This window comes from Microlunatus phosphovorus NM-1 (assembly GCF_000270245.1).
Lineage (GTDB): Bacteria > Actinomycetota > Actinomycetes > Propionibacteriales > Propionibacteriaceae > Microlunatus > Microlunatus phosphovorus.
This window is the reverse complement of sequence record NC_015635.1, coordinates 1,900,158-2,015,500: the sequence shown is the minus strand read 5'-3', so window position 1 is coordinate 2,015,500 and position 115,343 is coordinate 1,900,158. Positions and strand designations below refer to the sequence as shown.

The following is a 115,343-nucleotide window of genomic DNA, read 5'->3' as shown; positions in this document are numbered from 1 at the left end:
GCCAGCCTGCGTGTTGATCTATCCACGTCTGGTGACACTCTCGCAGGAGACAGCTTTCGATGTCACGCGTATACCACGACTGCAGGATTCGCTGAATCAACTTGATACCTCCATACAAGCCAGCATACGACGGGAGGGTACACGATAGTCTGGGAGCGCGCGAGGCGCCGCGGGCCTGCAACGTCACCCGATTCTGCTGCACTCTAGTCGGGTCGTGTCACAATGTGTTGCCGCTCCAAGACTCACTCCGAACCTGGAGAGTAGATTCCAACGAATCAGTTGGGATCCGCAGCAAGCGCAGCTCGTCTGGTAGCTCACGGCTGGGGTGTCGACGAATCCGTTCGATGGTCGCGACGATGTCGTCGCCGATCTGGTCCGGATGAAGGGACCATCGCGACGATTTCAGCCGGTGGTGAACTCGCTGATCTGGAGCCATCAATCTCGATGATTCATCTTGATCTTGTGGTCGTTGATTCTAGCGGGCCCGTAGTTGAGGCGTGTTTACGTTTGCGTTCGATCTTGGCGAGGATCTCGTCGGGTGTCTTGGTCCAGATGAAGGGGTGCTTGCGGCGGTTCCAGCCGGTGATGAAGTCGCGGATCTTGGCCGTCAGGTCGCGCACGGAGGGAAAGGCTCCACGGTGGATGGTCTGGCGTTCGATGATGCCGAACCAGATCTCGACCATGTTCAGCCATGACCCGGAGGTTGGGGTGACGTGCACGCCGGCCGGCCCAGCCTCGACGCGATCGCCCGATGCCCCACCCCATCGACCACCTTGGCTGGACCGCAGCCGCAATCACCGTGGCACCCCAGCCCGCCGCGCAGCCAAAACCCGGCAGGAGAAGCACATGCGTGACCCGGCAGCCACCGCACCGGGCCCGACCTGAGTTGCACAAGCTGGGGCCGTTTTAGTGCCCCGCCGGTTTGCCGGTCTTGGCGCCTGCTAGATCGGCGAGGTCGTCGAGGAGGGCTGCTGTCTCTGACTCGAGTCGAGGTTGTGCTGTGATCTGGTGGCCGGCGATAGTGATGGTCACGCTCTGCAGAGGCCGCAGGGTCCGCACGAGACGTTTGATGGTCCAGCCGGTGCGGTCTTGGAGGTAGCGGGCAACAGCGAGCGCGGCGAACACCACGGTGAGGTGCGCTTCGATCGCCTCCTGCTTGCGGTGGAAGACCGGGCGGGCGGCCAGATCACTCTTGGTCATCCGGAAGGACTCCTCGATCCGCCACAGGTCGTGGTAGGCGGTGACGACCTGGCCGCCGTCCATGACCGTCGTGTCGATGTTGGTCACATAGCCTTTGAATCCAGCGCAGAACCGGGCTCGTTTGATGACCTCCCAGTTCACCTGGGCCTTCTTCCCCTCACTGTCAGCGGTCACGGTGACGAACCGGTCCCGGGCGATCGGCCGTTCACCAGCAGCAACCTTCTCCGCTTTGGTGACCTGGGCGTTGATGGCGCGTTCCTCTCGCCGGCGGCGTTTGAACGAGTACTGGTAGACCACCCGCCGGGACCGCTTGTCTTTCCCGGTTCCCATGTCCCGGCTGGTCTGGATCGTGGCGCCGTCGGGCACGTAGTTCCCGTGTTTCTCGAAATGGTCGCCGAGGTCGTAGGGCACCCGGGACTGCCTGGATCCGACGATGAAGCGGTAGCCGGCGTCTTCCAAGGCGTTCAGGTTCGCCGCCGACACCATGCCTGCGTCGGCGACCACGACCAGCTCGGTGACGCGATGGCGGGCTTTGAACTGCTCGATCACCGGGATGATCGTCTTGGTCTCTGCTTTGTTGCCTTCGAACATCGCGATCTCCAGCGGGAACCCGTTCGCGGTGACCAGCAGACCCACGGTGATCTGTGGGTCGATGCGGTGCTCCTTCGACCTGCCGACTTTACGCAGTTGGTCCTCGTCGGTGACCTCGAAATGCAGTGTGGTCAGATCCATGCATCACCAACGCTACCGAGCCTGCCGTGGTCGCGTGCTGCCAGCACGCCGTCGCGATCTGGGACCGGTAGTCACCCTCGATGCAGCGCCGCAGACAGTTGTAGAGGGTGTTGCGGTGTGGGGCCGGCAGTCCGAGCTCAGACAGCACCCGGATCGTGTCCACCTTCGAGGTCGGCTCGACCAACCGGGCCCCGACCAATAGGGCGAACACCTCCTCATCGACCCGGTCGAACCCGAGCCGGCGATACGCACCAGCCAGCACCGACCACAGCAGCTCCGCAGCTGATCGTTCCACCACCGGCCCCGGCGGCCGGCGTTCGGCCGGCTCCAGCGGCAGCATGTCGTCCTGGACGCCATGCAGGCGCTGGTTGGCCAGGTTGACCAGCACCGCCAGCTCGGCCTCGTCATGCGCTGAGCCGATGTGCTCCAAGATCTTGCGTTGACCGTTCCGCTTCTCCGCGATCTGCACCTGGATCGCCCCCGACGCCGTCTTCGATTTCCGCACGAACGGGCTCATCCAGCGACCCTAGCCACCCCTGCTTAGTGCCCCAAAACCAGCCACCAAAACGCTGTGACCAGGCACGTAACCAGAGTCAACCCAATAATTCGACCGCCGTTGTGCAACTCAGGCCCGACGAGGACCGCCACAGCCCGGACAGCCGATCCTGCCCTCAACCAGCTCGGCCTCGACAGCCGAGCAGTCCTCACCTACCGTCAACACCAGCGCGAGACCTATCGCGTCAGTCAGAACGGCCCGGCGTCATGTGCCAACATCCACGCCGGGCCGCTGGCCTACCCAGACATCCTCACCCTGACGCCGCCGACGGCAACCGATCAAAGCCCCAACCCCACGATGACCCCGTCGTCACCAACCACGACGGCCCCACCCTCAGATAACGAGACGCTCAACAGCAAGCCCTAACGAACAGCAAACGCCGCATGTGGCGGTACAGCATCGCGAACGTCTTGATCACCCATACGCAAATCAGCCACGGCCGACTCTCGAACGCTTGCGGCCGCGCCGACCGCAAACTCTCGTCCGCGCGCGGTCGCACACGGTGAGTCAGCACGCAGGGGTTAACCCGTCGACTGCGGAATGCTGGTGGGTGCAGTCGGCCAGGGCACCACTGGTCTTCGCCCGGATGCTGCTCTTGCTCCGGTTTGCGCTGAGGGCCTTGGTCGAGCCGGGGTCGTGAGCGCGCCAGCCACCGCCGTCGAGGATCCGGCCGGCCTTGTTCGATGCAGATGTGGACGGGATCACACCCTCTCACAGAAATCTACTCCCAAACTGCAGCATGCCGTAACAGAGGTGAGCAGATCTAAGATACAGTTGCCTTCACTATACGCTCGGATTGACGCGTCAGCGAGAAGGCAGGTAGGCGAGTTGCGTAATTACGTTACGGCCAACATGCCGAACTGGGATATAGAGGCCCATACGAAGACCGTCTTCGAACGCGTCTATGGTCTCACAAAAGTATCTAGAGGACGCCTTGTCTCCATTGTCGATTCGATCACATACGTGTGCAAAAGGCCGGTGGCCGGAGATATAGTGGAATGTGGCGTTTGGCGTGGAGGTTCTGTCATGGCCGCAGCAATGACACTAATCGAACAGCGTCAAACCGATCGGCTCGTCCACTTGTACGACACTTTCGCTGGAATGACAGCGTCAACTGATATTGACACTAGGTGCGAGGACGGCACTCCTGCCTCCTCCCTTCTAACCGGCTCAGAGGCTGAGGAATACTTGTCCGTGGCGGACCTCTCTACAGTGAAAGAGAATCTGCGAACCACTGGTTACCCGGAGTCGAGACTGACCTATCACGTCGGTCCTGTCGAATGCACAGCGAGCGTTAACCCACCGGCGACGATTTCCTATTTACGCCTTGATATGGACCTGTATGAACCTACACTCCACGCCCTGCAGACCTTCTACCCACTTTTGCAAACCGGCGGCATACTGATTGTTGACGACTACGGTTGGTGGGAGGGCGCCAGGGCTGCGACAAATGAGTATTTCACATCTATCGGCCAGCATCCGTTCATGGCTCGGCTGGCGGAAACTCGAGTCATCGTGAAGCCGGGGGCCGAGTGACACGCCTACCGCCTCTGATGTAAACAATCCACATCAGGGAAGAAAAACCTCAAGGATGTCATCCGGCGGGTCAAAAAGGACGGAAAAAGAATAGGTAACGTCCTATCAGGAACATTGCGCACGACTAGCAATAACCGGGGGGTATCCCGACTTGATCCGCACAGGGTGCATTTTTGCTTATATCACGCCGCCCAGTGGTGATGGTATCCCATTCTCCCTGATTCACTTCTGTGCGGTTGCCGCTGCTCTGCAGAATGGACGCACGGAGAGCGCGACCATTCATGTTACAGGCGACCCGAGTGGCATCTGGTGGGATCGAGCCACCAAAATAGCGAACATCCAGCGAGCGTATGTACGCACTTCCCTCGCAAGGTGGTCGAAGTCGAGATGAACTGTTAGAGAGTTGTACGTTGCACCTCTAGGAGACTGGACAGTGGAAGGCCAGGCTTGCGTCGACGACAGAGGCAGTTGTACAGGAAAACGACACCGTGCTGCACCAGATTCTCCGTGGACTGTTTTGACGCGTGTGTTCTCGAGTATTCTCCGGCCAAAAGCGACCAATAGTCGCCGTTACGAAATTGAGCCATCGCAATCTGTAATACTCCGGCTTTTGTGCTGCGCAGTCCGCTGGGCGTGAGCAGGCGCGGCTCGCTGGCTTAGTAACCGACCCTTACGCGACACGGTCTTGGTGACGCGGTCCAACCGTAGCAGCCTCGAAGTCCACGATGAAGCGGTCCAGAGTAGCGACAAAACGTCGTCGCTGGCTTCCGGGTCCCTTGCCAATGCATTGAGTCGCCGACTTGGGCGTTGTGGAGCGATTTCGCCAGACGTTGATTCGTTGCACCTCGACCCAGCCGCCACGCCGCGCCAAACCCACCAGATCATGCTCGCTCATCGGTGTCGCGCACGAAGGTCCGTTATAGGTGATATCTCGTCCCGGTAAGGGGGCACTAGGCAGGGATAGAGTTCCGTGTTGCCGACCGCGTCGATGCCCCGTACGGGAACAGCTCCCAAGCGGGCGTCGCATCCCTTGCGAACTCCTCGCGGAAGTGCTGGATCGGTGCGATAGCGCCGTCGGCCAAACTGCAGAAAGAGCGGCCGCCGACGTTCTCGCACAGGTCGAGCAGCTTCTCGATGTCATCCTCGCCCCGGACCGGCCTCAAGACGCTGTGTGATCTGCACGAGCCACTAGGTGCGCTCGCGGCACGGTATGCACTTGCCGCACGATTCGTGCTTGTAGGCGTGGAAGTCGCCGGGTTGATCCAGACCGAGCCAACGTTGGCCACGATACCTTGCCTGCGGCGACTGCTCGGCCATCCGGCGGAAGTGCTTGAGAACGCGCTCGGGCTGGCAATACTTCGCGTCGCCCGGCAGGTCCGCTCACTAGCGGTCGATCACTCGCGAAGCCGTAAGACGACATGATCGGCTGCGTGGTCCGCGACGGACCGGTACCTAGCACACGGGGCCCAGCCCGCCCCGCCTGGCGGTGGCAGAGCGCCGGTGACTGAGCCCAGATCCACCGAGCCTTATCTGATGGGGGATTCTGGTTGATTCCGGCTGGTTGATTGTCGGGTCGGTTGGGAATGGGCGTGACGGTATTGCCGGTGTGCCCGGCATTTCCACTGTCGGTTCCTCTGGTTGGGCCCTCGGCAATGTCGCTTCTTTTAGGGTTGGGGTGGTTTGAGGGGGTGGAGGACGATGGTGTGGGTGACGGTGCGGACTGGTGCGGCGTTGCTCTTGCGGCGTTCGTAGCGGTGGGAGCCGCCGCGTTTACGGGCGCGGGGTGCGGTGCGGCCGTCGCGGGTGGGGATCAGGTTGGCGGGTTTGGTCAGTTGCGTGGCGAGGTGGGCCAGGGCGCGGGTCAGGTCGGCTGGGGGGAGAGAGCCGCCCGGGTCGTGGAGTCCTGGGCGGCTTGGAAGGCGCGTTTGAAGCTGATCCGGCCGGGGTCGAGCCCGGCGGGTGTGGCGTAGCCGATCAGGTCGCGGATCGCCTGGTAGACGCACAGCATGGCCCAGAATTCTTGCTCGACCATGATGGGGGTCTTGGAGCGGAGCAGCACTTCGGGGCCGCCGCGGATGGTGGTCTTCAGGTCGGCGATACCGGTCTCGGCCTGCCAGCGGGCGTGGTAGAGCTGGGCCAGCTCGATCGCCGGGTACGCCTGCGCGTCGAGCAGGGTGGTGGCCAGCGCGAACAGTTCGGAGGTCTCGACCCCGTGGGTGTCGGTGGTGGTCACCGAGTACTCGACCACCCGGACCGGGATCGGGTCGCCGTCCTTCTTGGAGGGCGGGTTCAGCTGGGACAGGTAGGTGCCGTCGTCCAGCACCTGCCGCACTGGCAGAGTGAACGATGCCGACATCCGCCAGCACAGCTGCGCGCCGGTCCCGGCGGCCGCCTGCCACAGCTTCCAGGAGGCGAAGTTCCGGTCGGCCAGCACCAGCATCCCGCTGTCGAGCGCGGGCAGCAGATCGACGGCCAGGGTCTGCTCGCCGGTGCTGGACGGCCCATGGGCGGCGGCCAGCAGCACCCGGGTTCCGGACTCGGCCAGCACCAGCGCCCGCAGCTGCGGATACGGATTCTGCGACCTGCTGCCGTTGCCACCACGGCCGAAGAACCCCTCGTTCGCCGCCGTGTCCGGCACATCCAGGGTGAACCCGTCGACCGTCACCACCCGCAGCCCGGCATGAAAGACCCCGGGCGTCACAGGCGTCCCCGCCGGCACCGTCGTCCGCGCAAACAACAGCTTGAACGGCTCCGCGCCCAGCTTCGCCTTCGCCTTCGTGATCGATCCCGTTCCCGGAGCCTGCCAGTCTCCCCAGCCGCCACCCGTCAACGCCTGCGCATCGGCCAGCCTCGACAGCACCAACCCGTACCCCGACCGCATGAACAGCCAGCACGCCAGCGTGAATACCATCATCAACCGAGCCGGCAGCCGCCGATACCGGACCTCCCGCACCCCTGCCGCCTCGATCACCTCATCCAGCACCGCCGCCGGGAACGACCGTGCCAGCACCCCGATCGAGACCCGATCAGGCAACCGCTCCTCCGCCGACCTCACCTCACGCGTCACACCAGCCACAAACAGAGACTACACCCATGTAACTCTAAAGAAGCGACATTGGGGCCCTCGGGGTTGGGGCGGGTGGTCAGGCGGCGCGGATGCTGGGTGGTCCGGTGGCGCCGTCGAACACCGTCTGCCATGGCTCGGCCCAAGCCCAGTCTCGGGGCAGGTGCAGGGTGAGTCGTCGGCCGCTGACCGCGATCCGGCCGGGCAGGTTGATCAGCTGGGCGCGGAGGGTGGCCCAGCGTGCCCGGGCATGCTTCTTACCGGCGAGGACGCCGATGGCGCGGGCCAGGTTGAACGCGATCACCGCATGGGCAAGCCAGGCCGCGTTCGCCGCGTATCTCCCTAATGGCAGGTGGGCCAGTGGTCCGTCTTTGAGTTCGGCGATGACCTGCTCGATGATCGCGTGGCCACGATGATGTTGATCAGCAGCGACCATCGACAGGGTCGAGTTCGTGATGAACGCGTGGTGACGGTGCGCGGCGAACAGCTCACCCTGCACACTCCCGTCGGATGCTCTTGGCTGGAGCCGGCGGACGCGGCGCACGACCAGCCGGCACGGCACCTGTTGGGCCTTCTTCTTGCTGGAGAACGCGACGAAGCAGGTCTCGGCGACCTCGGCATCAGAGACCCAGTAACCGCCACCAGCAACGGTGTCGTCGGCCTCCCAGACCGCGTTCGGATACTTGATCGGCGTCCACGCGTCCTCGCCGATCCGAGCGATCGCGGACTTCACCGCAGTGTTCATCCGGGCGGTGACCGAGAACCACATCCGCGCCTTCATCATGGCCGTGACCAGATCGTGGCGGTAGAACGCGGAATCGGCCCGGCCCATCAGCCGGCCGGTCACCCCGGCCTGCCGGGCCGTCGCGACGGCGCGGGTCAGCATCCGCGCCGACCCTGAACCGGAGGCGGTGTTGCCCTTCCGCAGCGACGACGCGACGATCACCGGCGCCGCCAGCGGCGTCGAGGCCACCGCGACCATCGCGTTCAAACCGAACACCTTGCTGTAGCCGTAGGCGGCGGCCTGCTTGGCGTAACCGTGGACCTCACCGATCGTGTCGTCGAGATCCACGAACGCGATCCCACCCGGATCGGTAGCACCCTTGATCAGGCCGGGCACCCGGGCGGTCAGCCCGGCCAGCAACCGTGAGGAGACCGCGTCCAGCTGCTGGACATGGCCGTGGGTGAACGACCGCAGGAACGTGCCATAGGTCGACGGCGCCCGGACATCGCCGAACAGCCGCGGCATCCCGCCGTGCCGCAACACGCCCAGGTCGTCGATGCTGTCCGCACCAGTCAGCATCCCAGCGATCACCCCGGCCGACTTCACCGCCGCGTTCGCCGAGCCCACGCTCAGATGCCCGCCGAGCAGCTCATGCAAACCCGCCGACTCACCCAGCAGCAGCGCAGGCAGCAGACCCGCACAACCCACCAGATTCGGATCATCGAAAACCGGCCGGACCCTATGGCATGCTTTCACTTACGAGGTGTCCCCTCTGACTGGCTCGAATGATGACGTCGTAATCACCATTCTCCCTGGTCAGGGGGACATTCTCGGTTCCAGACACGCCCGCCAAACCGCCAGATTCCATGATCATCGGTGGATCAGGGCTCAGATATGAGGCCCGGCCCGAGTTGTCGAGTCCATCAGGAATCGCGCACCTGTCACTTCAGTTAGCCATGCAGGGTTGATGCAATCACTGAAATCTCTTGACGATGAGTTCCACCGTCTCATGTGCCGAGCTGGCGACCCCGATGATAGTCTCCGACAAGTTCGGAATTGTATCGCGTTGCCTGTACCAAGACCGCAGGTTTGCTGACGGAATAACATCGCGCAGACTTCGAGTTTCGTGCCGTAACAGCGTTTCCTGAAGAGGGATGTCAAAATAAAAGCAGTGCGTGGTATCACAATAGTCACGAAGGAGAGCTGAGAGTACCTCTGTGTAGTGACAAGAAGGCAGAATTCCTTCCAGAACCGTAAAGAATCCTTCCTCAAGTGCGTACCTGGCAACCGTGTCCACGAGATGGATAGTCGAAGTCGCGGGCTCATCGGGTTCCATCAGAACCGTTCTGCGAAGGTAGTCTTGCTCCACCCAGGCAACCGGTTGATGGAGTCGCTCTCTGAGTGCGCGTGCTACGGTAGTTTTTCCGGAGGCAGAGTTGCCGCGAAGGATGACGAGACTTGCTGGGCGTTCGGAGGTGCTCCTCTGCGACCTGGACAGTTGCAGGTCCCCTGGATTGTCGACAATCGGACGTGAGTCGCGCATAGCACTCATGGTTCAAACGGTACATCTTCAGACGACCACCGCCCAAGGTCCCCCAACAAGCAAATCTGGGAGCGTGAAGAACTCGCGAGTACGACTCGGACGTCTGCTCCGATTGCCACGCTGGAGCAGGATCATTTGGTCCCCGTGTTCGAGGTCGACCCACCGCGATCTAGACTCAGCAGTTCCTTGCAGGCTGAGCGGGTTGAGATCCGCCGTCCCCGTGGTCTGGCCATCGCACTTTTCGGTTCCCGCTCCGCCGTAATGTTCCAGTCAACCTGTGCTCTAGCAGACTCAACTTAGACTCCGAAGACTGCCCAGAAGTCAGAGGTCGTTGTTTGCGTTTTTAGTGAGTGCTCTATGTACCTAAGTTCGGGGATGGGCGCGATTAGGTGATGCCCAGAGAGAAGCATTTTGTTGCCAGACGCAGCCGAATAACGCACTGGCTTCGCTGGCGAAGCAACGGCAATTAAGCTGGCGCATGCACCTCAAGGCAGGCTGAGGGTTCGAAGAACGAACAACCACCGAGTTATCGTGATCATCGAGCCGACCCGTCAAAGACTGATGAGCCGACTCTTCGATTTCAGCCACGCGTGATGCCCCTGGCGGGCATACAGTTGTATATCTGGTGGCTGTATTAGAGGTGGATGATCGACATGGTGTCCGGTAGTGAGGCGGCTGCATACTGGCTGGGCTCGAGCATCTACGAGCGGAGCCGGTGGTTCGTCGACCAGATGCGAGAGCGGTTGCCCAATCTGACCCGTGTGGTGGAGCTGGGAGCCGGGGGGCTCGCGTCCCACCTCGGCGGCGTCTGTATCGAGGACGACCACGAGTTGGCGCGGACCGCTGCGTGCAGGACCGTGCTGGCCCGGGGGGAGAAGCTCCCGCTCGCCTCGCACGCGGTCCCGCTGCTTGTGACGAGCTCCACCCGGGTCCTGGGCCGTCCCGGGGCGATGGCAGAGGTTGCCCGAGTCCTCACAGACGATGGTGTTCTCCTCTGCTTCCTTCCCCAGCCCACGCCCGGAAGCACCGACACCATCCGGGCCATCCTCGGCCCGATGCGCCGGAACCTGCGCCGCTCGCCCCCGGGCGCGGTCCGCGAGGACCTCGTGGCTGAGGCATCCGCGGCCGGTCTCTTGTGCCGGGTGGAGGCCCTCGACCCCCACCCCTACCAGCAGACCCCGCGGCAGGAAGCGCAAGACCTGCGTCAGGCCGCATCCTCGGTGCTGTGGTCGGTGAGCGAGGAGTCGTGGCGTCGGCACGTCGCACCCGCCATTCGGGCGCTAGAGCGGCTGCCTGCCCCCGACATGCCGCGCACACGTTACGCCTACTGGGACCTGTTGACCTTCGCCCCCTCCCTGACGGAGCAGACATGACGCGGTAACGACGGAGACGGGAGGCTCCCTCCGGCACGGCGGTCGAGCGTGCCATAGTTGTGCCTTATGACAATCGATAGGCACGCGTCTCGGAAGCGCCCCGACGGCTTCGAGGTCTACCCTGACGGCTACGGTCCGCTGTTCGACCGGGCCGCGGAGGTCTTCGCGCGGGACGAGCGGGTCCGCGCCATGTGGTTGCACGGTGCGTTCGGCCGCGGGGCCGCCGACGCGGCGAGCGACCTGGACATCAGCCTCGCGGTGCGCGACGAAGACTTCGACGCCTTCGCGGCCGCGTGGACGAAGTGGCTGGCCGAGATCACCCCGACAGTCAGCGCCATACCGATCGCGCCCGGCTGCTTTTACGCCCTGACCCCCGGATGCGAGCGCTTCGACATCTTCAGCGAACGGGTCTCCGAGCTCCCTCGTACGAACCTGCGGCGACGGGTGAGCATCTTCGACCGGGACGACCTCACCGCGTCCATCCCGGCCCCAGACGACCCGCCACCGGACCCTGACACCATCTCTACGGCTGTCCGGGAGACGCTGCGGACGGCGGCGAACATCCAAACCGTGCTCGTCCGCGAGGACTGGCTCCTCGGCGTCGTCGCCGTCGGGACCATCCACTCCCTCCTTTACCAGCTGTTCGCCGAAGCCAACAAGCCCCAGCCGGTAACCGGCCCGAAGCAGTACAGCTTCAAGCTCTCCCCGCGGCACCGGACCCTGCTGGAGCAGTTGCCCGTGCCTCAGCCGGAACGGCAGTCGGTCCTCGACGCGCGAGAGGCGGCCCTGCGGCTCTTCCTCGCGGAGGCCCCAGCTGTCGCGGCGGCCGCCGACGTGCCCTGGCCCACGGATCTCGCCGACGCCGTCCTCGGATACCTGGACCGGATAGGCCTCGGCGTCCCTCGATAGGCCAGGACCGGACGATCACGGCGAAACCGGCGACACGCATACCCGGCACCCCTCGTTGTTGTGCGCGGCCAGCGGGACGACATGCTCGACCCGCTCCGGCCACGGGTTTCCCGCCACGACGACCTCGTGCGGGTGGCCGTCCACCCCGCAGTGCAAGGCTACGCAGGCTCCGCCCCCGAGGACACCAGCGCGGACCCACTCTAGGGGTCCGGTGCCGGGGATGCGGGCGAGCGCGTCCCCGACGAGCTCCCGGTTCCGTGGCACGGACAGCCACGGTCCGGCGTCGCCCCAGTCCGGCTCTCCGGGGAAGGCGCGCTTCAGTTCGGCCGTCCCCGCGCAGCAGGCGAGGCTGGCAAGGGTGAGCGTCCGCAGCGGTGCGTCGGACCCGGCGATGTCGGCAAACCGGCGCAGTGTCGCGATCCGACCCGGCTGCATGTCCTCCGAGTACGAAACGTTCGAGCCGTGGACGCGGTAGATGACGGTAGGCTCGTCGAGCCAACGGACTGATGCGCCGCGGTGGAGGACCCGCAGCCACAGGTCCCAGTCCTCCGCCGCTCGCTGGGACGCGTAGCCGCCCACGGCCTCGTACGCCGACCGGCGCAGCACGGCGCCTGCGAATATCTTGTTGTGCAGCACCATTTGCTCCAGGACGGACCGGCGGTCGGTTGCAGAGGGCCACGCGGGCGCGGGCCAAGTGCTGCGCGCGTCGCCTGGACGTAGCGCAGTGCGGCCCGGCGGCACGTCTTCGGTGCGGTACACCCGAGGGGACACGATGTCGTACCCGGCGTCGACTTCGCGCATCAACTGCTCGACGTGGGTGGGGAGCCACACGTCGTCGGAGTCGCAGAACACCAGATGGTCGCTCCCGGCGAGGGAAGCCCCGTACCGCTTCGCCACGCCGATACCTCCGTTCCGGGCTAGTCGCACGGACCGAATCGGCAACTCGTCCTCAAAGGCCTGCACGATTTCGTCGGAGCGATCGGTGGACCCGTCGTCGACGCAGATGATGTCCTCGACCGGCACCGTCTGCTGCGCGATGCCGCGCAGGGCGTCGGCCAGGAATTCGCGACGATTGAAATAGGGGACGATTACGGAGAGGCGCGGCAACCCTTCATCACCTCCGTCCTGTACGGCGTTGATGGTGGTCGAGCGTACCCCCGTTGCAGGATGCGAGCGGCGACGGTCGCCATCGACGCGAACGAGCCTACGAATCCCTCTAGGTAGAGGCTGCTGCCGTGGGCCCGGCGGGCGGTCGACCGGCGCTGGATCGCCGGGCTGCCGTTGGCCGGCCGCCTGGACGTCGTGGCCCGGGTCCGCGCAGCGCGCTTCCAGCCTTGGGTTCGGGAGGTTGAGAGCCGCCCTCGTCACCGACGGCTGGCGGAAGGCGTTGCCGTGGACACTCGGCGAGAATAGCCTTACGACGACATCGCCGGACCGATCGGGAGGGCTTCTGCCTGATGCCCGGTGGCGGACGTGAAAGGTGACAGACACTTCCTCCGGAACGAGGTGGGGCCGCTCTGGGCCGGCTGCGACAGCCGACGCCGCTCAGGCGCGGTCCCAGTCTGGGCCAGGCGCCGGGCGCGGTATCAGGCGCGGTATCTCGACCCCGTGAATCCAGTGCCGGTCAACCCGCCAGCCCTCCTGGACACACACCTCCGCGGCGAGCGCCTCCCGCAGGCTCTCCGCCCGCCCAGAGCGGAAGGCGAGATAAATCTTGTCGTCGGTGAGCCCGATAATCTCCAACTCGGGGGTCCCGGCAAGCAGTTCCCAGGTCGCCGCGCCCACCCCGGGGAGGTGCGGCTTGAGGTAGTCGTCCACAACGAGGACCCCACCCGCGACAAGAAGCCTGATGCACAGCCGCAGGTCCTCGGCGACGGTCGGGTAGTCGTGGGCGCCGTCGAGGTGCAAGAGCCGAACCGAGCCCGCGGGGACGAGCGCGCCCAGGTCGGAGGACGGGACGACGTGGAGCAGTGGTTCACTGCCGTGGACGCGGCGGAACCGTTCTAGGAACTCCTGCGCCCGGGGCCGGTCGTACCAGCGGGCGTTGTCCGCGGCGTTGTACGGGCCCACCGGGCCGTCGCTGTCGAACACGTCACACAGCACAAGCCGCTCGCCACCGGCAGGCAGAAAGCCAAGGAGGAGCGCGGTTCGGCCTCGATATACGCCGATCTCCAGGACGTCGCCCCGGACGCCCGCGCGCTCGAGTTCGCTCGCGGCCCGGATCAGCAGATGGGCATCGAGCGCGTGCAGCCAGCCGGGGACTTCGTCGATGCGCGCGATGTAGGCGTACGCTGCCGCGGCCCGGTCCGACGCCGGCCCACTCATTGTTGTCCGGCTGTAAACGGCGGGACGGGGTGCGAAGGCTCACGCCGGCCCGCCGCTGGCCGGTGGACCTTGACCGCGCACATGGCATCACCTTCGAGGTCGTCGTCTCCCGTCGACCGGGCTCACACCAGGGTAATGCGTTGGTCCGGAGCTCGTGACGACTGGCGCTCGGAGGCGGGCATGGGGCGGGTCGTTGTGCCATCATGAGTTGATGGTGGACGGCGGTTCGGAGACTGAGATCTTGCAGCGTGCGCCGCACGCGTCGGCGGGGGTACGGCCAGCGCTCGCCGATCTTAGTACTGCGCTGGAGCGGCTCGGCATAGACATCGTCGGCCCCCTGCCGCCAGGGCTCAGCCGAACCTTGCTCTATGAGACCATGGGCCCGGATGGCCGCGGCGTGGTCAAGGTTCTCGGCGCCGATCCGGCCGCCGTGGACGGTCACGACCTGCATTCTTTCCGGCTCAAGCCTCGCCAAGTGGCGTTCCTTCGGCGCATGCTCCCCGCGGTCGCAGAGTTGCACGTACCCGTACTGCACGAGCTTGACGGCGACGGTTGGAGCGCGCACATCATGCCCTGGGCCGAGGGCGAGCACCTGCTGCAGAACCCGTCGCGAAGCCGGCAGCGGCTACTCGAGGTGGTCGAGACCCTCTGCGTGCGAGGCTGGCAGGAACGCCGCCCTTCGGAGCCGGGTAACTTGGCCCGCACCCTGGTCGGACGGATCTGGCGCCGATGGTCTTTCTTGGAGGGTGTCGTCCCCGCAGCGGCGCTCGCCGGTAGGGGCATGCGTGTCAACAGCGTGGCGTGTCGTCCGCTCCGGGAGGTCCTCGCCGAGGCCGCCGCGCTGCTACCGCCACTCGAGCCAGCCCACCTGGCACCGCCCGTGCACGGCGACCTCAACACTCGCAACGTCGTCATGGGGGCGGCGGGAGTGCGCCTCATTGACCCCCGGGGCTCGCTAGAAGACCTGGACCCGTGCTATGACGTCGGTAAACTCCTGCTGTCGGTGTCGATGTGGGACGCCTTCGCCGACGGCAGCGGCTCCGGCCGAGTCGTCGTCGACGGCGAGGCCGCTGACGTTCAGGTTCCCACGCTTCCCGGCCGTGCCCGGCTGTTAGCCGATCTCCCCAGCCTACTGGCGGACAGCCACGGCCTACCGGAAGCGCTCGGCCCGCGGTGGCCCGCCCGCCTGGCCCTCGTGCACGCCTGCCACACTGTGGCCGAGGCCGCGTGCCGGGTATCGGACGCCCGCGCCAAGTGTCTTCCGCCTGCGACCATCGCGCACCACGCCTGCGCATTCCTGCTCGTCGGCCTCGTCCTGCTAGAGGACGCGGTTGCGCGGGTCCGCGGGCAGAATGATGTGGACCTCGCGGACCACCTGCAGTTGATGAGTATCTTCTACGGATCGGAGGTATGAGTGCCCTACACCTTCCCTGTCGCCGAGCCATGCCCGGCGTGTGAATGGCAGGCCGGACGCGAGCCCTGGGTTCCTGTATTCTCCACCAAGCTCGCGACTTCGTACGTCGCAAGCCGTCAGCGCACCCACGGCACCGTGTGCGTTATCCCAAAGCGGCACGTCCTGCGGCTGGCCGAGATCCGAACAGACGAACTCGCGGAAATGAGCAGCATTCTCCACCGGATACTCACCTGCATCGAGCGCGCGTATTCCCCCGACGGACTGCACACGTGGATCAGCACTGGCGACCTGGGCTCGCAACACCGACCCCACGCGCACATCAACGTCGTCCCGCGGCGGGTCGGCGAGGACTACACCTTCGAGGCCAGCTTCGGGCTTGCCTTCGTCCCAATCGACGACCGGCAGCGGATCGCCGATGAGATACGAGGCGCGGAGTGACCGCGACCGCTATGTACTCGCGGCTCATCCACCGGCACCTAGCTGCAAACCCCGTCCCGGTCAGCGCGGCCTTGGCCGAGGTCGAACGCAAGGTGCCCCATCGAGCGTGGGTTGTCGAGCTTGGCTGCGGTGCCGAGTCCGTGGTCGCGCGGGCGTTCGCGGGCCGGGCCGATGTGCTCGGCGTCGACCGCTCGGCAGACCGGGTCGCCCGGGCCCGCGCGGCTGCGCCGGCCGCATGGTTCACGGTCGCGGACCTGCGTCGCTTGCCGCTCGCCCCGGCGTCGGTCGACGCCGTCGTCTCCTTCTTCGCGATGATCCACGTCCCCCTCGCCGAGCTTCCGGCCACCCTCGTCGGCATCGTCAATCGGCTGCGGCCCGGCGGGTTTCTCTCCTTGGCGCTGGGGACCGCCTGCAGCGCTTTTGGCGCCGACCCGCCGCCCTCCGGCGTCACTTGTGCCCCGGCTGCCCAGGTAGTAGCCCTACTGGAGACGACCGGCCTTGGCGATGTCCGCGGCGCTACCGCATCCTGGTCCGACGCCGACGGCTGGCTCGAGGTGGTCTATGTCGACGCCATGCGGGTCCGCGAATGAAGGCGATCCCACTGGACCGACTCCGGGAGTGCCTGACCCGAGCGCCGCGGCTCGGGGTGCTGCTCGAGGACCTGCTGACGGTTCTCGCAACTCCCTCAACCACCATCGCGGTCAGCGGCAGCCTGGCGCGGGGAGAGCTAGACCGCTGGTCCGACCTGGACGTCGTCGTCCTCGCCGCAGACCCCGGCGTGCTCACCCTGCTGCGCACCGCCGTGCAGCGACGACTAGTGGAAGCCTACGACCTTCTGGCCCTTTTTGACGCAGCGCACCTCAGCCTGGACTGTCTCGACAGCGCATTCGTCGTGCTCGAGGGTGTCGTGGTCAAGGTCGACATAACTTACTGGGCCACCTCCGACGGTCCTGCGCCGGGTGATGGCGTGGTCGTCCACCGCGGGGCAGCCGGGGATCCGGTATGGGCCATTGGGCCAGACGAAGTGGCCCAGGCGCCGCACGAGATCACCGGCTGGACATGCCACACCCGCAAACTCCTCGCGCGCGGCGAGTTGCTTGAGGTCGGCCACTGCCTGGACGAGATGAGGCGACGCTTCCTCACCCCGGTTCTCCTGGAACTCGCTGGCGCACCCCAGGTGAACTACCGCCGGGTGGAGCAGCGGCTGCCGGTACCAGCACTGTGGGCCCTCACTGCGAGTGTCCCCGCCGGACCGACCGCCGCGGATCTTCAGACCGCTCTCGTCGCGCTCCTCGACGCATTCGCCGAGGCCTACAGCCGTCTGCCCGTAGACCGTCGCAGCGTTCCGGTGGAGGACGTTCTAGATCGACTCGCCCGCGCGCGCACCCTGTCGGTCGGCTAGGGCCCGCGCACCGTTCCGTCCGGCCGGAGCAATACGACCCCACAATTCGGGACCCTAGTCCGAAACCACTCCGCGGCGTCGAGCCCTGACGCCACCCGAGGCAGGGCAAGCCGCAGCAGCCCGCCGTGGCATACCGCGACCACCGGCTCCTCCAGCGGGTCGGCGGCGGCCGCCGGGTGCGACCCGCGCGGGGTCCGCGCGCACCGCGCCAGAAAATCTCGCACCCGCGCGACGACCTCGTCCGCAGACTCCCCGCCGAGATGGCGGACGGAGCCCTCGCCCGACAGGAGCCAACGCCGCTCCAAGTCGGCGTAGGCGGCCCAAGCATCAGGGTCCGCCCGACCCTCGAGCTCACCAACGTCGTACTCCGAATGCCTGGCCGCCGCGGTGGCCAGCGATGATCGAGCTGAGTGGCGCGGCGGGCTCAACCGTTCCGACCGGGAGCACTTGTGGGTCGGGCTGGAACGGGGCCTACCCCCGGTTCTTGGACACGGGGGTTGATTACGCAGCGGTTGGGAGCGTAGCGGCCCAGCGGGCCTCGTAGGTGGACGGGGACTGGTATCGGCACCAGGAGTGGCGCCGCTTGGTGTTGTAGCGGGTCAGCCACCTGAAGAGCTGCCGGCGGCAGATGAGCTCGTCGGGCCAGCAGGCGGCGTCTTGGAGGACCTCTCGTTTGAGGGTGGCGTTGAACGACTCCGCGAGCGCGTTGTCGGCCGACGTGCCCACGGCACCCATCGACTGGGTCACGCCGAGGCGCGCGCAGAGCTTGGCGTAGTCCTTCGAGGTGTAGACCGACCCGTGGTCGCTGTGGAAGATGGCCCCTGCCAGCCCACCTGAGCCGCCGCGGGTCGCAGCTGCTGCGGTGAGGGCGTCCTCGACGAGGCTGGTGCGCATGTGGTCCGCGACCGCCCAGCCGGCGAGCCGTCTGCTGTAGCAGTCGATGACGGTGGCCAGGTACAGGTTCGTCCCGTCGGCCAGCGGCAGGTAGGTGATGTCGCCGACATAGCGTCGCCCCGGCGCATCCGCGGTGAAGTCCCGCTTCAGCAGGTCGGGGATCAACTGATCCGACGGTTCGGGAATCGTGGTCCGCACACGGCGCTTCTTGACGTAGCCGGCTATCCCAGCCGCACGCATGACCCGCGCGACGCGTTTGTGGTTGACCCGCTCCCCGGCAGGGACACCGTCGTTGAGCTCCGCGGTCACCCGTGGCGCGCCGACGGTGTTGTCGGCCTCGTGGATCACCCGGATCCGTTCGGCCAACTCCGCATCCGCGGCAGCACGGTCGGTACGGGCTGGCGCTCCAGCCTTCCAGGCGTAGTAGGAGGAGCGCTCGATCTCGACGAGTGCACACAGTCGCTTCACCTCGAAGGTGGCGGAGTTGTCGGCGACGAACTGGAAGCGACTCACCAGCGCGTCTCCCCGGCGAAATACTTGGCCGCCCGCTGGAGGATCTCCCGCTCGGTGGTCAACTTCGTCGTCTCTGCCCGCAGGGCCGCGTTCTCTGTTTCGAGCCGCGCGATCCGCTGTTCCTGTGTCTCATCGACAGGCCCTGACGGAGGCGTCATCGGCGGCTTGGCGTGCAGTGGGCTGGAGGTCAGCGTCCCGTCGGCGGCGGTCTTCTTGCCGGTCCCGTACGCCTCGAGCCAGTGCCGCAGCGTGCCACGCACGATGCCCAGGTCCTCAGCAATGCCGCGGACCGTGGCCCCCGGTGTGGACTCATACAAGTCGACGGCCTGACGACGGAACTCCTCGGAGTAGTTCTTCCTGGCCATGATTCTCGGATCATCTCGCTCACTCCCTGCCCATCACGGGTGCGGGATTCGGCGTGTCCAAGAACTGGGGTCAGGCCCCAACGCACCTATCGCGAGGTCCGTGACCTCGAACTCATGCGACTCGACGTCAACCGGCTCGCCAACCGCACCGCCCAACCGCAGCTGCTCGACACGGCCCACGCGAACGGAGCACGAGCATGACCGCCCTCGACCAGGACCGCGATGGGCTCCAGCAGGAGGCGATCCGCGTCCTGACCCGAGCCGCGCACGAATCAACCAGTTCCGTCGACGGACTCGACTTCGCCGACTTCCTCGCCCACGCGCTCGCCTCAGCCGCTGCCAACGTCGGCGGAGCCGACCGTCTCCTAGCCCGCCGACCCGGGTCTTGGGAAGCTAGCCACCTCGACGCACTGCTGCGAGGAACCGTCGGCGACGAACCAGACAGCTGGTGGACCTATCGCACCGAACCGCTGATCGTTCCCCTCAATGTCGCCGAACTCATCGAGATCAGCGACCTCCACCCCGGACTACTTGGTCTCGACGATGCCATCGACGCAATCGGTCAGCACTACGAGTCAGCGACCTGCGACGACGCAGCCCTTGATGCCTGGGATGCCGAGATCGACACCCTGATCACCCGCTACAAGGCCGAGTACCAGGCCTACGCCGAACGCTTCACGCGTGTCGCCGCCGCGTCCGGGCAGGCAATGTGCCCGCCGATCGACGTCCGCGTGACCGCCGACGCGAGCCCGACCAGCCGGTGGTGGGATCCGACAACCATCACCAACCCCAACGAGTACGAGTCCGACGACCTCGCCGTCGCGATCTGGGACGAGGCCCATGACGCCATCGCGCTACCCAACGTCGAGATCGTACGGGCGCGAGTCGTCGATCGTCTGCCAGCACCGGAGACGAGGTGATCGCCATGGAAACCTCCGATCGCCTGATGACACTGGCCGAGTTGGCCGAGATGCTGGGCATTCCGGTCAACACGCTGTATGGGTGGCGCTGCCGCGGAGAAGGCCCACCCGGCTATCGCATCGGCCGGCACATCCGCTACCGCCGCGCCGCTGTCGAAACCTGGCTCGAAACCCAAACCGACCACCAGCACACCGTGAGGCGCTGATCATGGCAAACATCCAGCGCAGGAAAGTACAGGTAAAAGACTCGTCCGGCCGGATCCGGACCGTCACGCGGTATCGCGTCCGCTACCGCGACTGGGCCGGCGTAGAACACGGCGAGACCTTCAAGCGATCTGGGGAGGCAGAGCGTCGCAAGGCTCAGGTCGAGACCGAACTGGACGGCGGCACCTGGCGGGATCCAAAGCGGGGCGAGATCCGGCTCGATCAATGGGCGAAGGACTGGATCGAGACCCGCCACGACCTTCGCGCGACCACCCGAGCACGGCTCGACACCACGATGCGCATGCAGGTCCTGCCCAAGTTCGGCAAGCTCCCGCTCATCAAGATCAGCAATGCCGCGGTACGCGCCTGGGTTGCTGAGATGCTGGCTTCGGGCCTGTCGGCGGCCAGTGCCCGGAAGGCTGTCTTCGCCCTCCGGCACTGCCTCGAAGCGGCAGTGGCCGACGGGCGCCTCATGACCAACCCTGCAGCCAAGGTGCCGCTGCCATCCGAACGAGCCAAGGCACCCAGATACCTCTCGCAGACCGAGGTCGAGACGCTCGTCGATGCCATGCAAGCGCGATACCGCGCCCTCGTCCTCGTAGGGGCCTTTGGGGGCCTGCGCTGGGGTGAGGCCGCCGGCCTAACCAGAGCCGGCGTCGATGTGCGTCGCTCGCGCATCATCGTCACGAGCACTGCCGTCGAGATCGGCGGCAAGATCACGCTCGGCAACGAGCCCAAGACCCGACGGTCGAAGCGAAGTGTTCCTGTGGCCAGAGCTGTCATGGGAGAGATTGAGGAGCACTTGCGTCGGCACGTCGGGCCGGAAAGCGATGCCTTGGTCTTCACCGGTCCGAGGGGTGGGCCCATGTTCCGCGCCACGTTCTCTCAACAGGCCTGGAGGCCAGCAGCGAAGAAGGCTGGCCTGTCAGGCGTGACTTTCCACTCCCTGCGTCACAGCTTCGTCGCCATCCTGGTCGCCGCGGGCTGCAACGTGCGGGAAGTGTCGGAATGGGCCGGCCACAGCAGTGTGGCGTTCACCCTGACCCGCTACGGGGGACTGTTCGAAGACGGCAGCGACGCTGCGGTTGATCGTCTCGACAACCTACTTGGCGGCGGCGACGACATGGGACCCTGACGGAGTCCCTCGGAGAGTTGACCAAGGAAACCGAAAGCATTCAGCCACCGACTCGCCTCATCAGGCATTTCGAGGAGTGACACTCCACCAGAATTGGGCGTTTCAGCTGTCGAGTTGTGGCACCTACTAGGTTTCTGGTGTGTTTGAGGCTCTGATCGCGGTGATTGGTTCATTGCTGGGTGTCGTCTTGGGCGGGGTGCTGGCCCACCGCTCCGTCAGCCGGGCGCAGGTGTCGAAGGCCCTTCACGAGTCCCGGATCTCGGCGTTCGCGCAGTTCGCCGCAGCGGTGATGGAGTATCGACGCTCGTTGATGGAGCGGTGGTACGTCGAGAACGGTATTCAGGCCACGCCGACCGCCGCCGACGACGTATTCAAGACGCGGTCAGCCGCATGGGCAGCCCTGTTCAGAGTCCAACTGCTTTGCGGCAAGGCCGCGATCGGTCAGCAGGCCCGTACGGCCATCGACGCCACCTCAAAGATCAAGGATGCCGTTGACCGCTCCGAGGTCGGCGCACGGGCCAATGAATCCCGGAGGCTGGTCGAGGCATTCGTCGGGGCCGCTCGGGATGACATCGCTGCTGGCTCCGACGTGAAATGACCAACAGTTTCGCCGCGGCCGTCGAGCGCGTCGCAAGTGAGCTATCCGCCAACGACGTCCAGCTGCCAAGCCAGTGGCTGAACCAGATCCGGAGCGCCCTGAGACCCCATGATATGGATGGTCTCTCCACTGACGACCCCGACGAGCTGATCGCCGCACACTTCACGCTCATGAGCGCCCGCTTCGATGATGTGACCACCATCGTGTTCTCCCAGGCCATGGCCGACCTGTTCGCGGCCGACGCTCGCAGGATGAAACCGGCGTTCTTGCGAGCCCGGAAGAACCAGTTCATGACCCGGATCGTCCTCGGCCGCCGATTGGCCTCGCGGTACTTCCACGAGGGCCGCCGCCGCCTCGGTCAGGCAGCGACGGCCACCAGCGGGGCGTGGCTTCTTGATCGCAGCCTTCGGCTGAACGTTAGCCTTCTCGAACTCGACGACAGGGCAACTCCCAACGTCAAATCGATGACACAGTCCCAGATTGCCACCTCGTCGGCGCATATCTCGCGGGCAATGGCCCGAGACGACCCACGCCGTGTCCCCTTGCTCCGCAGCGGGCTGGTCCACTCCTCGGCCGCGGAACGGAACGGCGACCTTTCACCCGACCACGACGGCTACGCCATTGAGCTCGCCCTCCGGCTGCATGAGGTGACCGGTGAAGACACCTTCGCCCGGGTGGCCGGGCCGCTAACCAGAGCACGTGACGTCGATTCAGCGACACTGCAAGGACTGATTGGAGACGTCGAATTCGCGAAGGCGGCGGCAGTGCCCTCGCACGAGGCCGACCGAGCAATGTCACATCTGATTGAAGCGCTTGACCGCTACAACCGAGCGGTTGCATTGCCAAGGGATGACAAGGGCGCCGACATCGGCTATCTCCTGGCCAAGCGCGGACGGTGTTACGCCTTCCTATATGAGCGCGGCGGTGACGCGGTCGGTCGTCGGGACACGACACAACTCAACCGGGCCCTCGCAGACTGGCTCGATCCTCGAACGGCTCCACACCGGCACGACCACGAGGTCGCCAGGCTGCTCCTCGCCCGAGCGCGTCTGGCTACAGCACGCTCCGACACTGCTGCGGCTATCGCCGACGTGTCCGCCGCTGCTGAACTGATGAGCAGCCAGGACCGGCCCCTGGTGGCGTCGCAACTCGAGGGACAAACGCTCGGTACGGCTATCGAAGATGCACTTGACCACAACGACCTAGACGCAGTGATCAAAGCCGCAGCGTCCGCTGCATCATTGCCACCCAGCACGCCTGTCCCGGCCGGTTCGATGACCAAATCGGCCCTCTGGCTGCAAGGCCGTCTCACCCGGTCAGATTGGGAGCAGTTGGCCGAGCCAATGCTCGACCGCATCGAGATCGACGGCGCTCACCCCGCACTCCTGGCATCCGGCCGAGGCCATGTCGCTGGCCACGCCGCCCGTCTGGCCCGGGCTCTGTACCTCACCGACCCCCCGGAGCCGGCAGGAGTACTACGCGCAGTGGAGCTTTCCAGAGCCCACGTCAGTTCTGCACAGACTGTGTCGGCTGCCGCACTGGACGGCGCGTCCCGCGCCGCGTACGCGTACGCCCGACTTAGTCCCAGCGCCGACGATGTTGCGTCCGAAGACGACCTCGGTATCTGGATCGACGCACTGCTTTGGGGCCTGTCAGCGTTGCAGGCCGAGCAGACCATCCAGACAAGGGTTGAACCGGCCTTTGACACCACAGCCTGCGCCCTGCGCTTGGTTGATTGCGCCCTCCAGTTGTCCGCATTGACCGGTGAGCGCTCGTACCTCACGACCGCCGCGGACGGTTTGATGATCGCCGGTGCACTCACACCGGACGTCCGCCTAGCCGCAGGCAACGCCAAACTAGCCGCAGCACAGCAGCCGCAGGCACCGGCACGGGCCTCGAAGGCGCCAATAGCCGGCAACCTTCCAACGATCGCCCCAGATCAGCCGCAACCTGTCCTTACGGCTTGGCGTTCCCTCTCTGATGCCGACCGACTAACCGGCGAGGCGGCCCGGATACGCCGACAGGAGGCCGCCTGCCAGTTCTGCGAACTCACCGTCGCCGGCGACGCCAGTCTCGGCGGCAAGCAGCGTCCGGGCCGACGCGGGGTCACGACCATCCAAGATCCCCACCGGATCGCGCAACAGCTTGTCGTCCTGAAACGCGTGGACCGAGCCGCTGCACAGCGCGAGTTCGCGGCAATCACTCAGCTGAATGGTTGGCTCGCCAACTCCGCAACGCCACGCGGATGGAGTGTTCCCGAGCCGCTCGGAGTGGTCGACGTCGAGGATCCCGAGGACTCTGTATTTGTGATGCGCCGGCAGCCCGGCCACACCCTCAGCCATCATGCAATGGAGTATCTCGACGGACGAGCCCCGAACCCTCAACGCATGTTCGAAGCAGCCGCCCAGGCACTAGGGGACTTCCACACTGCAATGAGGCAAGAGTCAGCAACAGCGGCGGAAGATGTCACCCAGTCGTTCCGTCGTGCCGCCCGGCAGCTAGCCAGCGTCGATGCCGCCGACGCCGCAGCCGCCGAGCTGGCGCCGGTATTGGCATCCCCGATACAGCTTGCAAAGAAGGACGCGCACAGCGGGAACTGGTTGTGGTCCACCGTCACCGGTGGTCTGATCATGATCGACGTCGAAGGCTCAACCACACGACCGGTCGTCCTCGAACTCGCAACCTTGATCGACGACCTGCCCCTGTTCAGCCTTGACCCGGACGGCTGGAACCAGCGAGTTCGGATCGGCGAGCACTACCTAGCCGCACTCCCACCGCAGCTGAGTATCGGACAACGCGAGTTGCGGCACCGCCTCGAAGCCGGCGCACTCAATGTTGCCGTGGTCGGAATGGCGCGTCTCCTCCGACGCACTTGGGGCACATCGTCACGTGGTATCCGGTTCGCCCAGCTCCAGCACGGGCACTACCGACAACTCAGCACCCACTTGGCCACCGCGGCGACCAATGACAGCGTCCGCCGAGCCGCCGCAGCATTGTCCGAGCAAGTCTGATCACCCAGAACCCACATCGCCAACACAGAACATCACCGTGGCTAGGTAAGGCACCGGGTGATCGGCGGGATTCCCGGGGTCGCTTCAGCCCGATGCTCTGTGCAGTGTCCTTGTACCAGATCCGTGGTCCGCCGCGAACAAGCGAGATTGAGGGGCATCCATACCCTGCGTCACGGCTTCATCGCGATCTTGGTTGGCCTCGGGCCGCACCTCCGCGACATCTCGGAATGGGAACGAGTACGAGAGCCTCGCGCTTACTAAGACCCGCCACGGCGGACTTCGGAGACGGCAGCGGCGCTGAGGTCGGTAGTCTCGACCACCTACGTGCCGGCGAGGACGTGAGGCCCTGATGAGGCCTTGGGAGAGTTGATCAAGGAACCTGGCAAGGTGCCGACCAGCGTGTCACCTAGTCAGAAGGTGTTTTGAGAAGTAGCCCCGACGGGATTCGAACCCGCGCTACCGCCTTGAGAGGGCGGCGTGCTAGGCCGCTACACAACGGGGCCCTAGCTGTCCCAGCCACTCAAACCGAGCAACCGGACCGCGGAAGCGTACCAACTCGATGATCATCTCGCGAATCGAGGATCATCAGCGAATCGTGCGCTTCGCTGGGGTACTAGGACTCGAACCTAGACTAACTGAACCAGAATCAGTCGGGCTGCCAATTACCCTATACCCCACTGTCGGACTGCTCCGACGAGTCGCGCCCGTTGCCGGACACGAGGATCTATCTTAGTCGATCCGCCACCGGGACGCGAATCGGCGATCGGCACGCGCTGCTCTCTGGCACCGCGTCTCGACCCCCAGATCCACGATGAGATCGCGCTGTCGACCTATGCAACCATCATGGGATGAGCCGTCCCGAGGCCGTCGGGTCGAGGGGTGACACCTCGGCCTGGATCCTGGCGTCTGCGGCCGAGTTCGTGGCCCCTCCGGGTACGCCGGCGCATGCCGCCATCGCAGATTGGCTGCTCAGAATCGCTCGTCACGAACAGGTGTCCCCCGGCGACCGGCTGCCCGCCGAGCGTGCACTGGCCGCCGCGCTCGGCGTCAGTCGGATGACGCTGCGGCAGGCGCTCGGCCAGCTGCAGGCGACCGGCCACCTGGTGCGTACCGTCGGCGCCAACGGCGGCAACTTCATCGCCGTCCCCCGGCCGTTGGTCGACATCACCAACATGATCGGGCTCAGCCCACAGCTATTGCGCAGCGTGCCGATGGTCACCTCGCGACTGCTGGAGGCGGTGACGGTCTCCGCGCGCCACGACGTGGCGTCGGCGCTCGACCTGCCCAACGGGGCCCCCGTGCATCGGGTCGTACGCGTCCGCGAGGCCGAAGGTCGACCGGTGGTGCTGGAGCGATCACACTTCCCCGCAGTGCTGCTGCCGAACCTGGTCCGGCTCGACCTCAGCGGGTCGATCTACGAAGTGCTGCGGGACCACTACGACGCCGCTCCGGCGACCGCCGACGAGGAACTCCTGCCCATCCTGCCCGCACGAGACGAAGCCGAGCTGCTGCAGACCAGCCCATCGGTCCCGGCGCTACGCATCCTGCGGACCGCACGGACCAGGAACGGCGTCGCGATCGAATACTCCGACGACATCTTCCGGACCGACCTGCTACGGGTCGTGGTGTCCGGCCGTCTGAGCTGACGACCACCCCGAGCTAACGCCGAGCTAACGCAGCCCACCTGGCTGCGCGGGTGACTCACGACCGGCCCAACCCGACTAACCGCCACAGCAAAGATCAGCCCAGAAGAAGATCCAGCAGTCTGGGATCCAGAGCATCGACCAATCTGATGCCACGCTTCGCCGCGACGGCTTCGCTCAGCGACCCACGGACCCCGACCGGAGTCATGCCGGCCGCCTGGGCGGCATCCAGACCCGGCACCGAGTCTTCGAAGACCACCACCCGCGCGCCCTCCGGCAGCCCCAGCATGCGTACGGCGAGCAACAGCCCCTCCGGATCGGGCTTCCCCACCGTCACGTCCTCCTCGGTGACGACCGCGCCGAACAGCTCGAGCAGCCCCACCGAGGTGAGGGCCGGCAGCACGGTCGTACGGCTCGCACCGGTGACCACCGCCAGTGGCCTACCCCGTCGATGGAGCTCACGAACCAGAGCGCAGGCGGCCGGCCCGATGGTGGGTTCGACCGCGACCGCGGCGTTGTAGCTGTCCGCCAGCCGCGCCAGCAGCTGTGACACCCGCGACGGCAGCTGATCCGAAACGACACCGGCACGGCGCAACAGCTCGGCGCAGATCTCCTTGTCGCTGCGCCCCAGGAAGCTGGCGGCATACTCCGCACCGGTCAGCGGCACGCCCAGCTCGGCGGCCATCGCAGTGAACACCGTCGTCAGCACACCCTCGTCGTCCGACAGCGTTCCGTTGAAGTCGAAGATCGCCGCATCCATGTCGGCCAGCCGGATAGTCACAAGTCAATGGTCTAGGCCAGCAGGTCCACTCTGCGCAAGTAGCCGAGATGTATCCGACATTTCCACAAACCGTAACGTCGAATGGTCTATACCGATGGCTCGGTTTCTCCTACGCTGTGGTCGCAGGTACCTCACCCATCGGAAGGGTTTGTCAGATGACGAGCTGGACTACTGCAAGCACCTCGCGTCGTTCGTTCCTGAAGATCTCGGTCACCGCAGGGGGCGCCCTGCTGCTCGGCGGCGGGCTGTCTGCCTGCGGCGGTGGCGGCGGCGAGACCGAGTCCGGCTCGGATGTGAAGATCGGCGCCTCGCTGGACGAGATCGCCTCGCTCGCCAAGCAGGAGGGCCACGTCCAGCTGATCGCGTACCCGGAGACCTGGGCGAACTACAAGGGCCACTTCAAGGAGTTCACCGCCAAGTACGGGGTCAAGATCGAGGTCGCCAACCCGGACGGCTCGAGCGCCCAGGAACTGCAGGCGGTCAAGACACTGAAAGGTCAAAAGACCCAGCCGGACGTGCTCGACATCGGCTACTCCTTCACCAAGCCGGCCATCCAGGGAGGCCTGCTGGAGAAGTACAAACCGAGCAACTTCGACACCGTCCCCGACGCCTTGAAAGACCCGGAGGGCTGGTGGGTCGGCGCCTACTACGGCGTGCTCACCATCGGGGTGAACCCGAAAGCGGTCGACAACATCCCGCAGACCTTCGCCGATCTGCTCAAGCCCGAATACAAGGGCAAGGTCATGATGCCGGGCGATCCGCGACAGGGCGCCTCGTCCAATGCCACCGTGGTGGCGGCCGCCTTGTCCCGTGGCGGCGGACCCGGCAACATCGGCGCCGGCATCGACTACTTCGCCGAGCTGAAGAAGTCCGGCAACCTGGTCACCGCCACGTCGGTCGCCTCGGCGCTGACGACCGGGGAAGCAGCCATCGCGTTCGACTGGAACTACAACTTCGTCGGCATCGCCGGTGAACTGGCCAAGTCCAAGGTCAAGCTCGAGCAGGTGGTGCCCAGTGACGGCGTCTTCGGGGTCTACTACGCCCAGCCGCTGACGGTGGCATCGCCGCAGCCCAACGCCGGTCGGCTCTGGATCGACTGGCTGACCAGCGACGAGGGCTCCGAGCAGTACGCACTCGGCGGCGCCGTGCCGGCCCGGATCGCGGAGGTCAAGGACAAGCTCTCCAAGGAGGCGCTGGACACTCTCCCCGACCCGGCGGTGCTGGAGAAGGTCGTCTTCCCCACCATCGAGCAGGGCGAGGCCGACGCCAAGCTGCTGGTCGAGCAGTGGGGTCCGAAAGTCCTGAACCAGTGAGCGGAGCCGGCGTAGCCCAACGGCTGCGACGGCTGCCGTTGTCGTGGGTGGGCGCTGTTCCGTACCTCGCTGTCGTGGGACTGTTCCTGGTGCTCCCGGTCGCGGTCAACATCTGGAGCAGCTTCCACGCCAACGGCGAGTTGTCCGTACAGAACCTGATCGATGCGACCAAGGGTCAGTATCGCAACGCATTCCTGGAGACCATCTATCTCTCCGCCATCACCGCCGTGCTCGGCGGGATCCTCGGGATGGTGGTCGCCTGGGCGCTGGCCGGTCGGGTGGCGGGCCCGCGGATGTTCAAGACTCTCGCCAACGCATTCACCACGGTCAGCTCCCAGGCCGGCGGCGTCCCGCTCGCCTTCGCCTTCGTGGCCACGCTGGGCGCCGAGGGCCTGATCACCAAACTGATCTTCGATGTGACCGGCTTCCAGCTCACCGATCACTTCCGGCTCGCCACGTTCTGGGGCCTGGTGCTGGTCTACCTCTACTTCCAGGTGCCGCTGATGGCCATCTTGATGGTGCCGGCCTTCCAGGGTCTGCGGGTCGAATGGCAGGAGGCCGCGCTCGCGCTCGGCGCCACCAGGTGGCACTTCCTCCGCCAGATCGCCATCCCGATCATGTCTCCGGCGGTGGTCGGCTCGCTCCTGCTGCTGTTCGCCAACTCCTTCGCCGCGTACGCCACCGCCTACGCCCTGGCCGGCAGCAGCGTCAACCTGGTCGCGATCCAGATCGGCTTCTTCCTGTCCGGGAACGTCTTGTTCGACGAGTCGTTCGCGGCGGCTCTGGTCACCTGGATGATGGTCGTCATCTGCGTCTGCCTCGGCCTCCGCGCTCTGCTGCTGAGGAGGGCCACCCGATGGCTACGCTGAGCGAGCGCCGGGAGCGGGCGCCCCGGCTGAGATTCGGGATCCTGCTGTTCTCCGTCGTCTATCTGATGGTGCCGCTGATCGCTGCAGCCGTGTACGGGTTCAGCCTGCCGGACGTCGGCTTCACCCTCGAGCCTGTCCGGACGGCCACTCAGGACGCCACGTTCCTGCCCCAGCTGGCCCTGTCGGCTCAGCTGGCCGTGCTGACCACGGTGGGCTCGCTGGCTCTACTGCTGCCGACTCTGCTCTGGCTGCACCTGAAATGCCCCTGGATGCTGCCGGTCACCGAACTGCTGTCGGTGATCCCGATGGTGGTCCCGGCGGTGGCCCTGGTCAGCGGCGCGAACCTGTTCTTCCGGGCCACCTTCCCGACCTTCCTGGTCAGCCCGTACTCGCTGGTCCCCTTCTATGTGATCTTGACCCTGCCCCTGGTCTATCGGGCACTGGACGCCGGCATCCGAGCGCTCGACCTGCGCACCATGATGGACGCCGGCGCCAGTCTCGGCGCCGGCTGGTGGTATCGGCTGTTCACCCTGGTGCTGCCCAACATGGGCAGCGCCGTGCTGACCGCCTCGCTGCTGTGCGTCACCTTGGGCATCGGCGAGTTCGTGCTGGCGAGCCTGCTGCTGCAGAACACCTTCCCGGTGTGGCTGGTCAGCATCGGCACCTCGCAGGCCCGGGCCGCCGCAGCGCTCTCCTTCCTGATGAGCATCGGCACCTTCCTGCTGCTCTACCTCATCACCGCCGTCAGTTCCCGCTCGCCCCGATCTGGAGATAGATGATGACCACCGTGGACGGCGCCGCCCGGGGCGCGACAGTCGAGCTCCGTGAGGTGACCAAGCGGTACGGCGACAAGACCGTGCTCGACGCGCTCGACCTGGACATCGTCGGCGGCGAGCTGTTGGCCCTGCTCGGTCCGTCCGGCTGCGGCAAGACCACCACCCTGCGGATCCTGGCCGGACTGGAGACGGCGACCTCCGGTGCCGTACGGATCGACGGCCGGGACGTCACCGGGGAGTCCGTCACGCAACGCGGCATCGGCATCGTGTTCCAGGCCTACAGCCTCTTCCCGCACATGACCGCGGCAGAGAACGTCGCGTACGGGCTGCGGATCCGGAAGCTGTCCAAGGCCAAGCGGACGGCGCGGGCGATGGAGCTGCTGGACAGCGTCGGCCTGACAGAGCACGCCGAGAAGTTTCCTCGGCAGCTGTCGGGCGGCCAGCAGCAGCGCGTCGCGCTGGTCCGTGCGCTGGCGATCGCACCGCAGGTGCTGCTGCTCGACGAGCCGCTCAGCGCCTTGGACGCGAAGGTGCGGGTGCAGCTGCGCGAGCAGATCCGCTACATCCAGCAGACCGAGGGAACCACTACCCTGCTGGTGACCCATGATCAGGAGGAGGCACTCACCATGGCCGATCGGGTCGGGGTGATGAACCTCGGCAAGATGGAGCAGCTCGGCACGCCGGACGACGTCTACCTCAACCCGGCGACCGCCTTCGTCTCGGCGTTCGTCGGGGTGGTCAACCGGATCCCCGCTCAGGTGCAGGGCGATGAGGCTTCAGTACTCGGGCGGGGGCTGCGGTTGAGCCCCGGCAGCGTCGTACGCTCCGGTGCCGGCCATGCTCTGGTACGCCCGGAGGACCTGGTGGTCGAAGCGGCAGCTGGTGCCGACAGCGGGATCTCTGGACCGGGATCGGGTCCGGGGTCGGGCACCGTCACCGAGGCCATTCTGCGCGGACCCGTCACCAGTCTGGTAGTCGAGCTCGGCGGCGTCGGGCCGGTTCGGATCGACCTGCCGACTCATGAGGCCGAGGCCATCGGCGTCGGCGGACGCGTCCGGGTCTCCCCGCGATCGACCAGCGTGCTGGTCGACGTGGCTGCCGCAGTGCCCGGCACCCATGCGCCAGGTGACGAGGCGGTCGCGGTCGGATGACCAAGATCTGCCTGGTGGGGATCGACGGTCTCCGCCTCGACCAGGCGATCGATCGACCGGATCCGATCGCTCCCACCCTGGCTCGGCTCGCGGCCGAGGGCATCCGTACCGACCTGGAGATGGAGGTGCCCACCATCTCGGGACCGGGGTGGGCATCGCTGCTGACCGGGACGACCCACGCGCAGCACGGGATCCGGGACAACAGCTTCATCGGCAGCCGGCTCTGGGAGTATCCCGACCTGCTCAGTCGCGCCTACTACCGCAATCAGTCGGTACGCACCTTTGCCGCCGCGGCCTGGCGACCGTTGGTCGATCCGGTCGGACCAGCGGGGCCGGTGATCCATCCCCGACTCGAACAGCAGTGGGCCGGCAAGCACCAGGTGGTGGTACGCGACGGCGAGGTCTACGGCTACGAGACCCAGGACGCCGTCATCACAGCCGGTGCGGTCGCCGATCTTGGTGCCATGGGTCGCGAGGTCTATTTCGTCTATCTCGGCGAGACCGACATCGCTGCTCACGTCTTCGGTTCGGTCGGACCGGAGTACGCCGCCGCGATCCGGCGCTGCGATGAGCATCTGGCTCGCCTCGTGGCTGCCGTGTCCGCGCGCGCTGACCAGGGTGAGGACTGGCTCGTGGTCGTCGTCACCGATCACGGGCACCTGGACGAAGGCGGACACGGTGGAGACAGTGCGATCGAGCGCAGCTCCTTCACCATCGCCCGGCGTTTCGGTCCTGATCAGACCCTCGACTGGCCCGAGCAGCTGGCACCCCATCAGCTCGTCGACGCACTGCTGACCTTCATCCCCGCCGGGTCTCCCTGACCCAGCGCCCGGCCGCCGGGCCCCTATCCCGTCCGCGATCCGGGCCCATCCCGTCCGCAAATCCCCTGCCCCGATCCCCCTCCGCAATCCCCACTTCGCACCAACTCCTGTCACCGCGCACCACGTGTGCGTGGTGCGCGGATGACACAGTTGGTGCGAAGTCGGACCAGGACTCACCGGGAACAGCGGTCAGAGCGGGGTCACATAGGCCGCGGAGATGCCGCCGTCCACCAGGAAGGTGCTCGCGGTGATGAAGGAGGCGTCGTCGCTGGCCAGGAACGCCACAGCGGCGGCCAGTTCCTCGGGCTCCGCGAACCGACCCATCGGGACATGGACGAGCCGGCGCTGCGCCGCCACCGGATCCTTGGCGAAGAGTTCTTGGAGCAATGGCGTGTTCACCGGACCGGGGCACAAGGCGTTGACCCGGATCCCGTCTCGAGCGAATTGCACGCCGAGCTCGCGTGACATGGACAACACGCCGCCCTTGGACGCGGAGTAGGAGATCTGCGAGGTCGCCGCACCCATCAGCGCCACGAAGGAGGCGGTGTTGATGATGGAGCCCGACTTCCGGGGCAGCATGTGCTCGATCGCATACTTGCAGCACAGATAGACCGACGTCAGGTTGACATCCTGCACGCGTTTCCAGGCATCCAGCCCCGTCTCGGTGATGGAGGCGTCGTCGGGTGGGGAGATGCCGGCGTTGTTGAAGGCGATGTCCACCTGCCCATAGGTACGCCCGGCGGTGTCGAACAGGTTCTTCACCTGCCCCTCGTCAGCGACGTTGACGCCGACGAACAGTCCGCCGACCTCTTCGGCCGCCGTCTCCCCCGCCGTCGGGTCGAGGTCGCCGATCACCACCGTGGCCCCCTCGGCGGCGAACCGGCGGGCGGTCGCTCGACCAATCCCGGAGCCTCCCCCGGTCACCACTGCGACCCGCCCCGCCAAGCGCTGGGAGACGACCTGCTGCGTTGTCATCGCTGTCCTTCCTGATTCTTCCTGTGTCGGTGAGGTGAGTACTGCCTCAGCGGCTGTCGAAGTCGTGCGACCGCCGCTGCCGTGCGTTCAGAGTGCTGGGCTCTGAGTCCTGGGTTCTGAGCGCCTGGCCGCTTAGAGTCTGCTGGCGTAGAACACGCTCTTGGTCTCGGTGAAAGCCTCAACCGCATCAGGCCCCAACTCGCGGCCGAGCCCGGACTGCTTGAAGCCGCCGAACGGTGCGGCATAGCGGACCGAGGAGTGCGAGTTGACCGAGAGGTTCCCGGCCTGCACTCGGCGAGACACCCGCAGCGCGCGGTCGAGATTCTCGGTCCAGATCGACCCCGAGAGCCCGTACTCGGTGTCGTTGGCGATCGCCAGCGCTTCCTCTTCATCGGCGAACGGCACGACGGAGACCACCGGTCCGAAGATCTCCTCCCGGAAGTCCCGGGCGGCGGGAGTGGCCGGAGTCAGCACCGTCGGCGGGTACCAGAAACCGGGCCCGGTCGGAGCGCTGCCGGTGAAGGCGACATCGGCACTGTCGACGTACGCGGCCACACCGGCGCGATGGGCGGCGGTGATCAGCGGACCCATCTCGGTGTCGTCGTTCCCGGGGTCGCCGACCCGGAACGCCTCGACCGCCTGCCGCAACTCCACCAAGAAGTCGTCGTACACGCTGGCTTCGACGAGCAGCCGGGACCGAGAACAGCAGTCCTGACCGGAGTTGTCGAACACGCCGCCCGGAGCGGCTGCGGCGGCCTTCGCCAGGTCGGCGTCGGCGAACACGATGTTGGCGTTCTTGCCGCCGAGTTCCAGCGTCACTCGCTTCACCTGGTCGGCGCAGCCGGCCATGATCCGTTTGCCCACCTCGGTGGAGCCGGTGAAGACCACCTTGCGTACGGCCGGGTGCGTCACGAACCGGTCACCCACCACCGATCCCTTGCCAGGCAGCACGGTGAACACATCCGGAGGCAGCCCGGCCTCCAGAGCGAGCTCGCCCAGCCGGATCGCGGTCAGCGGCGTGACCTCCGCCGGCTTGAGCACCACCGTGTTCCCGGCGGCCAGCGCCGGCGCGAAACCCCAGCCGGCGATCGGCATCGGGAAGTTCCAGGGCACGATCACCCCGACGACACCCAGTGGCTGCAGATAGGTGACATTGACCCCACCGGCGACCGGGATCTGGCGGCCACTTAGTCGTTCCGGAGCCGCGGCGTAGTAGTCCAGGACATCGCGGACGTTGCCCGCCTCCCACCGCGCATTGCCGATTGGGTGCCCGGCGTTGGCGACCTCGAGCCGGGCCAGGTTCTCCAGGTCGGCATCGACCGCGCCGGCGAAGCGTCGCAGCAGCCGGGCGCGGTCGGCCGGAGCCACGTCCTGCCAGGTCTCGAACGCCCGCTGCGCCCGCTCGATGGCGGCATCGGTGGCCGCCCGATCAGCCAACTCGACCGTCCGTACGACCTCCTCGGTCGACGGGTTGATCACCTGGAAAGCCACGCTCACCGCGCCATCCTCTCGTACGCATCGCTGGGCAGCTGCCGGTTTGAGATGCAGCTCGGACTCGTCACAGCCGCTCGAACCCGCGGACGCGCTCCCAGTCGGTGATGGCCCGCTCGAAGGCGTCGATCTCGACCCGGGCGGCGTTGACGTAGTGGTCCACCACGTCATCCCCGAACGCCTTCCTGGCCAACTCAGACGAACCGAGCCGCGCCGCGGCGTCCACCAGTGTGGTGGGCAACTGATCGACCGCGGCCTCGTACGCGTTGCCGGTGACCAGCGGCGGCAGCGGCAACGCGTTGTCCATGCCGTGCAGGCCGGCAGCGATGAACGCTGCGGTGGCCAGGTACGGGTTGAGGTCCGCCCCGCCGACCCGCAGCTCGGCCCGCAGGCCCGGTCCCTTGCCGACCACTCGGACCGCACAGGTCCGGTTGTCGAACCCCCACGCGACCGCGGTCGGGGCGAAGCTGCCCTTGACGAAGCGCTTGTAGGAGTTGATGTTCGGCGCCAGGAAGTAGGTGAAGTCCGGCAGCGCGTCCAGCACCCCGGCGATGAAGTGCTCCATCAGCTCGGAGAAGCCGTGCTCGCGGTCGCCGGCCATCACGATGGAGCCGTCGGTGCCGCGGAAGCTGAGGTGGATATGGCAGGAGTTGCCCTCCCGCTCGTTGTACTTGGCCATGAAGGTGATCGACTTGCCGGCATTGGACGCCAGCACCTTCGCCCCGAACTTGTAGATCGAGTGGTTGTCGCAGGTGCCGACCGCGTCACGGAACTTGAAGGTGATCTCGTGCTGGCCGAAGTTGCACTCGCCCTTGGTGCCCTCGACGTAGAACCCGGCACCGGACATGGCGTTGCGGATCTCCCGCAGCAGCGGCTCGACCCGCACCGAGCCGAGCAGTGAGTAGTCGACGTTGTAGAGATTGGCCGGCACGACCTCCCGGTAGCCGCCGCGCTGCGCGTCCTCGTAGCTGGTGTCGAAGGCGATGAACTCCAGCTCGGTGCCGGCGAACGCCTGCAGGCCACGCTCGGTGAGCCGGTCGACCTGGGCCTGCAGGATCTGCCGTGGGGACTGGACCACCGGGGCGCCGGACGGCCACAGCACATCGCAGATGACCAGCGCCGCGCCGGGCTGCCAGGGGGTGAGCCGCAGCGTTGACAGGTCCGGCCGCATCACCAGGTCGCCGTAACCGCTCGCCCAGGAGGAGATCGCGTACCCCTCCACGGTGTTCATCTCGACATCCACCGCGAGCAGGTAGTTGCAGCCCTCGGAGCTGTGGTGGGCGACCTCGTTGATGAAGTACTCGGCGCCGAGCAGCTTGCCCTGCAGCCGGCCCTGGACGTCGGTGATCGCGACGGTGACGGTGTCGATCTCGCCGGCGTCGACCAGCGTACGCAACTCGTCGAGGGTCAGCATGCCCCGGGTGCCGGGGTCAGAGGTGGTGGTCATCTGGGGTCGCTTTCTGCTGGGGATCTGGGTCGGGTGGGGGTCGGAGGGGTGCTAGTTCCGATCTGCTCGGGTTTGTCGGATCTGCTCGGGCTATAGATGGTGCAGATCCGACAAGATCGAGCAGATCCCTCAGGGGTCAGTTGAGCTCGGCCTCGGCCTTGGCGAGCGCGGCGAACTCCTCCTCGGGCGCGCTGGCGACCAGATGGTGCCGGGAATAGAACCAGAAGTACGCGATCGCCAGCAGGAAGATCCCGGCGGTGATGCCCGCCGCGAGGATGTCGACGAAGAAGGTCGCCACCACCGCGACGATGGCCAGCACCAGGGCGATCGAGGTGGTCACGACGCCGCCCGGCGTCCGATAACCGCGTTTGAGGTCCGGCTCCCGGAAGCGCAGCACGATGTGGCTGAGGTTCAACAGCACGTACGACACGGTGGCGCCGAAGACGGCGATGTTGATCAGCAGACCGCCGTTCTGCAGGATGGCAGCGAGCGCGAAGCCGATGGTGCCGGGCACGATCAGGGCCAGGTACGGGGTCTTCCGTTTGGTGGTGAGCGACAGCGCCTTCGGCAGGTAGCCCGCCCTGGACAGCGCGAACAACTGCCGGGAGTAGGCGAACACGATCGAGAAGAAGCTCGCCACCAGGCCGAACAGCCCGGCCCAGTTGACGAAGGCGGCGACGGCCGAGTTCTGTCCATAGACGTGCCGCAGTGCCTCGGGCAGCGGGTTGTCCGACACGCTCATCGCGTCGGCCCCGGCCGTGCCCGGCACCAGGATGAGCATCGCCGCTCCGGAACACACCAGGATGAGCACCGCGGTGATGATGCCCCGGGGCATGTCCCGCTTGGGATCGGCGGACTCCTCGGCGGCCAGCGGTACGCCCTCGACCGCCAGGAAGAACCAGATCCCGAAGACCAGCGCGGCCAGGATGCCGGCATTGCCGAAGGGCAGGAACTCACTGGCGCCGGCGGCATCGGTCGGCGCGATGTCGAACAGGTTGGCCGACTGGAAATGCGGGACCATCGCCACCACGAAGGTGATCAGCGCGATGAGCGCCACCGCCGTGATCACGAACATCAGCTTCAGCGCCTCGCCCACACCGAAGATGTGGATGCCGATGAACAGCGCATAGCAGACCAGATAGACCAGCCAGATCGGGATCGACTCCGGAAGCCCGAGGGCGCGGACATAGCCGCCGATGAAGGTGGCGATGGCGGCCGGAGCGACGGCGTACTCGATCAGGATTGCCATGCCGGTGGCGAAGCCGCCAAGCGGGCCGAGGGCGCGCCGGGCGAAGCCGTAGCCGGCTCCTGCCGTCGGCAGCGTGGAGGACAGCTCGGCCAGGCCGAACACCATGCAGGTGTACATGATGCCCATCAGCACGAAGGCGATGAGCAGACCGCCCCAGCCACCTTCGGCGAGACCGAGGTTCCAGCCGGAGAAGTCGCCGGAGATGACGTAGGCAACACCCAGCCCGGCGAGCAGGATCCAGCCTGCGGCGCCCTTCTTCAGCTGACGGTGCTCGAGGTAGGAGGTGTCGACCTTGGTGTAGTCGACGTGCTTGCTCGACGGATTGTGCTTCAGTGCCATGCGGAGTGCCACCCTGGATAGGTCCGCTGAATCCAGCGGGAACGGACGGGCTGGCGTCAATGGTTTGATTTCAATCCAATGACGTGGAGAAGGTATTTCAAGTCCCGATTCGGCGTCAAGAGGCGATTCCAGGGCCGAGACCACTTGTTACGCGATGGTCACACCGTCGTGCCTCGTCCCGAGCGATCTAGGGTGGTGCGATGTCCGATCCGCTGCCTCCGAAGATGGCCTCCCTGATGCGGCCGATCCGCTCGGGCAACGCCTTCGAGGAGACCACGGCTCGACTGCTCCAGCTCATTCGGCTGGGCTCGGTGCGAGTTGGCGAACGACTGCCGAGCGAACGTGCGCTCGCCGTTCAGCTCGGCGTGTCACGGACGACCTTGCGGGAGGCGATCGCGGGACTTCAGCGTGCCGGATATCTGGAGGTACGCCGGGGCCGGTACGGCGGGGCCTACGTGATCGAGCCGCCACGGCCGACTCCGTTGGCGGTGGGGATCGACGCGGACCCTGCCGCATCGGGAGCTGCCGGCACGGGTCTGATCGAGTCTGGCGCGGCCGGGACCGGCTGGCCGTCGGCGGAGGAACTGGACGACGTACTGCGCTTCCGTGCCATCGTGGATGTCGCCGCGGCGAGTGCCGCCGCAGCCGCCGAACTCGACGAGTCGCAGGTCATCGCGCTCCAGCAGGCCTTGGCCGAGTGCACAGCATCCGATGATGACTCGTTCCGGCAGCTCGACTCCCGGTTACACCTGCTGATCGCGGAGTGCGCGGGAATCCCGAGTCTGCTACGCGCCGTCGCCGACGTCCGGATCCGGCTCAATCAGCTGCTGGATCTGATTCCCCTGCTGTCGATGAACCTGGACCACGGGCACGAGCAGCATCGGCACCTGGTCGAGGCCGTGATCGCCGGGCGCGTAGCCGACGCCGAACTGGTCGCGGCCGAACACCTGGCCGGCACCGAGAGCCTGCTGCGCGGCTTCCTGGGCGAGGAGGTCGAGGACACCTAGGACCGCCGGGCCAAGGATGACCGCCGGCCCTTCGAGGAGCCCGTACGCCTCGCGCCCCCGGGCCACATACGACCGCCGACCCCGCGAGAACCCCGGACGCCTCGCGCCCCCGGGCCACATACGACCGTCAGGGTCAGCACTCGACCGTCAGGGTCAGCACTCGACCCTGGCCCCGCTGGAGCCGCTCAGCGGCCGAGCGAAAGATCCGCGGTCGTACGCAGCTTGAGACCTCGCGCGACCAATAATGCGAGAGCCGCGAACACGGCAAACCCGCCCAGCTGGATGCCCGAGTCGACCCAGGTGATCGAGTCCACGGCGCGTAGGGCAGCCATCGAACTGGTCAGCCCCGCAATCAGGTACGCACAGATGTTGTTCACCACGTGCGCACCGATGCCGGCCTCCAGTCCCCCGGTACGCCAGACCAGGATCCCGGCCAGCAGACCGAAGCCCAGCCGGTTCACGAACAGCGCGGGGTTCTGCACGCCGTGCATCAGGGCGAACAGCAGCGCCGAGACGACCACACCGAAGGCGGGATGGGCAACCAGGCTGCCGAGGGCCTGCATCAGATAGCCACGGAAGAAGTACTCCTCCGCGGCCGCCTGCAGCGGTGAAGTCAGGATGATCACGATCAGGAAGCCCCACAGTCCCGACTGCGGCGACACCTTCACGTCCGATCCGCCGAACGCCAGCGGGATCAGCGTGACCGCGTTCAGGACGACGAACGCGACACCGGCGCTGATCAGCAGATACTTCCACCGCATCCGCGGTTGCACCGAGCTCAGCCACCGCGGCCGCACCTGGTGGACGATGGTCATCAGCACCCAGCAGATCGGGATCAAGGTGGCGATCCCGAGGTTCGCCGCCAGCATCCCGGCCGGCAGCTCGAAGGCCGTCGCCCGGCGACTGAAGTCCTCGAACGCGCCGGACGCGCCGGTGATGCTCCAGGACATCCCGACCACCACCTGGGTGATCACGGCGGTCATCATCAGATACAGCGACAGCCCGAACACCACGCCCAGCATCGAGCGCCACCAGGCATAGCTGGTGCCACGCAGGATCTGCGGATAGCTGGCCCCGTTCGGTGGCACCCCTTCCGGCAGCTGGCCCGCATTCTCGGCGTTGCGCGCCAACCTGGCCGACCGCGACTCCCTCGACTGGTTGCCAGCCTGGCTCGTGGGCTGATTCCCGGTCTGGCCCCTCGCCGCCGGATTTCCCGACTGCCGGCGCGACTTCTTGGCCACGTCAGTCCTGCGGCAGACCGGCGCGGGCCGCCTCGATCCGAGCCAGCGACGACTTACGGCCCAGCAACTCCAACGACTCGAACAGCGGCGGGGAGATCTTCTTGCCGGTCACCGCCACCCGGACCGGGCCGAACGCCAGCCGCGGCTTCAGCCCCAGCCCGTCGATCAGCGCTGTACGCAGCGCGGCCTCGATCGATTCGTGGTCGAACGGCTTGACCGTGCGTAGCGCCGAGGCAGCGGCGTCGAGCACTGCACCGGCGGTCGCCGGCAGCGCCACGGACTCGTCGATCACGATCTCGGCGTTAGGGGTGAACAAGAACCTGATCAGCTCCACGCCCTCGGACAGGGTGGTCATCCGTTCCTGGATCAGCGGCGTCGCCCCGACCAGCCGATCCCACTGCTTCGGGGTCGGCGGATCCGCGACCAGCCCGGCGCCCTGCAGGAAGGGCAGCAACTGCTCGGTGAGCTGCTCGGTGGACAGCCGGCGGATATGCGCGGCGTTGATCGCCTCACACTTCTTGGCATCGAAGCGAGCCGGGTTGGCATTGACTCGCAGGATGTCGAACACGCTCACCATCTCCTCGATGGTGAACACGTCACGATCGTCGGCGATCGCCCAACCCAGCAGCGCCAGATAGTTGAGCAACGCCTCGGGCAGATAGCCCTGCTCGCGATACTCCTTCAGCCCCGATCCCTTGTCCCGCTTGGACAGTCGACGATTGCCCGAGCCCAGCACGGTGGGCAGATGACCGAAGGTCGGCACCCGCCCGGAGCCGACACCGATCTGCGCCAGCGCCTGATAGAGCACGATCTGCCGCGGCGTCGACGGCAGCAGATCCTCGCCACGGAGCACGTGGGTGATCTCCATCAGCGCGTCGTCGACCGGGTTCACCAGCGTGTAGAGCGGCTCCCCGGTCCCCCGGACGAGCACATAATCCGGCACATGGACCGGCTCGAAGGTGATCTCGCCCCGCACTAGGTCATGGAACGTGATCGGCGCGTCGGGCACCCGCATCCGGATCACGTAGCTGCGGTCTTCGGCCTCGAAAGCGGCCACTTGATCGGCGGTCAGCTCGCGGCAATGCCTGTCATAGCCCGACGGCGCACCCTTGGGCCGGGCCGCCTCCCGCGCCTCCAGCTCCTCGCGGGTGCAGAAACACCGGTACGCGAAACCGGCCGCCAGCAGCTTGACGATCACGTCGGCATAGATCTCGCCGCGCTCGGTCTGGATATAGGGACCGTACGGGCCGCCGACCTGCGGACCTTCGTCCCAGGTCAGCCCCAGCCAGGTCAACGCGTCGGTCAACCCGCTGTAGGACTCGGCCAGGTTCCGGCCGGCGTCGGTGTCCTCGATCCGGAGCACGAACGTGCCGCCGTAGTGCCGGGCGAACACCCAGTTGAACAAGGCGCTGCGCACGTTGCCGACGTGCAGGTTGCCGGTCGGCGACGGCGGGAAGCGGACGCGTACCTGCTCGGGTGCGAGATCGCCGAGCACCGGGTCGGCAGCCGTATCGGGGGCGGTGGTCGTGGTGGTCAACATGCTCACTTTCGAATGCTTGCTTTCGAGCGGGACTGCTAGGTGATGAGGGCTATTTGCTGATGACCGTGTTGGTCAAGGTGCCGATGCCGTCGACGGTGATGCTGACCTCATGGCCGGGCAGCAGCTCGCCGACACCCTCCGGCGTACCGGTCAGGATGACGTCGCCGGGCAACAACGTGGTGAACGAGCTGATGTAGACCACCAGTTCGGTGATGCCCCGCAACATCAGCGAGGTCGATCCATGCTGTCGCTGGATGCCGTCGACGGTGGTGGTGATCATCGCGTCGCTCATCTCCTCGATGGACTGATGCGTGGTGATCCATGGTCCGAGTGGGCAGAACGTGTCGTATCCCTTGGCCCGGGCCCACTGGCCGTCGCTCTTCTGCAGATCCCGGGCGGTGACGTCATTGGCCACCGTGTAGCCGAAGATCACGTCCTTGACCCGCTCGGCCGGTACGTCGCGACAGATCCGGCCGATCACCACGGCCAGCTCCCCCTCGTACGAGAGTCTGGTGACCGGTTCGGGATAGATGATCGGCTCATCGGGTCCGATCACCGAGGTGTTCGGCTTGAGGAAGATCAGCGGGGTCGTCGGCACCTCGTTGCCCAGCTCCGCGGCATGCGCGGCGTAGTTGCGCCCCACCCCGACCACCTTGCTGCGCGGGATGACCGGGGCCAGCAGTCGTACGCCATCCAGCTCGTGCCGCTCGCCGGTCAGCTGCACCGGCATGGACAGCGGATCACCGGTGAGCGTGGAGACGGTGTCGGGGTGTTTGCCCCCATCGGCGGCCAGCTCTACGATCCCGAAGACGGGATCGGAACCGGTGGAGAAACGGGCGACGCGCATTCCGCCAGCCTAACGGCCGCGGGGAACACGGACGTTCTCAACCACCGACTAACACCGGGCCGCCCAAGGCTGAGGTGGAACGATTCAGCCCATGCCCACTGTCTTGGATAGCCGCGCTCCGCGCTCCGCCGATCCGGTGAGTGATGCCGATCGTCCGCTGCGGGCGCTGTGGCGGCGCTACACGGTCTATCGGGCTCGGCTGATTCTGGCCTTCACCTTCTCGGTGATCAACAAGGTCGCCGACGTGATGCCCGAGCTGCTGATCGGCGCTGCGGTGGATGTCGTGGTGCGCGGTGACCAGTCGTTCGTGGCCGACGTGCTGGGCGTGGAGTCTCGCTATGCCCAGCTCGGCTGGCTGGCCGTGATCAACGTCGTCGTCTGGCTGGTCGAGTCCGGGTCGGAATATCTCGCCGAGGTGCTCTGGCGAAATCTCGCCCAGGGCATCAAGCACGACTTGCGGATGGAGGCGTACGACCACGTCCAGCACCTCGATCTCAGTTGGCACGAGTCCCGCTCCAGCGGATCGACGCTGGCGATCTTGAACGACGACGTGAACCAACTGGAGCGCTTCCTCGACGTCGGCGCGCCGGCAATCATCCAGACCGCGCTGAACGTGATCCTGGTCGGCGGCGTGTTCGCGATCGCCTCCACCCAGCTGCTGGTGCTTGCGTTCCTGCCGATCCCGGTGATCATCGTCGGCTCGCTGATCTTCCAGCGGCGGCTGGAGCCGCTCTATGCCCGGGTTCGCGAGGCCGTCGCCGACCTCTCCGCCGCGCTGTCGGCCAACCTGGCCGGGATCGCCACCATCAAGGCGTTCACCGCCGAAAATCACGAGTACGCCCGGATCAGCAAGGCGTCGCTGGCCTACCGGCAGGCGAACAGCAACGCGATCCGGACCGCCGCGGCCTTCGTCCCGCTGGTCCGCGTCGCGATCCTGACCGGCTTCACCTGCACCCTGCTGTTGGGGGGTTGGGCGACCCTCAACGGCACCCTGGAGGTCGGCATGTACTCGGTGCTGGTCTTCATGACCCAACGGCTGCTCTGGCCGCTCACCGAGGTGGCCGAGGTGCTCGATCTCTACCAGCGCGGTCGAGCCTCGGCAGCCCGACTGCTGCGCCTGCTCGACGAGCCGGTGATCGTCCGGCAGGGACACGCCAGCCTGAACCGACCGGTCGCCGGAGGTCTGGAACTGCGCGGTGTCCGGGCCGGGTATGCCGACGGGCCGGACGTGCTCAAGGGAATCGACATGGTCATCCCGGGCGGCGAGACGCACGCCGTCGTCGGCTCCACCGGGGCAGGCAAATCGACGCTGCTTCGGCTGGTGCTGCGGTTCAGCGATCCCCGCTCCGGCCAGGTGCTCTTCGACGGTCGGGACGTCCGCGACCTCGACTGGGACTCCCTGCGCGGATCGATGGGCTACGTCGCCCAGGATGTGTTCATGTTCGCCGGCAGTATCGCGGAGAACATCGCGTACGGCCGGCCGACCGCCACCCGTGCCGAGATCGAACACGCCGCCCGCGCGGCCGCGGCCTGGGAGTTCATCGAGGCGCTGCCCGACGGTCTCGACAGTTGGGTCGGCGAACGCGGCGTCACCCTCTCCGGCGGTCAGCGGCAGCGTCTCGCGCTGGCCCGGGCGTTGCTGCGCCAGCCGGCGATCCTGGTCCTCGACGAGGCGACGAGCGCCGTCGACAACGAGACCGAGGCGGCGATCCAACAGTCACTGCGGGTCGCCACCGCGGACTGCACCGCGCTGGTCGTGGCGCACCGGCTCTCCACCGTTCGGCATGCACACCGCATCTGGGTGCTGGACGCGGGACAGATCGTCGAGTTCGGCACGCACGACGAATTGGTCGCGGCCAACGGAGCGTACGCGGCCCTGTGGCGGGTGCAGACCGGGATGCTGGCCACCGACTGATCCCAAGCCCGAGTGACCACCGGCGGCCGGGCTACGCCAGAGATCAGAGGAAGGTCAGACGGCCGCCGGCTCCGGGTTGACGCTCGGCGCAGCCTCGGCCACCGTGACCGCTGCCTTGCCGCCGGTGGGGTTGTCGGCGTGCAGCAGCCCGTACAGGTAGCCGTCGCTGAGCGCCTCCCAGGAGGCTTCGATGATGTTCTGGCCGACCCCGACGGTGGTCCAGATCTTGTGCCCGTTCGTGGTCTGGATGAGGACGCGTACGGTCGCATCGGTGCCGTGCCCCTGGTCGAGGATCCGGACCCGGTAGTCGACCAGCTCGAACCGGTCGACTACCGGGTACGCGGGCTGCAGGGCATTCAGCAGAGCATGGTCGAGAGCATTGACCGGTCCATTGCCCTCGCCCACGACCCGCTGTTCCTGCCCTTTGGCGCTCAGCCGGACGATGCACTCGGTGTCGACCTCACCACCGCCGTGGGACTGGGTGAAGACCCGCCACGAGTGCACGTCGAACAACGTCGGCAACTCCCCGAGCTCGCGACGCAGCAACAGCTCGAAGCTGGCGTCGGCGGACTCATAGGTGTAGCCGGCGGCCTCGGCTTCCTTGACCTTCTCGGTGATCCTCGCCGCCAGCTCGCGGTCGGAGAGGTCGAAGCCGAGCTCGGATCCCTTGATCTGGATGTTCGCCCGGCCTGCCATGTCCGAGACGAGCATCCGCATGTCGTTCCCCACCTCGACCGGGTCGATGTGCTGGTAGAGGTTGGGATCGACCTTGATGGCGCTGGCATGCAGGCCCGCCTTGTGGGCGAACGACGACAAGCCAACATAGGGCTGACGAGCGCTCGGTGGAACGTTCGTCACTTCAGCGATCGCGTGCGATAGCCGCGTCACCTCTTGCAGTGCGCCGGCTGGCAGCAACTTCCAGCCGTATTTGAGTTCTAGGTTGGCCACGACCGTGACCAGGTCGGCGTTGCCGGTGCGCTCGCCGTAGCCGTTGATCGTGCCCTGGACATGCATCGCGCCGGCGTCGACCGCCGCCATCGTGTTGGCCACCGCGCAGCCGGTGTCGTTGTGACAGTGGATGCCCAGGTTCGCACCCGTGGTGCCGGCCGCACCGACGATCTCGGTGATCCACGGCGGCAGCATGCCGCCGTTGGTGTCGCAGAGGATGACCACCTCCGCACCGGCCTCCGCGGCGGTGTGCACGACCTCGAGCGCGTACGTGGGATTCGCCCGGTAGCCGTCGAAGAAGTGCTCGCAGTCGACGAAGACCCGCATCCCCTCGCTGCGCAGATGCGACACCGTGTCGGCCACCATCGCCAGGTTCTCCCGGAGCGTGGTTCGCAGCGCCTGCTCGACGTGCCGATCGTGGGACTTGGCGACGATGCAGGCCACCGGGGCACGGGAGTCGCGCAGCGCTGCCGTGAGCGGATCATCGGCGGCCTTCATGCCGACCCGGCGGGTGAAGCCGAAGGCGGTCAGGGTCGCGTTCTGCAGCGGCACCGCACCATCAGCCATCGCCGCGAAGTACGCGGTGTCGCTCGGATTCGCGCCCGGCCAGCCGCCCTCGATGTAGTGCACGCCGAGTTCGTCGAGCAGTGCAGTGATCGCCAGTTTGTCGTTGACGGAGAGGTTCAGACCCTCTTGCTGCGACCCATCTCGGAGGGTCGTGTCATAGACATGGAACGGGACCGGCGCTGGCCTGGCGGGGGTGGACATCTGCAGGATTCCTCAGTTCTCTTGGGGTCGGTGTGCCTCGGGCAACAAAAAACCTCCCGCGATGACACAGGAGGTTGGCGCGCTGAGGGCTTCAGCGCGCTAGATGATAATCACCAAGGACGACACAAGCTCAGTCATACACCATCACAGCCGGGATGGCCAGCATCTGTCCGTGATGTGGCATCGTGCCGCACCGCGGCAGAGGGGGCAGCCGGCGACGGGACCGAGCTGCGAAACCCGGACTGCAGGGCGACGTCGAGCCCGGCAATGGTGGTGTCCACCACGAAGCGGTAGTAGTCCCAGCGCACCCGCGCGGCGGTCTCCCCGCCCTCCGCAAACGGCCGGATGAGGCTCTGACCCATCACCCGGACTCCCGCCGACGCCGTTGGCATCTCCTGGAACTCGGCCATCATCGTGGCGTGATCACGGGGGCCATCGCCCTCATGTTGCAGCCGGTCGTCGCTCATCGAGACCGTCAGCATGGCGTTGTTGAGCAGCACCGCATAGCCGAGACCAGCCCGGTCGCCGAACCCTGCCCGGTCAAGAACGGACATGCCGGCCTCGAGGACAGGGAGCACGGCCGGGAGCGTCGGCCCGTGCATGAGCATCCACTTCGCCGTCCCCGGATATTCCGCAGCGCGAGGACCGGCGGAGCAGAGCAGCGTACGGAACCACTCCTGCCAGGGCAGGTCCTCCGCGGGCGGCTCGATCCGTACCAACATCCGCTCGACGACCCTTCGGCACAGCAGGTCCTTGCCACCGACATGGTGGTAGATCACCGAGGCAGCTACGCCGAGCCGAGTCGCGAGGTCGCGGATCGACCAGCTCATCAGGTGCGACTCGCGAGTGAGCTCCACGGCCGCATCGATGACCCGATCCGGAGTCAGACCGACATGGAACGATCCCGGACTTGTCACTGTCACGATGGCTCCTCCGACTGGCGTGCTCTGGTTGATTGCTCCGACTGGCGTACTCAGACCGCCCGAACGTACCTGGCCGCCGTCCGCCAGCAGAAGTCGAGTAGGTCAGGCTCATCACATGAGGTAAGGCTTGCCTTATTCACGAGACCGTTCCAAGATTAGAACACTGTTCACCTTAGTATGTGACAATCGTTCTCAATAACTTGGGGAAGGAGACGGCATGGACGAGTCGTTCTTCGCGCCGGTGCGCGGCAGTCTCGCCGGAATCATCACGCTGAGCGTGCTCGGGGCAGCCAGCGGAGTGATCCCGTTCATCGCGATCGTCGAGCTCACCCGTACGTTGCTGCCCGCGCTGTCTGGTGACGACATCGACGCCACCCGAGTATGGGTGATCGTCGCCGTGGCAGTAGCAGCATTGTTCGTGAGCTTCGGGGCTGCGTTCCTGTCGGGGCTGGTCAGCCACTTCGCGGACGCCGAGCTACAGCTCTCGCTGCGGAAGCGGATCGTGCGTCACTTGCAGCGGCTGCCGCTGGGCTGGTTCGACCGGCGCACTTCAGGCTCCGTACGCAAGCTCGTCGAGAACGACGTCGTTGCCCTGCATCAGCTCGTCGCGCACGCCATCCACGACGTCGTCACCGCGATCACCGTGCCCGTGATCAGCCTCGCCTACCTGTTCGTCGTGCAGTGGCAGCTGGCCGTGGCGGCACTGGTGCCACTGATCGTCACCGCGATCCTCTATCCGGTGCTGATGCGTGGCGGTGCGGAGAAATATCGCCAGTACGACGAGTCCACCGCCAGGCTCTCGGGGGCGACCGTCGAGTTCGTGCACGGCATCGCGGTGGTGAAGCGGTTCGGGCAATTGGGCCGCAGCCACCGCCGATACCGGGACGAGACCACGAAGTACGTGCAGTTCGTCGGCGAGTGGACCCGGGAGACCGCCGCGATGTTCACCGTGATCGAGATCGTCACCTCCCCGGTCGTGGTGTTGGTCTGGCTGCTCACCGTCGGCATCTGGCTGGTCAACTCAGGCGCCGCGCCCCCGATCGACGTGCTGCCCGGTCTATTGCTGGGCCTCGGCCTGACGAGTCCGTTGATGAAGCTCGGCGCCTCCGCGCAGTTCCTGCGCAACGCCACGAAGGCGCAGCAGTCGCTCGCCGAGTTCTTCGCGCTGCCACCGGTCGCACTCCCCGATGCGCCGCGCAGCCCACAGGGCCACGAAGTCGCCTTCGAGGAGGTCTCCTTCAGCTACGACGGCGAGCATCGGGTGCTGCGAGAGATCGCCGCAGCCTGCGCGCCGGGCACCGTCACCGCTCTCGTCGGCGCGTCCGGCTCCGGGAAGTCCACCCTCGCCAAGCTTGTGCCCCGCTTCTACGACGCCCAGGCCGGCACGGTGGCGATCGGCGACGCCGACGTACGCCAGGTCGCCGCGACCCAGCTGTACCGGGAAGTCGGGTTCGTGTTCCAGGACGTGCAGCTGCTGCGCGCGAGCATCCGCGACAACATCCGTCTGACCAGGCCGGACGCCACCGATGGGGAGGTGGAGGCAGCAGCCCGCGCGGCGCAGATCCACGAACGCATCCAGCGGTTCGATCGCGGCTACGACGCCGTGGTGGGCGAGGACGCGAATCCCTCGGGCGGGGAGGCGCAACGGGTGACGATCGCGCGGGCGCTGCTCGCCGACACCCCGGTGCTCGTCCTGGACGAGGCGACGGCGTTCGCCGACCCCGACTCGGAGGCGGCAATCCAGCGTGCGCTCAGCACCCTTGCCGCCGATCGGACGGTGCTGGTGATCGCCCATCGACTGCACACCATCACCGGCGCCGATCAGATTCTCGTCCTGGAGGACGGCCGGATCGTCGAGCGCGGCACTCACCCCGAGCTCGTCGCCCTGGGCGGCAGATTCGCTCGGATGTGGGCCGACTACCAGGCGAACCATGCCCGGTCACTTCCCGAAGGAACCCTGTCTCTTCCCGAAGGAGCCCTGCGATGATCCGCCGGCTGCTGCACTACTCATCCGCGGATGCACGCCGGCTGCTCGTCACCGAGCTGGTGTTCATCGTCGGCACGGCGGTGCTGCAGGGCATCGCCTTCCTGCTGCTCGTCCCGCTGCTGCGGGCGCTGTTCCTCGGCGACATCGACGCGGCACGCTCCTGGCTGACCGCGGTCGCCGCGGTCGGGGCCGGGTATGTGCTGACGACCTGGTTCGCCAGTCAGATCGGCATGAAGGCGAGCGGTGCGATGCTCGACTCGCTGCTCAGCCGGCTCGGTGACCGGCTGGTCGAGCTGCCCGTGGCCTGGTTCGGCGCCGACCGGTCCGGGCTCATCGCCGGCGTCGCGACCCAAGGGGCGATGTTCGTCTCCAACATGCCGTACGCGATCCTGCGGCAGATCCTGATCGGATTCATCACCCCGGGCACGGTGCTGATCGGGATGTATGTCTTCGACTGGCGCCTCGCCGTGGCGATGACCGTGATGGTCCCGGTGTTGATGATCGGCTATCGGTGGCTGCGGAACACGATCGGCCGCGGCGACGCCGTCCACGCGGAAGCCGTGGCGGATGCCTCCAATCGCGTCATCGAGTTCGCCCGGGTCCAGCCCGCTCTACGTACCGCCGGCGACGGATCGATCGCCGACCGACTGGTCGAGGATGCGCTGCAGAACCAGCACCGGGCCTACCGCGGCATGCTCGTCACCGGTGGCGCCGGCATCGCGACCTTCGCCGGCCTCGTCCAGCTCTCCTTGACCCTGTTGCTCGTCGTCGGGGCCTATCTCGCCATCGGCGGCACCGTGGACATCGCGACCCTGATCGCACTGCTGGTGCTCGGTGCGCGCTTCAACGAACCCATCGTCGCGGCGGGTGATCTCGGTGGCGGGGTCGCCGTCGCTCGCACCACCCTCGACCAGCTCGACCGGCTCGCCGCGGTCGAGGCGCTGCCCGAACCGGTCGATCCTCAGGCCCCCGCGGCCTGGAACATCGAGTTCGACGACGTCACGTTCGGCTACGGCGACACTCCCGTGCTGCGGAACCTGTCCTTCACCGCAGCCACCGGAGGCATGACGGCGATCGTCGGACCGTCCGGCTCCGGCAAGACCACGATCACGAAACTCATCGCCCGGTTCTACGACCCCGAGGCCGGCACCGTGTCGATCGGCGGCGTACCGCTTCCCGAGCTCGGCACCGCCGTGGTCGAGGCCGCGGTCGCACCGGTGTTCCAAGACGTCTATCTCTTCGACGACACGATCCTGAACAACGTCTGGCTCGGCAATCCCGAACTGTCGCGCGAGGAGGTCATCGCAGCCGCCACGCGCGCCCGGGTCGACGAGCTCGCCGACCGGCTACCGGGCGGCTGGGATGCGCGGGTCGGCGAGGGCGGGTCCAATCTCTCCGGCGGCGAGCGCCAGCGGGTGTCCATCGCCCGGGCGCTGCTGAAGGATGCTCCGATCGTGCTGCTCGACGAGGCCACCGCCGCTCTCGACATCGGCAACGAGATCGCGATCGGTCAAGCCGTCGATGCCATCCGCTCCGACCGGACGCTGATCGTCGTCGCCCACCGGCTGCAGACGATCATGACCGCCGACCAGATCATCATGCTGGACGGCGAGGGCGGCATCCGCGAGACCGGCACCCACCTCGAGCTCCTGGCCGCCGGCGGCGCCTACGCCCACTACTGGACCGAGCGGGTCGACGCCGCCGGCTGGCAACTCGCCCACGACTGACTCTGCTCGGACCCGCGTACGTCGCCTGCACCTGAACCCACCGCTGACCTCGAAAGGACCCGACGTGAACGAGACCACTGCCGGCACCAACCGCACCCAGCCCGACGCCCGCGACGAGCGACCACGGCCGTCCGTACGTTTCTCCGCCCGCGACCTGCTGAACGTCGCGATCTTCGCCGTCATCTACTTCGTGATCGTGTACGCGATCGCCATGCTCGGCATCGTCAGTCCCCTGGTGATGCTGGTGACTCTGCCGCTGGCGGCCATCGCCGCCGGCATCCCGTACCTGCTCTTCCTCACTCGGGTCCGACATCCGGGCATGGTCGCGCTGTTCGGCACCGTGCTCGCGTTGCTGTTCCTCATGACGGGCCAGCCCTGGCAGAGCACCCTGGTCACGATCGGTCTCTCGCTGGTCGCCGAAGTGGTCCTTCGAGCCGGCGGATACCGGTCGAAGTGGGCGGCGATCTGGACCTATGTCGTGTTCTCGGCGTGGTTCGTCGGCCCGTGGATCCCGTTCTTCCTCGACCAGGAGGAGTACCTGCGTGGCCGTGGAGTCGAGGCGATGGGCGAGGCCTACATGCAGAGCTTCGCGCAGGTGGTCACGGTGCCCGCCGTGCTCATCATGGTCGCCGGCACCCTGGTCTGTGGCTTCCTCGGTGCTCTGTTGGGCACCGCGCTGCTGCGGAAGCACTTCCAGAGGGCCGGCCTCGCGTGAGTGTCGACCCGACGACCGGTACGCCGCCGCGGCCGAAGCCCTCCACTCGTTTCAGCGCGCGGGACCTGCTCGACACCGCGATCTTCGCCGTCATCTTCATCGTGGTCACCTATGCCACCGGGCTGCTCGGCATCGTCTCCCCGGTGGTCTGGCTGCTCGTCGTGCCACTGCAGGTCGTGGCCAGCGGGATACCCGTCATGTTGTTTCTCACTCGGGTGCGGCATGCCGGCATGCTCACCCTGTTCGCAGGCGTCGTCGCACTCTTCTATCTGCTGGGCGGCAACACGTTGCTCGGCACCGCCTGGATCATCGTGCTCGGACTTGTCGCCGAGGTGATCCTCTGGTCCGGACGCTATCGGTCGAGGTGGGCGGCGATCTGGGCATACACGGTCTTCGCGCTGAGCTTCTTCACCCCCTTCCTGCCGCTGCTCGTCGACCGCGACAGCTACCTCGCAGACTCGACCTGGACACAGATGGGGTCGGACTACGTGAACGCCGCCGATGCACTGCTCACCTTGCCGGTGCTCGGCATCGTGGCACTCGTCATCGTGATCACGGGGCTCCTGGGCGGGCTGCTCGGCTCCGCGCTCCTCCGGAAGCACTTTGTCCGCGCCGGTCTTGCCTGACCTCCGGTCCCTGGCTGCCGCCACCCCGCGGCAGCCGGGACTGGATCCACGGTCCAAGATCCTCGTGCTGCTGATCTGCAGCATCGTCGTGATGAGTCCCGGCGGACTGCGGTTCGTCCCTGCCGTGCTGATCCTTGCCGGCGGTCTCGCCCTGTCGGCGCGGGCCTGGCGACGCGCGCTCGGGCTGGCGGCGACCGCGACCACGATGTGGGTGCTGGGCTGGCTGCTTCCACTGTGGTGGCCGAACGCACTCGTCGCGATCGTGGCGCTCACCTGCAGCTATCTGATTCGTTTCGTCGCCACAGTCGGGGTCGGGATGCATCTGATCGCGACGACCTCGCCGACGCAACTCGCCGCCGCGTTCCGCGCCTGGCGGATTCCACGCCCGATCTCGGTGACGCTCGCCGTCATGCTCCGCTTCTTCCCCGTTGTCGGGGCCGAGGCTGCGGCGGTCTTGGACGCCATGCGGCTGCGTGGGCTCGCCGGGACAACCGGACTGGTGCGCCACCCCGTACTCACACTCGAACGGTTCACCGTCCCGATGATCGCCGCGAGCCTGCGCGCCAGCGAGGACCTCTCCGCCTCAGCCATCCTCCGCGGACTCGGATCCCAGCACACACCGACCGCGATGCACCCGCCACGCTTCAGCAGCGGCGATCTCCTCCTCATGCTCGCCTGCGCCGCGCTCGCCGTCGCGTCCCTGGTCCTTCCGGCGCCGCTGACATGATCCGCATCGACCACGTCACCTGGACCTATCCACACGCCGAGCAGCCAAGCCTGCGCGATCTCGAACTGCACCTCGAACCAGGCGAGTTCGTGATCTTGTGTGGTGCGAGCGGGTCCGGCAAGTCCACCGCTCTCCGGCTCATGAACGGACTCATCCCGCACTTCCACGAGGACGGCGTTCTCACCGGCGCAGTCACGGTCGACGGCCTGATCACCGCCGACGCCGAGCTGGATGCGCTCGGCCTGGTCACCGGCACAGTGCTGCAGCACCCGAGGCGTCAGTTCTTCGCCGACACCGCCCCGGAGGAAGTCGCCTTTGCGATGGAGAACTTCGGCTTCCCGCCGGACGAGATCCGCGCTCGCGTCGCCGAGACGGTCGATGAGCTGTCCGCCAGCGTGCCGGTCGGACAGCGGCTCCGGGATCTCTCTGGCGGCCAGCAGCAACAGGTCGCGATCGCGGCGGCGACCGCGCACCGCCCCCGCATCCTACTGTTGGACGAACCCAGCTCCAATCTCTCGGCCGACGCCGTACGCCGGCTGATCACCATCCTTGCCGGACTCAAGGCTCGTGGCGTGACGATCGTGGTGGCCGAACACCGGCTGCGCTATCTGGAGGACCTCGTCGATCGGGTCGTCGTGATGCGGGATGGTGCGATCGACGCCGCCTGGACAGCCGCCGACTTTCGCGCCGTACCGGATTCCGAGCTCGCCCGCGAAGGGCTCCGCGGGATGCTGAGCACCGTCCAACTGCCGGTTGCCTCGGCCTCGGGCGCCAGCGTGCTTGGCGGGACCCCCGCCTCGGACGTACCCGACGGCGAGCTCGAGCTGGAGGCGATCCGCTGTCGTCTCGGTGGCCGCATCGTGCTCGACCTCGATCGGGTCAGCTTTGCCGCTGGATCGGTCACCGCGATCCGCGGCGTCAACGGGGCCGGGAAGTCCACCCTGGCCCGGATCGTGACCGGCCTGCAGCGCAGTGCCGGCACGGTGCGTCTCGATGGAAAGGCCCTGGGCCGCAGGGCTCGCCAACGGGCGAGCGCCATCGTCATGCAAGACGTCCAGCGACAGCTGTTCACCGACAGCGTCGCGGCCGAGATCGACCTCGCGAGTACTGATGCCCCACGTACTCCCCGCACGGCTCCCGACGCGCCTCCCGACCCGACCGGGATTCTTGACGCCCTGGATCTCGGCGCCCTCGCCGAACGGCATCCGCTGTCGCTCTCCGGTGGCCAGCAGCAGCGACTCGTGGTGGCGGCTGTCCGGGTCCAGGGGCGGCGCATCGTCATCTTCGACGAGCCCAGCTCCGGCGTCGACCGCCGCCATCTGCGGTCCATCTCCGACCAGATCCGCCACGTCGCTGCCGATGGTGCCATCGTGCTGCTCATCAGCCACGACGATGACCTGCTCGCCCGCGCCGCCGACCGACAGCTTGTCCTGACCCCTGCTGATCCTGCGCTCAGGCAGCACCGATCGTCGAAGGAGATCCGATGACCACGCCCACCCGCGAGCCGGCCCCGGAGACGACGGCACCGCGTCCGCAGGTCCCACTGCTGCTCGCCGCGGTGTTCCTCATCTACCTCGGTCAGATGACGCTCAATCCGATCATCGCCCCGCTGTCCCGCGAGGTGGGACTGGCCGAGTGGCAGATCGGCGTGACGATCAGCACCGCCGCCGTCATGGTCGTGCTCACCAGTCAGGTCTGGGGTCGCACGTCCCAGTCCTGGGGGCGCAAGCCGGTGCTCGTCGCGGCCTTCGGCCTCGCGGTCGTCGCGATGGCGCTGTTCGCTCTGCTGGCTTCGCTGGGCATGGCAGGGCTGGTCAACGGAACGCTGCTGTTCGTGCTCTTCGTACTGCTCCGCGGGGTCGGCTTCGGTACGGCAATCGCTGCGGTGCCGCCCACTGCGCAGGCCTACATCGCCGATGTCACCCCAGATCAGGCCGCTCGAGTCAGGGGCATGGCCGGCATCGGTGCGGTGCAGGGGATCGCCATGGTGGTCGGCTCCGTCGTCGGCGGACTGCTCTCGGTCTTCGGCCTCATCACCCCGCTGGTGGCCGTACCGGTCCTCCTCAGCGCAGGGCTCGCTCTGATCGTCTTCCGGCTCCGCCGCGAACCCCGCCACGAGCTCGTCCAGACCCCCGCCAGAATCAGCCCCCGCGACCGCCGTGTGTGGCCCTTCCTGCTGGCCGGCTTCGGGATGTTTACCGCGCTCGGGTTCATCCAGGTCATCACCGGCTTCATCGTCCAGGACCGCCTCGGACTCGACGCCGAGACCACCGGTCTTCTCACCGGCGCTGCCCTACTGGCCGCAGGACTGGGCATGATCCTCGCCCAGGCCGTCATCGTCCCCCGCAGCGGCTGGGCGCCGGCAACCCTGCTGCGGGTGGGAGGGATCATCGCTTTCGCCGGCTTCGCCCTGCTCATCATCGACGCCGGACCGATGCCGTTGTTTGCGGCCATCCTGCTGATCGGTCTGGGTCTGGGCATCGCCATGCCCGGCTATACCGCCGGCCCCACTCTGCTGGTCAGTCGCGAAGAGCAGGGCGGACTCGCCGGGCTCATCGGCGCGACCACCGGACTCACCTTCGTCGTGGCCCCGACTGCCGGGACGGCCTTGTACGGACTCTGGCCGCCACTGCCGATCATCGCCGGCACCGCGATCATGGGCATCGTCGCCGTCTTCGTCCTCGTGCACCCGCGCTTCCGACGGCTGCCGGCCGAGCCGGCCGGCGCCGACCCCGGCGCCGAGAGCTGACCTTCGGTACTCGCGTCACCGGTGTTCATGCCGGTGTGCGGCGCGCTTCCCTTCGTACCATCGCCAAGTGAGCGCTCACTCGCTGGTGCGCGGTGGTTGCTTCAAGTCACGCGAAGCAACAACAAGGCACCTGTCGATGCGGCTGATCACCCAAAGCCGGGCCGATGGTGGAACTCAGGTGAAGTGAGAACCATTCTCACCAACATAGTCACATTGCAATCTGTTTATATGTGTGCTGAGATGGAGGCCATGGACGCGGAACCGGGGCTTGCCGAGGCCGCGCAGCTGTTCAAAGTCCTCGGCAACGAGTCGAGGCTGGGACTGCTGCAACTGATCGGTGCGGAACCGCGCACCGTCGGGGCTCTCGTGGAAGCGACCGGCATGTCACAGCCGCTCGTGTCGCAACACCTGCGGACGTTGCGCCAGGGCGGTCTGGTGACGGCGAGCCGAGCCGGCAAGGAGGTCACGTACCGCCTGGTCGACCATCACGTTGCGCACGTGATCGCCGACGCGCTGATCCACGTCCGAGAGCCCGTCGCGGCCGAGTCCGCCGACGAAACCCCATCCCATTCCGCACAGTCAGAACACAAGGAGACAGCATGACCAGCACCGACGTCCACGCGGAGCACACCACCGCCGAGCACGAACACGGCACGGACTGCGGGCACGAAGCAGTGCAGCACGACGACCATGTCGACTACATCCACGGCACCCACCGGCATGCCCTGCACGGTGACCACTACGACGAGCACGAGTCTGTCGCCGAGCACACTCCCGCCGATCACGCTCACGGCGACGACTGCGGCCACGAAGCCGTCCAGCACGGCGACCACGTCGACTATCTCCACGACGGACACAAGCACGCGGCTCACGACGACCACTACGACGAGCACTGACCCGGCTCGACCGCGAGGAGGTCGAGGGGATGTCCGGTGCCTGCCGGACATCCCCTCTTCGTCTCTGGCAAGGACTTCCGGCTATTTGCGGCCGACGGCGCCAGACGTACCGGCCTGACGAGAGGACCTGCGGTCGTTGTTGACCCCGCGGCGCCAGACGTACGCACCAGCCGCGAGACCTACGGTCGTCCTTGGCCCCGCGGCACAAGACGTACGGGCATTCCGCCTAGCCCGCGACCACCTGTGGCCCGGCGGCGCGAAACGCACCCCAGGTACGCACGCCGGCGCGCGCCTGTGGCCCCACGGCGCCAGACGTCCGCACCACCCGCGGGACCTACGGTCGTTGTTGGCCCCGCGGCGCAAGACGTACGGGCATTCCGCCTAGCCCGCGATCATCCTTGGCCCGGCGGCGCGAAACGCACCCCGCGTACGCACGCCGGCGCGCGTCTGTGGCCCCGCGGCGCCGAACGTACGCACCACCCGCCTGAGCCGCGATCACCGGTGGCCCCGCGGCGCCAAACGTTCCTCGTTACGCCCGTTCTACGAGCCAGTGCACTCCGTCAGCCAGCGGCACCAGGCTCAGACCGACCGCTTCAGCCTCGACGGCCACCACGGCGGGAGCCGGATGCCGATACTCGTACTCTGCCGTGTCCTCGGTCAGCACCCGCTCGCCCTCCAGGCAGAGGTAGCTCATCCGCCACCGCATCAGCTCAGTGTCGACCGGCCACGCCTCGGCGATCCCGCGGTAGCTCAACTCACCGATCGTCGCGGCCGTGAACTCGTACGGCTCCACCCGGCGCGGCCGTTCGGGCTGCTGCAGATCGAGCAGCGCCGCACCGCCCTCAGGCAGCCGGGCGGCGAGCTCGGCCAGCACAGCGGCCCGCTCGCCGGGATCGAAATGCCCGATGACACCAAGCAGGATCGCGCCGCCGATACGTTCGGGCAGTGACGCGGAGAAGAAGTCCTCCGGTCGGACTGTGACCCGTCGATACCACTCCGAGTGCGCAGCAATCCGCGACAGGATCAGCGAGCGCATCGCCCGGCTCGGTTCCAGGGCGACTACCCGCGCGTCGGAGAGGCGATCGAGCATGACAGCGGCGTTCACACCAGATCCCGCCCCGATGTCGAGGATCGGCCCCACCTCCGGCCGCAGCCTCGGCATCAGTTCGTCAAGCGCAGCCAACTGCACCGACCGATAGGGAGCCGCAAAGAGGTCGTACGCGCCGGCCGTGGCCGCGTACTCGTCGACCTTCGACGCACCACTGCTCAGCACCGGACGTGGCGACACGGGCATCTCCTTACGGTCTCCAATGAGTGTGATTCGCAGGACTGGGCTTGCCACACCGTAACTGAATGACAATGATTGTCAAACCCACCGGCACTCGTGGACTGGCGTGACGAGATCGACTCGCCTGCTCTATGCTCGGCCACTATCTGTTGACAATGACTCCCGTTTCCATGCCGGACTTCCGTTCCTGGGAACGAGATCTGCAGTCACGAGTTCCACCCACAACAGAAGGGGGCGTCAGTTGAGCGGATTGGTCGTGCGCAACTTGACGATGCGGGTCCACGGCCGCACCTTGGTCGACGGCGTCGACTTCTCGGTCGAACCCGGTGAACGGCTATGCCTGCTGGGGGCCTCAGGGTCGGGGAAGAGCCTGACCGCTCGCGCCGTCGTCGGTCAGTCACTGCCGGGGATGACGCTGTCCGGCCAGGTCCTCGTCGATGGATGCGATGTGGCCGGACGGCCGCCGTCGCGGCGTCCCGCCAACGCCCGGGTGGCGATGGTGTTCCAGGACTCCGCCTCCGCCTTGCACCCGCTGATCACCATCGGTTCGCAGATCGGCACCACGCTGCGCCGCCACGGCGTGCCGGCAGCGACGGTGCGCAGCGGAGTCGACGATCTGCTCGCCTCGGTGGGCCTCGATACGCCGGGTATGGCGTCCCGGGTGCCGAGCCAGTTGTCCGGCGGCCAGCGACAGCGTGTCTGCATCGCCCTCGCCCTGGCCTCCCGGCCCGGCGTGTTGGTCGCCGACGAGCCGACAACCGCCCTCGATGTGGTCGCCCAGGCCACCGTGCTCGAGGTGCTCCGCCAACAGGTCGGGGCGGGCACCGCACTGGTGTTCATCACCCACGATCTGGCGGTTGCCACCAGCCTGTGCGAGCGGGCGGTCGTCCTGGCAAGTGGTCAGGTCGTCGAGGAGGGCCCGTTGCCGGAGTTGCTGTGGCAGGCCAAGCATCCGTACACCCAGGAACTGTCCGCCGCCGCATACGCCCAGACCCTGCCGTCCGATCAGACCCTGCCGTCCGATCAGACCCTGCCGTCCGATCAGACCCAGCCGTCCAGTCAGCCTCTGCCAACCGATCAGACCCTCCGAGCCGATCGGGCTGCGTGGGCACGATGACGACCACGGAGTCCCAAAGCTCGGTGTTCGCCCAGCTCGACCAGGTCAGCCGACGCTATCGCATCCCCGGTTCGTTGTTCCGCCGCGGCGGCGAGCGCTGGCGTACCGTGCTGCACGACATCTCCATGCCCATCGACGCAGGCGCGACGATTGCGCTGGTCGGCAGCAGCGGCGCCGGCAAGACGACGGTCGCCCGCTGTCTGCTGGCGCTCGACCCCGTCGACGAGGGGTCGGTCAGCTGCCAGGGCCGACCGGTGCTGCCAGGTTCGGTACGGCAACTGCGGTGGTTCCGCCAACTCGTCCAGTACGTGCCGCAGGATCCCGCTTCCTCGCTGGATCCACGCCGACCGGTACGCCAGCTGGTCGCCGAGCCACTGCGCCGGCTCGGGGTCGACGGCAACCACGCCGAGCTGGTCGCCGACGCCCTCGAACAGGTCGGGCTGGATCCTGCGCTGGCCGCCCGGCGCCCCGGCGAGATCTCCGGCGGCCAGGCCCAGCGGGTGGCCATTGCCAGAGCGATCGTCACCCGGCCGCGCCTGCTGATCGCCGACGAGCCGGTCAGCGGTCTCGATCTGCCGTTGCGTCGCCAGATCCTCGAGGTGCTGGCCCGGCTGCACGCCGAACAGGGCACAGCGCTGCTGCTGGTCTCGCATGACCTGGCCGCGGTCGTGCACCTGTGTCAGCGGGTGATCGTCCTCGATCAGGGCCGGATCGCCGAAGCCGGACCCACCACCCAGCTCTTCAGCCAACCGGAGCACCCGGCCACCCGTCGGCTGCTGGCCGCCGTGCCGCGGCTCCCCGTCCCTGCCTGATCAAACCTGACCAGGCCTGGCCAAACCTGCGAGACCCCACCCTCAAAGCCAAACCATGACAAAGAACGAAGGAAGATCTGTGACTACCCCCATCCCCGTCTGCCCCATCCCCGTCTGCCCCATCCCCGTCTGCCCCATCCCCGTCTGCCCCATCCCCGTCTGCGCTGTCACTCCGGCAACGAGCACCTCACTTTCGTCGCGCTGCACTGGCTGCGGTCTGCACCACGGCGGCCCTGGCCCTCACCGGGTGCTTCACTCCGGCCCAGTCCGACAGCTCCGGCTCCGGCGAGGGTTCCCAGCGGATCCGGCTGGCAATGCTGCAACCGCCCCGCTCCGGCCTCACGCCACTGAGCGACGACGCCTTCAAGCTGTCGCGCTGGCAGACCGCCGAGACCCTGATCGTGCTGGATCCCAACGGCGATGCCCAACCCGCCCTGGCCACCGAGTGGAAGCAGACCGACCCGCATACCTGGGAGTTCATCATCCGCTCCGGCGTGACCTTCCACGACGGCACGCCGCTGACCGCCGAGCGGGTCGTCGCCAGCCTCACCGCGGCCACCAAGGCCAGCCCGAAGCCGCGCATCCTGGACGGCACCGAGCTGAAGATCACGGCGGTCGGCGACGACACGGTCAAGATCACGACCTCCGACATCGATCCGCTGCTGCCGCAGCGCCTGTCCAGCCCGCAGTTGTCGATCCTGGCGGCGAAGGCGTACGGGAAGAACGGTGTGGTCGACCCGATCGGTGCCGGCACCGGCCCGTTCCTCCTCACCTCGGTGAACGGCACCAGCAGTGCGCACCTGGACCGGTACGACGGCTACTGGGGCACCAAGGCGGCGGCTCCGGGCATCGACGCGGACTTCGTGCCCGATGGCGCGGCTCGGGCGGCTGCCCTGCGCACCGGTACGGCCGATCTGGTCGAGGCCATTCCGGTCGCCCAGGCTCCGCTGCTGGACCAGGCGCTGGTACACGAGGTGCCGATGCCACGGACCAACACCCTCTATCTGAACACCGAGAAGGGACCGTTCGCCGACGCGAAGAACCGGGAGATTGCCGCGGCCGCGATCAATCGGAAGACCATCGTCGACACCGTCTATGAGGGTCGGGCCGATATTGCTCAGGGCCTGCTCGGACCGGCGCTGCCCTGGGCGGCCGACCTCCGCCAGCCCACCACTGCCCCGTCGCCGGGCAACGCGGACGGCGCATCGATCACCATCGGCACCTTCACGGATCGGCCCGAGCTGCCGGAGGTGGCAGTGCAGTTGCAGCAGCAGTTGGAGGCCGCCGGCTTCAAGGTCAAGCAGGACGTACGCGAGTACGCCCAGATCGAGTCCGACGCGCTGGCCGGGAAGTTCGACGCCTTCATCCTGTCCCGGGCGACCGTCCTCGATTCGGGTGACCCGGTCGCGTACCTGTACAGCGATTTCGCCTGCGACGGATCGTTCAACATCTCCCAGCTCTGCGACAAGGGCGTGGATGCCGCGATCCAGCAGGCCTCCGAGACCGCTCCCGGACCCGAGCGACGGACCGCGATCATGGCCGCCGAACGGGCCGTGCTCGACACGCATGCCGCCGTACCGATGCTGCACGAGCGGGTGATCCAGGGCGAGGCGTCGGGTCTGTCCGATGCGGCGCGCGATCCTCGTGAGCGGCAGCTGGTGCTGCCCGGCACGGCCGTCAACCGCTGAGCAGGGACCGTCGGTGATCGCGACGTTGCAGCGGTGGCCCGGGCTGATCACGGCCGGCTCCCGCGTCCTCACCACGGCCGCGGTGATCGTGCTGATCGGCGCATTGCCGTGGCTGTCCGGCGCCGATCCGGCCCGGACCATCCTGCGGGCCCGTTCGGCCGAGCAGGAGGCCACCCCGGAAGCTCTCGAGGCGATCCGCACCCAGCTCGGGCTGGATGCCGGACCGGTCACCATGTTCGGTCGCTGGCTGGCCGGGCTGCTGCGGGGCGACGCCGGTCTGTCTTGGGTCTCGGGTCGGCCGGTATTGCCCGGCATGCTCACCGCGCTGGGGGTATCGCTCACGCTGATGGTGTTCGCCGCCCTGGTCGCCCTCGTGGTCGCCGGGCTGATGTGCATCCCGACCATCCGGCGCGGCCTGGCAGGCAAGGATGCCCGGACCTCGGGCATGGGCGCGGTGGCGTTGACAGCGCTGCCGGAGTTCCTGCTCGCCACGGCGCTGTTGGTCGTGGTCGCGGTTGGTCTCGGCTGGCTGCCGCCGTACGGCTGGGAGGGCCTGCAGTACGCCATCCTGCCCGCCCTCGCGATGGGACTACCGGCCGGTGGGCTGATGGGCAGACTGCTCGCCGATGGACTGGCGACCACCTTCGCCGAGCCGTGGGTGGTCACCTGGCAGGTGGCCGGGTACTCCTCCGCCGCGATCGTGCTCGCTGCGGTCCGCCGGACGGTGCCCTCGATCACCAGCCAGCTGGCCCTCACCCTGGTTGGGTTGTTGGGCGGCGCGGTGGCGGTCGAGCGGGTCTTCGCGATCCCCGGACTGGGCCGGGCCACACTCGGCGCGGCCGTGGCCCAGGATCTGCCGACTCTGCAGGTCGGCATTCTGCTGCTGATGGTCATCGCCTTGCTACTGGGCGGTGCGGGTGCACTCGCCCGCCGATGGCTGCTCGGCCCGGCGCTTGCGGCCGGTCAACTGCCGGCCTCGGCGCCGCGGACTGCCTCGGGTCGGACGGCCTGGATCGTGCCGGGCGTCATGACCGCGTTGCTGATCGGCTTGGTGATCGCCGGCATCAGTCGAGACCCCTACGCCTCGACGCTCCCCCGGCTCGCCCCGCCCAGCGCCGCCGCTCCGCTGGGTGCCGATGCCTCCGGCCGGGATCTGTTGGCACGGGTGTCGCACGGGGTGGTGACCACGGTGACCGCTGCTCTGGTGGTGGTCTTCGTCTGCCTGCTGATCGGTCTGGTGGTCGGGCTGGTGCCGCGGATCGGCGCGGGCCCGATCGAGGTGACCAACGCGATGCCACCGGTGATCGCGGGGCTGCTTGTTGCGGCGGTCGCCGGCGGCAGCCTGGTCGGTGCCGCGATCGCGGTGGCCCTCACCTGCTGGGCTCCGTTGGCCGCGCACACCGCCGCGCTGGCCGAAGAGACCCGAGGCCAACCGCACGTACGCATCGCTCCGGTGCTGGGGGTCGGCGCCGCCAGCGTGCTGCTGTCCTACGTGCTGCCGGCCGTGCTCGGTCCGGTGACCCGGCACGCGATGCTCCGGCTGCCCGGGATCGCGCTGGCCATCGCCGGGCTGGGGTTCCTCGGCCTGGGTCCGCAGCCACCCCAGCCAGAGTGGGGACTCATCCTGGGCGAGGGAATGCCGTACGTGGAACGCGCCCCTTGGGCGGTGCTCGCGCCGACCCTGGCGCTGATCGCCCTCTCCGTGCTCGCCGTCTCGGCCGCCAACCTGGCTCCACGCGGCCGTGCCGGGCAGCCGTCCGGGTAGGTCAGACGACTCCCCAGGTGTTGCCGGGGATCGTCGGGGTGGCGAGGCGCAGGTTCCGCACCGTCCGAATCAGGGCAGATCCGCTGGCGGTCGGATGGTCCAGCACCGCGTCCAGGCGTCGCCGCACCTGAACCCGTCCGGCGAGCTGAAGGTCGGCGATGAGCGCGGCATTGAACCCTGTCAGACGAGGCATCCCCGGCACGGCCGGTCGCCATCGGCATCCATCAGCAGCAAGAACAGGTTCTCGACGATGAGCATCCTCGGAAGGGTAACCGAGCAAGAGCATCAGCCGGCGGCGTACTCGGCGAGGCGCGGACAACTCAGCTGTTCGGCGGCAATGCCGGCGAAGACGGCGACCGCCCGGTCGCTGGAGATCTCGGAGTTGTTGCTGATCCGGTGCAGCACCAGCCCGTCCTCCAGCGCCAGCAGACCGGCGGCCACCTCCTCCGGCGTCCCGTCCACCGCGAAGATCCCGTCCGCCATCCCAGCCCGGATGATCTCCACGTACAACGCCTGCTCGTCCCGCCACAGCTCGGTGAGCAGATCGGCGTGCTCCTGGCTCCGCCGGGCCAGATCGTGCAGCCCGTAGAGCAGCCGGATGACGTGCTCGTTGGCCCACGGCGGTACGCCGGCGCGCATCACCGCCAGCAGTCGCTGAGCAGCGTCGGTAGTGGCATCGGTGACCGCCGCCGCAGCAGCCCGGCCCTCGACATAGCGGCGCACCGTGTCGACGTGCACGGCATAGAGCAGCTGGCTGTGATCGGGAAAGTGGTAGAGCACCGAACCCGGTGACAGCTCAGCCTCGGCCGCGATCTCGCGGATCCGGATGCCCTCCAGGCCACGCGCAGCGACGATCCGCCCGACGGCATCCAAGACGCGGCGACTGGTCTGTGCTCCGTCGCGTCCCACCCGATCATCATGCCATCGGGTCTTGACAATCCCGCCCGCGACTTTGACACTTGTTCAAATTGAACATTTGGTCAAAGTCAGATCTCGGAGCCAGATCGCCGACGTGACCAGGGACGCCACGGCTGCCGCAGAGCCAGGCGAGTCCCGAACCCCACCGAAAGGGAGCACGATGATCACCGTTCGCGATCTGCGCGGCACCAGTTTCGAGCTCGAGGACGTCGTCCCTCGCGCCGGACTGAACGTCGACGCCGCCCTGACCAAGGTGCAGCCGATCATCGAGGCCGTCCGCACTCGTGGCGTCGAGGCGCTGAACGAGTACGCGGAGGCGTTCGACGGGATCCGGCCGCCGGCGCTACGGGTGCCGGCCGACGTCTTGAACGAAGCGCTGTCCAGCCTGGATCCCGAGGTCCGCGCCGCTTTGGCCGAGTCCATCCGACGCGCCCGGTTGGTGCACGCCGATCAGCGTCGCGAGGAGCACACCACGGTGCTCGGCAACGGTGCCCGGGTGACCGAGCGCTGGCTGCCCGTCGAGCGGGTCGGGCTGTATGTGCCGGGCGGCCGCGCCGTCTACCCGAGCTCGGTCGTGATGAACGTGGTCGCCGCCCAAGAGGCCGGTGTCGGTTCGCTCGCCATCGCCTCCCCACCCCAGGCCGACAACGACGGCTGGCCGCACCCGACCATCCTGGCCGCCGCCGAGCTGCTGGGCGTCGACGAGGTGTACGCGATGGGCGGCGCCCAGGCGGTGGCGGCATTCGCGTACGGAGTCCGCAACGCCGACCGAGACTGGATCTGCCGCCCGGTCGCCATGGTCACCGGCCCTGGCAACATCTGGGTCGCCGCAGCCAAGCGCGCCCTGCGCGGGGTCATCGGCATCGACTCCGAGGCCGGGCCCACCGAGATCGCGATCCTGGCCGATGACAGCGCCAACGCCGAGTGGGTGGCCGCCGACCTGATCAGCCAGGCCGAGCATGACGTCATCGCCGCCTCCGTGCTGGTCACCACCAGTCCCGAACTGGCAGCGGCCGTCTCCGTGGCGCTGGAGACCCAGGTCGCCGCGGCCAAGCACACCGAGCGGATCACCGAGGCACTCGGCGGACAGCAGTCGGCGATCCTGATCGTCGACGATCTGGACACCGGACTGCGGGTGGTCGACGCGTACGCCGCCGAGCACCTGGAGATCCACACCCGGGACGCCGCTGCCGTGGCCCGCCGGGTCACCAGCGCCGGGGCGATCTTCGTCGGGGACTTCGCCCCGGTCTCGCTCGGCGACTACTGCGCCGGATCCAACCACGTGCTGCCGACCGGCGGCGCGGCCACCCACTCCAGCGGCCTGTCAGTCCAGACGTTCCTCCGCGGAGTCCACCTGATCGAGTACGACGAGGCGGCGCTCAACGAGGTCGCGGCGCACGTGGTGAACCTCGCCAACGCCGAGGACCTGCCCGCCCACGGCACCGCGGTCGCCATCCGCGTCAACTGACGGCCGCGGCCGGCGCCCCACCGACGTCTCGACGAAAGGCACCCAGTGACCAACGACTCCCGCGCGACCACCACCGCAGCGCCGGACGCGGATCTGCATCGCGGTCTCGGAGTGATCGGCATCGTCTTCATGGTGGTCGCCGCGGCCGCGCCGGTCACGGTCGTGGCGGCCAACTTCCCGATCATCATCACCGTCTCCGAGTCGGTCGGGGCGCCCCTGATGATCCTGGTCGCTACCGTGATCCTGCTGCTGTTCTCGGTCGGGTACGCCTGGATGACCCCGCACGTCCCCGATGCCGGCGCGTTCTACGCCTACATCGATCGCGGTCTCGGTCGCCGGCCCGGCCTGGGTGCCGCGTCGATCGCGCTGCTCTCGTACGTGCTGCTCACCGTCTCGATGACCTGCTATCTCGGGGTACAGACCGGCAACCTGATCGAGCTCTGGACCGGCGCCAGTCTGCCGTGGTGGCTGATCTCGGCCGTCATGCTGGTGATCGTCGGCCTGCTGGGCTATCGCGACATCGACCTGTCCGCCAAGGTGCTGGGTGTTGCGTTGGTGCTCGAGGTGCTCACCGTGGTGGCCATCGACCTGGGCGTCATCTTCTCCGGCCGTGAACTGACCACCGCCGCGTTCAGCCCGGCAGAGGCACTCTCGGGCGCGCCCGGGTTGGGCCTGCTGTTCGCCTTCCTCGGGTTCTTCGGCTTCGAGGCCACGGCGGTGTTCCGCAACGAGGCCCGCGATCCGGACCGCACCGTGCCGCGGGCCACCTATATCGCGGTGCTTTCGATCGGCACCCTGTACTTCTTCTCATCCTGGTTGATCATCGATGGGTTGGGCGCGCACCAGGCGGTCGCCGCCGCGACCGACAGTCCCGATCAGGTGGTGATCAAACTGGCCGGCGAGGTCGTCGCGCCGATCATGGCCGACATCGTGCAGGTCCTCGTGGTGACCAGCATGTTCGCCTGCATGCTCGCCTTCCACAACATCGTCACCCGCTATCTGTTCACCCTCGGCCAGCGCTCGGTGCTGCCCGCGAGCCTGGCCGAAGTGCATCGACGGCACCGGGCCCCCTCCCGGGCGTCGCTGTGCGTGAGCGCGGTGACCTCGGCCATCGTGGTCGTGTCGGCGGTGGTGCAACTTGATCCGGTGCTGCAGATCTACACCTGGTATTCCGGCGCCGGGGCGCTCGGCGTCATCGTGATGATGACGCTGACCAGCGTCGCAGTCATCGCGTACGGCTCCAAGCTGCGCGGCGCCGCTCAGGGCGCCTCGACCACTCGGGTGATTGCTTCCGCGGTGCTCGGCGGGATCGGTCTGCTGCTGGTGCTGGCGATCTCGGTGTGGAACTTCCCGATCCTGGTCGGCGGAACAGTGGCCGCGATCGTCTGGGGGCTGGTGCTGGTCGGTGCGTTCGCGGCCGGGCTGCTGGTCCCTCGCCGGGTCGGCCATGCCGTGGCAGACCCGGCTCTGCAGTCCTCCGACGAGCGGTAACGCGGCGCAGGCTCAGCCCTGACGGGCCTTGAACCGCGGCTCCCGCTTGTTGATCACGAACACTCGGCCACGCCGTCGTACGACCTGAGCACCCGGCTTCTTCTTCAGCGCGCGTAGTGAGTTGCGGACCTTCATCGTCATTCCTTCTCGTGGTGGGGTTCGTTGTCGAGTTCGTGGACATGGTCGAACGAGGATCGCAACTCGAGCGGATCGGGCTGAGTAGCCCAATGCTCCAGCCCGAGCGCCAACTCGGCATCGGTCAATGCGCACGCCTGCAACGCCGACTCGATGCCGGGAGCATCCAAGTCACGGGCCGTGAAGGCCAACATGCTGCCGCGATCGCCGTACTCGGAATGCCAGGTCAGCAAGGCGAGACTGTCCAGCCGAAAGCGCTCGGCCCCGTCAGCCAGCCAGCCACCCGCGTCACCGAAGCTCACGTTCGGCCCGACTCCGATCCACCCGACTCTCCGGGACGGCATCGAGGCCACCCACAGGAAGCCCCGCGACCAGACACAGCCCGCCGCGACCGTGTGCATGGCGACGGCGAGCCGGCCGGGGTGCAGCGGACGCTCGATCCGGACCACATGGCTGGCGACCACCTCCCCCGCGCTGCGGACCGGCACCGCCACCGCACCCAGTTCGGCACGGACCGTGGATTCGTATTCGTCGAAGGTATCCGCAAGCTCCGGTCTGGAGAACCGAGCCAGCAGGCCGCCACCCACGGCCGTCGCACGGCTCTGCGGCGCAATGTGGCGTGCCAGCTCCACACCGGCGATCACGTCTTCGCTGATCACCTCCAGGCCAGGCTCATCGCTCGGATTCGCCAAGACATAGGTGTCGGCGAGCAGCAACTCCCCTACCAGGAACTCGCCGAGGCTCAGATCGTCCTCGGCGACCGCGATGTGCGCGTCCGCCAGGGTCTCCGCTGCCCAGAGTTGGTCCTCCAGACCGGCCGCATCGAGCGCGACCGCAACGGTGCCGATCGTCAGTCCGAGAGGCGCCAGCGAGGCCGGGTCGATCGCGGCACACCCGTCGAGCACCGTGTGGGCGCTCACTCCCAGCGGCAGCACGACCAGGATGTCGCGCGCCCAATCGGTACCGGCCAGATCGGGCAGCAGCCGGCTCAAGTCATCGACGATCGCACAGCTCAGGCAGCCTGTCGGAGCCGTGATCTGACTGGTGTCCAGGCGCAGTCCGTGCTGGCTGATCTCCCGCTCTGCGGACGGGATCGCCACCGCTGACCCTGGCTGCTGGGTGTAGCGGATCACCACCAGACGTGGACGATGCTGCGCCAGCCCGGCCAGTGCCGCGTCCTGCTCCCGAATCCCGAGGGCACTCGACGCCGATACGCGGATGATCATGATCGGCCTCCCTCCGGTGGAGGCAGCACGCCGGTCCGGTAGGCGCGGACGAGCCGACGCGGCACCTTGTAGACCACGCCGCGGATCCGTACCGGGACCAGGGCTATCGGGGCCGCCTGCCAACGGGCCCGGCGGTGCCGGGTGTTGCTGCGCGACATACGCCGCTTCGGAACCGCCATCACCAACTCGCCTTCGTGATGCCGGGCAGTTCGCCCCGGTGGGCCATCTCGCGGAAACGGATGCGACTGATCCCGGCCTTGCGGAGATAGCCGCGCGGCCGACCGTCCACGATGTCCCGATTGCGCAGCCGAGTGGGACTCGCGTCACGCGGGAGCTTGGCCAGCGCTGCCTGCGCGGCCTCGCGCTCCTGCTGGGTTGCTTGGCTGTCCCTGAGCACCATACGGAGGGCCTGCCGACGCTCGGCATAGCGGGCGACGATCTCGCGCCGCTGGTTGTTCTTGACGATCTTGCTGGTTTTGGCCATCGTTCAGCGTTCCTCACGAAAGTCGACATGCCGGCGGATCACCGGGTCGTATTTGCGCAGCACCAACCGCTCCGGGTTGTTCCGGCGGTTCTTGCGGGTGACGTAGGTGTAGCCGGTGCCGGCAGTGGAGCGGAGCTTCACGATCGGCCGGTTCTCCAGGCGGCGGGCCATCACAGCCTCCCGTCGCGGCGGAGGATGTCAGCCACCACGGCATCGATCCCCCGCTGATCGATGATCTTGATGCCGCGAGCACTCACCCGCAGCCGGACCGAACGCCGTAGTGACGGCACCCAGTAGGTCTTGCGCTGGATGTTGACATCGAAACGGCGATTGGTCCGCCGGTGGGAGTGGGAGACATGGTGACCGAAGCCCGGCTGCGCGCCGGTGACCTGACAACGTTGAGACACGCGTGCCAGTATAGCTATAAATGAAAATGACTGTCATTATGTTCCAGATGCGTCGTTCCGCCCGTCGAATCGAGAGGCATGCTCATGAAGAAGGACATCCACCCCCGCTACGAGCCCGTCGTCTTCCGCGACAAGTCAGCCGATCTGGCGTTCCTGACCCGCTCGACGATGACGTCAGACCAAACCATCGAATGGAGTGATGGCCGGACCTACGCGGTGATCGATGTCGAGGTCTCCTCCGCCAGCCATCCCTTCTACACGGGCAAGTCCCGGATCCTGGACGCAGCCGGTCAGGTGGAGAAGTTCCAGCGCCGCTACGGCCGCCCGTCCTGACCACGGTGAGGCGGTTGGTCGCCGACCGAGAATGTCTCGAGGAGCAGTTCATCGACCTCCTCGACGTCCAGTTCTGGCTCATGGGTCGCGATGTGGTCCATCCTGCGGGCAACCTCCTGGTCGCACTGGGACTCACCCGCGAGCGACCAGCGAATCCCGAGCTTCCGAGCCGCTACACCATGGCCGGTCAGGACGAGTTCGCCATCATCTGGCGATGCGGCCTCTTGCTCAGCACGGCGCACGGAGACGTGCTCTGCGTCCGGGGACTCACGCCCAGGCGCGTCGCGTACCGATGCCTGCACGACCTGTGGGATCCGAGACTGGTCCGGGCAGCCCATTCCCACGCCGCACCGTGCCAACCCCACCACCTCGCCGACGCGAGCACCTGGTTCGCCCGCTACGAAGTCGCGGTACGCGCTGCTGCCGGTGTGGATCACCGCTCGGCACCTTCGGATTCCACCGCCGAACTCGCCTCCCACCAGCGCAGTTGTCTGGACCGACCATGGGCAGCACTGGCGCGACGCGCGTCGCCTCGAGCGCCTGCCGAACTCGCGGAGCCAGCCGGCAGCGCGGCGACCTGACCATCCGTCTGCGATTCGAGTGGTGCCTAGATGTAGCTTCAGCGGCACGAAGCTACATCTGCGCACCTTTCAACCGCTGACCGAGCAGCCCAGTCCGGCGACTCGACTCGATCTGCCCAGCCTTCGGGTTCAGATGATGCGCTTGAGCCAGCCGTGCGTGTCCTCGGTCCGCCCGTACTGGATGTCCATCAGCGCCTTGCGAATCGCAGCCGTCGTCTCGCCGGTCTCGCCGGTGCCGACCACGACATCACCCTCGTCGTTGTGCAATGAGGCGATCGGCGTGACCACAGCGGCGGTACCGCAGGCGAACATCTCGGTGATCTTCCCGGACAACAGCCCTTCCAGCGTCTCGGCGACGCCGATCCGCCGCTCGACCGGAGTCAGACCCCATTCCGCCGCCAAGGTCAGGATCGAGTCGCGGGTGACCCCTTCCAGGATCGAGCCGGTCAGCTCGGGGGTGATGATCTCGCCGTCATCGGTGATCAGATAGACGTTCATCCCACCCAGTTCCTCCAGCCAGGTGTGCTCAGCAGCGTCGGCGAACATCACCTGCTCGCAGCCGTGCTCGGCGGCCTCCTGCTGAGCGATCAGGCTGGCCGCGTAGTTGCCGCCGCACTTGGCCGCCCCGGTGCCCCCTGGAGCAGCCCGGGTGTACGTGGTGGAGATCCAGATCTTGACCGGCTTCACCCCGGAGGAGAAGTAGGAGCCGGCCGGGCTGGCGATGCAGCAGTAGGTCACCCGATGCGCGGCCCGGACCCCGAGGAACGCCTCGGAGGCGAACATGAACGGCCGCAGGTAGAGGGTCTTCTCCCCTCCGGAGGGCACCCAATCGACATCGGCGGCAACCAGCGCCTCGATGCTGCCGATGAAATCCTCGGTGGCCAACTCCGGCAGCGCGAGCCGCTTCGCCGAGCGAGCGAATCGGGCCGCGTTCTGTTCCGGACGAAACAGCCAGACACTGTCATCGGCATGCCGGTATGCCTTCAGTCCCTCGAAGATCTCCTGCGCATAGTGCAGCACGGCGGTCGCCGGGTCGAGCGCGAACGGCCCGTACGGCACCACCGCCGCATCGTGCCAACCGTCGGCCAGCGTCCAGGTCGCCACCGCCATGTGATCGGTGAAATTGGTGCCGAACCCGGGGTTGTCGAGGATCGCGGCACGCTCACTCGCGGAGCGGGGATGAGGGTTCTTGCGCTGCTCGAACTCGAGCGCCAGTCGGTTGGTCAGGGTCACGGGCGTAGCCTCTCAGGAGTGCACGAGCGTTTCTGCGCGACATGCCCACTCTGGTAAGGCAGCACTGCGTCGCGTGAAATCACGACGAACGAGTGAGATCCGCGAAGCTCCGTGGACACGGAGCGCGGAGCGCGACAGGCAAACACAGTGGTCACGTTAACGCACCTCCTGAGACGGCCCGGGCGTGGTCGCCGGGCGTGGCTACGATGCGCCGGTGACCGCATCGACGAATGGAAAAGCCGTGAATCTCGCCGTCATCGGCGGGGACGGAATCGGACCCGAGGTCGTCGCCGAGGGACTGAAGGTCCTCGACGCGGTGACGGGCCCCGGCGTGGTCACCACCACGCACTATGACTTGGGCGCCAGCCGCTGGCAGCGCACCGGCGAGGTGCTGCCGGACTCGGTGCTGACCGAACTGGCCACGGCCGACGCGATCCTGCTCGGCGCGGTCGGCGCCGCACCCGGCGCCACGGACATCCCCAGCGGTCTGTTGGAGCGGGGTCTGCTCCTCAAGCTGCGCTTTGCGTTCGATCATGCCGTGAACCTGCGACCCAGCAAGCTCTACCCGGGCTCGGTCACTCCCCTGTCGCCCGAGGTGGTGGCGAAGGGCGAGATCGACTTCGTGGTGGTACGCGAGGGCACCGAGGGTCTCTACTGCGGCAACGGTGGCGTGGTGCGCGCCGGCACGCCGGCCGAGATCGCCAACGAGGTCAGCGTCAACACCGCGTACGGCGTCGAGCGCGTGGTCCGGGATGCCTTTGAGCGCGCCACCCGGCGCCGCAACAAGGTCACCCTGGTGCACAAGCACAACGTGCTGGTGAACGCCGGCGGGCTGTGGAAGCGGGTCTTCGCCGAGGTGGCCGCCGAGTATCCCGGTGTCACCACTGACTATCTGCATGTCGATGCCGCCACCATCTTCTTGGTCACCGATCCCGCCCGGTTCGACGTGATCGTCACCGACAACCTGTTCGGCGACATCCTCACCGACCTCGCCGCCGCGGTGACCGGTGGCATCGGCTTGGCCGCGAGCGGCAACATCAACCCGACCGGAGCCTTCCCGTCGATGTTCGAGCCCATCCACGGCTCGGCTCCCGACATCGCCGGTAAGCAGATCGCCGATCCCACAGCCACGATCTCCTCGGTGGCACTGCTGCTGGACCACCTCGGCATGCACGACGAGGCGGCCCGAGTGGAGCAGGCCGTGCTGGCCGACCTGTCCGCACGGACCGGCCACCGTCCGACCGCGGCAGTCGGCGACGCCATCGCTGCGCTGGTCTGAATTGCCTGACTCGCCAGCCCGGACTTTTGGTCCGAAAACCCCGTCACAGGTGGATTTCGGACCAAAAGTCGGCGCCGCTGCGCTGGTCTGACTCGCTGCGAGCTCCGCGCCTGAGGGCGCTACGCACGCGGCCGCTCGCCAGGAAGTCGGCTCCCTGCCACCTGGGTGGGTGCTGGCGGTTCAGATCAGTCCTGGTCGGCGGACCGGGGCTCTTCGACCTGACCTACCTCGTCCGGTACGAGAATCGACGGGGTGACCGAGTGCGCGCGGCGCGCCCGGCGACGCGGCTGCTCCGCGGTCGTCGAGGGCTGCGGGGTGGCTGCCCAATCGTCGGGATACATCTCGTACATGGCGGTTCTTTCTCGAGGTCGAGGTCAGGTGGACAACAGGAATGCTAGGACATCCGACTATTGGACGCCCTGGCATTTTCACCTTCTTTCCACATGCTGGACGATCGTGCCCATGAGCCCGCCGCGGTCCCGCACACTGGCGGGGTGAGTGCCCCTCCCGAGCTGCCTGAGCTGGTCATTCGTGCGCTGCGGATGTCACTGCACCGCGGCTACGTACAGGCCTCGCGAACCGAAACCGGCCGGCTGTTGGCCACGCTGGCCGCCACACGCAGCGGGACGATCGCCGAGGCTGGCACCGGCTGCGGCGTGGGCGCCGCCTGGTTGCGCAGCGGGGCACCGAAGGACACCCGAGTGATCACCGCCGAGCTCGATCCCGAACTCGCCCACTGCGTGATGGACATGTTCTCCGACGACGACATCGACGTCATCCATGCCGACTGGGCCGAACTCGGCCAGCACGGCCCGTTCTCACTGGTCTTCCTCGACGCCGGAAGCGCCGCGAAGTTCCCTCGGGAGCAGATCGTCGACCTGGTGGACACCGGCGGCATGATCGTGCTGGACGACTTCACCCCCTGCGCCAGCTGGCCCCCGCTGTCAGCCGGCCGGGTGGACGTGCTGCGCCAGGACTGGCTGGCCGACGAACGCTTCACCAGCGTGGACGTCATGGTCGCCGAGGACACCTCGGTGATCATCGCTGTGCGCCGCTGACCGGTTCATTACCTCGCCGGCGAATGCCACCGACCTGGCCCGCAACTCCGCATCCGTACCTCTCAACGCCGCACCATTTCGTGCCCACCCGATTCCGACTTCGCACCATTTCGTGCCCGCCCGATTCCGACTTCGCACCAACTACGTCTTCTGCGCATCAGGTGGGCGTGGTGCGCAGTCGCAGTAAATGGTGCGAAGTCGATGCGGGATCTGGGCGGTCGTTGGTAGAGGCGGGTGCAGGCAAGTCTCCTTCGGCCTGCCCGCTTGGCGCACGCAGGTGCTCGCGAGAAAGAGTTCTGGCACCTGTTTCGGCCGTGAACAGGTGCCTTGCCTCCTTCTCGATCAGCGATCCCACCTGACAGAGCCAGACGTCGCCGCTCCGGCGCCTATCTGTGGCCCGGCGGCGCGAGATGTACGCCGCACACGCCCGGTCGACGATCGTTCGTGGCCCGGCGGCGCGAGATGTACGCCGTGCGCGCCTGGTCGACGGTCGTTCGTGGCCCGGTGGTGCAAAACGTACGCCGCACACGCGCAACTGGTGGTCGTCGGTGGCCCGGCGGCGCGAAACGACTCAGCATCCCGTCAGAGCCGGGTAGATCTTTGGCCCGGCGGCGCCAGCCGGACCGGCAACCGCAGGTCACACCACCCCAATCCCCACTTCGCACCCACTGATGCCACCTCACACCAAGCACGCCTGGTGCGGAGAAGATGCAATTGGTGCGAAGTGGGTATCGGCGGGGATCGGCTGTGGCACTGGCATGGGGCATGGGCAGCGCCAGAGCGCGACCCACCGGACGACGGCACGCGTCACATAGGCTGTGCCGCGTGGCCCGGGGACGAAACAGAGCGATCAGGATCGGCGTCGGCATCCTGCTGATGGCCGGGTTCGTGCTGATCGTGTGGGGCGTCCTCACCCGGTACGCGGGTGTCTGGGGAGTTCCCTACTTCAGCTTCACCTCGGACAACGGTTCGCCGTGTGTCAACAAGCTCACTGGCTTCGTCTGCGAACCGCTGACGCTGGCCGACGTCCAATACTACAGCGACGCCGAGCTGCCGCCCGACACGAAGGTGATCAGCGGCACCTATACCGCCACCCACGACTACCTGCTGCGGGCCCGGCTCGAGGTCCCGAAGGAGTCCGCCGCGAAGGCGATGGCGGCGCTCGCCGATGAGTTCGGCAAATGCGTCCCCGGTCACCCGGTCCCCATGCAGACCAGCGAGCTGACCAAGATCTGCGTGCTGGCCAACGACGACGCGGTCAGCCAGCAGAAGGAGCCACCGAGCCGGCTGTACGTGATCGGCACCGGCGTACGCCGCGACGACGGCACCCGCGTCATCGACATGACCATCCGCTCGCGCTGAGTCGTGTTGTCGTCGATTCGCTGCTCCGCTGCGCGGGCGCTCACGACGGGCTCGCTCGGCTAGCGCCTCGCTCGGTGGGGTCGGCCAACTAGCCGAGCTAGGACGACAAAACCGCCCCCGAGTCCCGAAACCCGGAACCCGAGGGCGGTCTGAAGAAGGTCAGCCGCTGGCAAATCAGCGGGCGGCGGTGCCCTCCACGTAGTCGTCGTCGTGCGACTTGACCCAGGCCATCAGCCCGCGCAACTGATGCCCGGTGGCCTCGATCGGGTGCTGCTCGGCCTTGGCCCGCAGCTCCTTGAACTCCGGCGCACCGGCGTCCTGATCATCGATGAACCGCTTGGCGAACGCGCCGGACTGGACGTCGGCGAGGACGGCCTTCATGTTCTCCTTGACGTGGTCGTCGATCACCCGCGGGCCGGAGACGTAGTCGCCGTACTCGGCGGTGTCGGAGACACTCCAGCGCTGCTTGGCGATGCCACCCTCGTACATCAGGTCGACGATCAGCTTGAGCTCGTGCAGGCACTCGAAGTACGCGACCTCGGGCTGATAACCCGCCTCGGTCAGGATCTCGAAACCAGCCTGGACCAGCGCGGACGCGCCACCGCACAGCACAGCCTGCTCGCCGAACAGATCGGTCTCGGTCTCCTCGGTGAAGGTGGTCTTGATACCACCGGCCCGCAGACCGCCGATCGCCTTCGCGTACGAGAGCGCGAGCGGCCAGGCCTCGCCGGACTCATCCTTCTCGACCGCCACGATGACCGGGACGCCCCGGCCCTCGGCGTACTCACGGCGGACCAGGTGACCCGGGCCCTTGGGCGCGACCATGCAGACGTCAACGCCGGCCGGCGGCTGGATATAGCCGAACCGGATGTTGAAGCCGTGCGCGAAGAACAGCGCGTCACCCTCCTGCAAGTTCGGCGCGATCTCGTTGGCGTAGATGGTGCGCTGGTGCTGATCGGGCGCCAGGATCATGATCAGATCGGCCTCGGCGGCCGCGTCGGCGACACTGAGCACCCGCAGGCCCTCGGCCTCGGCCTTCGCCGCCGACTTCGAGCCCGGCCGCAGACCCACGCGTACGTCGACGCCCGAATCGCGCAGCGACAGCGCATGCGCGTGGCCCTGCGAGCCATAGCCGATGACGGCCACGGTGCGGCCCTGGATCACCGACAGATCGGCGTCGTCGTCGTAGAACATCTCTGCTGGCACTTTGGTGTTACTCCCTTGTCTACTGTGTTTGGGTCGGATGTTTGTGAAGAATCTGGGATGAACCGGTCAGACGGCCCGGACGTGCTTGAATCGTTCGCCGCGCTGCGTGCGGTCGGTGATGGAACGGTTGCCCCGCCCGACTGCGACCAGCCCGGACTTCACCAACTCGCGCACACCGTACGGCTCGAGCAGCTTGAGCATCGAGTCCAGCTTCTCGGGCACCGCGGTGGCCTCGATGGTGATGGTCTCCGAGTTGACGTCCTCGGCCTTCGCGCCGAACAGCTGGATGATGTCCAGCACCTGGCCGCGCTGGTCGGGGTCGACCTTCACCTTGACCAGGATCAACTCCCGGCGGACGGCGTCGCGCTCCAGCTCGACGATCTTGAGCACCTCGATCAGCTTGTTGAGCTGTTTGGTGAGCTGCTCCAGCACGTGGTCTTCGGTGGTGACCACGAGCGTGATCCGGGACATGTGCGGATACTCGGTGGGTCCGACGGCGAGCGACTCGATATTGAATCCGCGCCGCGAGATGAGCGACGCGACACGAGCGAGCACACCGGGCTTGTTCTCCACCAGCACGCTCAGCGTGTGGGTGGTCTCGGCCGTGGTGACAGTGGTGATGCTCACAGGTCTTCTCCGTCCCAGCGCGGGGCCATGTCACGGGCCACCTTGATGTCGTCGTTGCTGGCGCCGCCGGCGATCATCGGCCACACCATGGCGTCCTTGTGCACCACGAACTCCACCACCACCGGGACGTCGTTGATCGACAACGCCTTCTCGATCACGGAGTCGACCTCGTCGGGCTCCTCGGCCCGCAGACCGACGCAGCCCATCGCCTCGGCCAGCTTCGGGAAGTCCGGCACCCGGTTGGTCTTCAAGTCGGTGTTGGAATAGCGGCCCTCGTAGAACAGCGTCTGCCACTGCCGCACCATGCCCAGGCTCTGGTTGTTGATCACCGCGATCTTGACCGGGATCCCCTCCAGGGCGCAGGTCACCAGCTCCTGGTTGGTCATCTGGAAACAGCCGTCTCCGTCGATGCCCCACACCACCTTGTCCGGCTGGCCGACCTTGGCGCCCATCGCTGCCGGCACGCAGTAGCCCATCGTCCCGGCGCCGCCGGAGTTGAGCCAGCGACCGGGCAGCTCGTGGGGCAGGAAGTGCGCCGCCCACATCTGATGCTGACCGACACCCGCGGCGTAGTAGGCATCCGGCCCGGTCAGCTCGCCGATCCGCTTGATGACGTGCTGCGGTGACAGCGAGCCGTCGGCCGGCAGGTCGTACCCGGTCGGATAGCGACGCTTGACCTCCGTCAGATAGCGCGCCCAGTCCGCCACGTCGGGCAGCTTGTCGCTGCCACGCAGCAGACTGGTCAGCTCTTCGATGATCTCCCGGGCGTCACCGACGATCGGCACATCGGCATAGCGGTTCTTGGAGATCTCCGCCGGGTCGATATCGGCGTGGATCACCTTGGCCTCGGGCGCGAAGCTGGACAGCTGGCCGGTGACCCGGTCGTCGAAGCGAGCGCCGAGGGTGATCAACAGATCGCTGCGCTGCAGCGCACCGACAGCCGACACGTCACCGTGCATGCCGGGCATGCCCATGTTCTGCGGATGAGTGGCCGGGAAGCTGCCCAGCGCCATCAAGGTGGTGACCACGGGGATGCCGGTCAGCTCGGCCAGCTCCAGCAACTGCTTGGAGGCGCGGGACTTGACCACGCCGCCGCCCACGTACAGCACCGGGCGCTTGGCTGCGACGATCAGTCGGGCAGCCTCCCGCACCTGCTTGCCATGCGGCCTGGTCACCGGCCGGTAGCCCGGCAGATCCAGCTGACCGGGCCAGGTGAAGGTCGAGGTGCCCTGCAACGCATCCTTGGTGACGTCGACCAGGACCGGTCCCGGCCGGCCGGTGCTGGCGATGTGGAACGCGGAGGCGATCGCATGCGGGATGTCGGCCGCCTTGGTCACCAAGAAGTTGTGCTTGGTGATCGGCATCGTGATGCCGCGGATGTCGGCTTCCTGGAACGCATCGGTGCCGATGGCCGGAGAGGCGACCTGACCGGTGATGGCCACGATCGGCACCGAGTCCATATGGGCGTCGGCGATCGGGGTGACCAGATTCGTGGCGCCCGGTCCGGAGGTGGCCATGCAGACGCCGACCTTGCCGGTCACCATCGCGTAGCCCTGGGCGGCATGGCCCGCACCCTGTTCGTGCCGAACCAGGATGTGGCGTACAGACTGGGAGTCGTAGAGGGGATCGTAAGCGGGGAGGATCGCTCCGCCCGGGATCCCGAATACTGTGTCTGCCCCGGCGTGTTCGAGGGACTTCACCAGGGACTGGGCGCCGGTGAATTCACCGGCCGTGCCCGCGTCGGCCATCTGCCTACTCCTGTCGTGTTCCAAACCTTCTGAATGTTACGCCTGTGCATCGTCGGCCTCCTCCAGCCACGTGGCCGGCCAACAAAAAACCCCCGCCGCCGGAAGGCAGACGAGGGAAGCGCATCGGTGAGCTATCGGCTCAGCTGACGCGCTGACTAACTACGAGGAGGGACGTACGAGGCACCCGCCAACCATCGCCGATCACGGCGTCCAGGTCAACGTGACACCCGGGATGTCTTGACATTCGGAAGGACATTCGGACGTCCTAGTTGTTGACCGCCCCCTTTCCGGGACAGAGGTGCGGCTCAACTCGCGCAAGACGGCGTGTCGGAGGGTTTCGCTGGATTGAGCCGCAGGTTTGTCCCCGATCGGCTGGGTAGCATCGGTGGATGGCGGGCCGACGGGCGCTTCGATTCTGGCGCGACTGGCCGATAGGAAGCCTCTCGGCAGCTTGCGTGGCAACCGTGTGCCTGGCAACTGCGTGTACGGCCGCGCCCGACGGATCGCGGGCCTCGAACCCGAGCGAATCGTCGCCGCCCTCGGGAACCTCGAGCGCAATACCGGCCACGACATCGACCCCGCGCGTCGATCCGGCACCTCCTATTCCGTCTCCGACGCCGACCTCGCCAGGGCCGACCAGAACGCCGAAGCCGAAGTTCGACACGCGGGATGTGCTGGCTGACATCGAGACCCTGGCCGGCGACATCGGCCCGCGCGAGGCCACCTCCAAACGGTTCGCGAAGGCAGCCGACCTGGTCAGCAAGCGGTTCCGCACCCTCGGGTACGAGGTCAGCACCGAGTCGGTGAAGGTGCCGGCCGGCAACTCCTGGGGTACGCCGGTGAAGGCCGGCACCTCGCGCAACGTGATCGCCGATCCATCGGGCTTCGACGACCGGAAACCGCATGTGGTGGTGGTCGCCCATCTGGACACGGTCGCGGTCGCACCGGGTGCAGAGGACAACGCATCCGGGGTCTCGGTGATGCTCGAGCTGGCCCGGATGGCGGCCGCCGCGCCGCCCGACACCCCGGTCCGGTTCATCGCGTTCGGCGCCGAGGAACCGCGCGGCTCCGGCGACGCACTGCATCACTTCGGCTCCCAGCAGCACGTGGCGAAGCTGTCGAAGGCCGAGCGCAAGGCGATCGTCGCCGCGGTCGCTCTTGATCGCGTGGGTGTGCGGGCCTCCTACGTGCCCGTCTGCTCGGCCCGGACCAGCGGAAACAAGTTGCGAGCCGAGGTCCGAGCCGCGGCGAAGAAGGCCGACGTGCCTACTCGCAGCTGCAGCGGGAACACCGCCAGCGACCACTGGTCGTACACCAAGGCAGGCATCCCGGCGATCCGGCTGGGCAGCATCCCGTACGCCGGCTACCACTCCCCCGCTGACACGCCTGACGTGGTCGACCGTCGCCAACTCAGACGGGTCGGCGCCGTGATGTGGGCCTGGTTGCAGAGCCTTTGATCAAGACGGCCTCTTTGATCACGGACGGGCGAACGGTCCGCGGCTCGTCGACCAGACATCGGCAAGGATCCGTTCGGCCTGTCGGCCTTTGACCACTTTCGGCACGAAACGGGAGTCGAGTCGGTACGGGACCGGTTCGACCGCCTTGACGGCACCGCCCCAGAGCACGATCTCGACGAAGATGCCCTCCATCGTCTTGGTCTGGAAGTCCATGTCGAAGACGAAGTTGCCGAGCGAGTGCACGACCACCGCGCCGCTCATCTGCTCCCAGCCCTGCACCCAGTGCGGATGACCGCCGATCACCAGATCCGCACCGGCTTTGGCGAAGGCGCGGGCGGCACTTCGCTGACTGGCCTCGGGCACATGGGTGTACTGGGTGCCCCAGTGCGGGATGACGATGACCACATCGACCCGCTGGCTGAGCTTGGCGATGTCGCCGGTGATCCGGTCCAACTGCCGCTCGTTCAGCGGACCGGTCCGCGGCGGCATGTTCAACCGGTTGGTGCCGCCGCGATCTGCGGTGGCTGCGGGGGTCTCGCCGATCGACTCGGTCGCGATGAACCCCACCCGTACGCCGTCGCGGGTGATGATCACCGGCCGACGCGCCTCTTTCAGGTCTCGACCGGCACCCACGTATGGGAGGTCGGCGTCCCGGAGGGTGGCGAGGGTCTGTCGCAGCGCCCGCTGGCCGTAGTCGCCGAGGTGGTTGTTGGCCAGCACCACCGTGTCGAATCCGGCCAGTCTCAGGCCCTTGATGATCGCGGGGTCGGCGTGGAAGGAGTCGCCGCCCTGGGTCGGCGAGCCGTCATCGGACAGGGTGGATTCGAGATTGCCGACGGTGATTTCAGCGCTGGCCAGCCGTTTCGCCGTCGATCGCAGCGGTCGGATCGGGTCATCGCCGGATGCCCGGGCGACGCGTCGTCCGAGCATCACATCGCCGACGATCGTGACCGTGGTGACCTGGGGTTGGCGAGTGCTGGCGGCGGTCCGCAGCGGATAGCGAGCCGGATCGCGCAGCGGGTGTCGGCTGCCGACGGTGAGGACGCGAACCGTCGCATCCACCACCTCGGCAGGCACCAGAGCGAGGAGGCTGTCGTCGGCGCGGACGTCTTTCAGCAGTGCTCTGGCTCCTGCTGCCGTGGTGGCGAGACGGACCTTGGCGCGGCCGCCACCGGGCTGCTCCAGCTCTGCCCACCGGATGGTCAGCTTCTGGTTGCGGGCTGCGCGATCGGACAGGGAACGTGCTGTCCTGGTAGGGACATCAGCCACCGTCCGGGTGGCGTGCACCGTCAGTACCAACGGCTGAGTGAGAGCCTGAGGAGTCGGGGTGACGGCAGTCGGGGTAGTAGGCGCGGTCGAGCCATCGGGCGTCACCGTGCCGGCCGGCGTCGACGGGTTGGGCGCTGCGCTCGTGGATGGTGAGGACTGGCGACCAGGTTCACCCGGCTGACCGGCCGTGCAGGCCGTCAGCGCAGCCAGGACCACCACCGCGGCGAGCACCCGCGCTCTCATGCCGGCCAGAGTAGGCGGGCACCGCAACGATCACGGCCGGTCGAGCAGCAACTCCGCCGAGTCCAGATACGACCGGGCGACCGTCTCGGCGCCGAAGCCGAGGACATAGAGCCCGGTGGAGACTCGCTCGACGAAAGCCCATTGCCAGATTCGCTCGGCAACGACACCGGTCCGGGCTGCGAGCAGGGCGGCATACGACTCCACCAGCGGGCGACCCTCCCGCAGCACGGCGGCGGAGAAGTCGCGCATGGTGACGCCGAGGTCGTAGGCCCGATCCGCGACGAAGCCGTCCGGGTCCACGAAGCGATAGCCGATCTGGTCGTTCCGCCCGGACCGTTTGGCGGCGAGTGCATTGCCGGGATGGGGGTCGCCATGGACGACCACCAGCGCCTCGGCAGGTGGATCTGCCAACTGCTCCGCGTAGCGCAGGGCCTGGTCGCGTACCTCGGTCGGGCAGGGGCGGTCGAGCTGCTCCCAGTGCTCGCTGATCAGGTGCGCCAGACCGACAGCCTTGTCCGCCTCGGGCGGCACCCGATCCAGGCCGGTCGGCTGCCAGGCGATCGCCAGCGTGTCGGCGAGGATCGCCAGTTGGTCTCGGCCCGGCAGGCCACGGTTCTGCAATGAGGCACCGAGCTCCTCCAGCAGCATGGCCCGCCGGTCGAGATCGGATCGCAGCAATCGGGCGTATCCACGACCGTCGGCCACCTGGAGCACGCGGATCTGGTCGGCCAATCCGGTGTCATCGAGCACCACCTTCAGCACCGCGCGTGACCCGGTCGCCGTCGTAGCCCGAACGACGTAGGAGTTGCTGCCACCGGGCAGATCCGCGCCCAACTCCAGGCTCCAGTCGCGCGCCAAGCCCGCGAGCACTTCCGGCAACGCCTCCGCCCAGGCAACACCCGCGGCGCCGAGTGCTGCCAGACGTGCCCTGGTCAGGGGCTGCAACCGGATCCTCATGAGACCTGCGAGCGGACGCGGGCGGCGTAAGCAGCAGGGGTCTCGCCCAGCATCTCGACGAAGGTGTTGGTGAGGTGCGCCTGGTCGTAGAAGCCAAGTCGGATCGCCAGTTCGCTGAGATCAACGCCGGGATCACATTCCAGTGCCAAGACTGCTTCTTGCAGTCGAAACCGAGAGAGCACCCATTTCGGACCGACGCCGATCTCGCGGCGGAAGCGTCGTTGCAAGGTCCGCTCCGACAGTCCGACCGCGTGAGCAACCTGGTCGACCCGAACCAAGGTGGAATCGGTCGCGATCCGGTCGACGACGGGACCGATGCCAACTGACATCTTGTCAGGACGATGCCCTTCCAATGCACTCCGCAGTTTCCGCAGCACCTCCGCGGGCTCAGCGTCGGGCGTCATTCCGGCATGCAGCGAGCCGATCTCGGCTCCGAGCAGGTCCCTGACCGGCTGCACCGTATCGGTCAAGGTTGCGGCATCCAGCCTGGACCAGGCGTGGAAGCCATCCGGCCGGAAGCGCGCTCCGACTACTCCGCCTCGGCCAGTCAGGGTCACCCGGAACACCCGGCTCACCACGCCGTGCAGCAGCGTCGCCGGCATCGGGTAGCCGTGCCGTACCGATCCTTGATCGCCCCACTCGACGGTGACGTGCATCGCCGGGAAGGAGATGACGCTGGACTCCAGCGGTCCGGCACCGCCGCGATCCCAGGTGACACTCCAGAAGTGCTCGACCCACGGCGCCAGCACCGCGCCAGGCGGATAACGATGCGTGGTGAAGGCACCGACGCTGCCCGGCCGACGCACCAGCCCACGCTCCGGCGTACTGCTCATGGCACGAACGCTAATCGACACCACAGACACCCGATGCCTCAAGTGAGAGCTGCTCGATCTTGTCGGATCTGCAATACCAGCAGATCGAGCGAGACCGACAATCCCGAGCAACTTCGTGGCGCCTGGCGGGTCTTTCCAAGAAGTACGTCACTCTGGCGGAGCAGGCTGGTCGGATGACTGAGATTCCTTACCGCCCCGCCGGTTACTCGACGCTGACCCCGTTCCTGTGCGTCTCCGACGGCGCGGCGGCCATCGACTTCTATTGCGCGGTGTTCGGCGCGACCGTGGTGAGCCGGATGAACCTCCCCGACGGCAGGGTCGCCCATGCCGAGCTGCAGCTCGAAGACGGCCGACTGCAACTGGGCGACGCCATGGCCGAGTACGGCCTGGTCGCCCCCACCGAGGGTCCGGTGACCGGCTCGATCGCCATCTATGTACCCGACGTCGACGCGACCACCAAGCTGGCTGCCGACCGCGGTGCGACCGTACGCGAGCAGCCCAGCACCTTCGTCACCGGCGACCGGTACGCGTCCGTGCTGGACCCGTACGGGCATCGCTGGTCGATCATGACCCGGGTCGAGGACGTCTCCGACGAGGAGGCTGAGCGGCGGGTCGCCGAGTGGGCCGCCACGGAGATGTCGTCGTCCTGAGCGCCCCAAGCCGGCCACCACAACGCAAAGTCGCGTTGAGGACGAGTGGACTCGCGTTGCTAGCTGGGCACGGGACCTCAGCGAACCGAGTGGGCCGCCTTGGTCCGCGACTTCACGGTCACCCGGAAGCCCAGATAGCGCCGAAGCAGCAGCCGGATCTGAGCGTCGATGGCCGGCGCGCAGAAGAAGATCGGGCCGACCAGCGGCAGGCAGATCCACTCCCCCACCATCTTCACCCAGGCACGCCGAGGACGTTCCGCGGGGCGCGGGGGCAGTAGCCGGATGCCTACGACGGCCGAGATGACCAGGCTGAGCGGCGCGATGATGAAGGCCACCAGGTTCACCATGCCGGCGATCTCGGACAGCATCAGGCTGGAGTGGGTGTAGATCGGCTGCAGATAGGTGCTCGTCATGCGCAGCGCGAACAGCATCAGCGGCACAGTCGCCCAGAGGTGGAACTGGGTCACCTGCTGCAGCGTCAGGAAGGCCTTCTCCCGCCACGGAATGCGCCCGTTGCGCAGGTTCTGCTCCATCAGATACGGGAAGTCGATCACCCCGTAGGACCAGCGGCGGATCTGCTTGTACTGCTCCTTCATCGTCGCCCACCAGCTGTGCGACTGGACAGCGTCCAGATAGACCGGCAGGTGCAGCGGCAAGGTCTTGGCCCGACCGTCGGTCTCGTAGTACATCCGCCAGAACTGACGCGAGTCGTCCGGAATCACGTTGGTGGACCAGAAGTCGACGCTGGCCAGGGCCTTCATACCGAGCGCGTGCGAGGAGAAGATCCGCAGCCGCTCCGGGCGGGTCGAGTCGGCCAGCGTCCACATGCTTGCGACGTAGCCGACCAGGCGAGACGCGGTCGGCACCTCCCAGGCGTTGTTGTGGAACAGCAGCACCGGCTGATAGCTGTCGACATCCCGATCCGGGTTGGTCAGGTAGGTGTAGGTGAGCACCTTGAAGTAGTGCGGGCTGGGCCGGGTGTCTGAGTCAAACGCCGACACGATGACCTGCTCGTCGGCGATCCCGTGACGATGCAGCTCCTGGCGGGCCAGCTGGGCACCCCAGCTGATGTTGGCGCCCTTCACCTTGCCCTCGCCGGGCAGCCCGTCGGGATGCTGCGTAGCCAGGAAATGACCGAATCGATGCGTATAAGCACTCTCGATCGCTGCGATCTCGGTCGGCCCCCAGACCGGTGAGCGCGCCTCGAAGGTCAGGCAGACCATCAGCCGATCGCTCGGGAAGTCGGCCTCCAGGATCGCCTCCAGCGACTGCTCGATGATCTCGGTGGACTCGCTGTAGACCGGGATCACGATCAGGTGATGCATGCTGTCCGGCGCCGGGACATCGGCACCGCTGTGCACCCACGCATTGAGCGCGTGCAGCTCCTCGACCTCCGACTTGGTCAGATCGGGGCGGTCGACCAGCTCGTGGATCCGCGCGTACGGGTCGGTGAGGTTGTGCAGCCGCTCATCCCAGTCGATCGCGCGGTAGCGCTTGAGGGTGCGGAACTCCCGCAACTGCCGGAAGGCGAGGCTCAGCGAGGCACCCAGCCAGAACAGCACGTACGCGCTGAAGGCCAGGTACGCGATGGTCGGCGAGACCAGCAGGAGCAGCACCGGCACCAAGATGGGCAGCACCAGCATCACGGCAGGCAACGATTCCAGCACCCGTTGGGTCTGATAGGAGCCACGTGTCGTCCGCGGAGTCTCGGCGCTGGTGTAGAACCCCGTCGCGATGGCGGAATCGGTGATCGCAGAACTCCTCGGTCTCAGGCCGTCCCGGGCGTGGTGGGGGCGCGGCGGTTGTCTTCGTCGGCTAGTGCAGGCGACTCAATGGTCACCACGTCACTTCAGCAAGGATATCCGACGGATGGGCCGAGACTCGAACGAGAAACGCCCAAAACCGGCACCCGTGACGAAATTCACCGTGTCTTCGTCACTCGCTGTGAGACGGCCGCTCGCGACGGGGCTCACTCGCTAACGCTCGTTCGGAACCGGCGGCTCGCGACGGGCTCGCTTCGCTGACGTTCGCTCAGCGGCAGGGGTGGCCGCCCTTGACGCAGGTGCGACCATACCGCCAGGTCTCGTTGAAGTGGGCGCGGAACCCGTCGTACAGCGGGTGGCTGGCGGCCAACTCGGGCGTCATTTTGACGAAGATCTCGTCGTTGGTGGTCAGCGCACTGGTGCTCCAGTTCTGCGAGCCGGTGTAGACCCGGTACTCGTAGCGCTTGCCGAACTTGCCGTACACCAGGAAGTACTTGTCGTGCACAGCGGGCGCTCGGCGGATGCTGACGCCGGCCTTGATGAGTGCGTTGTAGACCCCGCGATCCATCTCGATCTTGCCGCCGGAGGAACCGATCACCATCCACACCCGGCACTTCTTGGCGCGCAGGCTCTTGACCAGTTTGAGCAGGGCCGGCCGGCCTGCGGTGACGAAGTTCATCCCGATCCGCACCTGGCAGTTGGCATTCGGCTTCACGTCGTTGAGCCTGGCGACGACCGTGTCGGTCTGGCCCCGACCCTCGGGCGATGCATAAACGGTTGCCGTGGACGCCTGGTAGTAGCCGCGTCCCGACTTCGCGTTGTAGTAGTCGTTCCCGGTGTAGTGACGGCGGTTCCACAGGTCGGTGAAGTACTTGTTCAGCCCTGTGACCAAGGCGGCGTCGCCATACACAGTGATGGCGTTGTTGCTCTGGTCGGAGCCGGAGGCGTACGTCATGTTCGCCGAGCCGAACCAGACGACGTTGGACCGCCGCACTCCCTTGGGATCGGTGGTCGAACTGAAGGTGAACATCTTGACGTGCAGGTCGCCGCTGTCACTGGTGCTGATGCAGCCTCCGCCGGCCTTGGTCGGGCTCTCGTACTCCGCCGGTAAATAGCCGCAGAAACGGTAGTTGGACAGTTCTGCCGCGATCGACAGCGCCTTGCCCGTGAGCGCCTGATTCTTGCCGTCGCTCAGCGCCAGCACGGTGACACCCCGCCGCTCGGCGGCGACCAGGGCCTTGGCCACCGGCTGCACGGACAGGGAGTAGATCGTGCCCCGGATCGTCGAGCCGGCCGGTGCGTTGTCGATCAGCCGCACGACCTCATCGAGGATCGTCTTGTCACGACCGTCGTTCGCCTGCGGGTTGGCGAAGTGCGCCCATACCGGGTGGCCGGCGATCGTCGTCCGGGCGGGCGGTGTGACAGGGGTGACCGGTGCGGCCTCGGCGCGGGGCGAGTTGACCTCGGCGACTCCGACCAACGGGACGAGCACGAGTAGGGCGATCAGGCCCACGAGACGGGTAGCTGCGCTGCGGTGACGCCGCATGATGCTCCTTGCTGTCGTCAGTTCTCCTGGCCCCCGGACCCAGCCGACCCTAAGGTCGTTCACTGTCGTCACGCAAGCCACGGGAGCAACAGGAGCAACAAAAGCAAGCCGACACGCCGCCGCACCTCGCCCTCTTCTTGAGAGTTAGCTGCAGACGGCGCCCACATTGGCCGAACGCACCAACTTGGCGTATTTGGCGAGCACGCCACGGCGGGCCGGGCGCGGGGTCGGTGTCCAGTCGGCCCGTCGGCGCTCCAGTTCCTCAGGATCGGCGCCCAGCTCGAGCGTGCCATTGGCCACGTCCAAGGTGATCGGATCGCCGTCCTGCACCAGGGCGATCGGTCCGCCCTCGGTGGCTTCCGGGGCGATGTGGCCGACGCAGAGACCGGTGGTGCCACCGGAGAATCGGCCGTCGGTGATCAGCATGACGTCCTTGCCCAGTCCGGCGCCCTTGATCGCCGCGGTGATGGCCAGCATCTCGCGCATTCCCGGACCGCCCTTGGGGCCCTCATACCGGATCACCACCACATCGCCGGCGACGACGGTGCCGTCCTCCAGCGCGTCCATGGCGGCGCGCTCGCCGTCGAAGACTCGCGCGGTCCCCTCCCACACCGACGTGTCGAAGCCGGCGCTCTTCACCACCGCACCTTCGGGAGCCAGTGAGCCCTGCAAGATGGTGATGCCGCCGGTCGGGTGGATGGGATTCGACAGCGCCCGCACGATCGTCCCGTCGACGTCCGGCGGCGCGATGTCGGCCAGGTTCTCCGCCATCGTCTTGCCGGTCACCGTCAGGCAGTCGCCGTGCAGCAGTCCAGCCTCCAGCAGAGACTTCATCACCACGGGCACACCGCCGACCCGGTCCACGTCGTTCATCACATACCGGCCGAACGGCTTCAGGTCGCCGAGGTGCGGCACCTTCTTGCCCACCCGGACGAAGTCGTCGAGGGTCAGATCGACCTCCGCCTCGTTGGCGATGGCCAGCAGGTGCAAGACCGCGTTGGTGGAACCGCCGAAGGCCATGGTCACCGCGATGGCGTTCTCGAACGCCTCCTTGGTCAGGATCTGCCGGGCAGTGATGCCCTTGCGGAGCAGTTCGACGGCGGCCATGCCCGAACGGCGGGCGAATCCGTCGCGACGCCGGTCCACGGCGGGTGGCGCAGCCGAGCCGGGCAACGACATGCCGAGCGCTTCCGCGGCCGAGGCCATGGTGTTGGCGGTGTACATGCCACCGCAGGCGCCCTCACCGGGACAGATGGCCTTCTCGATCTCGGTCACCTGCTCGCGGGTGATCAGACCCTTCACGCAGGCACCGACCGCCTCGAAGGCGTCGATGATGGTGACGTCCTTGTCCCCCACCCGGCCGGGCATGATGGTGCCCGCGTACAGGAACACCGACGCCAGATCCAGCCGGGCGGCCGCCATCAGCATGCCGGGCAACGACTTGTCACAGCCGGCCAGCAGCACCGAGCCATCCAGCCGCTCGGCCGACATCACCGTCTCCACCGAATCGGCGATGATCTCCCGGCTGACCAGTGAGTAGTGCATCCCCTCGTGGCCCATCGAGATGCCGTCCGACACGGAGATGGTGCCGAACTCCAGCGGGTAGCCGCCGGCCGCGTGCACGCCGTCCTTGACCGCCTTGGCCAACCGGTCCAGGGACAGGTTGCACGGGGTGATCTCGTTCCAGGACGAGGCGACCCCGATCTGGGGCTTGGCGAAGTCCTCGTCGCCCATACCGACCGCACGAAGCATGCCACGTGCGGCAGTGGCCTCGAGCCCGTCGGTCACCACCCGCGAGCGTGGCTTGATGTCGACCCCGCCAGGCGCAGAGTCGGCGGCAGAGGAGGTTTCGGTGATGGTCTGGGGGGTCATGGCGGTCAGGTTACCGCCGCGACTTCACGGTTCCGATGCGCGACCAGCATCTGCCAGCCGAGGCCGACGATGAGGGCCACCCCGAGCAGCGGCCCGAGGTTGGCGACGATCTGCTGCAGCAGCGTGAAGCTCCGCTCCTGGCCTCCGCCGTACGGCAGCAGAGCCAGCGGCAGACAGGCGGAGACCCACAGCACCCAGGCACCCCCGAGCAGTCGCACCCAGCGCGGTAGCGTCCGTCCGAGCACCACGGCTACGGCCATCGGCAGGATCCAGACGTAGTGGTGGGTCCACGACAGCGGGGAGGCCAGGCAGGTGCACAGACCGACCAATGCCACCGCGAACGTCTGCTCGCCCGCCCGCCACCACTGGCACGCGACGAGGGTGCCGAGCAGCGCGACCAGCCCACCGACGGCCAACCCGAGCAGGGTGAGCTCCCTGGTCTCACCGATCAGCCGGTAGATCACGCCGAGGAACGACTGGTTCCCGGCATACAGCGGCGAGGCCGTACGCGTGTCACCACCCGACAGCCCGAACCAGAACTGCCAGGTCTGGTTCCACTGGAAGACGGCTCCGACCAGGGTGAAGGCCGCAAAGCTGATGATCGCGGTCCAAGCCATCCGCTTCTTGCCGAGCAGGAAGGCGAAGACCACGAACAACGCCGGGGTCAGCTTGATGGCCGCGGCGAGACCGATCAGGGCGCCCTGCGGGATCCGGCGCTTCTGATGGGGCCGGTCAGGGAGCAGGTCGGCCACCACGAGCGCCATCAGCATCGTGTTGACCTGCCCATAGCCCAAGGTCGTGCGGATCGGCTCGACCGCCAGCACCACGACGACACCGATCAGTCCGAGCACCCAGCCACGCGGGACGCCGCAGCGCTTCAGCACCGACTGCTGTGCCCAGACGAGCAGGAAGGTCCAGGTCAGCTGCCACAGCCAGTAGGCGCCGACGGCCAGCGGCACCATCAGGATGGCCGCGATCGGGGGGTAGATGAAGTAGAGGTTCCACCCTGGCGTCGTGGTGGCGTAGATGTCCTTGCCGGCCAGCATGTCGTTGACCGCGTACACGTACACCTGCAGGTCGATGGTGGACGGCTGCCACGGCCACGCGATCCCGTGGGCGATCACCCAGGGCAGCAGGAGCACGGCGACCACGAACGGCGGCCCCAGCTCGATCACCCAGCGCCACACCGGATGCTGTGGACCGGGGTTGACCAGGCGCAGCCCGGAGGCCGACCCGCCGTCGGAGCGCGGAGCGCGACCACGAGCACTGCTCACGCTGTGATCTCGGCGTGCACCGCATCCAGGTCGGCGGCAGCCTTCGGGTCGGGTCCGATCAGGTTCCGCAGACCCGGCTTGTCCGCATAGCGGGGAATGAGGTGCACATGCAGATGGAACACCTCCTGACCGGCGACCGGCTTGGCCGAGGAGAGCAGATTGAGCCCGTCCGCGTGCAGCTTGTCGACCAGCAGCCTCGCGGTCGCGTCGATCGCGGGACCGATGGCGGACAGTTGCGGCGGATCGGTGACCAGATCCGCGACGTGCTCGCGGGGAATCACCAGGGTGTGGCCTCGAGACCAGGGCCCGACATCGAGGAAGGCAACGGCCTTGTCATCGGCATACACCTGACGCGACGGGATGTCACCGACGATGATCTTGCAGAAGATGCAGCTCGGGTCGCTCGTCATGCCCGGTCTCCAATCACGTCGCGCTGGATCACATTGTGCTGGATCACGTTGTCCAGGGGCTCGCCGGCGACGAAGCGCCGCAGCTGCGCGGCTACCAGCCGATCAGCCCGCGGCCAGAACGCCGAGCTGGCGCCGCCCACGTGCGGGGAGATCAACACGTTCGGGAACTGCCAGAGTGGATGGTCGGCCGGCAGCGGCTCGGGTTCGGTGACGTCCACGGCGGCTCGGATCCGGCCGGTCGCGGTGGCGGCGACCAATGCATCGGTGTCGACCAGGCGACCACGGGCCATGTTCACCAGCAGTGCGTCGTCCGGCAGCCGGGCCAGCAGGTCGGCGTCGATCAGGCCGTCGGTCTCGGGGGTGAGCGGTGCGATGACGATGGCCACGTCTGCCTCGGCCATCAGCTCCGGCAGCTCAGTGGTCGCCTGGACGCGCGGCTCACCGTCGCGGGCGCGACGCGCCACCCGGGTGATCGAGGCAACCTCGAATCCGGCGAGCCGACGCTCGATGGCCTCGCCGATCCGGCCGTACCCGATGATCAGCACCCGCTTGTCGGCCAGCGCACTGCCCATGATCGGCTCCCACCGGCCCGCGGGCTGCTGACGAGCGAAGGCATCCAGATGCCGGCCGCTGGCCAGGGTCAAGGCGATGGTCAGCTCGGCGGTCGAGGCATCGTGCACACCGGCGGCATTGCAGAGGGTGACACCAGCCGGCACGTGGGGCAGGAAGTTCTCATATCCCGCGGTCAGGGTCTGGATCACCCGGAGGCCGGACATCTCCGGTGCTCGGGCAAGCACCTCCTCCCCCTTCATGTACGGCAGGACGTAGAACTGCACATCACCGACGGAGTCGGGGAGGTCGTCGCCGTCGGCGCGGTAGCACTCCACCCGTACGCCGTCCGGCAGCCCGCCGAGCCGCTCCGCAGCCTCTTCCGGCGAGGCATACGGCAGCCACGCCACGATGTCGCCCATGCAGTTCTCCTCCTTGATGGTCAGCTGCCGACGCTAGCCGCCGGCACTGACAGCCGAGGGCAGCCGGACTGGGTAGCCCGCGTCGGCGAGGGCCTGCTTCACGTCGGCGATCCGGAGCGTACCGAAGTGGAACACGCTGGCAGCGAGCACCGCATCTGCTCCGGCCGCCACCGCCGGTGGGAAGTCCTCGGCTCGGCCGGCGCCGCCGGACGCGATCAACGGTACGTCGACGACCTGCCGGACCGCCGCGATCATCTCCAGATCGAAGCCGGCGGTGGTGCCGTCGGCGTCCATCGAGTTGAGCAGGATCTCCCCTACCCCCAGATCGACGCCTCTCTTGGCCCACTCGATCGCGTCCAGGCCCGCGCTCTTGCGGCCGCCGTGAGTAGTCACCTCGAAGCCGGAGGGCTGCTCGGGGCTGCGTCGGGCATCGACCGAGAGCACCAGCACCTGGTTGCCGAACCGCCGGGTGATCTCGGCGATCACCTCGGGACGGTGGATCGCACCGGTGTTGATGGCGACCTTGTCCGCGCCTGCCCGGAGCAGTTGGTCGACATCACGCACACTGCTGACCCCGCCGCCGACGGTGAGCGGGATGAACACGGTCTCCGCAGTCCGGCGGACCACCTCGAGTGTGGTCTCCCGGCCCTCGACCGAGGCGGAGATATCGAGGAAGGTCAACTCGTCGGCGCCCTCGGCGTCGTACACCCCACCGAGCGCGACCGGGTCACCGGCATCGCGCAGGTCGACGAAGTTGACGCCCTTGACGACTCGGCCGTCATGGACGTCCAGACACGGGATGACGCGGACTGCCACACTCACGGCAGAAACCCTAACCGCCCCCGGCGGGCGACGACCGTTATCGAAAATCCGCCACACCGGAGATCAGGCTGTCTACAGCCTGCCGGTCTTTGCCGCCTGCGGCAGGATGCAGTGGTGGCCGATGAGGTGAGCCAACGCCGGGCGATCAGGCCCGGCGAGTCGACCGAGCCCAGGATCGAGCGGCAAGGGCGGATCTGGCGGATTCGTTCGCTGCCGGCCGCCCGGCAGGTCCTCCGAGCCCGACACGCGACGACCCAGGCGGGATTCACCGCCGAGTTCATCCCGAAGGGGCGCCTCGAGCATCATCCGATCCTCATCTCGGACGGTCCCTTGCACGATGAGCAGCGCTCCAAGGTGGCCCGCTTCTTCGCGCCCGCCGTGGTCGCCGATCGACATCACGCACACCTGGTCGAGTGCGCCGAACGGCTGCTCGCCCAGGCCTGCACCGAAGACACGATCAGTCTGGACGAGCTGGCCCTGCACTACTCGGTGGAAGTGACAGCCCGGATCGTCGGTCTCACCGAGCGACCGGTCCCGAAGATGTCGCGACGCCTGGTGGCCTTCTTCCGGCAGCCACCGCTCGACATCACCCGCGCCGATCTCGGCCGGACCCGGCGGCAATGGCTGCAGGCGGCGGTCAACGGCCTGGCCCCGATCGCACAGTTCTATCTGGCCGATGTCCGCCCGGCGATCCGTCGCCGTCGCCGGAGCCCGGCCGACGACGTGATCACTCATCTGATCGCCGAGGGCTACACCGATCTGGACATCCTCGTGGAGTGCGTCACGTACGCGACCGCAGGCATGGTCACCACCCGCGAGTTCATCACGATGGCGGCCTGGCACCTGCTCGAGGACGCTCCGCTGGCTGAGCGCTATCTGGCGGCCGACACGACCGAACGACACGCCATCCTGCACGAGATCATCCGGCTGGAGCCGCCGGTCGGTCATCTGTACCGACGCGCCGTCAGCCCCATCGAGATCGACGGCAACGGCAACGGCAACGGCAAACAGGCGACCATCCAACCCGGCGATCTGATCGACGTCTGCATCCGGCAGGCCAACGCCGACGCGGCCACCGTGGGCACCGAGCCGGAGCGGCTGTGCCCCAGGCGACCGCTACCGCCGGGCGTCAACGCCGCCGGCCTCACGTTCGGGGACGGGGCGCACAAGTGCCCCGGACAGTCACTGGCGATCACCGAGACCGAGGTGCTGCTGACCAGGCTGCTGGCCCGCCGCCCGACGATGCTCACCCATCCCGCCGTCGGTTGGGACGCGCTGATCGAGGGATACACGCTCCGCGGGCTACGGCTGAGCTTGGCGCTCTGACCGTTGTCCAGAGTTTGTCCAACCCCTAGGGTGGTCAGAACTGCTGTGCCAGCGGCCCCGCATCGCGCTACAGCAGGAAAGACCTGTCAGGAGGTCCGGAACCGGTGATCCCCGATCACTATCACTACCTCGCGCTGCTGGCCGGCTGCCTGCTCATCACGCTGCCGCTCGAGTTCGTGCTGCGCGCCCATGTCTACCGCCGACCGGTGCGCCTCGCGCTGGCGCTGCTGCCGACTGTGGTCGTGTTCGTGGCCTGGGATCTGGTGGGGATCGTTCGTGGGCACTGGTCCTACAGCGAGCGGTTCACCTCCGGCATCATGCTCGGGCCGATGCCGTTGGAGGAGTTGCTGTTCTTCCTGGTGATCCCGATCTGCGGACTGCTGACGTATGAGGCCGTCGGCTGGGTGCTCAACCTCCGCGGTCGGGTACGCGCGCGGGGTGCGGGCCGTGCCTGAATACACCGTGCTGACCGCACTGGCGATCGTCGTGGTGGCGGCCATCGAGCTGGTCTGGCTGCGCACCGGGGTGTTCCGGACCGCGCAGTACTGGCTGGCCATCGCGATCGTCGTCGGCTTCCAGGTGCTGGTGGACGGGTGGCTGACGAAACTGTCGGCACCGATCGTGCTCTACCACCCGGGGGCGTACCTCGGAGTGCGATTCCCGTGGGACATCCCGATCGAGGACTTCGGATTCGGCTGGGCGATGGTGACCCTGACCATCATCATCTGGGTCCGGTTGGGACGTCGCACGGCACCCGAGAGGCGCGACCAGTGAGCGTGGCTCAGGCGTTCGATCGGGGCGCGGCCAGGTACGACCTGATGGTCGCCCTCAACCCCGGCTACCACCGGGAGCTGCGTCGGGCCGCCGCCGCACTCGTCGAGCGGACCGAGATCTGCCGGCGGCGGGGCTCCCCCTCGGTCATCGACCTCCCCTCGATCGACATCCCCTCCAACGACCTCTCCTTCATCGACCTCGCCTGCGGATCCGGCGCGTCCACCCGAGCCCTGGTCGATGCGGCGCCACCCCGCACCGCCGTCCTCGGTCTCGATGCCTCACCGGGCATGCTGGCTCAGGCGACCGCCAAGGACTGGCCGGCGGAGGTTCGGTTCGATCGTGCAGTGGCCGGGACTTTGGACGTGGACGTGATCGGCCGCGGTCGGCACGACGGGGTGCTGACCTGCTATCTGTTCCGAAACGTCGCTGCCGACCAGCGCGACCTTGCCGTCAGGGAGACCTACGACCTGTTGCGGCCGGGTGGGTGGCTCGTCGTCCAGGAATACTCGGTGGCGGGCAACCCACGCGCCCGCCGGGTCTGGGACGCCGTCTGCCTCGGCGTGATCATCCCGCTGGGCATCCTGGTCGACCGCAACCGCGATCTCTACCGATACCTCTGGCGCAGCGTGCTGAACTTCGACCCGGTCGACCGGTTCGCAGAGCGGCTGCTGGCCGCCGGGTTCACCGACGTCGCACATCGCACCGCCACCGGCTGGCAGCGGGGTGTGCTGCACACCTTCGTCGCCCGCAAACCGGACCGGTCCACGTGACCCGTGCTCGGCGTTCCGCCGTCGCCCGGCCCGGAAGGGATCGCCGTGCCGTACGCCACCCCGGCCCGGTCGGCGCTCCCCGAGCGACCGAACCCCGGCACGTCGTGGTGATCGGCGGCGGCGTCGCCGGCCTGGCGGCGGCCACCGCGCTCGCCGAGCGCGGCGTACGCGTGACGCTTCTGGAGGCGACCGACCGCCTCGGTGGTCGGGTGGCGTCGTGGCCGCTGGGCGACGGCCGCACCATGAGCCGGGGCTTCCATGCCTTCTTCCGGCAGTACTACAACCTGCGCAGTCTGCTGCGGCGCATCGATCCGGATCTGGCCTTCCTCACCCCGATCGAGGACTACCCGTTGCAGCGACCGGACGGTCTGCGTGACTCCTTCACCGGGCTCGCCAAGACCCCGCCCTGGTCGCTGCTGCAGTTCGTGCTGCGCAGCCCGGCGTTCACGCTTCGCGGGCTGTCGCGGGTCGACGCCTCGGCGGCGCTGGAGCTGCTCCGGGTCCGGTTTCCCGAGACCTACTCCGCCTATGACGGAGAGTCGGCCGCCGCGTTCCTGGACCGGCTCCGATTTCCCACGGACGCCCGCGATCTGGCGTTGGAGGTATTCGCCCGGTCCTTCTTCGCCGACCCGGCCGAGTTCGGCGCCGGTGAGCTGGTGGCCATGTTCCACACCTATTTCCTGGGTTCGGCCGAGGGGCTGCTCTTCGACGTGCCCACCGACGACTACGACACGGTCCTCTGGGCTCCGCTGGCCGAGCGACTTCGTGGACTCGGGGTCGAGCTGGCGACCGGCGCGCCCGTCCACTCCCTCGACCTGACCGAGGACGGCGCGATCGTCGGGCTCGACGAGCAGTCGATCGGCTGCGATGCCGTGGTGCTGGCCACAGATCCTCGCTCGGCCAGGAAGCTGGTGGCCGCTCAGCAAGGCGACCACCAGGACCGCGACAAGGTCTCCGGCTGGCGGGCCGCGGTGGCCGCCACTCGCAATGCCCCGCCTTTCGCGGTGGTCCGGCTCTGGCTCGACGAACCTGTCGACGGCGCGCGGCCGGCCTTCCTCGGCACCTCGGGCTACGGACCGCTCGACAATGTCTCGGTGCTGGAACGCTTCGAAGCAGGCGCAGCCCGCTGGAGCCGTGAGCACCGCGGCTCGGTGGTGGAGTTGCACGCGTACGCCTGCGACCCCGCGGTCGGCTCGGATCCAGACGCCGCCGCACTCGCCGCTCGGCTGCAGGCAGAACTGCATCGGGCCTATCCCGAGACCGCCGCTGCGACCGTCACCGCGCAGGAGCTGCTGGTCCGCGACGACTGCACCCTGATCGGACCCGATCGATGGACAGAACGGCCTGGTGTTCGGACCCCGTCGCCGCGGCTGATGCTCGCCGGGGATTGGGTCCGCTGCGACTACCCGGTGGCGTTGATGGAGCGCGCCGCGACGACCGGCTTCCTGGCGGCCAATGCGCTGCTCGAGGACTGGGGCGTTGCCGGCGTGGACCTGTGGACGGTGCCGATGCGGGGACTGTTGGGACGACGGTGACTCAGCTTGGGCCGCTCACCAATCGCATTCCCAGTGTGCAAAACTCACTCATGACTCAGCGACCAGTGCACCTGCCTCTGATGTCTCGTCACGACGGATGGAGCGCACGCGCAAGCACAAACCAGTTTGGCAGCTACCTAGAGCTACTGAGTCGGATCGCGGCGGCCCTAGTCCTCACAACGTCGGCAGGAACCACGCTCGACGTTCGATATCCCCGGTCGGGTGGCGCCGGAACATTCCGGAGTCTGCACCAGGTACTGAGCCTCTCCTCTAACGTGTCCCCAGCAGCAAGAACCCTCTGCTCGCTCATCGTTGAAACGTGGTCTCGGCCACACACAATCGGCTATGTCGACGCGCTCGAAGAACGAAACACCATCAGCCACGGTGGACTGCCTACACAGGACAAAGAAGCCGTTGACCGATGGCGCAACTCTGCCCAAGCAGCAACCGATGCACTTACGAAATTCATTGCAGATTCAGGCGGACTACACGTCAGCAACAATGTCATGCACATCGGCTCCACGCCAATTTGGCCGCTACTAATCCCGAGTGGAGAAACGGCACTACTCTTTCATTCTTGGCGAAACGGAAAACCGCCATCGTATATACTGGTCGGCGCGGCAGCACCGCCCGTAGAATTGCCGGACGAGTCGGCCACGAGCGTCCTCAGGAACCTTCTCGAAGCACCTCGGTCGCAGCGCTATCAGCAATTGCACCTGCTGATTCAGTCCATTAAATCAGATATCGAGGGACTGACAGCAGACGACACAAACGCAACGTTCGAATATCTGCGCGACGGACAGATTAGCCTCGAATGGACCCAACGCACTAGTTCAAACGACGTTCCCCGCAGTGAAGTTTTCAGAGTTGCCGCCGACAATCAACGTCAGTGGCGAGATCCCCGGAATGAATGGGTAAGCTATTCAGCCTTTATTCGAGATATAGTCAACTGGGGAGTCGTCGTCAGGCGCCTTCACACTAGGTTCGACAAGATCTACGACGACGACCACATCGAGGCCCAGCGCATAGCCTCAGAGTCGAAGATGCTGCAAATACCGAATGATATCCGTACCAAGTTCCGGCCACAAGTTCTACTAGGTGCCGATATTGCAGAAGGTATTGATGACACTACTGATCTCAGCAAAGCACTCGATGATGCCGCACGTTCGACTGCCGGCCTACCGCAGGTCTTCTTCCTGACCGGCGAGGCCGGCATTGGGAAGACTTACAACCTTCTTGAGATGACCAAAGCTCGCCACCAAGCGGTATCGAATGACAACAACATCGACGTTCCAATTTTCCTATACATAAGCTGTGCCGGAAGAAGCCTGCAAACCTTTGCCGAGATTGTCAATTCAGAGGTTGTAAATACTCAAAACCTAAACTTCGACTCAGTCTTGGCCCTTTGCAGAAACGGACTTCTTGTAGTTGTAATCGATGGATTTGACGAGCTGATTGAAGGTGCTGGGTACAACGATGCATACAAAGTCCTTGCACCCACGATCGAGCGCCTAGGTGATCGTGGCGTCCTAATCGTATCAGCCCGCTCCTCATATCTTGCAAACCAATATAGGTCCAGCCTCCGCAAGCGCGAGCACGCTGTCGGGTACACCTCAGCTCGTCACACCGTACTGGAGCTCGAAAGATGGACGCCGACCGAGGTCGACTCCCTCTTCAAGGCGAATCCCCATTGGCGAAAACTGCGCCCTCTCCTTACGAAGGAAGATCTCGCCCTACTTGGCGTACCATTCTTCAGTCGGATGTTCAACTCCTACGCAGCAACCATTAAAACCGCTCCTGCCACGATTGACTTACACGCGGTCCTAATTGACGGCTATCTGGACAGGGAAATTGGCAAACTGGAACCATCTACCAAAGATGAAATCACGACCGACATCTTGCATACGGTGTTCCGTGAAATTGCTGGCCTAATCTACGAATCAACGAGCGCCTCAGTGACTCAGGTCGAGTTTGAGGACGCCGCGTCTTACGCACTCGGTATAGAGCTATCGGACTCCAGGCATCGGGCCCTGGCTGCCAGAATGTCGGTGCTATGCGGCCTATCTGTAACAGGAGAGCAAGGTTCCATCGGATTCCGATTCGAGCACGACCTCTTCTACGAGTCATTCCTGGCATCGTACATAGTACAGCAATTCTTCGAATCCACAAACTACTCGCGCTGCGCTGATTTCTTGAATCGGGGAGCTCTTGGCGACAAGACTATCGAGGATCTCGTTGCCAATCACCGCCCCGAAGTCTTACACACCTTGGAAGCTGCCGTAGCTAGGTGTGTCGTCGATAGCTACTTACGCCAGAATTGCTCGGCGCTCGCCGGGCACCTACTGTCATCCGGCGAGAGTCGACACATTGCCGTCATCGAATCGTGCGATCTGCAGGAGGTGAGAGTCTCACCGGATACCGCCGATACTTCGATCTCGCTGGTGAACTGCAAGCTAGCTGCAGTACACACACCCATGCGTGCTCACATTTCGCTTTCGGAATGCTCCATCGGCCAACTTCAGATTTCGGCAATTTCCGCCGTTTCGTCAACACTGTCTATTGACGGTTCGACGAGTATCGACGAACTAGTCATAACGTCGGATGGTTCCGGAGTTCGATACTTCGCTACTCAACGACACATCTGGCCAGAACTGGACAGACTGGGAGTGACGGGCGCCCAAGATCGGATTGTAGAGAATGTTGCTAGTTCCTCACGATCGCCGATCGAGGAGTTCGCTGAAGCCGCCCTCACGCGGATGCTACAGCGCGAAGAATACTTCTTTGTTGTACAGAAGTCCAATCGAATTCCAGGCGAAAACACCCCAAAGGGGTTGTACAAACCGAAGAGTCAAGAATGGGCGGCAATTACCAGCGCAGCGCTGGATTCGGAAGTGGCAAACTCCAAACCCCTGAATGCCTCAGGTCCGGCAAAGTTGGTTGTGACGTTTAATTATCCCCTCAACGTCATCCTTCGCGGTCGCCACCAGGAGGATGTCAGGCGATTTTGGGAGAAGCTTACTGCAAAGCCGTAGACGGCGAGTGCAAGTGCAAGTGCTCCTATTCGCCCCAGGTCAGGTGAGATCAGGTGCAGGTCAGGTGAGGTTCAGCGTCCGACGGTGACTCAGCCCTGATCCACCGATGATCATGAAATCTGGTGGCTTTGGGGGCGTGTCCTGAGACCGAGAATGTCCCCCTGACCAGGGAGAATGGTGGTTACGACGCCGTCATTCGAGCAAGTCAGAGGGGACATCTCGTAGGTGAAAGCATGCCATACCGTTCGGCCGGTTTTCGATGATCCGAATCTGGTGGGTTGCGCCGGTTTGGTGCCGGCGCTGCTGTTGGGTGAGTCAGCGGGTCTGCATGAGCTGCTCGGTGAGCATGTGAGTGTGGACTGCCCGAACCCGGTGGTGAAGTCGGCTGGGGTGATCGCGGGGATGTTGACCGGGGCGGACAGCATCGACGACTTGAACGTGGTGCGCCATGGTGGGATGCCAAGGTTGCTCGGCGGGACCCGGGCCCCGTCCACGTACGGCACCTATCTGCGTTCGTTCACCCACGGACACGTCCAGCAGCTCGATGCGGTCAACTCCCGGTTGCTGGCCGGGCTCACGGCCCGGGTGCCGGACCTGATCCGCGGTGGAAGCGACCGGGACGGGATCGCGTTCCTCGACGTGGACGACACGATCCGTGAGGTCCACGGCTACGCCAAGCAGGCCGCCGCCTACGGCTACTCCAAGGTGTTCGGGTTGAACGCGATGCTCGCAGTCTGCTCGACCCCGTTGACGGCACCGGTGATCGTGGCCTCCGCACTGCGCCGAGGGAACACCGCCTCGGGAAAAGGGTCGGCGCGGATGCTGACCCGCGCCGCGGCGACGGCCCGGCAGGCCGGTGTGAGTGGCCGGCTGATGGGTCGGGCGGACTCAGCGTTCTACCGCCATGACCTGGTCACGGCCATGATCAAAGCCAAGATGTGGTTCTCGGTGACGGCCCGGAAGAACACGGCGGTGAAGACCGCGATCACCCGCATCCCTGAGCAGGCATGGGTTCCGATCAAGTATCCGAACGCGGTCTGGGAAGCCGATGACACCGTGCCCGGTGGCGGCTACTGGGTCTCCGATGCTGAGGTCGCCGAGACCTCCTTTGTCGCGTTCTCCAGCAAGAAGAAGGCTCAGCAGGTGCCCTGCCGACTCGTGGTGCGGCGGGTCCGCCGGCTGCAGCCAACCGCCTCCGACGGCACCGTGCAGGGTGAGCTGTTCGCCGCACACCGCCACCACGCGTTCATCACCAACTCCACCCTGACCACGATCGCCGCCGATCAACACCATCGTGACCACGCGATCATCGAGCAGGTCATCGCCGAGCTCAAAGACGGACCGCTCGCCCACCTACCGTCCGGCCGTTACGGGGCGAACGCGGCCTGGCTCGCGCACGCGGTGATCGCGTTCAACCTGGCCCGCGCCATCGGTGTCCTCGCCGGCAAGGCCCATGCCCGAGCCCGGTGGGCCACTCTCCGTGCCCAGTTGATCAACCTGCCCGCCCGGATCGCCACCACCGCCCGCACGATGATCCTGCACCTGCCCCGCGACTGGGCCTGGGCCGACCAATGGCAGCAGACATTCGACGGCGCGACCGGGCCACCCCCAATGTCGCTTCTTTAGAGTTACATGGGTGTAGTCTCTGTTTGTGGCTGGTGTGACGCGTGAGGTGAGGTCGGCGGAGGAGCGGTTGCCTGATCGGGTCTCGATCGGGGTGCTGGCACGGTCGTTCCCGGCGGCGGTGCTGGATGAGGTGATCGAGGCGGCAGGGGTGCGGGTGAGGTTCCCCCTGTTCCACGGACACTCGGGGTTGAGGGTCAGCCCGGACGGTCTGACCCTGTGGAACGGGTTTCAAACTCTATCGGCGACAGCATTCCAATACTCGAATGCCGACGTCTCCGATTATACCATGATTCTATCCATCGAAACATCGCGTTGGCAAGCTCGTCCCGGGTGAACCATACCTGCGAATCGAGCAGCTCGAGTTGCATTCTCTCCCAGAAGGACTCCATCATCGCATTGTCGTAGCAGTCGCCCACACTGCCCATCGACGGCACCAGCCCGGCATCATAGACTTTCTGACTGAATGCCCACGATGTGAATTGCGACCCGTGATCGGAATGCATGATCGTGTTATTGTCGACGTCCATCGGGTTGCGCCGCAGCACCGCCATCCCGAGCGCGTCGACCACGAGCTCCTTCCGCATGTTGTCGTCGATGGACCAGCCCAGGACCCGGCGGGACCAGGCGTCCATGACCGCGGCGCAGTACACCTTGCCCTCCACCGTCGGGTGCTCGGTGATGTCGGTCAGCCACAACCGGTTCGGACCGTCCACCGTGAACCGGCGGTTGACGAGGTCCTTGGCGGGGATGGCGTGCGGGTCCCGGATCGTGGTCCACGACCGACGCCGCCGGTACAGGCCCTGGATGCCGGCCTGGCGCATCAGCCGGGCGACCCGCTTCTGGTTCACCTGCAGGTCGTGCCCCAAGACCAGCTCGGCGTGCACCCGCGGCGCCCCGTACGTCTTCATGTCCTCATCGGCATGGATCTCCTCGATCAGCTTCAACAGCAGCGTGTTCTCCTGTTCCCGTGCCGATGCAGGCCGGCCGCGCCAGTCGTAGTATCCCGACCGCGACACATTCAGCACCCGGCAAGCCACCGCGACATCAATCCCGTCATCGGCCATTTCATGGACCAGCCCGTACACTATTTTGGGAGAACATTCTCCTGGGCAAAATAGGCGGCCGCCCTTTTCAAGATCTCGACTTCCATCTCCAGGCGCCGTTTATCCCGGCGCAGCTCGACCAGCTCCTTCTTCTCCCGACTGGTCAACGCCGTCTCGCTACCACCGGCAGCGTCGGTCTCGGACTGCTCCATCCAGCGACGCAGACACGATTCGGAAATTCCCAGATCTTTCGCCAACTCAGCAACTGGCTTGGACCGCTCACGAGCAAGCTCGACCGCACGACGGCGGAACTCAGGCGGGTGAGGAGCAGGCACAACGACATCCTCCCTGGTGACCAGTGGCCACCTCAGGTCAGGTGTCCGTCAAACGGGGGGAAGTCCACAGGAGGTCCGGTATCGGCGGCTGCCGGCTCGGTTGATGATGGTATTCACGCTGGCGTGCTGGCTGTTCATGCGGTCGGGGTACGGGTTGGTGCTGTCGAGGCTGGCCGATGCGCAGGCGTTGACGGGTGGCGGCTGGGGAGACTGGCAGGCTCCGGGAACGGGATCGATCACGAAGGCGAAGGCGAAGCTGGGCGCGGAGCCGTTCAAGCTGTTGTTTGCGCGGACGACGGTGCCGGCGGGGACGCCTGTGACGCCCGGGGTCTTTCATGCCGGGCTGCGGGTGGTGACGGTCGACGGGTTCACCCTGGATGTGCCGGACACGGCGGCGAACGAGGGGTTCTTCGGCCGTGGTGGCAACGGCAGCAGGTCGCAGAATCCGTATCCGCAGCTGCGGGCGCTGGTGCTGGCCGAGTCCGGAACCCGGGTGCTGCTGGCCGCCGCCCATGGGCCGTCCAGCACCGGCGAGCAGACCCTGGCCGTCGATCTGCTGCCCGCGCTCGACAGCGGGATGCTGGTGCTGGCCGACCGGAACTTCGCCTCCTGGAAGCTGTGGCAGGCGGCCGCCGGGACCGGCGCGCAGCTGTGCTGGCGGATGTCGGCATCGTTCACTCTGCCAGTGCGGCAGGTGCTGGACGACGGCACCTACCTGTCCCAGCTGAACCCGCCCTCCAAGAAGGACGGCGACCCGATCCCGGTCCGGGTGGTCGAGTACTCGGTGACCACCACCGACACCCACGGGGTCGAGACCTCCGAACTGTTCGCGCTGGCCACCACCCTGCTCGACGCGCAGGCGTACCCGGCGATCGAGCTGGCCCAGCTCTACCACGCCCGCTGGCAGGCCGAGACCGGTATCGCCGACCTGAAGACCACCATCCGCGGCGGCCCCGAAGTGCTGCTCCGCTCCAAGACCCCCATCATGGTCGAGCAAGAATTCTGGGCCATGCTGTGCGTCTACCAGGCGATCCGCGACCTGATCGGCTACGCCACACCCGCCGGGCTCGACCCCGGCCGGATCAGCTTCAAACGCGCCTTCCAAGCCGCCCAGGACTCCACGACCCGGGCGGCTCTCTCCCCCCAGCCGACCTGACCCGCGCCCTGGCCCACCTCGCCACGCAACTGACCAAACCCGCCAACCTGATCCCCACCCGCGACGGCCGCACCGCACCCCGCGCCCGTAAACGCGGCGGCTCCCACCGCTACGAACGCCGCAAGAGCAACGCCGCACCAGTCCGCACCGTCACCCACACCATCGTCCTCCACCCCCTCAAACCACCCCAACCCTAAAAGAAGCGACATTGGGGCCACCCCTCGCCCAGACCGCCTGACCACCCGCCTCACCCGGGCACGACCAAGGACAACGACAGTGGAAATGCCGAGCAGACCGGCGACACCGTCACGCCCATTCCCAAACAGACCAAGAATCAGCCGACAAAATCAGCCAGAATCCACGATCCGATAAGGCTCGGTGGATCAGGGCTCAGGCCGCCCGCGGCTGGAAGTCGACCTCCGGAACGCCGATGGTCACCGCCCGGACCAGGAGATGGAGCTTCTCGCGATCCGGCACCCGAATGCGCTCGGTGAAGACGTCGTAGTCAGCCGCCTCGATGCGGTCGAGAATCCGGCTGTACAGCACCAGCGCCGTGCCCACACAGCGCTGCGAGGGCGGCGGCAGCAGCGGCAACCCGGTCTGGGCGTGGGCATACAGCTGACGGTTGCGGGCGACCTGCTCGGCCATCATGGTTCGCCACGCCGGCGTCACCCGCCGCAGCCGCGGGTCGGCGCGGTGCCGGGCCAGATCGGCCTGAGGCAGGTAGACCCGGCCTCGGTCGAGGTCCTCGCCGACGTCGCGAAGAAAATTGGTCAGTTGGAATGCCAGGCCCAGCGATCGAGCCGGGCCGATCGCAGCCGGGGTGTACGGCTGCAGCACCGGCAGCATCATCTCGCCGATGACCGCCGCCGACCCTTCCATGTAGCCATCGCGCAGTTCCTCCCAGGTCGCCCAGGTGGTCCGCGTCAGGTCGGCGGCCATGGCGTCGAAGAAGCGCTCGAAGCACTCCGGATCCGTGCCGCGACGCCGGATGCTGTCGACGACGGCCGCCATCACCGGCTCCGGCGAGGTGCCACGGGACAAGGCGGTGAAGAACTGGTGCCGGAACACTTCCAGACGCTCCGCAGCCGTGCCTCGGCGCGACACTGCCGGGTTGTCCCGCTCCGGCTCGTCGACGATGTCGTCAGCCAGCCGGCACAGCGCGTACACGGCGTGGACGTCACGGCGCTGCGCAACCGGCAGCAGCCGGGCCCCCCAGTAGTAGGTGGTGCCGTAGCGCTTGGTCAGGTCGGCGCAGCGGGAGTAGCCGACATCGAGCAGGTTGCTCACCGCAGTGCCTCCTGGACCCGGCGAGCCGCGAGCTTGCCGGAGATCAGCACCATCGGGATGCCGACGCCCGGCGTCGTGCTCGACCCGGCGAAGACCAGACCCGGGACTCGCCGGTCGACGTTGCGGGGCCGGAAGGGTCCGGACTGGCCGAACGAGTGGGCCAGCGCGAAGGGGGTGCCTGCCGCCATGCCCTGCTCGGCCCAGTCGACCGGGGTGACGAGCTGTTCGGTCACGATGTCGGCGGGATAGCCGACGTCGTCCAGGAAGGACCGCATCCGTTCGCGTAGCCGGGGACCCTCGACGGCCCAGTCCAGACGGCCGACCGCCAAGTTGGGGACCGGCTCCAGCACATAGACGGTGTGCTGGCCAGGCGGGGCGGCAGTCGGATCGTCCAGGGAAGGAACCGCGACGAACCTGGACGGGTCGGTCATCGGGATCCCCCGGTCGAGCAGGTCGGCGAACGCGTCGTCCCACGCAGCGCCGAAGTGGATGTTGTGGTGACCAGTACCTTCCGGCAGCGGACCGCGGACGCCCAGATGCCAGACCAGCGCGCTCGGCGAGTAGCGGCCCCTGCGCACGCCGCGCGGCGGCGAGAGGTCCGGCAGCAGCTGCTGGTACGCGGCGGGCAGGTCCGCCGTGACGACCACCGCGTCCGCGGTGACCAGCTCGTCGTCGGGCAGCACCACTCCGGCGACCGCTCCGTCCGAGTGCCGAGCCACCCGCTGGACCGTCGTGGACCAGCGAAACTCCACGCCGCTCTCGGCCGCCACCCGGGCCATCGCCCGCGGCACCGCGTGCATGCCGCCGGCCGGGAACCACACCCCTTCGATCACGTCCATATAGGTGATGACGGCGTACAGCGCGAGCGCCCGGGCCGGCGCGAGTCCGGCGTACATCGCCTGGAAGCTGAAGACCCGGCGGAGCCGCTCGTCGTCGAAACGGCGGGCGATCTCGGGTCCGAGTCGGCGAAAAGCACCCAGTCGCAGCAGCTCGGCGACCGCCCGGGGTGAGCGCAGCAGACCGAGCGGCGAGTCGAAGTTGGCGTCGATGAAGTGCGGCAGCTCGACGTCGTGCAGCCGTTTCAGCCAGGCCACGAAACGGTCGAAGGCCGCCACATCCCGGCTGCCGCACTCGGCGGCGATCTCGGCCCGCATCGGTTCCTGACCGGGCCGGACCCGCAGGCGGGAGGAGTCGGCGAAGAACGTGTGGTACGCCGGGTCGAGCAGCCGGAGATCGAGCTCCTCGGCCGCAGACCGTCCCACGGCGCGCAGCGCCTCGTCCAGCAGACCGACCATCGTGAACACCGTCGGGCCCGTGTCGAACCGGAACCCGTCCTGCACCAGCGAGCCGCACCGTCCGCCCGGCACGGTCTCTCGTTCGAGCACCGTCACCCGATGCCCCGCGCCGGCCAGATGGAGCGCCGCAGCCAGACCGGAGAGACCGGCCCCGACCACGACCACGTGAGCCGGTGTGCTCGCCGCGGCGGTGCGCCGCGCCGATGAAGGTGTCCGTCGGACGTTCACGCGATGTCCCTCACGCGTCTCTCCAGGCCAGGGCCCGACCCGCTGCGCGCAGCCCCGATATCCCGACCGAGGTCAGCGTCGATGAGTCCAGCACCGTGAAGCCCGCCGCGACCGCCTCCGAGACCAGCCGATCGAGCCCGGTGTCGATGCCTGCATCGCGCATGGCAGCGGACAGCGCCGCTGCGTCCTCACAGCCGAAGGCGGCGGTGCCGACCCGTTGCAGCAACTCGGCCGCGCGACCGGTCAGCCGCTCCTCCGCCAGCGCCAGCAGCACGGTGGCCTTGGCCTCGACCAGGTCGTCACCTGCCGGCTTCCCCGTCACCGCGGGGTCGCCCCAGACGCCCAGATAGTCGTCCCGCAGTGCGAAGGCCCGTCCGAGGTGATCGCCGTACGCGGTCAGCGTCTCGACGATCGTCGTCGAAGCGCCGGCCGCAGCCGCCCCCAGCTGCAGCGGCCTGGTCACCGTGTACCGCCCGGAAGTCGTCGCTGCCACATGCTCGGCGTGAGCCCGGTCGCGGCGACCCGCGGCGGCGCCGGTGAGATCCGCGCGCTGCCCGGCGATCAGTTCCACCGACATGACGTACCAGATCTTCCGTAGCTCCGGCGGCAGCCCGTCGACCAGCCGATCGGCAATCGTGTGTGCGAGGTCGCCGAGCAGGACCGCGAGATTCCGGCCGAACAGCTCCCGCTCGCCCAACCCTCCGGCCAGCCGATGCCACTCGGCGGCCTGGACCTGCGCCGACGGCCGGCCGCGGCGCGAGGTCGACTCGTCCATCACGTCGTCGTGCAGCAGGGCGAACAGGTGCAACACCTCGACCGCTGCAGCGGCTCGCACCAGCGAGCGGTACGCGGCCGAATCGTGCGTACCGCCGGCCGCCAGATATCCCCAGTAGGCCATCATCACCCGGACCCGCTTCCCGCGCCCGAGCAGCAGTTCCCCCAGCCAACCGGGAAGGTCCTCGGCCAGGATGTCCGGCCGGAGTCCGCCCGCGTACGTCTCCCACTCTCCCGCCAGAGACTCGATCTCGTCCGCCAGTAGCGCCTCTACGTCGCGAACGGCGGAGTCCACGTCCGCCTCGATGTGCTGTCGGTCTCCGGCAAACTGCGCGCCGGGGAACGCGATGTCGATCAGCGGCACCTGCAGCGCCGCCCATGGGCTGTAGACCTGCGGCGTCGCCGACACCGCAGCGACCAGATCCGGCCAGGGCACCCAGGCCCACTCCGCCACTTCTTCCGGATCCGGCGCCAGCTCCCGATGGGCGACGAAGCCCGCGTACACGGGGCAGATCTCGTGCTCGACGATTCCTGACGCGTCGATCGCGCGGTACCGGAAGTCCGGCAGCAGTGGCATCAGCGGCCCCAGTTGAAGTCCCAGCTCCTCCCAAACCCGGCGGCGTACCGCTTCCTCGACGGACTCACCGGGACGCGGATGGCCGCAGCAGGAATTCGTCCAGACGCCCGGCCAAGTCGACTTGGCCAAAGCACGCCTGGTCACCAGCACGGCGCCGGTCCGATCGAACAGATACGTGGAGAACGCCAGGTGCAGCGGGGTCGCATCGGTATGGACAGTGGCGCGGTCGGCGCAGCCGACCGGCTGCCCGGCCTCGTCGACGAGCACGACGTCGTCGCCGACGTCGGAGAGTCGGATTCCGCGGGGAGGAGTCAGGAAGGCTGTCATCATGTCCAATGTTTGTCTAAGGTTTGACTTTAACGAGTCCACGCCTTCGGCGCAATGCATACCCAGTACGCAACGCATACCCAGTACGCCTTCGGCGCAACGCATACCCAGGAGGCGTCGTGGTCAACGTTTGTCCAACCGCTTTGCTACCGTTCGAGCGCCGACGACGTCCGACGGAGACAACCGTCGGTAGCGGGAGGAACTGAGGTCCGGCGTGTACACGATCAGGCAGGTCTCGGCGCTGACCGGGGTCGGCGAGGCCCGGCTGCGTGCCTGGGAACGCCGCTACCGGGTGGTCGAGCCTGCCCGTTCTGCTGGTGGCTACCGGCTCTATGACGAGGACCAGGTCACCGTGTTGCGGGAGATGGCGACGCTGGTGACCAACGGGGTCCCGGCCTCGGCGGCAGCGCGGGTGCTGACCGCATCGCCAGGCAGCGATGTGGCAGAGATGGCCGCGCAGCCCGATCCGGTCGCGCATGAGAGCACTGGCAACGAGACGGCAGTTGCGGCCGGGGGGGAGCCTGATCTCGTCGCGGCTGCCTACTCGCTGGATCCGCAGCTGCTGTGGTCGGTCATCGACCAGGCATTCCACCAGGCCTCGTTCGAGCAGGTGGTCGAGCAGTGGCTGCTGCCGCAACTGGTCCTGCTGGGCGAGGCTTGGGAGACCGGCCGCATATCGGTGGCCCAGGAACACTTCGCCAGTGCCGGTCTGATGCGCGCCGTCTCCGCCGTGTACGACGCCGCGCCCCGCTCCTCGTCCGGCGCGGTGGTGCTGGTCGGACTCCCCCGCGGTGCCCGCCACGAGCTCGCGATCTTCTGCTTCGCGACCTGCCTGCGGCGGTTGGGCAGCGCGGTGGTGTACCTGGGCGCCGACATCCCCGAGGACGCCTGGCGCGACGCCGCGCACCGCCGCCGGGCCCGAGCCGCCGTCATCGGGGTGACCGCCGACTACGAGGTGCCTCAGGCGCAGGCGGTTGCCGACCAACTCGCCTCCGTCAGCCCGCCGCTGTCGGTCTGGATCGGAGGCTCACACCGCACTGCCGTGCACGGTGCCCGGCAGCTGCCGGATTCCGTCGCCACGGCAGCCAGGACTCTGCATCGGAGTCTGGCTGCCGGTGACGCCTGACCTGGATCTCGAGATCAGCCAGCAAGATCACTGCGAACCGGTTGTCGGTGGTGGCCAGTAGTGTCTGGCAGGTGAGCAGGATGGACGAGACTTTCACGGCGTTGCCGCTGCAAGCCCTGGCCGACGCGGCGCTGAGCCGCGCCAGCGAGTTGGGCTGCAGCCACGCCGACGTACGGGTTCGGCGGGAGCGGCAGTTGTCCCGCAGCTTCCGCGACCGTGACCTGGAGTCCAGCAGCGATGTCGCGTCGCTGGGACTGTCGGTGCGGGTCGTGCACGACGGGGTGTGGGGCTTCGCCGCGGGCATCACGCTGACCACGGACGAGGCCGTTCGACTGGCCGAACGTGCCGTCGCGACCGCGAAGGTGTCCCGCCCGTTGACGCCCCATCGGGTCGAGTTGGCCGACGAGCCGGTGCATGTCGGGGAGTGGGTGTCGGCGTACGACATCAATCCGTTCGAGGTCGCCGACGCCGAGCGCAACGGTCGCCTGCTGGAGCTGATCGGCCGACTGCTGGACGCGCCCGGGGTCAGCCACACCAGTGCGGGACTCGAGGTCACCCAGGAGAACTCGTTCTTCGCCAACCTGGCCGGCACCCGGACGACCCAACAGCGCGTTCGGCAACTCCCGCGGTTCACCGCGATCTCGGTGAGCGAGGCGGGATTCGCGACCATGTCAACGGTCGCCCCACCCGTGGGTCGCGGCTGGGAGTATCTGTCCGGGGACGGCTGGGACTTCGACGCCGAGATCGCCGGGCTGCCGTCGCTGTTGGCCGAGCACGTCGCGGCTCCGTCGGTCGACGCCGGGCACTACGACCTGGTGATCGACCCGACCAACCTCTGGCTGACCATCCACGAGTCGATCGGACACGCCACCGAGCTGGACCGTGCGCTGGGCTACGAAGCGGCGTACGCGGGAACCTCGTTCGCCACCGTCGACCAACTCGGCACCTTGCAGTACGGCAGCCCGGTGATGAACGTGACGGGCGACCGGGTTGCCGAGCACGGGCTGGCCACGATCGGCTGGGATGACGAGGGCGTGGCGGCCCAGCAGTTCGACATCATCGCCGACGGGGTCCTGGTCGGCTATCAGCTCGACCGGCAGATGGCTGCCCTACGGGGCCTCCCCCGCTCCAACGGCTGCGCCTTCGCCGACTCCGCCGGTCACATCCCGATGCAGCGGATGCCGAACGTGTCGCTGCAGCCGGCTGCCGACGGACCGAGCACCGACGAACTGATCAGCCGGGTCGAACGCGGCATCTACGTCGTCGGCGACAAGTCCTGGTCGATCGACATGCAGCGCTACAACTTCCAGTTCACCGGGCAGCGGTTCTTCCGGATCGAGAACGGCCAGCTGGCCGGGCAGCTGAAGGACGTGGCCTACCAGGCAACGACGACCGACTTCTGGCGGTCGATGGAGGCCGTCGGGGGTCCGGGCACCTATCTGCTCGGCGGCGCGCTGAATTGCGGCAAGGGGCAACCCGGCCAGGTCGCGCCGGTCTCCCACGGCTGCCCGTCGGCCCTGTTCCGAGGCGTCAACATCTTGAACACCGCGGCCGAAGGGGGCCAGGCATGAGCAACCGGAGCAGAGCAGCCGAGCTGGTCGAACAGGCCCTGGCCGTCGCCGGCGGCCCGACCATCGCCTACGCGGATGAGACGGCACAGGCCAACCTGCGTTGGGCCGGCAACGCGCTCACCACCAACGGCGAGATGACCAGCACCTCCTTGACGGTGGTCGCGACCGCGGCCGTGCCGGGCGGCACCGGGGTCGGGACGGTCAGCCAGGAGGTGGCCGACCCCGCACAGGTCACCGATCTGGTCCGTGCCGCCGAGGCACTGGCACGATCCGCACCTCCGTCGACCGACGCCGCCGAGCTGGTCGAGTCCTGGGGCGATGCCGAGAGCTTCGCCGAAGAACCGGTCGGGACCAGCATCGACGTGCTGGCGCAGGTGGCCCGCGACCTCGGCACCTCCTTCGGCGAGATGGCCGCCCGCGGGCAACGGCTCTACGGGTTCGCCGAGCACATCTGCACGACGAGCTATCTGGGCAGCTCGACCGGGCTGCGCCTGCGCGGGGTCCAGCCGACCGGCCGGCTGGAACTGAACGCCAAATCCGACGACGGCAGCCGATCAGCCTGGGTCGGGGCAGCCAGCCGCGACTTCACCGATGTCGACGTCATCGCGATGGCCGCCGAGCTCGACACCAGACTCGGCTGGGCAGAACGGCGGATCGAGCTGCCACCGGGCCGCTACGAGACGATCCTGCCGCCAGGGCCCACGGCGGACCTGATGATCTATGCGTACTGGACGGCCTCGGCTCGCGACGCCGAGGAGGGTCAGAACGCCTACGCGGCTCCCGGCGGCGCCACCTTGATCGGCAGCCGAATGTCAGAACTGCCGCTGCGGCTGCACTCCGACCCGACTTACCCGGGCCTGGAGTGCACACCCTTCGTCGACTTCGTCGGTGGCCCGGATGGGACCTCCTTCACCTTCGACCTCGGACTGCCGATCCAGCCGGTCGACTGGATGAGCGACGGGATCTGGCAGGAGTTGATCCGCAACCGAGCTTGGGCGGCCAAGACCGAGCGTGCCGCGACGCCGCCGGTCGACAACCTGATCCTGGACGGCGGCGGAAGCGCGACGTTGGAGGAGATGATCGCCAGCACCGAGCGCGGGCTGCTGCTGACCTGTCTGTGGTACATCCGGGAGGTCGACCCCGAACGCCTGCTGCTCACCGGTCTGACCCGGGACGGGGTCTATCTGGTGGAAGACGGCCAGGTGACCGGAGCGGTCAACAACTTCCGATTCAACGAGTCACCGCTGGAACTGCTCGGCCGGATCACCGAGGTCGGACGGACCGAGAAGGTGCTGTGCCGGGAGTGGAACGACTACTTCAATCGGACTGCCATGCCGGCCATCCGGGTGCCAGACTTCAACATGTCGACAGTGTCGCAGGCGAGCTGACACGGGCCGGAAGGAGCCGGAAGGAGAGGGACCATGACCTTCGACGATCGGGTAGACACGTTCCGTCGGTTGCACGAGTCCGGCTGCTTCGTGATGCCGAACCCCTGGGACGTCGGAACCGCGCGAGCCTTGGAGCAGTTCGGCTTTCCGGCGCTCGCCACGACCAGTGCCGGTTTCGCCTGGACGTTGGGCCGTCCTGACAACGGTGTGACCCTGGAGGAGGCACTCGCCCATCTGCGCCAGATCGCGGCGGCTGTGGCGGTCCCGGTCAACGCCGACTTCGAGGGCGGGTACGCGAGCGATCCCGAAGGCGTGGGCGTGCACGTCACCGCAGCGGCCGCCACCGGGATCGCCGGGCTGTCGATCGAGGACTCCACCGGCGACTCCGACAATCCGCTCTATGACATCGAGCTGGCCGTGGATCGGATCCGCGCGGCCCGGGAGGCGATCGATCGAAGCGGCACGGGTGTCCTTCTGACCGCCAGGTCAGAAGGATTCGTCTGCGGCCGTCCCGACATCGACGAGACGGTTCGACGGCTGCAGGCGTACGCCGCCGCCGGTGCCGACTGTCTCTATGCACCGCGGATCGACACTGTCGCACAGGTGACCGCCGTCGTCGCCGCAGCGGCACCGAAGCCGGTCAATCTGCTGATCAACTCTCCGTTCATCGCCGCCGCCGAGGCCGCGCAGCTGGGCGTGCGACGGATCAGCGTCGGCGGCACTCTGGCCCGCACGGCGTGGCGAGGGTTCCTGGAGGCGGCCCGCGAGATCGCCGAGGTCGGGACATTCACCCGGTACGAGCAGCTGCCCAACGTCGACGGTCTGCTGCGGCAAAGTCAGCCTTGTTCCTAGGGATCCAACCGCGCGGCGACGTCGGCCGGAAAGCCGCCGGTGGCAATCGGCCCCCACCGCGTCGGAGTGATCCTGATCAGCGACTTGTTCTGCAACCGCATCGCAGCGCGATACTCATCCCAGTCAGGATGTTCGCCGGCAATGCAACGGAAATAGTCGACGAGCGCATCCTCCGCCTCGGGCATCTGCACGACCTCGGCATCGCCGTCCACCTGCACCCAGGGACCGTTCCAGTCATCGGAGAGCACGCACACCGACACGCGTGGGTCTCGCTCGGCGTTCACTGCCTTCGCCCGGCCCGGGTAGCTGGAGATCACCAGCCGGCCCGCGTCGTCGACACCGCCGGAGACCGGCGACAGTTGTGGCCGCCCGTCGCGTCGGGTGGTCGCCAGCAGAAACCGATGGCGGGGCCGGACGAAATCCAGCAGCTCGGTCAGGTCGACGGCGGTGTTGGTGGCGATGCTGCGAGCCATCAGGGGTCCTTTCGTGGGCGGGATCTTCATGGACAGGATGCCCGTGGCAGGACAGCAGGAGGAAGTGCTTGAGAGACCTGACCCGCACCTCGCCGTTGAGGCGCGGATCAGGGCGCCTATCGAGTCTGCCCGTCGGCGGAGCCAACATGGGGCGAATGCGGAGAGCCGCCGGGAGCCGGGACCACCTCGACGGTGGTCGTCCAGGAGACGTCGGACACCTCGTTCACGGCAGTCAGCGTGATCGGTGCGATCTCCGGACCACCGAGCGGCGTACCGAAGATCATGCCGGTGCCATCGCCATGATCGAGGAACATCAGTCCGGTGGGCAGATCGCCGTCCAGGCCGATCCCCGGCGCGGGAAACCCGGTGGTACGGATAGTCAGACCGGTGAACACACCGGTGTTGAATACCAGTCGCTCTCGGTCGACGAACGCGGGTTGCTGCCGAACGACGACCGGCAGCGACTGGTAGCTGATGGCATCGGCATTCGCGGCGCGTACCTCGACCGTTGTCACGCCCGCCGGGCCGCTCGGGGTGCCGTGCAGGACCGCGCTGCCATCGCCGTACACCGTCAGCCGCAAGCCCGGCGGCAGCCCGTCGACGCTGACGTTGGGCTCCGGGTCGCCGTTCGCCTCGATGGTGTACGAGTCACCCGGCTGGCCAACGACGAATGTGACGTCGGTCGGCAGGGTCAGCACCGGCGCGACGCCTCCGCCGCCCGGCGTTCCGGTGGCTGGCCGGACGGTGACCGGTGATACGTCGGATGGAGATGCGTCGAGTGGCAACGCATTCGCCGGCATCGTCGAACCCACGACCAGTCCCAACGGCCCCAGGAACATCGCCAACACCACAACAACCGAGCGCCACGAGCGTGGCGAGCGGGCGGTGGGCATGGCTGTCTCCAGAAGGATCGGCGGCGATTCTCCTGATGGTGGCCTCTGCCGACCACGCGCGACAAGATCAGTTGCACAATCGATGTCCAGCCGTGAAGGAATCGTTATCCCGGGCGGAGAATGGTCCGGTGAGCGAGTCCTTCGAGGACGGGTCCGCGGCGCTGGCCCGCGGTGACTGGGTGCAGGCTCGGATCGACTTCTCCGCCGCGCTGGAGCAGGACACGCCGAATCCGGCTCCCGTCCACCGCGGACTCGCCGACGCCCTGTGGTGGCTGGGCGAGACCGATCTCGCCGTCCGGCACGCGCAGGATGCTTACGCCGGCTATCGACGG

General features: G+C 67.0%; 105 protein-coding genes, 2 tRNA genes and 4 pseudogenes (2 of these 111 cut by a window edge). 56 read left to right on the top strand and 55 right to left on the bottom strand.

Annotated features, from left to right (window positions below):
- The 3 genes and pseudogenes from MLP_RS09130 to MLP_RS09120 all read right to left on the bottom strand — a co-directional run.
- On the bottom strand, positions 1 to 187 hold the start of the coding sequence (locus MLP_RS09130; RefSeq protein ID WP_269453381.1) for a glycosyltransferase family 32 protein. 674 nt of this gene lie to the left of the window's left edge; only the first 187 of its 861 coding nucleotides appear in the window; the start codon lies at positions 185 to 187; its stop codon lies beyond the left edge, outside the window.
- Positions 188 to 449: 262 nt separating this feature from the next.
- Positions 450 to 683, bottom strand: coding sequence for a hypothetical protein (locus tag MLP_RS09125; RefSeq protein ID WP_197536527.1), 234 nt, complete (start codon positions 681 to 683; stop codon positions 450 to 452).
- Between the two features lie 223 nt (positions 684 to 906).
- Positions 907 to 2,449: pseudogene (locus MLP_RS09120) on the bottom strand (IS1634 family transposase).
- Positions 2,450 to 3,340: 891 nt separating this feature from the next.
- Between MLP_RS09120 and MLP_RS27370 the strand changes: the two are divergent.
- Positions 3,341 to 4,024, top strand: a complete 684-nt coding sequence (locus MLP_RS27370; protein WP_083843764.1) for a TylF/MycF/NovP-related O-methyltransferase — start codon at positions 3,341 to 3,343, stop codon at positions 4,022 to 4,024.
- Between the two features lie 950 nt (positions 4,025 to 4,974).
- On the opposite strand, the pseudogene MLP_RS27365 reads toward MLP_RS27370, so the two are convergent.
- From MLP_RS27365 to MLP_RS29455, 4 genes and pseudogenes are all read right to left on the bottom strand, one after another.
- Positions 4,975 to 5,263, bottom strand: a pseudogene (locus MLP_RS27365) (NADH-ubiquinone oxidoreductase-F iron-sulfur binding region domain-containing protein); the annotation flags it as partial.
- A gap of 622 nt (positions 5,264 to 5,885) precedes the next feature.
- Positions 5,886 to 7,100 carry an IS4 family transposase gene (locus tag MLP_RS09105; protein WP_013862764.1) on the bottom strand — a complete coding sequence of 405 codons (1,215 nt, stop codon included), beginning with the start codon at positions 7,098 to 7,100 and terminating at the stop codon, positions 5,886 to 5,888.
- Positions 7,101 to 7,167: 67 nt separating this feature from the next.
- Positions 7,168 to 8,568, bottom strand: a complete 1,401-nt coding sequence (locus tag MLP_RS09100; protein ID WP_013862763.1) for an IS1380 family transposase — start codon at positions 8,566 to 8,568, stop codon at positions 7,168 to 7,170.
- 217 nt (positions 8,569 to 8,785) lie between these two features.
- Complete coding sequence (locus MLP_RS29455) at positions 8,786 to 9,355, bottom strand: AAA family ATPase (protein ID WP_083843763.1); 570 nt, start codon at positions 9,353 to 9,355, stop codon at positions 8,786 to 8,788.
- A 644-nt stretch (positions 9,356 to 9,999) separates the two neighbouring features.
- Between MLP_RS29455 and MLP_RS09095 the strand changes: the two genes are divergently transcribed.
- Positions 10,000 to 10,728, top strand: coding sequence for a hypothetical protein (locus tag MLP_RS09095; RefSeq protein WP_013862761.1), 729 nt, complete (start codon positions 10,000 to 10,002; stop codon positions 10,726 to 10,728).
- A 66-nt stretch (positions 10,729 to 10,794) separates the two neighbouring features.
- Positions 10,795 to 11,637, top strand: coding sequence for a hypothetical protein (locus MLP_RS09090; RefSeq protein ID WP_013862760.1), 843 nt, complete (start codon positions 10,795 to 10,797; stop codon positions 11,635 to 11,637).
- Positions 11,638 to 11,652: 15 nt separating this feature from the next.
- On the opposite strand, the gene MLP_RS09085 is transcribed toward MLP_RS09090, so the two are convergent.
- Both MLP_RS09085 and MLP_RS09080 read right to left on the bottom strand, forming a co-directional pair.
- A complete protein-coding gene (locus MLP_RS09085; protein WP_041789899.1) occupies positions 11,653 to 12,744 on the bottom strand; it encodes a glycosyltransferase family 2 protein in 1,092 nt (363 codons plus the stop codon).
- 438 nt (positions 12,745 to 13,182) lie between these two features.
- Positions 13,183 to 13,962, bottom strand: coding sequence for a class I SAM-dependent methyltransferase (locus tag MLP_RS09080; RefSeq protein ID WP_013862758.1), 780 nt, complete (start codon positions 13,960 to 13,962; stop codon positions 13,183 to 13,185).
- Between the two features lie 211 nt (positions 13,963 to 14,173).
- Between MLP_RS09080 and MLP_RS09075 the strand changes: the two genes are divergently transcribed.
- The 4 genes from MLP_RS09075 to MLP_RS09060 are packed head-to-tail and all read left to right on the top strand — an operon-like array spanning position 14,174 to position 17,216.
- The gene (locus MLP_RS09075) at positions 14,174 to 15,376 is read left to right on the top strand and encodes a phosphotransferase (RefSeq protein ID WP_041789897.1); all 1,203 of its coding nucleotides are present in this window, start codon (positions 14,174 to 14,176) and stop codon (positions 15,374 to 15,376) included.
- The gene (locus MLP_RS26235) at positions 15,377 to 15,814 is read left to right on the top strand and encodes an HIT family protein (protein WP_049804503.1); all 438 of its coding nucleotides are present in this window, start codon (positions 15,377 to 15,379) and stop codon (positions 15,812 to 15,814) included.
- The gene (locus MLP_RS26230; protein ID WP_013862755.1) at positions 15,811 to 16,404 is read left to right on the top strand and encodes a class I SAM-dependent methyltransferase; all 594 of its coding nucleotides are present in this window, start codon (positions 15,811 to 15,813) and stop codon (positions 16,402 to 16,404) included. Before MLP_RS26235 ends, MLP_RS26230 begins: the two co-directional genes overlap by 4 nt.
- Positions 16,401 to 17,216, top strand: a complete 816-nt coding sequence (locus tag MLP_RS09060; protein WP_013862754.1) for a nucleotidyltransferase domain-containing protein — start codon at positions 16,401 to 16,403, stop codon at positions 17,214 to 17,216. Before MLP_RS26230 ends, MLP_RS09060 begins: the two co-directional genes overlap by 4 nt.
- On the opposite strand, the gene MLP_RS29450 is transcribed toward MLP_RS09060, so the two are convergent.
- Together MLP_RS29450 and MLP_RS09050 are read right to left on the bottom strand one after the other, a co-directional pair.
- A complete protein-coding gene (locus tag MLP_RS29450) occupies positions 17,213 to 17,644 on the bottom strand; it encodes a histidine phosphatase family protein (RefSeq protein WP_013862753.1) in 432 nt (143 codons plus the stop codon). The two genes, MLP_RS09060 and MLP_RS29450, sit on opposite strands and share 4 nt — an antisense overlap.
- A 73-nt stretch (positions 17,645 to 17,717) precedes the next feature.
- A protein-coding gene (locus tag MLP_RS09050; protein ID WP_156821080.1) for an IS3 family transposase occupies positions 17,718 to 18,988 on the bottom strand; the annotation gives its coding sequence in 2 pieces (ribosomal slippage) (positions 17,718 to 18,640 and positions 18,640 to 18,988; 1,272 coding nt in all).
- 197 nt (positions 18,989 to 19,185) lie between these two features.
- Here MLP_RS09050 and MLP_RS09040 point away from each other — a divergent pair.
- The 5 genes from MLP_RS09040 (at position 19,186) to MLP_RS09020 (ending at position 24,856) form a co-directional block, all read left to right on the top strand.
- Entirely contained in the window at positions 19,186 to 19,908 is a 723-nt protein-coding gene (locus tag MLP_RS09040) for a hypothetical protein (RefSeq protein WP_013862752.1), read from the top strand.
- Positions 19,909 to 19,913: 5 nt separating this feature from the next.
- A complete protein-coding gene (locus MLP_RS09035) occupies positions 19,914 to 20,114 on the top strand; it encodes a helix-turn-helix domain-containing protein (RefSeq protein ID WP_041791787.1) in 201 nt (66 codons plus the stop codon).
- Positions 20,115 to 20,116: 2 nt separating this feature from the next.
- Positions 20,117 to 21,247: a tyrosine-type recombinase/integrase gene (locus tag MLP_RS09030; RefSeq protein WP_013862750.1), complete on the top strand. Its 1,131-nt coding sequence runs from the start codon at positions 20,117 to 20,119 to the stop codon at positions 21,245 to 21,247.
- Positions 21,248 to 21,386: 139 nt separating this feature from the next.
- Positions 21,387 to 21,845 carry a hypothetical protein gene (locus tag MLP_RS09025; RefSeq protein ID WP_013862749.1) on the top strand — a complete coding sequence of 153 codons (459 nt, stop codon included), beginning with the start codon at positions 21,387 to 21,389 and terminating at the stop codon, positions 21,843 to 21,845.
- Positions 21,846 to 21,958: 113 nt separating this feature from the next.
- Complete coding sequence (locus MLP_RS09020; protein ID WP_156821097.1) at positions 21,959 to 24,856, top strand: hypothetical protein; 2,898 nt, start codon at positions 21,959 to 21,961, stop codon at positions 24,854 to 24,856.
- A gap of 430 nt (positions 24,857 to 25,286) precedes the next feature.
- On the opposite strand, the gene MLP_RS09015 is transcribed toward MLP_RS09020, so the two are convergent.
- Both MLP_RS09015 and MLP_RS09010 read right to left on the bottom strand, forming a co-directional pair.
- Positions 25,287 to 25,359 (bottom strand) — tRNA-Glu (locus MLP_RS09015).
- A gap of 102 nt (positions 25,360 to 25,461) precedes the next feature.
- Positions 25,462 to 25,533, bottom strand: a tRNA-Gln gene (locus MLP_RS09010).
- A 171-nt stretch (positions 25,534 to 25,704) separates the two neighbouring features.
- Here MLP_RS09010 and MLP_RS09005 point away from each other — a divergent pair.
- Entirely contained in the window at positions 25,705 to 26,502 is a 798-nt protein-coding gene (locus MLP_RS09005; RefSeq protein WP_013862747.1) for a GntR family transcriptional regulator, read from the top strand.
- A gap of 94 nt (positions 26,503 to 26,596) precedes the next feature.
- Here MLP_RS09005 and MLP_RS26225 read toward each other — a convergent pair whose 3' ends face one another.
- The gene (locus MLP_RS26225; protein WP_013862746.1) at positions 26,597 to 27,280 is read right to left on the bottom strand and encodes an HAD family hydrolase; all 684 of its coding nucleotides are present in this window, start codon (positions 27,278 to 27,280) and stop codon (positions 26,597 to 26,599) included.
- Positions 27,281 to 27,435: 155 nt separating this feature from the next.
- Between MLP_RS26225 and MLP_RS08995 the strand changes: the two genes are divergently transcribed.
- The 5 genes from MLP_RS08995 to MLP_RS27030 are packed head-to-tail and all read left to right on the top strand — an operon-like array spanning position 27,436 to position 32,210.
- Positions 27,436 to 28,593, top strand: coding sequence for an ABC transporter substrate-binding protein (locus MLP_RS08995; protein WP_013862745.1), 1,158 nt, complete (start codon positions 27,436 to 27,438; stop codon positions 28,591 to 28,593).
- Positions 28,590 to 29,462, top strand: a complete 873-nt coding sequence (locus MLP_RS08990; protein ID WP_013862744.1) for an ABC transporter permease — start codon at positions 28,590 to 28,592, stop codon at positions 29,460 to 29,462. The genes MLP_RS08995 and MLP_RS08990 overlap by 4 nt, the downstream gene beginning before the upstream one ends.
- Complete coding sequence (locus MLP_RS08985) at positions 29,450 to 30,241, top strand: ABC transporter permease (protein ID WP_013862743.1); 792 nt, start codon at positions 29,450 to 29,452, stop codon at positions 30,239 to 30,241. The genes MLP_RS08990 and MLP_RS08985 overlap by 13 nt, the downstream gene beginning before the upstream one ends.
- Positions 30,241 to 31,389 carry an ABC transporter ATP-binding protein gene (locus MLP_RS08980; protein WP_083843761.1) on the top strand — a complete coding sequence of 383 codons (1,149 nt, stop codon included), beginning with the start codon at positions 30,241 to 30,243 and terminating at the stop codon, positions 31,387 to 31,389. The genes MLP_RS08985 and MLP_RS08980 overlap by 1 nt, the downstream gene beginning before the upstream one ends.
- On the top strand, positions 31,386 to 32,210 hold the full coding sequence (locus tag MLP_RS27030) for an alkaline phosphatase family protein (protein ID WP_013862741.1): 825 nt from the start codon (positions 31,386 to 31,388) through the stop codon (positions 32,208 to 32,210). Before MLP_RS08980 ends, MLP_RS27030 begins: the two co-directional genes overlap by 4 nt.
- A gap of 189 nt (positions 32,211 to 32,399) precedes the next feature.
- Here MLP_RS27030 and MLP_RS08970 read toward each other — a convergent pair whose 3' ends face one another.
- The 4 genes from MLP_RS08970 to eat form a co-directional block, all read right to left on the bottom strand.
- A complete protein-coding gene (locus MLP_RS08970; protein WP_013862740.1) occupies positions 32,400 to 33,185 on the bottom strand; it encodes a 3-oxoacyl-ACP reductase in 786 nt (261 codons plus the stop codon).
- A 132-nt stretch (positions 33,186 to 33,317) separates the two neighbouring features.
- Positions 33,318 to 34,682 carry an aldehyde dehydrogenase family protein gene (locus tag MLP_RS08965; RefSeq protein ID WP_013862739.1) on the bottom strand — a complete coding sequence of 455 codons (1,365 nt, stop codon included), beginning with the start codon at positions 34,680 to 34,682 and terminating at the stop codon, positions 33,318 to 33,320.
- A gap of 61 nt (positions 34,683 to 34,743) precedes the next feature.
- On the bottom strand, positions 34,744 to 36,123 hold the full coding sequence (locus tag MLP_RS08960; protein WP_013862738.1) for a glutamine synthetase family protein: 1,380 nt from the start codon (positions 36,121 to 36,123) through the stop codon (positions 34,744 to 34,746).
- Positions 36,124 to 36,259: 136 nt separating this feature from the next.
- A complete protein-coding gene (gene eat, locus MLP_RS08955) occupies positions 36,260 to 37,711 on the bottom strand; it encodes an ethanolamine permease (protein WP_013862737.1) in 1,452 nt (483 codons plus the stop codon).
- A 200-nt stretch (positions 37,712 to 37,911) separates the two neighbouring features.
- Here eat and MLP_RS08950 point away from each other — a divergent pair, with 200 nt between their 5' ends.
- A complete protein-coding gene (locus MLP_RS08950) occupies positions 37,912 to 38,718 on the top strand; it encodes a FadR/GntR family transcriptional regulator (RefSeq protein WP_013862736.1) in 807 nt (268 codons plus the stop codon).
- A 185-nt stretch (positions 38,719 to 38,903) separates the two neighbouring features.
- Here the strand turns inward: MLP_RS08950 and MLP_RS08945 are convergent, their stop codons facing one another.
- Genes MLP_RS08945 through MLP_RS08935 form a run of 3 tightly spaced genes read right to left on the bottom strand, consistent with a single transcriptional unit; the run spans position 38,904 to position 42,346 of the window.
- Positions 38,904 to 39,959 carry a CPBP family intramembrane glutamic endopeptidase gene (locus MLP_RS08945; RefSeq protein WP_013862735.1) on the bottom strand — a complete coding sequence of 352 codons (1,056 nt, stop codon included), beginning with the start codon at positions 39,957 to 39,959 and terminating at the stop codon, positions 38,904 to 38,906.
- Between the two features lies 1 nt (position 39,960).
- Complete coding sequence (gene gltX, locus MLP_RS08940; RefSeq protein ID WP_083843759.1) at positions 39,961 to 41,499, bottom strand: glutamate--tRNA ligase; 1,539 nt, start codon at positions 41,497 to 41,499, stop codon at positions 39,961 to 39,963.
- A 49-nt stretch (positions 41,500 to 41,548) separates the two neighbouring features.
- Entirely contained in the window at positions 41,549 to 42,346 is a 798-nt protein-coding gene (locus MLP_RS08935) for a fumarylacetoacetate hydrolase family protein (protein WP_013862733.1), read from the bottom strand.
- Between the two features lie 91 nt (positions 42,347 to 42,437).
- Here MLP_RS08935 and MLP_RS08930 point away from each other — a divergent pair, with 91 nt between their 5' ends.
- Positions 42,438 to 44,261 carry an ABC transporter ATP-binding protein gene (locus MLP_RS08930; protein WP_013862732.1) on the top strand — a complete coding sequence of 608 codons (1,824 nt, stop codon included), beginning with the start codon at positions 42,438 to 42,440 and terminating at the stop codon, positions 44,259 to 44,261.
- A gap of 54 nt (positions 44,262 to 44,315) precedes the next feature.
- Here the strand turns inward: MLP_RS08930 and cimA are convergent, their stop codons facing one another.
- Both cimA and MLP_RS08920 read right to left on the bottom strand, forming a co-directional pair.
- On the bottom strand, positions 44,316 to 45,977 hold the full coding sequence (gene cimA / locus MLP_RS08925; RefSeq protein ID WP_013862731.1) for a citramalate synthase: 1,662 nt from the start codon (positions 45,975 to 45,977) through the stop codon (positions 44,316 to 44,318).
- A 134-nt stretch (positions 45,978 to 46,111) separates the two neighbouring features.
- Positions 46,112 to 46,900: a TetR/AcrR family transcriptional regulator gene (locus tag MLP_RS08920; protein ID WP_013862730.1), complete on the bottom strand. Its 789-nt coding sequence runs from the start codon at positions 46,898 to 46,900 to the stop codon at positions 46,112 to 46,114.
- Between the two features lie 217 nt (positions 46,901 to 47,117).
- Here MLP_RS08920 and MLP_RS08915 point away from each other — a divergent pair, with 217 nt between their 5' ends.
- From MLP_RS08915 to MLP_RS28915, 9 genes are all read left to right on the top strand, one after another.
- Positions 47,118 to 48,887, top strand: a complete 1,770-nt coding sequence (locus MLP_RS08915) for an ABC transporter ATP-binding protein (protein WP_013862729.1) — start codon at positions 47,118 to 47,120, stop codon at positions 48,885 to 48,887.
- The gene (locus MLP_RS08910; protein WP_013862728.1) at positions 48,884 to 50,614 is read left to right on the top strand and encodes an ABC transporter ATP-binding protein; all 1,731 of its coding nucleotides are present in this window, start codon (positions 48,884 to 48,886) and stop codon (positions 50,612 to 50,614) included. Before MLP_RS08915 ends, MLP_RS08910 begins: the two co-directional genes overlap by 4 nt.
- A gap of 64 nt (positions 50,615 to 50,678) precedes the next feature.
- A complete protein-coding gene (locus MLP_RS08905; RefSeq protein WP_013862727.1) occupies positions 50,679 to 51,329 on the top strand; it encodes an MptD family putative ECF transporter S component in 651 nt (216 codons plus the stop codon).
- Complete coding sequence (locus MLP_RS08900) at positions 51,326 to 51,955, top strand: MptD family putative ECF transporter S component (protein ID WP_013862726.1); 630 nt, start codon at positions 51,326 to 51,328, stop codon at positions 51,953 to 51,955. The genes MLP_RS08905 and MLP_RS08900 overlap by 4 nt, the downstream gene beginning before the upstream one ends.
- A complete protein-coding gene (locus MLP_RS08895) occupies positions 51,948 to 52,682 on the top strand; it encodes an energy-coupling factor transporter transmembrane component T (RefSeq protein WP_197536526.1) in 735 nt (244 codons plus the stop codon). The genes MLP_RS08900 and MLP_RS08895 overlap by 8 nt, the downstream gene beginning before the upstream one ends.
- The gene (locus MLP_RS08890) at positions 52,679 to 54,169 is read left to right on the top strand and encodes an ABC transporter ATP-binding protein (protein WP_013862724.1); all 1,491 of its coding nucleotides are present in this window, start codon (positions 52,679 to 52,681) and stop codon (positions 54,167 to 54,169) included. The genes MLP_RS08895 and MLP_RS08890 overlap by 4 nt, the downstream gene beginning before the upstream one ends.
- Positions 54,166 to 55,431 carry an MFS transporter gene (locus MLP_RS08885; protein ID WP_013862723.1) on the top strand — a complete coding sequence of 422 codons (1,266 nt, stop codon included), beginning with the start codon at positions 54,166 to 54,168 and terminating at the stop codon, positions 55,429 to 55,431. The genes MLP_RS08890 and MLP_RS08885 overlap by 4 nt, the downstream gene beginning before the upstream one ends.
- 249 nt (positions 55,432 to 55,680) lie before the next feature.
- Entirely contained in the window at positions 55,681 to 56,034 is a 354-nt protein-coding gene (locus MLP_RS08880; RefSeq protein WP_013862722.1) for an ArsR/SmtB family transcription factor, read from the top strand.
- Positions 56,031 to 56,327, top strand: coding sequence for a hypothetical protein (locus tag MLP_RS28915; RefSeq protein ID WP_013862721.1), 297 nt, complete (start codon positions 56,031 to 56,033; stop codon positions 56,325 to 56,327). Before MLP_RS08880 ends, MLP_RS28915 begins: the two co-directional genes overlap by 4 nt.
- Positions 56,328 to 56,856: 529 nt before the next feature.
- On the opposite strand, the gene MLP_RS08870 is transcribed toward MLP_RS28915, so the two are convergent.
- Entirely contained in the window at positions 56,857 to 57,621 is a 765-nt protein-coding gene (locus MLP_RS08870; RefSeq protein ID WP_156821096.1) for an SAM-dependent methyltransferase, read from the bottom strand.
- Between the two features lie 250 nt (positions 57,622 to 57,871).
- Here MLP_RS08870 and MLP_RS08865 point away from each other — a divergent pair, with 250 nt between their 5' ends.
- From MLP_RS08865 to MLP_RS08850, 4 genes are all read left to right on the top strand, one after another.
- Positions 57,872 to 58,732: an ATP-binding cassette domain-containing protein gene (locus MLP_RS08865; protein WP_013862719.1), complete on the top strand. Its 861-nt coding sequence runs from the start codon at positions 57,872 to 57,874 to the stop codon at positions 58,730 to 58,732.
- Complete coding sequence (locus MLP_RS08860; RefSeq protein WP_041791755.1) at positions 58,729 to 59,544, top strand: ABC transporter ATP-binding protein; 816 nt, start codon at positions 58,729 to 58,731, stop codon at positions 59,542 to 59,544. Before MLP_RS08865 ends, MLP_RS08860 begins: the two co-directional genes overlap by 4 nt.
- Positions 59,545 to 59,858: 314 nt before the next feature.
- Positions 59,859 to 61,232 carry an ABC transporter substrate-binding protein gene (locus MLP_RS08855; protein ID WP_013862716.1) on the top strand — a complete coding sequence of 458 codons (1,374 nt, stop codon included), beginning with the start codon at positions 59,859 to 59,861 and terminating at the stop codon, positions 61,230 to 61,232.
- A 13-nt stretch (positions 61,233 to 61,245) separates the two neighbouring features.
- A complete protein-coding gene (locus MLP_RS08850) occupies positions 61,246 to 62,997 on the top strand; it encodes an ABC transporter permease subunit (RefSeq protein WP_197536524.1) in 1,752 nt (583 codons plus the stop codon).
- A 1-nt stretch (position 62,998) separates the two neighbouring features.
- Here the strand turns inward: MLP_RS08850 and MLP_RS08845 are convergent, their stop codons facing one another.
- The gene (locus tag MLP_RS08845; RefSeq protein ID WP_041789893.1) at positions 62,999 to 63,190 is read right to left on the bottom strand and encodes a hypothetical protein; all 192 of its coding nucleotides are present in this window, start codon (positions 63,188 to 63,190) and stop codon (positions 62,999 to 63,001) included.
- A gap of 92 nt (positions 63,191 to 63,282) precedes the next feature.
- The gene (locus MLP_RS08840; protein WP_013862713.1) at positions 63,283 to 63,906 is read right to left on the bottom strand and encodes a TetR/AcrR family transcriptional regulator; all 624 of its coding nucleotides are present in this window, start codon (positions 63,904 to 63,906) and stop codon (positions 63,283 to 63,285) included.
- A gap of 169 nt (positions 63,907 to 64,075) precedes the next feature.
- Between MLP_RS08840 and hisD the strand changes: the two genes are divergently transcribed.
- Both hisD and MLP_RS08830 read left to right on the top strand, forming a co-directional pair.
- The gene (hisD, locus tag MLP_RS08835; RefSeq protein WP_013862712.1) at positions 64,076 to 65,383 is read left to right on the top strand and encodes a histidinol dehydrogenase; all 1,308 of its coding nucleotides are present in this window, start codon (positions 64,076 to 64,078) and stop codon (positions 65,381 to 65,383) included.
- 45 nt (positions 65,384 to 65,428) lie between these two features.
- Complete coding sequence (locus MLP_RS08830; RefSeq protein ID WP_013862711.1) at positions 65,429 to 66,874, top strand: APC family permease; 1,446 nt, start codon at positions 65,429 to 65,431, stop codon at positions 66,872 to 66,874.
- 12 nt (positions 66,875 to 66,886) lie between these two features.
- Here the strand turns inward: MLP_RS08830 and ykgO are convergent, their stop codons facing one another.
- Genes ykgO through rpmB form a run of 6 tightly spaced genes read right to left on the bottom strand, consistent with a single transcriptional unit; the run spans position 66,887 to position 69,126 of the window.
- Entirely contained in the window at positions 66,887 to 67,009 is a 123-nt protein-coding gene (ykgO, locus tag MLP_RS08825; RefSeq protein ID WP_013862710.1) for a type B 50S ribosomal protein L36, read from the bottom strand.
- A gap of 2 nt (positions 67,010 to 67,011) precedes the next feature.
- Entirely contained in the window at positions 67,012 to 68,235 is a 1,224-nt protein-coding gene (locus MLP_RS08820; protein ID WP_013862709.1) for a CobW family GTP-binding protein, read from the bottom strand.
- Entirely contained in the window at positions 68,232 to 68,414 is a 183-nt protein-coding gene (gene rpmF / locus MLP_RS08815) for a 50S ribosomal protein L32 (protein ID WP_013862708.1), read from the bottom strand. The genes MLP_RS08820 and rpmF overlap by 4 nt, the downstream gene beginning before the upstream one ends.
- Complete coding sequence (gene rpsN / locus MLP_RS08810) at positions 68,414 to 68,719, bottom strand: 30S ribosomal protein S14 (RefSeq protein ID WP_013862707.1); 306 nt, start codon at positions 68,717 to 68,719, stop codon at positions 68,414 to 68,416. Before rpsN ends, rpmF begins: the two co-directional genes overlap by 1 nt.
- A gap of 3 nt (positions 68,720 to 68,722) precedes the next feature.
- The gene (gene rpmG / locus MLP_RS08805; protein WP_041789891.1) at positions 68,723 to 68,890 is read right to left on the bottom strand and encodes a 50S ribosomal protein L33; all 168 of its coding nucleotides are present in this window, start codon (positions 68,888 to 68,890) and stop codon (positions 68,723 to 68,725) included.
- Entirely contained in the window at positions 68,890 to 69,126 is a 237-nt protein-coding gene (gene rpmB / locus MLP_RS08800; protein ID WP_013862705.1) for a 50S ribosomal protein L28, read from the bottom strand. The genes rpmG and rpmB overlap by 1 nt, the downstream gene beginning before the upstream one ends.
- A gap of 84 nt (positions 69,127 to 69,210) precedes the next feature.
- On the opposite strand from rpmB, the gene MLP_RS08795 reads away from it, so the two are divergent.
- Together MLP_RS08795 and MLP_RS08790 are read left to right on the top strand one after the other, a co-directional pair.
- Positions 69,211 to 69,459 carry a type B 50S ribosomal protein L31 gene (locus MLP_RS08795; protein ID WP_041791747.1) on the top strand — a complete coding sequence of 83 codons (249 nt, stop codon included), beginning with the start codon at positions 69,211 to 69,213 and terminating at the stop codon, positions 69,457 to 69,459.
- A 14-nt stretch (positions 69,460 to 69,473) separates the two neighbouring features.
- Positions 69,474 to 70,040 carry a hypothetical protein gene (locus tag MLP_RS08790; RefSeq protein WP_156821095.1) on the top strand — a complete coding sequence of 189 codons (567 nt, stop codon included), beginning with the start codon at positions 69,474 to 69,476 and terminating at the stop codon, positions 70,038 to 70,040.
- Between the two features lie 129 nt (positions 70,041 to 70,169).
- On the opposite strand, the gene MLP_RS08785 is transcribed toward MLP_RS08790, so the two are convergent.
- Entirely contained in the window at positions 70,170 to 71,273 is a 1,104-nt protein-coding gene (locus MLP_RS08785; protein ID WP_013862702.1) for a branched-chain amino acid aminotransferase, read from the bottom strand.
- 214 nt (positions 71,274 to 71,487) lie between these two features.
- On the opposite strand from MLP_RS08785, the gene MLP_RS08780 reads away from it, so the two are divergent.
- The gene (locus MLP_RS08780; RefSeq protein ID WP_041791742.1) at positions 71,488 to 72,552 is read left to right on the top strand and encodes a 3-isopropylmalate dehydrogenase; all 1,065 of its coding nucleotides are present in this window, start codon (positions 71,488 to 71,490) and stop codon (positions 72,550 to 72,552) included.
- A 185-nt stretch (positions 72,553 to 72,737) separates the two neighbouring features.
- Here MLP_RS08780 and MLP_RS27940 read toward each other — a convergent pair whose 3' ends face one another.
- Positions 72,738 to 72,902: a hypothetical protein gene (locus MLP_RS27940; RefSeq protein WP_013862700.1), complete on the bottom strand. Its 165-nt coding sequence runs from the start codon at positions 72,900 to 72,902 to the stop codon at positions 72,738 to 72,740.
- Positions 72,903 to 73,046: 144 nt separating this feature from the next.
- On the opposite strand from MLP_RS27940, the gene MLP_RS08775 reads away from it, so the two are divergent.
- Both MLP_RS08775 and MLP_RS08770 read left to right on the top strand, forming a co-directional pair.
- A complete protein-coding gene (locus MLP_RS08775) occupies positions 73,047 to 73,610 on the top strand; it encodes an O-methyltransferase (RefSeq protein WP_013862699.1) in 564 nt (187 codons plus the stop codon).
- Between the two features lie 825 nt (positions 73,611 to 74,435).
- Positions 74,436 to 74,972: a hypothetical protein gene (locus tag MLP_RS08770; RefSeq protein WP_013862698.1), complete on the top strand. Its 537-nt coding sequence runs from the start codon at positions 74,436 to 74,438 to the stop codon at positions 74,970 to 74,972.
- A gap of 174 nt (positions 74,973 to 75,146) precedes the next feature.
- On the opposite strand, the gene ilvC is transcribed toward MLP_RS08770, so the two are convergent.
- The 3 genes from ilvC to MLP_RS08755 all read right to left on the bottom strand — a co-directional run bounded on the left by ilvC (position 75,147) and on the right by MLP_RS08755 (position 78,553).
- Positions 75,147 to 76,166 carry a ketol-acid reductoisomerase gene (gene ilvC, locus MLP_RS08765; RefSeq protein WP_041789889.1) on the bottom strand — a complete coding sequence of 340 codons (1,020 nt, stop codon included), beginning with the start codon at positions 76,164 to 76,166 and terminating at the stop codon, positions 75,147 to 75,149.
- A gap of 78 nt (positions 76,167 to 76,244) precedes the next feature.
- Entirely contained in the window at positions 76,245 to 76,805 is a 561-nt protein-coding gene (gene ilvN / locus MLP_RS08760) for an acetolactate synthase small subunit (protein WP_013862696.1), read from the bottom strand.
- On the bottom strand, positions 76,802 to 78,553 hold the full coding sequence (locus MLP_RS08755; RefSeq protein ID WP_013862695.1) for an acetolactate synthase large subunit: 1,752 nt from the start codon (positions 78,551 to 78,553) through the stop codon (positions 76,802 to 76,804). Before MLP_RS08755 ends, ilvN begins: the two co-directional genes overlap by 4 nt.
- A 451-nt stretch (positions 78,554 to 79,004) precedes the next feature.
- Here MLP_RS08755 and MLP_RS28530 point away from each other — a divergent pair, with 451 nt between their 5' ends.
- Positions 79,005 to 79,235 carry a hypothetical protein gene (locus tag MLP_RS28530; RefSeq protein ID WP_197536523.1) on the top strand — a complete coding sequence of 77 codons (231 nt, stop codon included), beginning with the start codon at positions 79,005 to 79,007 and terminating at the stop codon, positions 79,233 to 79,235.
- Positions 79,225 to 80,010 (top strand): M28 family metallopeptidase, encoded by a 786-nt coding sequence (locus MLP_RS08745; protein WP_013862693.1) that lies wholly within the window; start codon positions 79,225 to 79,227, stop codon positions 80,008 to 80,010. The genes MLP_RS28530 and MLP_RS08745 overlap by 11 nt, the downstream gene beginning before the upstream one ends.
- Positions 80,011 to 80,028: 18 nt before the next feature.
- Here MLP_RS08745 and MLP_RS08740 read toward each other — a convergent pair whose 3' ends face one another.
- From MLP_RS08740 to MLP_RS08730, 3 genes are read right to left on the bottom strand one after another with little or no spacing between them, the layout of a single operon-like run.
- On the bottom strand, positions 80,029 to 81,522 hold the full coding sequence (locus MLP_RS08740; protein ID WP_013862692.1) for a CapA family protein: 1,494 nt from the start codon (positions 81,520 to 81,522) through the stop codon (positions 80,029 to 80,031).
- Between the two features lie 30 nt (positions 81,523 to 81,552).
- Positions 81,553 to 82,467, bottom strand: coding sequence for an aminoglycoside phosphotransferase family protein (locus MLP_RS08735; RefSeq protein WP_049804501.1), 915 nt, complete (start codon positions 82,465 to 82,467; stop codon positions 81,553 to 81,555).
- Between the two features lie 8 nt (positions 82,468 to 82,475).
- Positions 82,476 to 83,312 carry an AraC family transcriptional regulator gene (locus MLP_RS08730; protein ID WP_013862690.1) on the bottom strand — a complete coding sequence of 279 codons (837 nt, stop codon included), beginning with the start codon at positions 83,310 to 83,312 and terminating at the stop codon, positions 82,476 to 82,478.
- 173 nt (positions 83,313 to 83,485) lie between these two features.
- On the opposite strand from MLP_RS08730, the gene MLP_RS08725 reads away from it, so the two are divergent.
- The gene (locus tag MLP_RS08725; RefSeq protein WP_013862689.1) at positions 83,486 to 83,962 is read left to right on the top strand and encodes a VOC family protein; all 477 of its coding nucleotides are present in this window, start codon (positions 83,486 to 83,488) and stop codon (positions 83,960 to 83,962) included.
- A 77-nt stretch (positions 83,963 to 84,039) separates the two neighbouring features.
- Here the strand turns inward: MLP_RS08725 and MLP_RS08720 are convergent, their stop codons facing one another.
- From MLP_RS08720 to hisF, 7 genes are all read right to left on the bottom strand, one after another.
- Positions 84,040 to 85,629: a glycosyltransferase gene (locus tag MLP_RS08720; RefSeq protein WP_013862688.1), complete on the bottom strand. Its 1,590-nt coding sequence runs from the start codon at positions 85,627 to 85,629 to the stop codon at positions 84,040 to 84,042.
- Positions 85,630 to 85,993: 364 nt separating this feature from the next.
- Entirely contained in the window at positions 85,994 to 87,271 is a 1,278-nt protein-coding gene (locus MLP_RS08715; protein ID WP_156821093.1) for a phospholipase D-like domain-containing protein, read from the bottom strand.
- 144 nt (positions 87,272 to 87,415) lie between these two features.
- Positions 87,416 to 89,143: a dihydroxy-acid dehydratase gene (gene ilvD, locus MLP_RS08710; protein WP_013862686.1), complete on the bottom strand. Its 1,728-nt coding sequence runs from the start codon at positions 89,141 to 89,143 to the stop codon at positions 87,416 to 87,418.
- A 5-nt stretch (positions 89,144 to 89,148) separates the two neighbouring features.
- Positions 89,149 to 90,417 carry a glycosyltransferase 87 family protein gene (locus MLP_RS08705; protein ID WP_013862685.1) on the bottom strand — a complete coding sequence of 423 codons (1,269 nt, stop codon included), beginning with the start codon at positions 90,415 to 90,417 and terminating at the stop codon, positions 89,149 to 89,151.
- Positions 90,414 to 90,827 (bottom strand): HIT family protein, encoded by a 414-nt coding sequence (locus MLP_RS08700; RefSeq protein WP_013862684.1) that lies wholly within the window; start codon positions 90,825 to 90,827, stop codon positions 90,414 to 90,416. Before MLP_RS08700 ends, MLP_RS08705 begins: the two co-directional genes overlap by 4 nt.
- Positions 90,824 to 91,798 carry a 2-hydroxyacid dehydrogenase gene (locus MLP_RS08695; protein WP_013862683.1) on the bottom strand — a complete coding sequence of 325 codons (975 nt, stop codon included), beginning with the start codon at positions 91,796 to 91,798 and terminating at the stop codon, positions 90,824 to 90,826. The genes MLP_RS08700 and MLP_RS08695 overlap by 4 nt, the downstream gene beginning before the upstream one ends.
- Positions 91,799 to 91,831: 33 nt before the next feature.
- Positions 91,832 to 92,620, bottom strand: coding sequence for an imidazole glycerol phosphate synthase subunit HisF (gene hisF / locus MLP_RS08690; RefSeq protein ID WP_013862682.1), 789 nt, complete (start codon positions 92,618 to 92,620; stop codon positions 91,832 to 91,834).
- Between the two features lie 114 nt (positions 92,621 to 92,734).
- Between hisF and MLP_RS08685 the strand changes: the two genes are divergently transcribed.
- The 7 genes from MLP_RS08685 (at position 92,735) to MLP_RS08660 (ending at position 101,683) form a co-directional block, all read left to right on the top strand.
- Entirely contained in the window at positions 92,735 to 93,946 is a 1,212-nt protein-coding gene (locus tag MLP_RS08685) for a cytochrome P450 (protein ID WP_013862681.1), read from the top strand.
- A 104-nt stretch (positions 93,947 to 94,050) separates the two neighbouring features.
- On the top strand, positions 94,051 to 94,401 hold the full coding sequence (locus MLP_RS08680) for a lycopene cyclase domain-containing protein (protein ID WP_013862680.1): 351 nt from the start codon (positions 94,051 to 94,053) through the stop codon (positions 94,399 to 94,401).
- Positions 94,394 to 94,720 (top strand): lycopene cyclase domain-containing protein, encoded by a 327-nt coding sequence (locus tag MLP_RS08675; RefSeq protein ID WP_041791731.1) that lies wholly within the window; start codon positions 94,394 to 94,396, stop codon positions 94,718 to 94,720. The genes MLP_RS08680 and MLP_RS08675 overlap by 8 nt, the downstream gene beginning before the upstream one ends.
- Entirely contained in the window at positions 94,717 to 95,490 is a 774-nt protein-coding gene (locus MLP_RS08670; RefSeq protein ID WP_013862678.1) for a class I SAM-dependent methyltransferase, read from the top strand. The genes MLP_RS08675 and MLP_RS08670 overlap by 4 nt, the downstream gene beginning before the upstream one ends.
- Positions 95,487 to 97,025, top strand: coding sequence for an FAD-dependent oxidoreductase (locus MLP_RS08665; RefSeq protein WP_013862677.1), 1,539 nt, complete (start codon positions 95,487 to 95,489; stop codon positions 97,023 to 97,025). The genes MLP_RS08670 and MLP_RS08665 overlap by 4 nt, the downstream gene beginning before the upstream one ends.
- Positions 97,026 to 97,300: 275 nt before the next feature.
- Positions 97,301 to 100,057, top strand: coding sequence for an NACHT domain-containing protein (locus MLP_RS27935; RefSeq protein ID WP_156821091.1), 2,757 nt, complete (start codon positions 97,301 to 97,303; stop codon positions 100,055 to 100,057).
- Positions 100,058 to 100,282: 225 nt separating this feature from the next.
- A complete protein-coding gene (locus MLP_RS08660) occupies positions 100,283 to 101,683 on the top strand; it encodes an IS1380 family transposase (protein WP_013862675.1) in 1,401 nt (466 codons plus the stop codon).
- A gap of 194 nt (positions 101,684 to 101,877) precedes the next feature.
- Here MLP_RS08660 and MLP_RS08655 read toward each other — a convergent pair whose 3' ends face one another.
- Together MLP_RS08655 and MLP_RS08650 are read right to left on the bottom strand one after the other, a co-directional pair.
- Positions 101,878 to 102,747, bottom strand: coding sequence for an IS3 family transposase (locus MLP_RS08655; protein ID WP_041790759.1), 870 nt, complete (start codon positions 102,745 to 102,747; stop codon positions 101,878 to 101,880).
- A gap of 20 nt (positions 102,748 to 102,767) precedes the next feature.
- Positions 102,768 to 103,061, bottom strand: coding sequence for a transposase (locus tag MLP_RS08650; protein WP_013861031.1), 294 nt, complete (start codon positions 103,059 to 103,061; stop codon positions 102,768 to 102,770).
- 103 nt (positions 103,062 to 103,164) lie between these two features.
- On the opposite strand from MLP_RS08650, the gene MLP_RS08645 reads away from it, so the two are divergent.
- Positions 103,165 to 104,217, top strand: coding sequence for an IS4 family transposase (locus MLP_RS08645; RefSeq protein WP_231851439.1), 1,053 nt, complete (start codon positions 103,165 to 103,167; stop codon positions 104,215 to 104,217).
- A 390-nt stretch (positions 104,218 to 104,607) separates the two neighbouring features.
- On the opposite strand, the gene MLP_RS08640 is transcribed toward MLP_RS08645, so the two are convergent.
- The 4 genes and pseudogenes from MLP_RS08640 to idi all read right to left on the bottom strand — a co-directional run.
- Entirely contained in the window at positions 104,608 to 105,507 is a 900-nt protein-coding gene (locus MLP_RS08640) for a phytoene/squalene synthase family protein (protein ID WP_013862673.1), read from the bottom strand.
- Positions 105,504 to 107,030: a phytoene desaturase family protein gene (crtI, locus tag MLP_RS08635; protein ID WP_013862672.1), complete on the bottom strand. Its 1,527-nt coding sequence runs from the start codon at positions 107,028 to 107,030 to the stop codon at positions 105,504 to 105,506. The genes MLP_RS08640 and crtI overlap by 4 nt, the downstream gene beginning before the upstream one ends.
- 10 nt (positions 107,031 to 107,040) lie before the next feature.
- A pseudogene (locus MLP_RS29335) lies at positions 107,041 to 107,898 on the bottom strand (polyprenyl synthetase family protein); the annotation flags it as partial.
- 267 nt (positions 107,899 to 108,165) lie between these two features.
- Positions 108,166 to 108,711 (bottom strand): annotated as a pseudogene (gene idi / locus MLP_RS29330) (isopentenyl-diphosphate Delta-isomerase); the annotation flags it as partial.
- 211 nt (positions 108,712 to 108,922) lie between these two features.
- Here idi and MLP_RS08625 point away from each other — a divergent pair.
- The 4 genes from MLP_RS08625 to MLP_RS08610 all read left to right on the top strand — a co-directional run bounded on the left by MLP_RS08625 (position 108,923) and on the right by MLP_RS08610 (position 113,645).
- Positions 108,923 to 109,834 (top strand): MerR family transcriptional regulator, encoded by a 912-nt coding sequence (locus tag MLP_RS08625; RefSeq protein WP_013862670.1) that lies wholly within the window; start codon positions 108,923 to 108,925, stop codon positions 109,832 to 109,834.
- Between the two features lie 80 nt (positions 109,835 to 109,914).
- Positions 109,915 to 111,405 (top strand): TldD/PmbA family protein, encoded by a 1,491-nt coding sequence (locus tag MLP_RS08620; protein WP_013862669.1) that lies wholly within the window; start codon positions 109,915 to 109,917, stop codon positions 111,403 to 111,405.
- On the top strand, positions 111,402 to 112,793 hold the full coding sequence (locus MLP_RS08615) for a metallopeptidase TldD-related protein (RefSeq protein WP_013862668.1): 1,392 nt from the start codon (positions 111,402 to 111,404) through the stop codon (positions 112,791 to 112,793). The genes MLP_RS08620 and MLP_RS08615 overlap by 4 nt, the downstream gene beginning before the upstream one ends.
- Positions 112,794 to 112,826: 33 nt before the next feature.
- Positions 112,827 to 113,645, top strand: a complete 819-nt coding sequence (locus MLP_RS08610) for an isocitrate lyase/PEP mutase family protein (protein ID WP_013862667.1) — start codon at positions 112,827 to 112,829, stop codon at positions 113,643 to 113,645.
- Here the strand turns inward: MLP_RS08610 and MLP_RS08605 are convergent.
- Together MLP_RS08605 and MLP_RS08600 are read right to left on the bottom strand one after the other, a co-directional pair.
- Positions 113,642 to 114,118: a PPOX class F420-dependent oxidoreductase gene (locus tag MLP_RS08605; protein ID WP_041789880.1), complete on the bottom strand. Its 477-nt coding sequence runs from the start codon at positions 114,116 to 114,118 to the stop codon at positions 113,642 to 113,644. The two genes, MLP_RS08610 and MLP_RS08605, sit on opposite strands and share 4 nt — an antisense overlap.
- Positions 114,119 to 114,234: 116 nt before the next feature.
- Complete coding sequence (locus tag MLP_RS08600) at positions 114,235 to 115,011, bottom strand: hypothetical protein (RefSeq protein ID WP_013862665.1); 777 nt, start codon at positions 115,009 to 115,011, stop codon at positions 114,235 to 114,237.
- Positions 115,012 to 115,139: 128 nt separating this feature from the next.
- On the opposite strand from MLP_RS08600, the gene MLP_RS28910 reads away from it, so the two are divergent.
- On the top strand, positions 115,140 to 115,343 hold the 5' end (the start) of the coding sequence (locus MLP_RS28910) for a LuxR C-terminal-related transcriptional regulator (protein ID WP_013862664.1). Its footprint extends 1,416 nt past the window's final position; 204 of the gene's 1,620 nt are visible here — the first part of the coding sequence; the start codon lies at positions 115,140 to 115,142; its stop codon lies beyond the right edge, outside the window.

Coding starts and splice junctions, on each gene's coding strand:
- MLP_RS27940 (WP_013862700.1), bottom strand. CDS start 72,902: ATGTACGAGATGTATCCCGACGATTGGGCAGCCACCCCGCAGCCCTCG.
- MLP_RS08655 (WP_041790759.1), bottom strand. CDS start 102,747: ATGGCCGATGACGGGATTGATGTCGCGGTGGCTTGCCGGGTGCTGAAT.
- MLP_RS09125 (WP_197536527.1), bottom strand. CDS start 683: ATGGTCGAGATCTGGTTCGGCATCATCGAACGCCAGACCATCCACCGT.
- rpmF (WP_013862708.1), bottom strand. CDS start 68,414: ATGGCGGTTCCGAAGCGGCGTATGTCGCGCAGCAACACCCGGCACCGC.
- MLP_RS09020 (WP_156821097.1), top strand. CDS start 21,959: ATGGATGGTCTCTCCACTGACGACCCCGACGAGCTGATCGCCGCACAC.
- MLP_RS08755 (WP_013862695.1), bottom strand. CDS start 78,553: ATGGCCGACGCGGGCACGGCCGGTGAATTCACCGGCGCCCAGTCCCTG.
- MLP_RS08730 (WP_013862690.1), bottom strand. CDS start 83,312: ATGAGCAGTACGCCGGAGCGTGGGCTGGTGCGTCGGCCGGGCAGCGTC.
- MLP_RS09030 (WP_013862750.1), top strand. CDS start 20,117: ATGGCAAACATCCAGCGCAGGAAAGTACAGGTAAAAGACTCGTCCGGC.
- MLP_RS09080 (WP_013862758.1), bottom strand. CDS start 13,962: ATGAGTGGGCCGGCGTCGGACCGGGCCGCGGCAGCGTACGCCTACATC.
- MLP_RS08820 (WP_013862709.1), bottom strand. CDS start 68,235: ATGATCATCCGCGTATCGGCGTCGAGTGCCCTCGGGATTCGGGAGCAG.
- MLP_RS08600 (WP_013862665.1), bottom strand. CDS start 115,011: ATGCCCACCGCCCGCTCGCCACGCTCGTGGCGCTCGGTTGTTGTGGTG.
- MLP_RS28915 (WP_013862721.1), top strand. CDS start 56,031: ATGACCAGCACCGACGTCCACGCGGAGCACACCACCGCCGAGCACGAA.
- MLP_RS27030 (WP_013862741.1), top strand. CDS start 31,386: ATGACCAAGATCTGCCTGGTGGGGATCGACGGTCTCCGCCTCGACCAG.
- MLP_RS08880 (WP_013862722.1), top strand. CDS start 55,681: ATGGACGCGGAACCGGGGCTTGCCGAGGCCGCGCAGCTGTTCAAAGTC.
- MLP_RS08890 (WP_013862724.1), top strand. CDS start 52,679: ATGATCCGCATCGACCACGTCACCTGGACCTATCCACACGCCGAGCAG.
- MLP_RS08700 (WP_013862684.1), bottom strand. CDS start 90,827: ATGACGAGCGACCCGAGCTGCATCTTCTGCAAGATCATCGTCGGTGAC.
- MLP_RS08855 (WP_013862716.1), top strand. CDS start 59,859: ATGCTGCAACCGCCCCGCTCCGGCCTCACGCCACTGAGCGACGACGCC.
- ilvD (WP_013862686.1), bottom strand. CDS start 89,143: ATGACCCCCCAGACCATCACCGAAACCTCCTCTGCCGCCGACTCTGCG.
- MLP_RS08950 (WP_013862736.1), top strand. CDS start 37,912: ATGTCCGATCCGCTGCCTCCGAAGATGGCCTCCCTGATGCGGCCGATC.
- ykgO (WP_013862710.1), bottom strand. CDS start 67,009: ATGAAGGTCCGCAACTCACTACGCGCGCTGAAGAAGAAGCCGGGTGCT.
- MLP_RS09075 (WP_041789897.1), top strand. CDS start 14,174: ATGGTGGACGGCGGTTCGGAGACTGAGATCTTGCAGCGTGCGCCGCAC.
- MLP_RS09060 (WP_013862754.1), top strand. CDS start 16,401: ATGAAGGCGATCCCACTGGACCGACTCCGGGAGTGCCTGACCCGAGCG.
- MLP_RS08935 (WP_013862733.1), bottom strand. CDS start 42,346: ATGCGCGTCGCCCGTTTCTCCACCGGTTCCGATCCCGTCTTCGGGATC.
- rpmG (WP_041789891.1), bottom strand. CDS start 68,890: ATGGCCCGCCGCCTGGAGAACCGGCCGATCGTGAAGCTCCGCTCCACT.
- MLP_RS08915 (WP_013862729.1), top strand. CDS start 47,118: ATGGACGAGTCGTTCTTCGCGCCGGTGCGCGGCAGTCTCGCCGGAATC.
- MLP_RS08695 (WP_013862683.1), bottom strand. CDS start 91,798: ATGGGCGACATCGTGGCGTGGCTGCCGTATGCCTCGCCGGAAGAGGCT.
- MLP_RS09035 (WP_041791787.1), top strand. CDS start 19,914: ATGGAAACCTCCGATCGCCTGATGACACTGGCCGAGTTGGCCGAGATG.
- MLP_RS08860 (WP_041791755.1), top strand. CDS start 58,729: ATGACGACCACGGAGTCCCAAAGCTCGGTGTTCGCCCAGCTCGACCAG.
- MLP_RS08930 (WP_013862732.1), top strand. CDS start 42,438: ATGCCCACTGTCTTGGATAGCCGCGCTCCGCGCTCCGCCGATCCGGTG.
- rpsN (WP_013862707.1), bottom strand. CDS start 68,719: ATGGCCAAAACCAGCAAGATCGTCAAGAACAACCAGCGGCGCGAGATC.
- gltX (WP_083843759.1), bottom strand. CDS start 41,499: ATGTTGACCACCACGACCACCGCCCCCGATACGGCTGCCGACCCGGTG.
- MLP_RS08795 (WP_041791747.1), top strand. CDS start 69,211: ATGAAGAAGGACATCCACCCCCGCTACGAGCCCGTCGTCTTCCGCGAC.
- MLP_RS08620 (WP_013862669.1), top strand. CDS start 109,915: ATGGACGAGACTTTCACGGCGTTGCCGCTGCAAGCCCTGGCCGACGCG.
- MLP_RS29455 (WP_083843763.1), bottom strand. CDS start 9,355: ATGCGCGACTCACGTCCGATTGTCGACAATCCAGGGGACCTGCAACTG.
- MLP_RS08985 (WP_013862743.1), top strand. CDS start 29,450: ATGGCTACGCTGAGCGAGCGCCGGGAGCGGGCGCCCCGGCTGAGATTC.
- MLP_RS08960 (WP_013862738.1), bottom strand. CDS start 36,123: ATGACCACCACCTCTGACCCCGGCACCCGGGGCATGCTGACCCTCGAC.
- MLP_RS09005 (WP_013862747.1), top strand. CDS start 25,705: ATGAGCCGTCCCGAGGCCGTCGGGTCGAGGGGTGACACCTCGGCCTGG.
- MLP_RS08885 (WP_013862723.1), top strand. CDS start 54,166: ATGACCACGCCCACCCGCGAGCCGGCCCCGGAGACGACGGCACCGCGT.
- cimA (WP_013862731.1), bottom strand. CDS start 45,977: ATGTCCACCCCCGCCAGGCCAGCGCCGGTCCCGTTCCATGTCTATGAC.
- MLP_RS08970 (WP_013862740.1), bottom strand. CDS start 33,185: ATGACAACGCAGCAGGTCGTCTCCCAGCGCTTGGCGGGGCGGGTCGCA.
- MLP_RS09090 (WP_013862760.1), top strand. CDS start 10,795: ATGACAATCGATAGGCACGCGTCTCGGAAGCGCCCCGACGGCTTCGAG.
- MLP_RS08610 (WP_013862667.1), top strand. CDS start 112,827: ATGACCTTCGACGATCGGGTAGACACGTTCCGTCGGTTGCACGAGTCC.
- MLP_RS08605 (WP_041789880.1), bottom strand. CDS start 114,118: ATGGCTCGCAGCATCGCCACCAACACCGCCGTCGACCTGACCGAGCTG.
- MLP_RS08615 (WP_013862668.1), top strand. CDS start 111,402: ATGAGCAACCGGAGCAGAGCAGCCGAGCTGGTCGAACAGGCCCTGGCC.
- hisD (WP_013862712.1), top strand. CDS start 64,076: ATGATCACCGTTCGCGATCTGCGCGGCACCAGTTTCGAGCTCGAGGAC.
- eat (WP_013862737.1), bottom strand. CDS start 37,711: ATGGCACTGAAGCACAATCCGTCGAGCAAGCACGTCGACTACACCAAG.
- MLP_RS08995 (WP_013862745.1), top strand. CDS start 27,436: ATGACGAGCTGGACTACTGCAAGCACCTCGCGTCGTTCGTTCCTGAAG.
- MLP_RS08645 (WP_231851439.1), top strand. CDS start 103,165: ATGATGGTATTCACGCTGGCGTGCTGGCTGTTCATGCGGTCGGGGTAC.
- MLP_RS09095 (WP_013862761.1), top strand. CDS start 10,000: ATGATCGACATGGTGTCCGGTAGTGAGGCGGCTGCATACTGGCTGGGC.
- MLP_RS27370 (WP_083843764.1), top strand. CDS start 3,341: ATGCCGAACTGGGATATAGAGGCCCATACGAAGACCGTCTTCGAACGC.
- ilvC (WP_041789889.1), bottom strand. CDS start 76,166: ATGTTCTACGACGACGACGCCGATCTGTCGGTGATCCAGGGCCGCACC.
- MLP_RS08910 (WP_013862728.1), top strand. CDS start 48,884: ATGATCCGCCGGCTGCTGCACTACTCATCCGCGGATGCACGCCGGCTG.
- MLP_RS08725 (WP_013862689.1), top strand. CDS start 83,486: ATGACTGAGATTCCTTACCGCCCCGCCGGTTACTCGACGCTGACCCCG.
- MLP_RS08715 (WP_156821093.1), bottom strand. CDS start 87,271: ATGCGGCGTCACCGCAGCGCAGCTACCCGTCTCGTGGGCCTGATCGCC.
- MLP_RS08980 (WP_083843761.1), top strand. CDS start 30,241: ATGACCACCGTGGACGGCGCCGCCCGGGGCGCGACAGTCGAGCTCCGT.
- MLP_RS08870 (WP_156821096.1), bottom strand. CDS start 57,621: ATGCCCGTGTCGCCACGTCCGGTGCTGAGCAGTGGTGCGTCGAAGGTC.
- MLP_RS09040 (WP_013862752.1), top strand. CDS start 19,186: ATGACCGCCCTCGACCAGGACCGCGATGGGCTCCAGCAGGAGGCGATC.
- MLP_RS08845 (WP_041789893.1), bottom strand. CDS start 63,190: ATGCCTCGTCTGACAGGGTTCAATGCCGCGCTCATCGCCGACCTTCAG.
- MLP_RS08740 (WP_013862692.1), bottom strand. CDS start 81,522: ATGAGAGCGCGGGTGCTCGCCGCGGTGGTGGTCCTGGCTGCGCTGACG.